Annotated in this window: 106 protein-coding genes and 9 pseudogenes (2 of these 115 running past the window's edge); 57 read left to right on the top strand and 58 right to left on the bottom strand. The window is 71.7% G+C overall.

Annotated features, from left to right (window positions below):
* A protein-coding gene (gene egtA, locus PH203_RS34555) for an ergothioneine biosynthesis glutamate--cysteine ligase EgtA (protein ID WP_289925233.1) crosses the window boundary here: on the bottom strand, positions 1-617 show its 5' end (the start). The gene continues 679 nt to the left of window position 1, outside the view; the window shows 617 of its 1,296 coding nt (coding positions 1-617); it begins with the start codon at positions 615-617; its stop codon lies off the left edge, out of view.
* A gap of 277 nt (positions 618-894) precedes the next feature.
* Between egtA and PH203_RS34550 the strand changes: the two genes are divergently transcribed.
* Positions 895-1,728, top strand: coding sequence for a TIGR02452 family protein (locus PH203_RS34550; RefSeq protein WP_289925231.1), 834 nt, complete (start codon positions 895-897; stop codon positions 1,726-1,728).
* Here the strand turns inward: PH203_RS34550 and PH203_RS34545 are convergent.
* The 4 genes from PH203_RS34545 to PH203_RS34530 form a co-directional block, all read right to left on the bottom strand.
* Positions 1,713-2,159, bottom strand: coding sequence for a type II toxin-antitoxin system PemK/MazF family toxin (locus tag PH203_RS34545; RefSeq protein WP_289925229.1), 447 nt, complete (start codon positions 2,157-2,159; stop codon positions 1,713-1,715). The two genes, PH203_RS34550 and PH203_RS34545, sit on opposite strands and share 16 nt — an antisense overlap.
* Positions 2,160-2,188: 29 nt before the next feature.
* Positions 2,189-3,658, bottom strand: a complete 1,470-nt coding sequence (locus PH203_RS34540; RefSeq protein WP_289925319.1) for a flotillin family protein — start codon at positions 3,656-3,658, stop codon at positions 2,189-2,191.
* 133 nt (positions 3,659-3,791) lie between these two features.
* On the bottom strand, positions 3,792-4,010 hold the full coding sequence (locus PH203_RS34535) for a hypothetical protein (protein WP_289925228.1): 219 nt from the start codon (positions 4,008-4,010) through the stop codon (positions 3,792-3,794).
* Between the two features lie 26 nt (positions 4,011-4,036).
* On the bottom strand, positions 4,037-5,464 hold the full coding sequence (locus tag PH203_RS34530) for an amidase (protein WP_289925227.1): 1,428 nt from the start codon (positions 5,462-5,464) through the stop codon (positions 4,037-4,039).
* Between the two features lie 241 nt (positions 5,465-5,705).
* On the opposite strand from PH203_RS34530, the gene PH203_RS34525 reads away from it, so the two are divergent.
* From PH203_RS34525 to PH203_RS34515, 3 genes and pseudogenes are all read left to right on the top strand, one after another.
* Positions 5,706-7,085, top strand: coding sequence for a glycoside hydrolase family 43 protein (locus PH203_RS34525; protein ID WP_289925226.1), 1,380 nt, complete (start codon positions 5,706-5,708; stop codon positions 7,083-7,085).
* Between the two features lie 73 nt (positions 7,086-7,158).
* A pseudogene (locus tag PH203_RS34520) lies at positions 7,159-7,263 on the top strand (esterase family protein); the annotation flags it as partial.
* Positions 7,264-7,279: 16 nt separating this feature from the next.
* Positions 7,280-8,419: an MFS transporter gene (locus PH203_RS34515; protein WP_354671288.1), complete on the top strand. Its 1,140-nt coding sequence runs from the start codon at positions 7,280-7,282 to the stop codon at positions 8,417-8,419.
* 418 nt (positions 8,420-8,837) lie between these two features.
* Here PH203_RS34515 and PH203_RS34510 read toward each other — a convergent pair whose 3' ends face one another.
* Entirely contained in the window at positions 8,838-9,317 is a 480-nt protein-coding gene (locus PH203_RS34510) for a MarR family transcriptional regulator (RefSeq protein WP_289925225.1), read from the bottom strand.
* A 135-nt stretch (positions 9,318-9,452) separates the two neighbouring features.
* On the opposite strand from PH203_RS34510, the gene PH203_RS34505 reads away from it, so the two are divergent.
* Positions 9,453-10,529: an alkene reductase gene (locus PH203_RS34505; protein ID WP_289925224.1), complete on the top strand. Its 1,077-nt coding sequence runs from the start codon at positions 9,453-9,455 to the stop codon at positions 10,527-10,529.
* A gap of 209 nt (positions 10,530-10,738) precedes the next feature.
* Here the strand turns inward: PH203_RS34505 and PH203_RS34500 are convergent, their stop codons facing one another.
* The 4 genes from PH203_RS34500 to PH203_RS34485 form a co-directional block, all read right to left on the bottom strand.
* On the bottom strand, positions 10,739-11,188 hold the full coding sequence (locus PH203_RS34500; protein WP_289925222.1) for a DUF6098 family protein: 450 nt from the start codon (positions 11,186-11,188) through the stop codon (positions 10,739-10,741).
* Positions 11,189-11,268: 80 nt separating this feature from the next.
* Positions 11,269-11,499 carry a hypothetical protein gene (locus tag PH203_RS34495; protein ID WP_289925220.1) on the bottom strand — a complete coding sequence of 77 codons (231 nt, stop codon included), beginning with the start codon at positions 11,497-11,499 and terminating at the stop codon, positions 11,269-11,271.
* Positions 11,496-12,011 (bottom strand): hypothetical protein, encoded by a 516-nt coding sequence (locus tag PH203_RS34490; protein ID WP_289925219.1) that lies wholly within the window; start codon positions 12,009-12,011, stop codon positions 11,496-11,498. The genes PH203_RS34495 and PH203_RS34490 overlap by 4 nt, the downstream gene beginning before the upstream one ends.
* A 145-nt stretch (positions 12,012-12,156) precedes the next feature.
* Entirely contained in the window at positions 12,157-12,384 is a 228-nt protein-coding gene (locus tag PH203_RS34485; RefSeq protein ID WP_289925218.1) for a DUF6480 family protein, read from the bottom strand.
* 134 nt (positions 12,385-12,518) lie between these two features.
* Between PH203_RS34485 and PH203_RS34480 the strand changes: the two genes are divergently transcribed.
* Both PH203_RS34480 and PH203_RS34475 read left to right on the top strand, forming a co-directional pair.
* On the top strand, positions 12,519-13,547 hold the full coding sequence (locus PH203_RS34480; protein ID WP_289925217.1) for a DNA topoisomerase IB: 1,029 nt from the start codon (positions 12,519-12,521) through the stop codon (positions 13,545-13,547).
* A gap of 42 nt (positions 13,548-13,589) precedes the next feature.
* Complete coding sequence (locus tag PH203_RS34475; RefSeq protein ID WP_289925216.1) at positions 13,590-14,072, top strand: SRPBCC family protein; 483 nt, start codon at positions 13,590-13,592, stop codon at positions 14,070-14,072.
* A gap of 67 nt (positions 14,073-14,139) precedes the next feature.
* Here PH203_RS34475 and PH203_RS34470 read toward each other — a convergent pair whose 3' ends face one another.
* Positions 14,140-14,433 carry a DUF3040 domain-containing protein gene (locus tag PH203_RS34470; protein WP_289925214.1) on the bottom strand — a complete coding sequence of 98 codons (294 nt, stop codon included), beginning with the start codon at positions 14,431-14,433 and terminating at the stop codon, positions 14,140-14,142.
* Between the two features lie 104 nt (positions 14,434-14,537).
* Positions 14,538-15,575 carry an alcohol dehydrogenase catalytic domain-containing protein gene (locus tag PH203_RS34465; RefSeq protein ID WP_289925212.1) on the bottom strand — a complete coding sequence of 346 codons (1,038 nt, stop codon included), beginning with the start codon at positions 15,573-15,575 and terminating at the stop codon, positions 14,538-14,540.
* Positions 15,576-15,685: 110 nt separating this feature from the next.
* On the opposite strand from PH203_RS34465, the gene PH203_RS34460 reads away from it, so the two are divergent.
* From PH203_RS34460 to PH203_RS34435, 6 genes are all read left to right on the top strand, one after another.
* Complete coding sequence (locus PH203_RS34460; protein WP_289925210.1) at positions 15,686-17,401, top strand: IlvD/Edd family dehydratase; 1,716 nt, start codon at positions 15,686-15,688, stop codon at positions 17,399-17,401.
* Between the two features lie 159 nt (positions 17,402-17,560).
* Positions 17,561-18,352 (top strand): SAM-dependent methyltransferase, encoded by a 792-nt coding sequence (locus PH203_RS34455; RefSeq protein ID WP_289925208.1) that lies wholly within the window; start codon positions 17,561-17,563, stop codon positions 18,350-18,352.
* A gap of 274 nt (positions 18,353-18,626) precedes the next feature.
* Positions 18,627-19,667, top strand: coding sequence for a LacI family DNA-binding transcriptional regulator (locus tag PH203_RS34450; protein ID WP_289925206.1), 1,041 nt, complete (start codon positions 18,627-18,629; stop codon positions 19,665-19,667).
* 105 nt (positions 19,668-19,772) lie between these two features.
* Positions 19,773-21,824, top strand: coding sequence for a beta-galactosidase (locus PH203_RS34445; RefSeq protein ID WP_289925204.1), 2,052 nt, complete (start codon positions 19,773-19,775; stop codon positions 21,822-21,824).
* A gap of 47 nt (positions 21,825-21,871) precedes the next feature.
* Positions 21,872-22,669 carry an SGNH/GDSL hydrolase family protein gene (locus PH203_RS34440; RefSeq protein ID WP_289925202.1) on the top strand — a complete coding sequence of 266 codons (798 nt, stop codon included), beginning with the start codon at positions 21,872-21,874 and terminating at the stop codon, positions 22,667-22,669.
* A 17-nt stretch (positions 22,670-22,686) separates the two neighbouring features.
* A complete protein-coding gene (locus tag PH203_RS34435; protein WP_289925200.1) occupies positions 22,687-23,244 on the top strand; it encodes a PadR family transcriptional regulator in 558 nt (185 codons plus the stop codon).
* Positions 23,245-23,523: 279 nt separating this feature from the next.
* Here PH203_RS34435 and PH203_RS34430 read toward each other — a convergent pair.
* The 7 genes and pseudogenes from PH203_RS34430 to PH203_RS34400 all read right to left on the bottom strand — a co-directional run.
* Positions 23,524-23,580 (bottom strand): annotated as a pseudogene (locus tag PH203_RS34430) (hypothetical protein); the annotation flags it as partial.
* 254 nt (positions 23,581-23,834) lie between these two features.
* Positions 23,835-23,927: pseudogene (locus PH203_RS34425) on the bottom strand (electron transfer flavoprotein subunit alpha/FixB family protein); the annotation flags it as partial.
* An 18-nt stretch (positions 23,928-23,945) separates the two neighbouring features.
* Positions 23,946-24,731, bottom strand: coding sequence for an electron transfer flavoprotein subunit beta/FixA family protein (locus PH203_RS34420; RefSeq protein ID WP_289925199.1), 786 nt, complete (start codon positions 24,729-24,731; stop codon positions 23,946-23,948).
* Between the two features lie 27 nt (positions 24,732-24,758).
* Entirely contained in the window at positions 24,759-25,505 is a 747-nt protein-coding gene (locus tag PH203_RS34415) for a GntR family transcriptional regulator (RefSeq protein ID WP_289925198.1), read from the bottom strand.
* Positions 25,506-25,522: 17 nt separating this feature from the next.
* Entirely contained in the window at positions 25,523-26,713 is a 1,191-nt protein-coding gene (locus PH203_RS34410; protein ID WP_289925197.1) for a CaiB/BaiF CoA-transferase family protein, read from the bottom strand.
* Between the two features lie 63 nt (positions 26,714-26,776).
* On the bottom strand, positions 26,777-27,043 hold the full coding sequence (locus PH203_RS34405) for a hypothetical protein (RefSeq protein WP_289925196.1): 267 nt from the start codon (positions 27,041-27,043) through the stop codon (positions 26,777-26,779).
* A gap of 55 nt (positions 27,044-27,098) precedes the next feature.
* On the bottom strand, positions 27,099-27,254 hold the full coding sequence (locus PH203_RS34400) for a hypothetical protein (RefSeq protein WP_289925318.1): 156 nt from the start codon (positions 27,252-27,254) through the stop codon (positions 27,099-27,101).
* Positions 27,255-27,594: 340 nt separating this feature from the next.
* On the opposite strand from PH203_RS34400, the gene PH203_RS34395 reads away from it, so the two are divergent.
* Positions 27,595-27,948 carry a hypothetical protein gene (locus PH203_RS34395; RefSeq protein ID WP_289925194.1) on the top strand — a complete coding sequence of 118 codons (354 nt, stop codon included), beginning with the start codon at positions 27,595-27,597 and terminating at the stop codon, positions 27,946-27,948.
* An 8-nt stretch (positions 27,949-27,956) separates the two neighbouring features.
* Here PH203_RS34395 and PH203_RS34390 read toward each other — a convergent pair whose 3' ends face one another.
* Both PH203_RS34390 and PH203_RS34385 read right to left on the bottom strand, forming a co-directional pair.
* Positions 27,957-28,943 (bottom strand): helix-turn-helix domain-containing protein, encoded by a 987-nt coding sequence (locus tag PH203_RS34390; RefSeq protein WP_289925192.1) that lies wholly within the window; start codon positions 28,941-28,943, stop codon positions 27,957-27,959.
* A gap of 86 nt (positions 28,944-29,029) precedes the next feature.
* Positions 29,030-30,004 carry an alpha/beta hydrolase gene (locus PH203_RS34385; protein WP_289925191.1) on the bottom strand — a complete coding sequence of 325 codons (975 nt, stop codon included), beginning with the start codon at positions 30,002-30,004 and terminating at the stop codon, positions 29,030-29,032.
* 225 nt (positions 30,005-30,229) lie between these two features.
* Between PH203_RS34385 and PH203_RS34380 the strand changes: the two genes are divergently transcribed.
* Positions 30,230-31,192 (top strand): TerC/Alx family metal homeostasis membrane protein, encoded by a 963-nt coding sequence (locus tag PH203_RS34380; RefSeq protein WP_289925190.1) that lies wholly within the window; start codon positions 30,230-30,232, stop codon positions 31,190-31,192.
* Positions 31,193-31,265: 73 nt separating this feature from the next.
* The gene (locus PH203_RS34375; protein ID WP_289925189.1) at positions 31,266-32,147 is read left to right on the top strand and encodes an LLM class F420-dependent oxidoreductase; all 882 of its coding nucleotides are present in this window, start codon (positions 31,266-31,268) and stop codon (positions 32,145-32,147) included.
* Here the strand turns inward: PH203_RS34375 and PH203_RS34370 are convergent.
* The gene (locus PH203_RS34370) at positions 32,123-32,341 is read right to left on the bottom strand and encodes a hypothetical protein (protein ID WP_289925187.1); all 219 of its coding nucleotides are present in this window, start codon (positions 32,339-32,341) and stop codon (positions 32,123-32,125) included. The genes PH203_RS34375 and PH203_RS34370 overlap by 25 nt on opposite strands.
* 115 nt (positions 32,342-32,456) lie before the next feature.
* On the opposite strand from PH203_RS34370, the gene PH203_RS34365 reads away from it, so the two are divergent.
* On the top strand, positions 32,457-33,362 hold the full coding sequence (locus tag PH203_RS34365; protein WP_289925185.1) for a LysR family transcriptional regulator: 906 nt from the start codon (positions 32,457-32,459) through the stop codon (positions 33,360-33,362).
* A 124-nt stretch (positions 33,363-33,486) separates the two neighbouring features.
* On the opposite strand, the gene PH203_RS34360 is transcribed toward PH203_RS34365, so the two are convergent.
* On the bottom strand, positions 33,487-34,050 hold the full coding sequence (locus PH203_RS34360; protein WP_289925184.1) for an NAD(P)H-dependent oxidoreductase: 564 nt from the start codon (positions 34,048-34,050) through the stop codon (positions 33,487-33,489).
* A gap of 98 nt (positions 34,051-34,148) precedes the next feature.
* Between PH203_RS34360 and PH203_RS34355 the strand changes: the two genes are divergently transcribed.
* From PH203_RS34355 to PH203_RS34335, 5 genes and pseudogenes are all read left to right on the top strand, one after another.
* Positions 34,149-34,829 carry a TetR/AcrR family transcriptional regulator gene (locus PH203_RS34355; RefSeq protein ID WP_289925183.1) on the top strand — a complete coding sequence of 227 codons (681 nt, stop codon included), beginning with the start codon at positions 34,149-34,151 and terminating at the stop codon, positions 34,827-34,829.
* 50 nt (positions 34,830-34,879) lie between these two features.
* Positions 34,880-35,914 carry a LacI family DNA-binding transcriptional regulator gene (locus tag PH203_RS34350; RefSeq protein WP_289925181.1) on the top strand — a complete coding sequence of 345 codons (1,035 nt, stop codon included), beginning with the start codon at positions 34,880-34,882 and terminating at the stop codon, positions 35,912-35,914.
* Between the two features lie 124 nt (positions 35,915-36,038).
* Positions 36,039-36,497 (top strand): annotated as a pseudogene (locus PH203_RS34345) (FAD-dependent oxidoreductase); the annotation flags it as partial.
* Between the two features lie 116 nt (positions 36,498-36,613).
* Entirely contained in the window at positions 36,614-37,363 is a 750-nt protein-coding gene (locus tag PH203_RS34340; protein WP_289925180.1) for a transposase family protein, read from the top strand.
* Between the two features lie 10 nt (positions 37,364-37,373).
* Positions 37,374-38,093 (top strand): annotated as a pseudogene (locus PH203_RS34335) (4-hydroxybenzoate 3-monooxygenase); the annotation flags it as partial.
* Positions 38,094-38,137: 44 nt separating this feature from the next.
* Here the strand turns inward: PH203_RS34335 and trxA are convergent.
* Complete coding sequence (trxA, locus tag PH203_RS34330) at positions 38,138-38,524, bottom strand: thioredoxin (RefSeq protein WP_289925179.1); 387 nt, start codon at positions 38,522-38,524, stop codon at positions 38,138-38,140.
* 121 nt (positions 38,525-38,645) lie between these two features.
* Here trxA and PH203_RS34325 point away from each other — a divergent pair, with 121 nt between their 5' ends.
* Positions 38,646-40,073, top strand: coding sequence for an NAD(P)/FAD-dependent oxidoreductase (locus PH203_RS34325; protein WP_289925178.1), 1,428 nt, complete (start codon positions 38,646-38,648; stop codon positions 40,071-40,073).
* Here PH203_RS34325 and PH203_RS34320 read toward each other — a convergent pair.
* Both PH203_RS34320 and PH203_RS34315 read right to left on the bottom strand, forming a co-directional pair.
* Positions 40,058-41,642: pseudogene (locus PH203_RS34320) on the bottom strand (ABC-F family ATP-binding cassette domain-containing protein). The gene PH203_RS34325 and the pseudogene PH203_RS34320 overlap by 16 nt on opposite strands.
* A gap of 156 nt (positions 41,643-41,798) precedes the next feature.
* Complete coding sequence (locus tag PH203_RS34315) at positions 41,799-42,443, bottom strand: peptide deformylase (protein ID WP_289925177.1); 645 nt, start codon at positions 42,441-42,443, stop codon at positions 41,799-41,801.
* A gap of 141 nt (positions 42,444-42,584) precedes the next feature.
* On the opposite strand from PH203_RS34315, the gene PH203_RS34310 reads away from it, so the two are divergent.
* Positions 42,585-43,982, top strand: a complete 1,398-nt coding sequence (locus tag PH203_RS34310) for a PepSY domain-containing protein (protein WP_289925176.1) — start codon at positions 42,585-42,587, stop codon at positions 43,980-43,982.
* Between the two features lie 60 nt (positions 43,983-44,042).
* Here PH203_RS34310 and PH203_RS34305 read toward each other — a convergent pair whose 3' ends face one another.
* From PH203_RS34305 to PH203_RS34295, 3 genes are read right to left on the bottom strand one after another with little or no spacing between them, the layout of a single operon-like run.
* A complete protein-coding gene (locus tag PH203_RS34305) occupies positions 44,043-44,390 on the bottom strand; it encodes a tetratricopeptide repeat protein (RefSeq protein WP_289925175.1) in 348 nt (115 codons plus the stop codon).
* A 50-nt stretch (positions 44,391-44,440) separates the two neighbouring features.
* Positions 44,441-44,890 (bottom strand): MarR family transcriptional regulator, encoded by a 450-nt coding sequence (locus PH203_RS34300; RefSeq protein ID WP_289925174.1) that lies wholly within the window; start codon positions 44,888-44,890, stop codon positions 44,441-44,443.
* Positions 44,887-45,378 (bottom strand): MarR family transcriptional regulator, encoded by a 492-nt coding sequence (locus PH203_RS34295; RefSeq protein WP_289925173.1) that lies wholly within the window; start codon positions 45,376-45,378, stop codon positions 44,887-44,889. The genes PH203_RS34300 and PH203_RS34295 overlap by 4 nt, the downstream gene beginning before the upstream one ends.
* 110 nt (positions 45,379-45,488) lie before the next feature.
* Between PH203_RS34295 and PH203_RS34290 the strand changes: the two genes are divergently transcribed.
* A complete protein-coding gene (locus PH203_RS34290; RefSeq protein WP_289925171.1) occupies positions 45,489-46,454 on the top strand; it encodes a pirin family protein in 966 nt (321 codons plus the stop codon).
* A gap of 125 nt (positions 46,455-46,579) precedes the next feature.
* Here the strand turns inward: PH203_RS34290 and PH203_RS34285 are convergent.
* Positions 46,580-46,800 (bottom strand): annotated as a pseudogene (locus PH203_RS34285) (SAM-dependent methyltransferase); the annotation flags it as partial.
* 73 nt (positions 46,801-46,873) lie between these two features.
* Positions 46,874-47,239, bottom strand: coding sequence for a VOC family protein (locus PH203_RS34280; protein WP_289925170.1), 366 nt, complete (start codon positions 47,237-47,239; stop codon positions 46,874-46,876).
* 93 nt (positions 47,240-47,332) lie between these two features.
* Between PH203_RS34280 and PH203_RS34275 the strand changes: the two genes are divergently transcribed.
* The gene (locus tag PH203_RS34275) at positions 47,333-48,358 is read left to right on the top strand and encodes a WYL domain-containing protein (protein ID WP_289925169.1); all 1,026 of its coding nucleotides are present in this window, start codon (positions 47,333-47,335) and stop codon (positions 48,356-48,358) included.
* A gap of 281 nt (positions 48,359-48,639) precedes the next feature.
* Complete coding sequence (locus PH203_RS34270) at positions 48,640-49,005, top strand: cupin domain-containing protein (RefSeq protein ID WP_289925167.1); 366 nt, start codon at positions 48,640-48,642, stop codon at positions 49,003-49,005.
* 22 nt (positions 49,006-49,027) lie between these two features.
* On the opposite strand, the gene PH203_RS34265 is transcribed toward PH203_RS34270, so the two are convergent.
* The 4 genes from PH203_RS34265 to PH203_RS34250 form a co-directional block, all read right to left on the bottom strand.
* A complete protein-coding gene (locus PH203_RS34265; RefSeq protein ID WP_289925164.1) occupies positions 49,028-50,380 on the bottom strand; it encodes a VWA domain-containing protein in 1,353 nt (450 codons plus the stop codon).
* The gene (locus PH203_RS34260; RefSeq protein WP_289925163.1) at positions 50,377-51,234 is read right to left on the bottom strand and encodes a MoxR family ATPase; all 858 of its coding nucleotides are present in this window, start codon (positions 51,232-51,234) and stop codon (positions 50,377-50,379) included. Before PH203_RS34260 ends, PH203_RS34265 begins: the two co-directional genes overlap by 4 nt.
* A gap of 169 nt (positions 51,235-51,403) precedes the next feature.
* Positions 51,404-52,717 carry an FtsX-like permease family protein gene (locus PH203_RS34255; protein WP_289925161.1) on the bottom strand — a complete coding sequence of 438 codons (1,314 nt, stop codon included), beginning with the start codon at positions 52,715-52,717 and terminating at the stop codon, positions 51,404-51,406.
* Between the two features lie 3 nt (positions 52,718-52,720).
* Positions 52,721-53,506 (bottom strand): ABC transporter ATP-binding protein, encoded by a 786-nt coding sequence (locus tag PH203_RS34250; RefSeq protein ID WP_289925159.1) that lies wholly within the window; start codon positions 53,504-53,506, stop codon positions 52,721-52,723.
* Positions 53,507-53,979: 473 nt separating this feature from the next.
* Here PH203_RS34250 and PH203_RS34245 point away from each other — a divergent pair, with 473 nt between their 5' ends.
* Both PH203_RS34245 and PH203_RS34240 read left to right on the top strand, forming a co-directional pair.
* Positions 53,980-54,591, top strand: a complete 612-nt coding sequence (locus PH203_RS34245; RefSeq protein WP_289925158.1) for a hypothetical protein — start codon at positions 53,980-53,982, stop codon at positions 54,589-54,591.
* 83 nt (positions 54,592-54,674) lie between these two features.
* A complete protein-coding gene (locus PH203_RS34240; protein WP_289925157.1) occupies positions 54,675-55,604 on the top strand; it encodes a hypothetical protein in 930 nt (309 codons plus the stop codon).
* Here PH203_RS34240 and PH203_RS34235 read toward each other — a convergent pair.
* Complete coding sequence (locus PH203_RS34235) at positions 55,601-56,026, bottom strand: DUF3224 domain-containing protein (protein ID WP_289925156.1); 426 nt, start codon at positions 56,024-56,026, stop codon at positions 55,601-55,603. The two genes, PH203_RS34240 and PH203_RS34235, sit on opposite strands and share 4 nt — an antisense overlap.
* A 49-nt stretch (positions 56,027-56,075) precedes the next feature.
* The gene (locus PH203_RS34230; protein ID WP_289925153.1) at positions 56,076-57,311 is read right to left on the bottom strand and encodes a glycosyltransferase; all 1,236 of its coding nucleotides are present in this window, start codon (positions 57,309-57,311) and stop codon (positions 56,076-56,078) included.
* A gap of 409 nt (positions 57,312-57,720) precedes the next feature.
* Here PH203_RS34230 and PH203_RS34225 point away from each other — a divergent pair, with 409 nt between their 5' ends.
* Positions 57,721-60,777, top strand: coding sequence for an alpha-L-rhamnosidase (locus PH203_RS34225; protein WP_289925152.1), 3,057 nt, complete (start codon positions 57,721-57,723; stop codon positions 60,775-60,777).
* Here the strand turns inward: PH203_RS34225 and PH203_RS34220 are convergent.
* The 6 genes from PH203_RS34220 to rhaI all read right to left on the bottom strand — a co-directional run bounded on the left by PH203_RS34220 (position 60,750) and on the right by rhaI (position 68,488).
* Positions 60,750-61,406 carry an LUD domain-containing protein gene (locus PH203_RS34220; protein ID WP_289925151.1) on the bottom strand — a complete coding sequence of 219 codons (657 nt, stop codon included), beginning with the start codon at positions 61,404-61,406 and terminating at the stop codon, positions 60,750-60,752. The two genes, PH203_RS34225 and PH203_RS34220, sit on opposite strands and share 28 nt — an antisense overlap.
* Positions 61,403-62,896, bottom strand: coding sequence for a LutB/LldF family L-lactate oxidation iron-sulfur protein (locus PH203_RS34215; RefSeq protein ID WP_289925149.1), 1,494 nt, complete (start codon positions 62,894-62,896; stop codon positions 61,403-61,405). Before PH203_RS34215 ends, PH203_RS34220 begins: the two co-directional genes overlap by 4 nt.
* A complete protein-coding gene (locus PH203_RS34210) occupies positions 62,893-63,648 on the bottom strand; it encodes a (Fe-S)-binding protein (protein ID WP_289925147.1) in 756 nt (251 codons plus the stop codon). The genes PH203_RS34215 and PH203_RS34210 overlap by 4 nt, the downstream gene beginning before the upstream one ends.
* A 71-nt stretch (positions 63,649-63,719) precedes the next feature.
* Positions 63,720-65,159: a rhamnulokinase family protein gene (locus tag PH203_RS34205; protein ID WP_289925146.1), complete on the bottom strand. Its 1,440-nt coding sequence runs from the start codon at positions 65,157-65,159 to the stop codon at positions 63,720-63,722.
* 5 nt (positions 65,160-65,164) lie between these two features.
* Positions 65,165-67,204, bottom strand: coding sequence for a bifunctional aldolase/short-chain dehydrogenase (locus PH203_RS34200; RefSeq protein WP_289925143.1), 2,040 nt, complete (start codon positions 67,202-67,204; stop codon positions 65,165-65,167).
* Positions 67,205-67,318: 114 nt separating this feature from the next.
* Positions 67,319-68,488, bottom strand: a complete 1,170-nt coding sequence (rhaI, locus tag PH203_RS34195; RefSeq protein ID WP_289925141.1) for an L-rhamnose isomerase — start codon at positions 68,486-68,488, stop codon at positions 67,319-67,321.
* A 283-nt stretch (positions 68,489-68,771) separates the two neighbouring features.
* Here rhaI and PH203_RS34190 point away from each other — a divergent pair, with 283 nt between their 5' ends.
* From PH203_RS34190 to PH203_RS34145, 10 genes are all read left to right on the top strand, one after another.
* Complete coding sequence (locus tag PH203_RS34190) at positions 68,772-70,289, top strand: sugar ABC transporter ATP-binding protein (RefSeq protein WP_289925140.1); 1,518 nt, start codon at positions 68,772-68,774, stop codon at positions 70,287-70,289.
* Positions 70,290-70,329: 40 nt separating this feature from the next.
* Positions 70,330-71,370, top strand: a complete 1,041-nt coding sequence (locus PH203_RS34185) for an ABC transporter permease (protein ID WP_289925138.1) — start codon at positions 70,330-70,332, stop codon at positions 71,368-71,370.
* A complete protein-coding gene (locus tag PH203_RS34180; protein ID WP_289925136.1) occupies positions 71,363-72,337 on the top strand; it encodes an ABC transporter permease in 975 nt (324 codons plus the stop codon). Before PH203_RS34185 ends, PH203_RS34180 begins: the two co-directional genes overlap by 8 nt.
* Before the next feature lie 94 nt (positions 72,338-72,431).
* Positions 72,432-73,511: a rhamnose ABC transporter substrate-binding protein gene (gene rhaS / locus PH203_RS34175; RefSeq protein ID WP_289925134.1), complete on the top strand. Its 1,080-nt coding sequence runs from the start codon at positions 72,432-72,434 to the stop codon at positions 73,509-73,511.
* Positions 73,512-73,539: 28 nt separating this feature from the next.
* A complete protein-coding gene (locus PH203_RS34170; protein WP_289925132.1) occupies positions 73,540-73,860 on the top strand; it encodes an L-rhamnose mutarotase in 321 nt (106 codons plus the stop codon).
* A gap of 25 nt (positions 73,861-73,885) precedes the next feature.
* Entirely contained in the window at positions 73,886-75,298 is a 1,413-nt protein-coding gene (locus tag PH203_RS34165; RefSeq protein ID WP_289925130.1) for a BNR repeat-containing protein, read from the top strand.
* A gap of 82 nt (positions 75,299-75,380) precedes the next feature.
* On the top strand, positions 75,381-76,412 hold the full coding sequence (locus PH203_RS34160; RefSeq protein WP_289925129.1) for a LacI family DNA-binding transcriptional regulator: 1,032 nt from the start codon (positions 75,381-75,383) through the stop codon (positions 76,410-76,412).
* Positions 76,413-76,515: 103 nt separating this feature from the next.
* Positions 76,516-77,817, top strand: coding sequence for an alpha/beta fold hydrolase (locus PH203_RS34155; RefSeq protein ID WP_289925128.1), 1,302 nt, complete (start codon positions 76,516-76,518; stop codon positions 77,815-77,817).
* A gap of 15 nt (positions 77,818-77,832) precedes the next feature.
* On the top strand, positions 77,833-78,576 hold the full coding sequence (locus tag PH203_RS34150; RefSeq protein ID WP_289925127.1) for a PIG-L deacetylase family protein: 744 nt from the start codon (positions 77,833-77,835) through the stop codon (positions 78,574-78,576).
* Positions 78,577-78,677: 101 nt separating this feature from the next.
* Positions 78,678-79,391: a hypothetical protein gene (locus PH203_RS34145; protein WP_289925126.1), complete on the top strand. Its 714-nt coding sequence runs from the start codon at positions 78,678-78,680 to the stop codon at positions 79,389-79,391.
* Here PH203_RS34145 and PH203_RS34140 read toward each other — a convergent pair.
* A complete protein-coding gene (locus PH203_RS34140) occupies positions 79,356-80,435 on the bottom strand; it encodes a hypothetical protein (RefSeq protein WP_289925125.1) in 1,080 nt (359 codons plus the stop codon). The two genes, PH203_RS34145 and PH203_RS34140, sit on opposite strands and share 36 nt — an antisense overlap.
* Before the next feature lie 365 nt (positions 80,436-80,800).
* On the opposite strand from PH203_RS34140, the gene sigJ reads away from it, so the two are divergent.
* On the top strand, positions 80,801-81,694 hold the full coding sequence (gene sigJ, locus PH203_RS34135; RefSeq protein WP_289925123.1) for an RNA polymerase sigma factor SigJ: 894 nt from the start codon (positions 80,801-80,803) through the stop codon (positions 81,692-81,694).
* 1 nt (position 81,695) lies between these two features.
* Here the strand turns inward: sigJ and PH203_RS34130 are convergent, their stop codons facing one another.
* Positions 81,696-81,896: a DUF5999 family protein gene (locus PH203_RS34130; RefSeq protein ID WP_289925121.1), complete on the bottom strand. Its 201-nt coding sequence runs from the start codon at positions 81,894-81,896 to the stop codon at positions 81,696-81,698.
* A gap of 140 nt (positions 81,897-82,036) precedes the next feature.
* Here PH203_RS34130 and PH203_RS34125 point away from each other — a divergent pair, with 140 nt between their 5' ends.
* Positions 82,037-82,852, top strand: a complete 816-nt coding sequence (locus PH203_RS34125; protein ID WP_289925120.1) for a pentapeptide repeat-containing protein — start codon at positions 82,037-82,039, stop codon at positions 82,850-82,852.
* 318 nt (positions 82,853-83,170) lie between these two features.
* Here the strand turns inward: PH203_RS34125 and PH203_RS34120 are convergent, their stop codons facing one another.
* On the bottom strand, positions 83,171-84,685 hold the full coding sequence (locus PH203_RS34120; protein ID WP_289925119.1) for a cytochrome P450: 1,515 nt from the start codon (positions 84,683-84,685) through the stop codon (positions 83,171-83,173).
* 108 nt (positions 84,686-84,793) lie between these two features.
* Between PH203_RS34120 and PH203_RS34115 the strand changes: the two genes are divergently transcribed.
* Positions 84,794-85,402, top strand: coding sequence for a TetR/AcrR family transcriptional regulator (locus PH203_RS34115; RefSeq protein ID WP_289925118.1), 609 nt, complete (start codon positions 84,794-84,796; stop codon positions 85,400-85,402).
* A 127-nt stretch (positions 85,403-85,529) separates the two neighbouring features.
* Positions 85,530-86,255 (top strand): DUF2470 domain-containing protein, encoded by a 726-nt coding sequence (locus PH203_RS34110; protein WP_289925117.1) that lies wholly within the window; start codon positions 85,530-85,532, stop codon positions 86,253-86,255.
* On the opposite strand, the gene PH203_RS34105 is transcribed toward PH203_RS34110, so the two are convergent.
* From PH203_RS34105 to PH203_RS34095, 3 genes are all read right to left on the bottom strand, one after another.
* Positions 86,223-87,440: a lactonase family protein gene (locus PH203_RS34105; RefSeq protein ID WP_289925116.1), complete on the bottom strand. Its 1,218-nt coding sequence runs from the start codon at positions 87,438-87,440 to the stop codon at positions 86,223-86,225. The two genes, PH203_RS34110 and PH203_RS34105, sit on opposite strands and share 33 nt — an antisense overlap.
* Before the next feature lie 129 nt (positions 87,441-87,569).
* Positions 87,570-88,574 (bottom strand): hypothetical protein, encoded by a 1,005-nt coding sequence (locus PH203_RS34100; RefSeq protein WP_289925115.1) that lies wholly within the window; start codon positions 88,572-88,574, stop codon positions 87,570-87,572.
* Positions 88,575-88,640: 66 nt separating this feature from the next.
* Positions 88,641-89,876, bottom strand: a complete 1,236-nt coding sequence (locus PH203_RS34095; RefSeq protein WP_289925114.1) for an FUSC family protein — start codon at positions 89,874-89,876, stop codon at positions 88,641-88,643.
* 208 nt (positions 89,877-90,084) lie between these two features.
* On the opposite strand from PH203_RS34095, the gene PH203_RS34090 reads away from it, so the two are divergent.
* A complete protein-coding gene (locus PH203_RS34090; protein WP_289925113.1) occupies positions 90,085-91,410 on the top strand; it encodes an erythromycin esterase family protein in 1,326 nt (441 codons plus the stop codon).
* A gap of 60 nt (positions 91,411-91,470) precedes the next feature.
* On the opposite strand, the gene PH203_RS34085 is transcribed toward PH203_RS34090, so the two are convergent.
* A complete protein-coding gene (locus tag PH203_RS34085) occupies positions 91,471-91,965 on the bottom strand; it encodes an FBP domain-containing protein (RefSeq protein ID WP_289925112.1) in 495 nt (164 codons plus the stop codon).
* Between the two features lie 104 nt (positions 91,966-92,069).
* On the opposite strand from PH203_RS34085, the gene PH203_RS34080 reads away from it, so the two are divergent.
* From PH203_RS34080 to PH203_RS34060, 4 genes are all read left to right on the top strand, one after another.
* Positions 92,070-93,068 carry a DUF3626 domain-containing protein gene (locus PH203_RS34080; protein WP_289925110.1) on the top strand — a complete coding sequence of 333 codons (999 nt, stop codon included), beginning with the start codon at positions 92,070-92,072 and terminating at the stop codon, positions 93,066-93,068.
* A 588-nt stretch (positions 93,069-93,656) separates the two neighbouring features.
* Positions 93,657-94,616, top strand: a complete 960-nt coding sequence (locus PH203_RS34070) for an aminoglycoside phosphotransferase family protein (protein ID WP_289925109.1) — start codon at positions 93,657-93,659, stop codon at positions 94,614-94,616.
* Between the two features lie 80 nt (positions 94,617-94,696).
* Entirely contained in the window at positions 94,697-95,986 is a 1,290-nt protein-coding gene (locus PH203_RS34065) for an ROK family transcriptional regulator (RefSeq protein ID WP_289925108.1), read from the top strand.
* Positions 95,987-96,047: 61 nt separating this feature from the next.
* Positions 96,048-96,281 carry a hypothetical protein gene (locus PH203_RS34060; RefSeq protein WP_289925107.1) on the top strand — a complete coding sequence of 78 codons (234 nt, stop codon included), beginning with the start codon at positions 96,048-96,050 and terminating at the stop codon, positions 96,279-96,281.
* Positions 96,282-96,377: 96 nt separating this feature from the next.
* Here PH203_RS34060 and PH203_RS34055 read toward each other — a convergent pair whose 3' ends face one another.
* The gene (locus tag PH203_RS34055) at positions 96,378-97,394 is read right to left on the bottom strand and encodes an SDR family oxidoreductase (protein WP_289925106.1); all 1,017 of its coding nucleotides are present in this window, start codon (positions 97,392-97,394) and stop codon (positions 96,378-96,380) included.
* A gap of 104 nt (positions 97,395-97,498) precedes the next feature.
* On the opposite strand from PH203_RS34055, the gene PH203_RS34050 reads away from it, so the two are divergent.
* Together PH203_RS34050 and PH203_RS34045 are read left to right on the top strand one after the other, a co-directional pair.
* Entirely contained in the window at positions 97,499-97,804 is a 306-nt protein-coding gene (locus PH203_RS34050) for a helix-turn-helix transcriptional regulator (RefSeq protein WP_289925105.1), read from the top strand.
* Positions 97,801-99,426, top strand: a complete 1,626-nt coding sequence (locus PH203_RS34045; RefSeq protein ID WP_289925104.1) for a helix-turn-helix transcriptional regulator — start codon at positions 97,801-97,803, stop codon at positions 99,424-99,426. The genes PH203_RS34050 and PH203_RS34045 overlap by 4 nt, the downstream gene beginning before the upstream one ends.
* Before the next feature lie 90 nt (positions 99,427-99,516).
* Here the strand turns inward: PH203_RS34045 and PH203_RS34040 are convergent, their stop codons facing one another.
* From PH203_RS34040 to PH203_RS34030, 3 genes are all read right to left on the bottom strand, one after another.
* On the bottom strand, positions 99,517-100,479 hold the full coding sequence (locus PH203_RS34040) for an SDR family NAD(P)-dependent oxidoreductase (RefSeq protein ID WP_289925103.1): 963 nt from the start codon (positions 100,477-100,479) through the stop codon (positions 99,517-99,519).
* 295 nt (positions 100,480-100,774) lie between these two features.
* Entirely contained in the window at positions 100,775-101,449 is a 675-nt protein-coding gene (locus PH203_RS34035; RefSeq protein ID WP_289925102.1) for an HAD family hydrolase, read from the bottom strand.
* 49 nt (positions 101,450-101,498) lie between these two features.
* Positions 101,499-102,539, bottom strand: coding sequence for a PHP domain-containing protein (locus PH203_RS34030; protein WP_289925101.1), 1,041 nt, complete (start codon positions 102,537-102,539; stop codon positions 101,499-101,501).
* A gap of 75 nt (positions 102,540-102,614) precedes the next feature.
* On the opposite strand from PH203_RS34030, the gene PH203_RS34025 reads away from it, so the two are divergent.
* Positions 102,615-102,851, top strand: coding sequence for a hypothetical protein (locus tag PH203_RS34025; protein ID WP_289925100.1), 237 nt, complete (start codon positions 102,615-102,617; stop codon positions 102,849-102,851).
* Positions 102,852-102,914: 63 nt separating this feature from the next.
* A complete protein-coding gene (locus tag PH203_RS34020; protein WP_289925099.1) occupies positions 102,915-103,688 on the top strand; it encodes a sulfite exporter TauE/SafE family protein in 774 nt (257 codons plus the stop codon).
* 2 nt (positions 103,689-103,690) lie between these two features.
* Here the strand turns inward: PH203_RS34020 and PH203_RS34015 are convergent, their stop codons facing one another.
* On the bottom strand, positions 103,691-104,245 hold the full coding sequence (locus tag PH203_RS34015) for a VanZ family protein (RefSeq protein ID WP_289925098.1): 555 nt from the start codon (positions 104,243-104,245) through the stop codon (positions 103,691-103,693).
* Positions 104,246-104,592: 347 nt separating this feature from the next.
* On the opposite strand from PH203_RS34015, the pseudogene PH203_RS34010 reads away from it, so the two are divergent.
* Positions 104,593-104,988 (top strand): annotated as a pseudogene (locus PH203_RS34010) (monovalent cation/H+ antiporter complex subunit F); the annotation flags it as partial.
* On the opposite strand, the gene PH203_RS34005 reads toward PH203_RS34010, so the two are convergent.
* Entirely contained in the window at positions 104,955-105,326 is a 372-nt protein-coding gene (locus PH203_RS34005; RefSeq protein ID WP_289925096.1) for a cupin domain-containing protein, read from the bottom strand. The pseudogene PH203_RS34010 and the gene PH203_RS34005 overlap by 34 nt on opposite strands.
* A 107-nt stretch (positions 105,327-105,433) precedes the next feature.
* Between PH203_RS34005 and PH203_RS34000 the strand changes: the two genes are divergently transcribed.
* A complete protein-coding gene (locus tag PH203_RS34000; RefSeq protein WP_289925095.1) occupies positions 105,434-106,264 on the top strand; it encodes an AraC family transcriptional regulator in 831 nt (276 codons plus the stop codon).
* Positions 106,265-106,300: 36 nt separating this feature from the next.
* Positions 106,301-106,760 (top strand): annotated as a pseudogene (locus PH203_RS33995) (NADH-quinone oxidoreductase subunit D); the annotation flags it as partial.
* Between the two features lie 8 nt (positions 106,761-106,768).
* On the opposite strand, the gene PH203_RS33990 reads toward PH203_RS33995, so the two are convergent.
* Complete coding sequence (locus PH203_RS33990) at positions 106,769-107,431, bottom strand: DUF4230 domain-containing protein (protein WP_289925094.1); 663 nt, start codon at positions 107,429-107,431, stop codon at positions 106,769-106,771.
* Positions 107,432-107,574: 143 nt separating this feature from the next.
* On the opposite strand from PH203_RS33990, the gene PH203_RS33985 reads away from it, so the two are divergent.
* Positions 107,575-108,765 (top strand): cytochrome P450, encoded by a 1,191-nt coding sequence (locus PH203_RS33985; protein WP_289925093.1) that lies wholly within the window; start codon positions 107,575-107,577, stop codon positions 108,763-108,765.
* Positions 108,766-108,774: 9 nt separating this feature from the next.
* On the opposite strand, the gene otr(A) is transcribed toward PH203_RS33985, so the two are convergent.
* Positions 108,775-110,198, bottom strand: partial view of a tetracycline resistance ribosomal protection protein Otr(A) gene (gene otr(A) / locus PH203_RS33980; protein ID WP_289925092.1) — the 3' portion only. 472 nt of this gene lie beyond the right edge of the window; the window shows 1,424 of its 1,896 coding nt (coding positions 473-1,896); its start codon lies beyond the right edge, outside the window; its stop codon occupies positions 108,775-108,777.

The raw sequence follows: 110,198 nt of genomic DNA, 5'->3' as shown, positions 1-110,198 counted from the left end.
GGGGAGTTGGCGAACGCGGCGACCAGCACCGCGCCCAACTGATGCGCCAGCCACCAGCGCCGCCCGTGACCGAGCGGGCCGGGCTCCTCGTGTCCCGCGTCGAGGCACACCTGCACGGAGGCGGAGGTGCACATCATGGCGCGGCCGGCCGGGCCCGTACGGTCCAGACAGGCTTCCATGGCGTCGTAGCGGGGTTCGCGGAGATACCGGCGGGGCGGGTGCCAGGGATCGTGGCCGACGCCGACGAGGCCGAGACCGAGCCCGGCGAGCGTCCTGCGGACGGCGGCGAGATCGGCGGAGACGGTGCCGATGCACTCCGTCAGGGAGGCGGCGGGCGGGGAGCTGAGTTCCAGCTGGCCGCCGGGCTCGACGGTGAGCGCCGAGCTGAGGGGCACGGTCCGCAGTGCGGCGTACGCCGCTTCGAGTCGTTCGGGTGTGACGGGGAGCTGCGGTGTGCGCAGCTCGTGGACGAGCCATTCCACCTCGACCCCGACGGTGCGGGGCGGTCCCGTCTTGAAGCAGATGCCCCTGACCAGGGCCTCCACCTCGGCGGCGGACAGAGCGGTGCGGGGCTCCGTACAGTCGCTTTCCGATGTAGTAGTGGATGTATCGGACATGTCGGGATCCTCCTGAGATTCCACCATGCCACCGGCCCGGATGATGTTGGCCGGACCGGCAGAGCTCGTCCCACCCAAAACCCTCGGAGCGATTCGCACAAGGGTGCACTTCGTCGCAATCGGGGCCGACGATCTCCGTTTCCTGTGGGTTCTCCGGGTGTTCTCGAGGCCGGGAAACTCCGTTGCACCGCATGACCAGCATCGCCCACGATGCGTACATGAGCACGACGGGGGAGCGCGCACGGCGCGCGATCATGGCGCCCACGGGGGTGGCGCCATGAGCGCGCGCCTGCGGGGCATCGCACAGCAGACGGAGGAGATCGTCGAGGCCGGTTTCTATCGCCTCGCCGACGGGCGCGAGGTGTCCCTCGCGGACGGCATCGAGGCCGCACGGGCCGGTACGCGCATGTACGGGCCGGAGCCCGTGCCGGTACCCGGGATCCCGCCCGCCGACACATTCGTCGAGGTCACGGGCGAGAGCAGCCTGGAGGCCGCACGACGGCTCGGCGGGGTGCCGGCCGTCCTGAACTTCGCCTCGGCCCGCAACCCGGGCGGCGGCTATCTCAACGGCGCCCAGGCCCAGGAGGAGGCCCTGTGCCGCGCCTCCGCCCTGTACGCGTGTGTACGGCAGGCCCGGGACTTCTACGACCACCACCGCGCCCACCGCGACGCCTTCTACACGGACCGTGTCATCCACTCACCGGCCGTGCCCGTCTTCCGCGACGACCGCGGTCGCCTGCTGGACGAGCCGTACGTCGCGGGCTTCCTGACCGCGGCCGCGCCGAACGCCGGTGTCATACGGCGTACGACGCCCGACCGCATCCCCGGCATCCCGGCGGCCCTGGCCGTCCGCGCCGAGCGGGTGCTGGAGGTCGCGGCGGCCGAGGGGTACCGGCGGCTGGTGCTCGGCGCCTGGGGCTGCGGGGTGTTCCAGAACGATCCGGCGCAGGTGGCGGGTGCGTTCCACGCGCTGCTGGGGCCGGGCGGACGGTTCGCCTCGGCCTTCGAGCACGTGGTGTTCGGGGTGCTGGACCGCACGCCCGGCAGCGTGGTGCGGGCCGCCTTCGAGAAGACCTTCCAGGCCGGCCCGAGGACTCAGGTCCAGCCGTAGCGCTCGTGCAGCCGGTTCCTGACCAGGTTGAACCGGCCCCGGTCCAGCGCGCACGCCTCGCGCCGCATACCGTCCTCGTGCAGCCGCAGGATGCGGTCGACGTCCACCCAGGAGTCGCGGCCCGACTTGTCCCAGGGCCCGCTGCCGATCGCGACCCATTCGCGGTCGCCGTCGTGCCGCTTGCTGGAGAGCTGCACGGCGAGGAAGGTCCCGGAGGCCTCGCGGGCGACGACCAGCACCGGACGGTCCTTGCCGCGTCCGTCGTTCTCCTCGAAGGGCACCCAGGTCCACACGATCTCCCCGGGGTCGGGGTCTCCGTCGTGGGCGGGGGAGTACTCGGTGCGCACCCGGCCGACCTCGAGGGCGTCGGCCTCCATGGTCGCGGTGGGGCCGGAGCGGCCGGGGATGTTCTCATCGGTAAACGCAGTCACGGGGGCACCATAGACGGTGCCCCCGTGGATCAGTCCTCCTGGACCGGTACTTTCTGCGAGAGCCCGTTCAGGGACGAAGTCCCCGCCGGTGCCTGTCCGTTCTGGTTCATCGACGCGAGCAGCTGCCGCGCGAGCCCCAGCCCGGTGCCGCCCATGGTGAGCGCCTTGGCGAACATGTCCGCCACACCGTCGGCGCCGTTGAGCACCACCATGTTGTCGACGTTGCCGAACGCGGACGCGCCCGCCTGGACGATCTCCGGCCAGTTCTCGGCGAGTTGCTGGGCGACCACGGCCTCCTGGTTCTCGGCGAGGGCCGCGGCCCGCGCCTTGATGGCCTCCGCCTCGGCGAGACCCTGGGCCTTCGTCGCCTCGGCCTGCGCGAGCCCCTTGGCCTGGGCGGCGGCCGCCTCGGCCTCACCGGTGGCCCGGGTCGAGGCCGCCGTCGCCGTACCGCGCGCCTTGGTCGCCTCGGCCTCGGCGCTCGCGGCCGTCTTGACCCGGGTCGCCTCGGCCGCGGCCGCCAGCTCGGTCTCCTTCGCCTTGGCCTGGGCGGCGGAGATCCGCGCGTCGCGCTCGGCCTCGGCCAGCGTGCGCTTCTCGTACGCCTTCGCGTCCGCGGGTTTGCGGACGTCCGCCTGGAGCTGCTGCTCGGTCCGCTGTGCCTCCAGTTCGGCGACCCGGGTCATCTGCACGACGACCTCCTGCCGGGCGGCGGCGTCGGCGAGCGGCCCGGCCTGCTGGGCCTTGGCGGCGGCCTTGTCCCGTTCGGCCTGGTAGCCGGCCTGGAGGATCTCGCTGTCCCTGGTGGCCTCCGCCATCCGCGCGAACGACTGCTGCTCGGCCTCGGTGGCCAGCCGGTTCGCCTCCGCCTGCGCGATCCGGGCGTCCCGCTGGACGGCGGCCGCGTGCGGCATCGCCAGGTTCTGGATGTACCCGGTCGGGTCCTCGATCTCATGGATCTGCAGCGAGTCCACGATCAGACCCAGCTTCTCCATCTCGGTGCCGCACGCGGCCCGGGTCTGCCCGGTCAGCTTCTCCCGGTCGCGGATCATGTCCTCGACCGTCAACCCGCCGACGATGGACCGCAGATGACCGGCGAAGACGTTGTGCACCCGCTCCGACATCAGCTTCTGCTGATCGAGGAAACGGCGCCCCGCGTTCGCGATCGACACGAAGTCGTCGCCCACCTTGAAGATGACCACGCCCCGCACCTTCAGCGGTATGCCCTGATGGGTCACGCAGTCCACCTGCAGCTCGGTCTCGTTGAGATCGAGCGACAGCTTGCGCACCGCCTGCACCCCGGGCAGCACGAGCGTGCCGCGGCCCGTGACGATACGGAAGCCCATGCCCTCCTCAAGACCCTCGGTCCTGTGCTTGGAACCGGAGATGATGAGCGCCTCGTTGGGCTCGGCCACGCGCCACATCAGCTTGAAAATCCCTATCAACGCGAGGACGGCTCCCACCGCGATCCCCGCAACGACGCCGATGACCATCGGCATTCGCCCCCTCTGCATGGTGCCCTCTCGGCACCGAACGAAGGGAGTCTGCGCCTCGGCGACGCCCGGGTACAGACCCTTGCGGTTCCTTGTCACAACCTTGACGCAGACCGCTCTCACCTGCGGGGGAGCATGCTCAACTGTCGTACGCGGCCTGGACGTAGACGGTCCTCGGCGCCTGGTACTCCACCACCATCACCACGGTGCCGCGCTCGATCCGGTCCGTGCCGGTGGCCGGATACGCGAGGAAGTGCTCGGCGCCGCCGCGCACCCGGACGATCACCTCGCCGACGAGTCCTGGCCCGACCGTACCGGTGACCCGCCCCATGAGCCCGACCATCGACGCATCGTCCATGGTCACAGGGTAAGGGCCGAACGCCCTCACACAGCCGGGGAATCCGTCGCGATCCGCCGCACCGGGGGCCATGCCTCGTGCCAGCGCAGCTCCGCCTCCAGCTGCGCGGCCAGTGAGACGAGCAGCGGCTCGCTGTTCGCCGGTCCGAGCAGCTGCGCCCCGACCGGCAGCCCGTCACCGACGAACCCGGCGGGCACATTGACGCCGGGCCAGCCCAGCACGTTCCACGGCCACGCGTAGGGACAGGCGGCGATCATGGCCCGGTCGGTGGCAAGGCCCCCGAGGCCCAGCATCGAGCCGATGCGCGGCGGGGGAGCGGCCGTGGTCGGGGCGAGCATCACGTCGTACGACGAGAAGAATCCGCCGATACGACGGTGCAGGACCGTCTCGGCCCGCCGGGCGGCCCGCAGGGGTGCCCCGCCGAGCAGCCGCCCCAGCCGGGCGGCGTCCCGGGTGCGCCGGTCGAGCAGCGCCGGGAAGGGGGCCTCACCGACCCGCTCGGCGAGACCGGCCGTGGCGCGCGGGATGAAGGTGAGCCCGATCTGCCCGTACGGGGGGTCGGCCTCCTCGACGGTGTGGCCCAACGCGGCGAGTTTCTCGGCGAGTTCGAGGACCTTCGCCCGTACGTCGGGCTGGAGGCGTGCGGGCAGCGCGGTGAACGGCGGCTTCAGGGCCAGCGCGATACGGAGCCTGCCCGGGTCGCGTCCGACGGCGCCGGAGGCGTCGACGGCGGGCGGCCGGTGCGGGTCGAGGTCGTGGTTGCCGCTCGCCGCGTCCAGCAGGAGCGCGGCGTCGGCGACCGTGCGCGCCAGGGTGCCGTTGACGGTGATGCCCTGGAAGGACTCGCCGCGCGGCCAGGTGGAGACACGGCCGCGCTGCGGCTTGATGCCGATGAGATGGGTCCAGGAGGCCGGGATGCGCACGGACCCCGCGCCGTCCGAGCCGAGTGCGGCCGGTACCAGCCCGGCGGCGACGGCGGCGGCCGAACCGCCCGAGGAGCCGCCCGGGGTGTGCTCCGCGCTCCACGGATTGCGGGTCACGCCGAAGGCGGGCCCCTCGGTGAAGGGCCACTGTCCGAACTCGCAGGTGTTGGTCTTGCCGATGACGACGGCGCCGGACGCCCGCAACCTCCGTACGGCTTCCCCGTCCCGGGCCACCGCCGGGAACTCCCCCCGGCAGCCGAACGCGGTCGGCTCGCCCGCCACGTCCATGTCGTCCTTGACGGCGACGGGCACCCCGAGGAGCGGTTTGCGCACCCCGGCGGCCAGTTCCTTGTCCGCCGCCTCCGCCTCGGCGAGCGCGGCCTCGGCGCGTACGACCCGGAAGGCGTTGAGGGTCCCCTGGGTCGAGGCGATCCGCTCAAGTGCCCGCTCCACCAGGGCCCTTGACGTCACCTCCCCGTCGGCCAGCGCACGGGCGGACTCCGCCAGGCCTGCGGAACGGTCGTGCGACATGCGGCACCTCCGGGAGCGCGTTGTCTACTGAACGGTAACCTGTGGAAGCGCTGTCCGGGAACGCCCCTGGCCGGAGCGGGAGTTCGGCGCGCGGCACAGCTTGCGCACCGGGCTCGCGGGGTCGTGCGCAAACCATTGACGCGATTCCGCCTCACCCCTACCTTCTGATCGACTTTCCGAACCTTGTTCGGGATGTCGTACGTCAGAGCCGCGTCGTTGTTTGCCCCAGGGAGAGCCGCCCGTGACCACACGACCCCCCACGCCGTCCCGTCGTACCCTGCTGCGCGCGATGGCGGCCCTGCCCGCCTCGGCCGTGCTGCTCGGCGAACTCCCCGGCGCGGCCCACGCCGCCGCCCCGCCGAGCGGCTCCGCGACCCGCTACACGATCGTGCCGTTCCTCGACAGCAACGACGGCACGGTCAACGTCTACCAGTCGGACGACGCCCTCGACTTCCGGCTGCTGCAGTCCTCGGCCTACACCCCGCCGAGCAACAGAATCCGCGACGCGAGCATCTTCAAGCACACCAACGGCTACTACTACATCACCTACACCACCCACACCTGGCAGGACGTCAGCACCACCATCGGCTTCGCCCGCAGCTCCGACCGGGTCAACTGGACCTTCCTGTACGACTACACGGTCCCGATCGCGGGCCTGTCCCGGGCGTGGGCGCCGGAGTGGTTCGTCGACAGCGACGGCAGCGTCAACGTCATCGTGTCCTGCTCGCAGACCAGCGACGAGTGGATCTTCACGCCGTACCTGCTGAAGGCGACGAACTCCGGGCTCACGGCGTGGAGTTCACCGGTGGCGCTGTCCGGGATCGGCGCCAACCACATCGACACGTTCATCGTGAAGATCGGCTCGACGTATCACGCGTTCACGAAGAACGAGACGACCAAGTACATCGAGTACGCGACGGCCTCCTCGCTCACCGGCCCGTACACGATCTCCAGGACCGGCGACTGGGCCGGCTGGGGCAGCTACCGCGAGGGCCCGGCCCTGATCCAGCTCGACAACGGCGGCTGGCGGCTGTTCTTCGACGGCTACGGCGACCACAACTACTACTACAGCGACAGCTACGACATGTTCGCCACCTGGTCGGCGCCGACCGCGCTCCCCGTCGTCTCCGGTACGGCCCGCCACTTCACGGTCATCAAGGAGACGGTGTCGGGCGGCCCTTCGCTCGCGAGGAACGTCACCCGGTCCTTCCGGTCGGCCAACTACTCCACCCGCTACTGGCAGAACCAGTCCTCCCTGCTCAACCTGCCGGTGGTGACCGGTTCCAGCACGTCGGCCGAGAAGACGGCGTCCACGTTCACGGTCGTCGCGGGCCTCGCCGACTCGGGCGGCTACTCCTTCCGGGACTCCTCCGGGAACTATCTGCGCCACTGGGACTTCCGGGCCCGCTTCGACGCGAACGACGGCACGACGACCTTCGCCAAGGACGCCACCTTCATCGCCCGCACGGGTACGGCGAGCGGCTCGATCCGCTTCGAGTCCTACAACTACCCCGGGTACTACCTGCGGCACTACAACTACCAACTGCGGGTGGAGCGTTCGAACGGCACGGATGTCTTCCGGCAGGACAGCTCCTTCACGCCGGTGACCGCCTGGGCCTGAGACGGCACAACCTCGGCTGTCCGGCGCCTAGTACAGCCGGCCCCGCGAGACCGGTGTCGCGCGGCTGCCGCAGCTGCGCGACACCCTGGTCGTCATGCCCGTGGCCGGCGAGGCCGGCTGGTACAGCGACTGGTGGAACCACGGTGAGGGCGGCTCCCCGGCCTGGGAGACCTTCCATCGTCCTCGGCTGCACGATGGTCCCGAGGCTTCTGCTGCTGCCCCTCGGCGGAGTCGTCGGCGACCGGTTCGACGCCAGGACCGTGGCGCTCGTCACCGATCTTGTCTCCTGCGCCGCGCAGCTGTGGGTGGGTCTCCAACTGCTTAGTGGAGAACCGGAGTTGTGGCAGATGGCGTTCGCCTCGGCGATCGGCGGCGGCGCCTCCGCGTTCGCTCTGCCGACCCTGCCGCGGCTGATCACCGGCACCGTGCCCGGCGCCGACCTCCAGGCCGCCAACTCCGCGCTCGGCGTGGTGAGAAGCGCCGCCAGGCTCGGCGGCCCGGCCCTGGCCGGCCTGCTGATCCTGACCGTGGGACCCGGCTGGGCCTTCGTCGTGGACGCCGCGTCCTTCGCGCTCAGCGCGCTCCTGCTCCTCGCGATCCGTGTCGCCCACGTCCCGGCGGACGGCCGCTCGCTCCGCGTCGACCTGGTGGAGGGCTGGCACGAGGTCCGCAGCCGCGACTGGTACTGGACGAGCCTGATCGCGCACGCCGTCTGGAACGGCGCCGCGGCCGTCCTCATGACGCTCGGACCCGCCCTGGCCGTACGGCAGTTGGGAGGTGAAGGTGCCTGGGTGGCGATCCTCCAGGCCGGTGCCGTCGGCCTGCTGCTCGGCTCCCCCCTCGCCGGACGCGCGCACCCGCGCCGCCCGTTCCCCCTGGCCAACCTGGGCCTGGCGACCTATGCGCTGCCGCTCGCCCTCCTCGCGGCCGGTGCCCCAGCAGTCGCCGTCATCGCCGCCTACGGTCTGGCCCTGGCCGGACTCGGCTTCCTCAACCCCGTCTGGGAGACCTCCGTGCAGGCCGCCATCCCGCCCGGCGTGCTCGCCCGCGTCACCTCGTACGACTGGCTGCTGTCCCTGGGCGCCATGCCGCTCGGCTATGTCCTCGCCCTGCTCGCGGCCGACGCCTGGGGTCCCCGGGCACCGCTGGTCGCCGCGGCGGTCGCGATGGGCCTGGCCTGCGCCGGAACGGCGGCCGCGCCGGGGGTCCGCCGGTTCACGGCGCCAGTCGGCACGGCCGCGTCGTATGCCGCCACCGGGTCGCCGGGCACGTCCGGCCGCGGACGCGGGGAGAAGACGTCGGCGGATCCGGCGGCCGCGTCGGCGGAGCGTTAGAAGCCGGGGCTTCACAGGTGTCCGAGCAGCAGAGGACGCCTGGCCGGGAGGGGTGCCGTGCATGGCGTCGGCGTCGGCCTGCGGGACCCCTCGGTCGTGGGGGTCTCCCGCCTCGCCCGTGAACGGCACTTCGTGCGCGCGGCGGCCGCCAGTCACGTCTCCCGGCCGGCCCTCGCTTCGGGACGGTCTGCGGCAGGAGTTGTCGGCACTCAGGGGCGGCCTGACCGGCACCCTCCGCCTGGGCGCGGCGCCCACCGCGCTGCCCGCCGTCTCCAGGGTCCGCGGGTCCGGGCCGGCTTGGTGGAGCTGTCCTCGGCCGAGATCACGCGGGGGCTCGCCGAGTTCGAACGGGACGCGGGGATGACGTACCTCGACACCGACACCGGCGGCGGCACCGCGGACGGTGCCGACCCCCGGCTCAGCCGTCCTTCGCCGTCGCGCGGGCGAGGCTCTCCTCGATCCGGGTCAGGACTTCGACGGCCTCCGCCTGCTGCTCGGGGGTCAGGCCTTCGGTGGTGGCGCTCTCCAGGTCCAGCCAGGCGCGCTCCACCTCGGCGCGCAGGGCGTTGCTCGCGGCGGTGGGTTCGACGATGGTCGCCCTCTTGTCCGTGGGGCAGGGGCGGCGGCGGACGAAGCCCGCCTGCTCCAGGCGCCGTACGGTGCGTGTCATGGTGGCGGCGTCGGAGCCGAGCAGCCGGACGAGGTCGGTCTGGCGCTGGGGGCCGTGGTCCCACAGCTGCATCATCACCAGCTCCTGGCTGGGGTGGAGGCCGATCCGGCGCAGCAGCTGTCCGGCGATCATGCGATGCAGCCGGGCCACGCGGAAGATCGCGTGGCTGAGGGGGCCGGCGGCGACGGAAGCCGGCATGCGTACGTTCGTCGGCTCCGGCTGGCTCATGGGGCGGTCCTCGCAGCTTCGGAATTGCTTGAACAGGTAAAGCCTACAGCGCAGGATTTTCGGGTGCCCGGGAATGAATCCCCGACGATTACTTGTTCGGACAGTAAAATCGCACCCCGAGCAAGGGAACCGATCATGTCGACGACAGCCTTCGAGTCCTACGACCTTTCCGGTACGCACCTCACGAACCGCATCGTGATGGCCCCCATGACCCGCAGCCGTGCCTACGGCCCCGGACAGACCCCGACCGAGCTGATGGCCGAGTACTACGCACAGCGGGCCGGCGCCGGTCTGATCGTCACGGAGGGCACCCAGCCGTCGGCGGTCGGCCAGGGCTACCCCGACACCCCCGGCATCCACTCCGCGGAGCAGATCGCGGCCTGGCGGACGGTCACCGACGCCGTGCACGCCGAGGGCGGAGTGATCTATCTGCAGCTGATGCACACCGGCCGGGTCGGCCACCCCTCCCTGACGGGCCTCACCCCGGTCGGCCCCTCCCCGGTCACCGCGAAGGGGCAGGTCTACACGCATGAGGGCCCGCAGGAGTTCGTCACGCCCAGGGAACTGACCGAGGACGAGATCCTGGAGACGATCGCCGACTACGCCGCGGCAGCCCGCAACGCCGTCGAGGCCGGTTTCGACGGCGTCGAACTGCACGGCGCCAACGGCTATCTCATCCACCAGTTCCTCGCCCCGAACTCCAACACCCGCACCGACGCCTGGGGCGGCTCCCCCGAGGCCCGTATCCGCTTCGCCGTCGAGACCGCCCGGGCCGTGGCGGAGGCGATCGGCGCGGACCGGGTGGGCTTCCGGATCTCGCCCGGGAACACCTACAACGACATCGACGAGAGCGACCGGCCCGACGTCGAGGCCACCTACACGGCGCTGGTCGCCGAGCTCGCCCCGCTGAACCTGGCCTATCTGCACCAGATGGAGACGCCGGAGATCCGCGACCTCACCCTGCGCCTGCGCAAGTCCTGGCCCACCGCCTTCGTCCTCAACCCCTTCACCGGCACGGAGCCCACCGGCCCCGCGGAACTCCGGCTGATCGAGGACGGCACCGCCGACCTGATCGCCTACGGCGGACTGTTCCTCGCCAACCCCGACCTGCCGGCCCGGCTGGCGCAGGGCGGCCCCTTCAACACCCCCGACAGCGCCACCCACTTCGGCGGCGACCACCGCGGCTTCACCGACTACCCGGCCCTCGGCTGACGGCCGCCTCCCCGGCCGGCGCGCCCGCCGTACCGGCCGGGGAGGCAGCTCCGGGCCACCCCGCAGTGCCCTGGCCCGCCCGCACGGACACATATCTGGCGGGCGGCTTCACCGAGGACCACGTGGACCGGTGGGAGCAGGACAACACCGAACCCGGAGCACGGCACCGGGGAGTCCCCGGTCCGTGGCGAGCGGTGTCGGCCCGGTCCTCATCCGCCGCCGCGCCGCATCGGCCCCCAGCGCCGCTCCTGGTCGACGACCGCGGTCTCCGCCTCCTCGATGACCTGCTCCTCGATCCAGCCCACGGGCCGCACATCCCGGACCAGCGGCTCGTTGTCGGGCCCCCGGCCCTCCTCGCGGCCGCGGAGCACCCAGGGCCGCACCCCCTCGCCCTTCTCCCGCGGCAGGTGGGAGTAGTCGTACAGCCGACGGGCCACCCACAGCTCGACGGGCCGGTCCTCCCACCAGGGCTCGACGGCGAGCGGGTTCGCCGACAGCCCCGACATACGGATCCCGGTGAGGCCGTCGCGGCTCTCGCTCAGGTCCCGGTCCGCGTCGGGGCCGCGTGACCAGCGCACATAGAGACTGGGGCTGCGCTCCACCAGCTCCGCGAGTTCACGCAGGGTGCGCAGCACGGGCAGTCGGTCACAGGCGCTCATCGGATCGTCGCTCCCTCTCGTGCGGGAGCCGAGGCGCCCCGCGCTCGTCCACCACCCCTCGTCCCCGTGCCCGACAGCGCTCACTCCTGCGGCAGGAACACCGCCCGGACACAGCCGTCGCGCCTGTCCCGGAACACCCGGTAGCCGCGCGCCCCTTCGGACAGCGGCAGCGGACGGGTGGCCCGATGCCCCGTACCGCACACCGAGCCGGCGGTGACCTTCACCAGGGCGTCCTGGTCGTTGAGGGGCGCCGGCTCCGGGACCGTCTCCACGTGGAGTTTCCCGACCCCGCTCCAGCACAGCGCCTTCACAGCAGCCCCTCCCTGCGCGCCCGGTCACCGGCCCGGTCCGGCGGGATCCCGCCCGGCTTGCGGCTGGCGGCGCGCTGTCCCGCGGTGCGCGGCACCTCGCCCGTCTCGGTGAGCTGCTCGAACTCCCGCAGCGCCGCCCTGATCCGCTGGTCCGTCGAGGTCCCGGTGACGCTCCTGAACCGTTCGGCCGGCCCTCGCGCACCCGTGCGCCGGGCCGCGATCTCGGTACCGCGGCCGCCCGGCGCGTCCGCCGCCCTTATCTCCACCCCGTCACCCAGACCGTCCAGCGGCGGCGGGAGCCTGCCGTCCGGCATCAGCTCCGCGCGCGGCCGTCCGACCGTGACCACATGCCACCGCCCCTGCTCCGCGCCCTCGGCGCCCTCCCCGGCCCGGGCCACGGCACGGGCCCTGGCCCGCGCGACCACGGCGGCCCCGCCCACGGCCGCGACGACCGCGGCCGTCCACGCTCCGATGGGCCTTCGGCCCAGAGTCCCACCCGGTGTCCTGCCCATGGTCTCCACTCCTGCGAACTCCTTCCGGACTGCTCCCGAACCCCGTTCGACCGCTCCGACTGCTGCGCGCGTGTGTCCTGCCCGGGGCGGCCGGAAACCGGGACTGGCGCCCCGGGCGTTCCCGGTCACCACCGGCACGAACGCCTCACAGCGACAGCTCCACCACCATGGCGATGAGCCCGATCGCCACCAGCGCCACCACGAGCATGATCAGGACGATGGGCATCGCACTCCACCCCTTGCGCAGCTCGGGCGGCTCCGGGTGGGAGATACCGGAGATGCCGGTCTCCGCGGGTGGCGTCTCCCCGGGCGGTACCCCGCCCCCGGGCTCGAGTCCCGCACTCCGTCGCGGATCCGGATCGGGGCTGGTCATGGCGGTGCTCCCTTCGTGAAGCGGCCCGGCGGCCGGGGGCCCGGCGCCGTCCGCGCACCGAGTACCCGTGCGCGCGGGCTGCACCACCGCGATCGGGGTAGTCGCGGAAAGAGGGTGATCGTGAGGGAGGCGGGATGCGGATCTACCACAGCCGGCCCACCGAGCCGGGCTATCGCCGCAGGCGCCGCGGACGCGGATTCCGCTATCTCGACGCCGCAGGCGAACCGGTCCACGACCCGGCGGAGCTGGACCGGATCCGTGCCCTGGTCATCCCGCCGGCCTGGCAGGACGTATGGATCTGCACCCGCGCCAACGGGCATCTGCAGGCCGTCGGGACCGATGCCGCCGGGCGCCGCCAGTACCTCTACCACCCGCAGTTCCGCGCCGAGCAGGAGCAGGCCAAGCACGAGCACGTCCTGGACGTCGCCGAAGTCCTGCCCGCCGTACGGGATGTGGCCGAGGAGCATCTGGCGGACCGCGGGCTGACCCGCCGACGGGTCCTGGCCACCGCGGTACGCCTGCTCGACCTCGGCTTCTTCCGTATCGGCAGCGACCGCTACACCGAACTCAACAACAGCTACGGCCTGACCACACTGCTGCGCGAACACTCCCGCTGCCGGGCCGGTGCCGTGCTGTTCACCTACACCGGCAAGGCCGGCCGGGAGATCACCCGGACCGTCGTGGACCCGGCCGTCTGCCGCGCGCTGGCCGCGCTGCTGCGCCGCCGGGCCGGCGGTGACCGGCTCCTGGCCTACTGGGAGGGGCGCGCCTGGCACGACGTGAGCGGCGAGGACGTCAACGCCTACCTCAGGGAAGCGGCCGGTCTGGAGGTCTCCGCGAAGGACTTCCGCACCTGGCACGCCACCGTGCTCGCCGCGGTCGCCCTCGCGGTGTCGGAACCCGTCGTGCACGGCGAGACCGCCCGGCGGCGCGCGATCGCCCGCGCGGTGCGGGAGGTGGCCGACTACCTCGGCAACACACCGGCGGTCTGCCGGGCGTCGTACATCAACCCGCGGGTGATCGAGCTCTACGAGGAGGGCGTGACCGTCTCCGAAGTCCTCCCTGACCTGGGCGACGAGGGCGTCCACGGCATCCCCGCGACCCAGGGGCCCGCCGAACGAGCCGTTCTTCGCCTGCTGCGGGGGTCTTCGCCCCGCTCCTGACGGGTACCCGGCGCAGACCACGAGAGTTGAGGAGGAGAACCCATGAGCACGGTCAAGGAAGCCGTGGACGTCGAGGTCCCCGTCCACACGGCCTACAACCAGTGGACCCAGTTCGAGGAGTTCCCCCGGTTCATGGAGGGCGTCGACGAGGTGCGCCAGCTCGACGACCGGCACAACCACTGGACCACCAGCATCGGCGGTGTCCGGCGCGAGTTCGACACCGAGATCGTCGACCAGCTCCCGGACGACCGGATCACCTGGCGGGTCATCGACGGCGACACCCGCCAGCGCGGATCGGTCAGGTTCCAGCGGCTCGACGACACCCACACCCGGGTGGAACTCACGATGGACATCGAGCCCACCGGCGTCGCCGAGAAGAGCGCGGACCTGCTCGGTGTCCTGGACCGCCGGATCAAGGGAGACATGCGCCGCTTCAAGGACTACATCGAACAGCGCGGCGGTGAGAGCGGCGCCTGGCGCGGCCGTATCCGCCCCGAGGACCCCGGGGCGCCGCACACGCTGTGACGGGCCGCGGCCCGCAGCGCCCCGGGTGGCCGCCGCACCACGGCGGCCCGCCCGGGGCGGGCGCAGTTCAGGAGTCGGTGCGCGGCCTGGACCAGCGGCACAGCAGCCGGAACAGCTGGAGCAGGGTGACCGGCCAGAGAACGGCGAACGCCCACAGCGCCGCCGTATCCGAGGTGCGCATGCCGACGACCGCGAGGAAGACCGAGGCCGCCGCGAACAGCGCCACCGCCAGCGGCAGCCACGGATCACGCCCGCGCGTCCGCGCCCGGCCGGGCCCGCGGTCGCGCCGCAGCTCGGTCTCGATGTGCTTGAGGACGAGACGCTCCCGGATCGAGAGCCGGACACCGGGGCCATCGGACATTGCGGCCTCCTGGGATACGACAGTGGCTCACGGGTACCCGAGGGCGGCACGGCCAACCCGGCCCCGTGGGGCGCGCGGCCGGGCGCCGGTCCGCCGGGCCGGGATCAGTGGCCGGACGCCGTCCGGGCCGGGAGCCGGGGATCGACGTGGATCTTGGGGCCGTCCCCGGCGCCTGCGGGACGTTCACCCGCGAGCACCGGGCCGACCTCGTCGAGGCCGACCGTGGCGGCGACCAACGGCGTCGGGTCCACCGAACCGTCCGCGTAGGCGCGGATCGTGGCGGGGAGGCCGGGGGAGGCGGAGAGGACACCGACCGCCGTGACGTCCTTGAGCAGGAGCGTGCGGTGATCGAGCCGGCTGGGTTCGCCGGCCAGCCCGATGTAGACGACACGGCCGGTCGGCTCCACCAATTCCAGGGCGCGGCCCGGCAGATGGGGAGCGTTCGAGGCGTCGACCACCGAGTCGTACGGCAGGTCCGGGAGCGAGTCCTCCGACCACACGTGGGTGAAGCCCAGGGCCCGGGCGAAGGCCAGCGACTGCGCGGTGCGGCCCATCAGGTGCACCTCCGCCCCGGCGGCCCGCAGGAACATCGCCACCAGCAGACCGATCGTGCCCGGGCCCAGGACCAGCGTCCGGTCCCCGGGGTGCGGCGCGGCGGCCCGCGCGGCGCGCAGGGCGTTGCCGCCCGGTTCCACGAGCGCCCCGAGGACGGCGTCGACGGAGTCGGGCAGGGCGTGCAACGAGGAGGCGGGCACGGCGAGTTGCTCCGCCAGCGCGCCCGGCTGCGGCCCGCGGATGCCGACCTCCTGCCGCTTCTCGCACACATGCCGGCGGCCCCGGAGACAGCGCCGGCAGCTGCCGCAGCCGAGCATCGTGTCGCCCATGACCCGGCGGCCGAGCCAGCCCGGATCGACCCCGTCGCCGACGGCCGCCACCCGGCCCGCCCACTCATGGCCGAGCCGCATCGGGTACGCGGCGTGCCCCTGGTGGAGATAGGCCATCTCGCCGGTGAAGAACTCCACGTCGGTACCGCACACCCCGACCCGCTCGACATCCACGACGACGTCACCGGGGCCGGCCACCGGCGCCGGGAGGTCCTGGACCTCGTACGCGCCGGGGCCGGTGAGGACGAACGCGCGCATCAGGTCTGGTCTCCAGGGTCGCCGCGGTCTGTCGATTGGTCGGAGGTCTGCGTACGCTGCATGACGTTCCGAACAGTAGACCGGCGCACCGACCTGTCGGAAGGGACTCGATGAAGAGGCTCCGCAGCGCGGACTGGTACGAGGGTCAGGACCGCAACTCCTACATCCACCGGGCGTGGATGCGGCGCGGTGCACCCGGCGACGCCTTCACCGGCCGGCCGCAGATCGCCATCGCCAACACGGCCTCGGACCTGACCCCCTGCAACGCCCATCTGAACGAGGTCGCCTCCTCGGTGCGCGACGGCGTGCACGAGGCCGGCGGCATCCCGTTGGACCTGCCCGTGGTGTCGCTCGGCGAGACCAACGTCCGCCCCACCGCCATGCTCTGGCGCAACATGGCCGCGATGGCCACGGAGGAGATGCTGCGGGCCAACCCCGTCGACGGCGTCGTCCTGCTGGGCGGCTGCGACAAGACGATCCCGTCGCTGCTCATGGCCGCCGCCTCGGTGGACCTGCCGGCCGTCGTGGTGCCCGGCGGTCCGATGCTCACCGGGACGTTCCGCGGGACGCCACTGGGCTGCGGCACCGATGTGTGGCGGCTGTCGGAGGAAGTGCGGGCGGGCACGCTCTCGCAGGAGCAGTTCGCCCGCTCCGAGTCGGCGATGATCCGCAGCCGGGGGCACTGCAACACGATGGGCACGGCCTCCACGATGGCCCTGGTCGCCGAGGCGCTGGGCACCGTGATCCCCGGAACGGCCGGGACGCCCGCCCCCGACAGCCGGCTGCTGGAGGCCGCGCACCGCACGGGACGGCTCGCGGTGGACATGGTCGGCGCCGACCGGCGGCCCGGCACCTTCCTGACCAAGGGGTCCTTCCGCAACGCGATCGTCGCGCTGGCCGCGGTGGGCGGTTCGACCAACGCGGTCGTCCATCTCCTCGCGATCGCGGGCCGCCTGGGCATCGACCTGTCCCTGGACGACTTCGACCGCATCGGCTCCCAGGTGCCGGTTCTGGTGGATCTCCTGCCCGCCGGGCGGTTCCTCATGGAGGACTTCCACCGTGCCGGGGGACTGCTCGCGGTCCTGCGCGAGGTCCGTGACCTGCTGGACCCGGACGCGCTGACCGTCGACGGCGATCCGCTGGTGAACCCTCTCGACGACGCCCCGATCTGGGACACCGAGGTCATCCGCACCCGGGCGGATCCACTGGTCGCCGAGGGCGGCATCGCCGTACTGCGGGGCAATCTCGCCCCCGACGGCGCCCTGGTCAAACCGGCCGCCGCCTCCCCGCACCTCCTGCGGCACCGCGGGCGTGCGGTCGTCTTCGACTCCATCGAGGACTTCCACGCCCGCGTCGACGACCCGGACCTGGACGTCGACGCCGACTCCGTGCTCGTCCTGCGGGGCTGCGGGCCCAAGGGATACCCGGGCATGCCCGAGGTCTCGAACATGCCGCTGCCGAAGAAACTCCTCGAACAGGGCGTCCGCGACATGGTGCGGGTCTGCGACGGGCGGATGAGCGGGACGGCGTACGGCACGGTCGTACTGCACGTGGCGCCCGAGGCGGCGGCCGGCGGACCGCTCGCGCTGGTGCGCACGGGGGACTTCGTCGTCCTGGACGTCGAGGCGCGCCGCATCGACGTCGACGTTCCCGCCGGCGAACTCGCCCGCAGAACCCCCAGCAAGGCCGCGGCCGCCGGGTACGCCGACCCGCGACGCGGCTGGGAGCGGCTGTACGTCGACCATGTGCTGCAGGCGGACACCGGGGCCGACCTGGATTTCCTGGTCGGTTCCAGCGGGTCCGAGGTGGGCCGCGAGTCCCACTGAGGTGGCGGTCGGAGCGGCAGAGGGACGCGAAGCCCGGCATTCAGGCCCCACCAGTCCCGTGCGTACGGCCCGGTCCGGGCCGTACGGCGGCTGCGCTTGACGTGCCCTGCCGTCAGGCGGTGAGGTGTGCCCAGAGTCAGATCAACTCCGGGAGTCCGCATGCCACTTGACGCCAAGCTCATCAACAGCGACGTCCCTCACTCCGCCCGGATCTGGAACTACTGGCTGGGCGGCAAGGACTGCTACGAGATCGACCGCCTGGTCGGCGACCAGATCGTCGAGGCCAATCCGCAGATCCTCGACATAGCCCGGGCGCAGCGGGCCTTCCTCGTCCGCACGGTGGAACACCTCGTGCGGGAGGCGGGCATCCGCCAGTTCCTGGACGTCGGCACCGGCCTGCCCACGGCCGACAACACCCACGAGGTCGCGCAGCGGATCGCCCCCGAGACCCGGATCGTCTACGTCGACAACGACCCGGTGGTCCTGGTGCACGCGGAGGCGCTGCTCACCAGCTCTCCCGAGGGCGTGACGGACTACATCGACGCCGACATCCGCGACCCCCGGGCCATCCTGGAGGCCGCCGCGAAGACCCTGGACTTCACCGAGCCCATCGCGCTCGTCCTCCTGGGGATCACGGCCCACATCGTCGACGACACGGCGTACGACATCGTCGGACAGCTGGTCGAGGCGCTGCCGTCGGGCAGCTATCTCGTGCTCTGCGACGACACCGAGGTCCTCGACCCCGAGGCGATGCGCGTCATGATCGAACAGTGGAACGAGGCGGGCGACAACCCGCGCGTCAACCGCAGCCCCGAGGAGCTGGCCCGCTTCTTCGACGGCCTGGAACTGGTGGACCCGGGCGTGGTGTCGGTGTCCCGCTGGCGCCCGGGGCCGGCCGGGACCGAGGGGCCCGAGGTCGACGACTTCGGCGGGGTGGGGCGCAAGCCGTGACACCGCCGGTGCGTCCGACGGGCTCCCGGCCGCAGACGGCCGGGAGCCCGCCCGGTGCTTCCCCGGCTGGTGTTCGCCGGTCGCGGCGGCGTGGATGTCACTCCGCCCGCTCTTCTTCCGTACCCCGCGCACGAACGCACCGCACGGACCATTGACGCGACCCGCCGCTGTTCCGACACTGGCATGACTACGTAGTCATGCCAGTGCCTCGGGACGGGCTCCGCACCTGCGTGACCACGCGGTCCTGAGCCTGATTTCGAGCAGAGGAGCGGGCATGGGGACGCCGGCCGGTCAGGTCCGTCGACGGCGCGCTCCCGGCATGACCGAGGTCGCCCGGGCCGCCGGAGTCTCCCAGAAGACCGTCTCCCGGGTCGTCAACGGCGAGCCGCATGTCAGCCCGGAGGTGCGCGACCGTGTGCTCCGGGCCATCGAAGAACTGGACTACCGCCCGAACAACGCGGCGCGCGCCCTGTTCCTCGGCCGCTACCGGCGCATCGGCGTCGTCTCCCTCGGCACCGCCCTGTACGGCCCGTCCACGCTGCTCTTCGCACTGGAACGGGCCATGCAGCGCACGGGGTACTCCTTCGCCCTGGCCGGCACCCTGGAAGGACAGCGCGTCTCGGTCGCCGTGGAGGCGCTCCTGGAGCAGGGCGTGGACGGCATCGTGCTGTCCGAACCCATCGACGACGGCACACCGCTCGCGCTGAGCGCGGACGTGCCTGTCGTCAGCCTCGGGGAGAGCGCCCAACTGGCCCACGGGGCGGGCGTGGTGGTCGGCGCCGACGGAGCCGCTGCAGCCCGCGTCGCCACCGAGCATCTCCTCTCGCTCGGACACCGCACCGTCTGGCACATCCCCGGACCGCAGAACTGGTTCGCGGCCCGTGACCGGCTGCGCGGCTGGCGCGAGGCGCTCGCGGCCGCCGGGGCTCCCGAACCCCCGCCCGCGGCCGCCGGCGACTGGAGCCCCGCCTCCGGACACGCGGCGGGCCGGCAACTCGCCCGGCTCTCCGATGTCACCGCCGTGTTCGCCGCCAACGACGACATGGCGATCGGCGCGCTGCGGGCCTTCGCCGAGGCCGGACGGTCCGTCCCCGGCGACGTCAGCGTGGTCGGCTACGACGACATCCCGGCCGCCGCCTACATCTCCCCGCCCCTGACCACCGTCCGCCATGACACCGAGGCCCTCGCCGACCACGCCGTCGACGTACTGATCGCCATGATCGAGGGCCGGCCCGCGCCCACCGAACACACCGGACTGGCCGTCGAGTTGACCGTACGGGACTCGACCGGACCGGTCCGCAGCAGAACGACCTGACCCCCGCGTGCCCCGCCCGGGCCGTCGCCGGACGCGGCCCCCGGACACCTTCACCTGCTGACGCACCGAGAGCTGACGATCACTCGACCACCGTATTGGAGAAGGATGTTCGACCTCCCCCGCAGGGTCCTGTTCGGCGCCGCCTACTACCACGAGTACCAGCCCCACGAGCGCCTCAAGGACGACCTCGACCTGATGGCCGAGGCCCGGTTCACCGTCATCCGCGTCGGCGAGTCGGTGTGGTCCACCTGGGAGCCTACGAGCGGCCGCTTCGACCTCGACTGGCTGCAGCCGGTGTTGGACGGCGCCCACGAGCGCGGCATCTCGGTGATCCTGGGCACCCCGACGTACGCCGTGCCGCCGTGGCTGGCCCGCCAGTACCCCGAGATCGCGGGGGAGCGGCGCACCGGCGAGCGCATCGGCTGGGGCGCCCGGCAGGAGGTCGACTTCACCCACCCGGCCTTCCGCTTCCACGCCGAACGGGTCATCCGGAAGGCCGTCGAACGGTACGCAGGTCACCCGGCGGTCATCGGTTACCAGGTCGACAACGAACCCGGCAACGAACTCCTGCACAACCGCGGCGTGTTCCAGCGCTTCGTCGACGAACTGCGCGCCCAGTACGGCGACGTGGAGACGCTCAACCGGGAGTGGGGCCTCGTCTACTGGTCGCACCGCCTGTCCACCTGGGCCGACCTGTGGACCCCCGACGGCAACGCCCAGCCCCAGTACGACCTGGCCTGGCGGCGCTTCCAGGCCAGGCTGGTCACCGAGTTCATCGCCTGGCAGGCGGACATCGTGCGCGAGTACGCCCGCCCCGGCCAGTTCGTCACCACCTGCATCTCCTACGACCGCCCCGCCGTCGAGGACGACCGGCTCACCGAACCGCTCGACGTCACCGCGGGCAACCCGTACTACACGATGCAGGACGCCCTCGCACTCCCCGACAGGAACACCGCGGGACAGGGCTGGACGACCAACGGCACCTGGGCGCTGTACCGCAGCGCCGACCGCATGTACGCCTCCCGCCAGGAGCCGTTCCTGGTCACGGAGACCGACGCCCAGGCCATCGGCGAACCGTGGAACAACCGCCCCGCCTACGACGGCCAGTGGCGCCAGGCCGCCTGGGCATTGATCTCCCGCGGCGCCTCGATGATCGAGTACTGGCACTGGCACACCCTGCACTTCGGCACCGAGACCTACTGGGGCGGCATCCTCCCGCACAGCGGCCGCCCCGGCCGCGTCTACCGTGAACTCGCCCTACTGGGGGAGGAGTTGGCGAAGGCGGGCGACCTGGTCGCCGCCCTCACCCCCGACGCCGACGTCGCCTTCCTCTACGACGGCCCCAGCAAATGGGCCCTGCAGGCCCAGCCGCCGCTGGCCCGCCCGGACGGCAGCGCGGACACGAGGTCGTACGAGACGCTCTTCGACGCCTTCTACCGGGGCGCCTTCGACGCGGGGCTGCAGTCGCGCATCCTCCACCCCGGCCAACTCCCGGCCGCCGAACTGCCGTCCGTCCTGGTGGTCCCCGCCTTCTACGCGGCCGACGACGACACGCTCGACCGGCTGCGGACCTACGCCGAGCAGGGCGGCCACCTCATCGTGGGGCCCCGCACGGGATACGGCGACCCCGAGGCGAGGGCACGCACGGACGTCCAGCCCGCCCGCCTGGCGGACGCCGCCGGGGTGACGTACGACGAGTTCAGCAACCTCGGTGGCCCGCTGCCCGTGACCGGCACAGCGGGTCTCGTGCTTCCGCCCGAGGCGCGTGCCCTGCACTGGGTGGACGGTCTGCGGCCGCGGGGCGCCGAGGAGTTGGTGACGTACGAGCACCCGCACTTCGGCCGCTGGCCCGCCGTCACCACCCAGCGCCACGGCAAGGGCCGGATCACCTGTGTGGGCACCGTTCCCGATCCGTCCTTCGCGCGTGCCCTGCTGGCCTGGGCCGCCCCGGCCGACGCCTGGCGCCCGAACCACCCGAGCGTCACCTCGACCACGGCCGCCGCCCGCGACGGCCGCCGCGTCCGCTTCCTGCACAACTGGTCGTGGGAGACGGTTTCGGTCCCGGTGCCCGGCGGGATGCGGGACGCGGTGTCGGGGGCCGTGTACGGCGAGGCGGTCGAACTCGGCCCTTGGGATGTGAAAGTACTCCAGCTATAGTCAACAAAGTGAGTAGGTGAATCGTTGAACAGGTGAGGCGGTCGGTCATGAACGGACCTCTGCGGTACGTCGCTCTCGGGGACAGCCATACCGAAGGGTGCGGCGACGGCGACGACGTACAGGGGCTGCGTGGCTGGGCGGACCGGCTCGCCGAACACCTCGCGCGGGAGACGCCCGGTCTGCTCTACGCCAACCTCGCCGTACGCGGCCGGCTCGCCGGGCAGGTGCGGGCCGAACAGCTCGCGCCCGCCCTGGAGTCGAAGCCCGGCCTCGCCACCGTGGTCGCCGGTATGAACGACCTGCTGCGGCCCCGCTTCGACGCCGACGAGGTGGCCGGCCACGTGGAGGCGATGTTCGCCGCGCTCACCGCACAGGGCGCCCGCGTGGCGACGCTGACCTTCCCCGACGTCGGCCGGATGACCTCGCTCGCCCGCCCGCTCGGCCACCGTGTCCTCGCCCTCAACGACCGCATCCGGCGGGCGGCGGACCGGCACGGTGTCGTGGTCGCCGAGACCGCCCACCACGCGACTGTGCTCGACCCCCGGTTCTGGAGCCCCGACCGGCTGCACGCCGGCCCGCTCGGCCACGCCATGATCGCCGCCGCGGTCGCCGACGCCCTCGGCCTGCCCGGCAGCGACGACAGCTGGACCCGGCCGCTGCCCGCCGATCCGCGGGCGGCCTCGGGCCTGCGCGCGATCGGCGCCGAGCTGCGCTGGGCCGGTTCCTTTCTCGGCCCCTGGCTGGTACGACGGGTCCGGGGCCGTTCGTCCGGGGACGGCCGCGTGGCCAAGCGGCCCGAGCTGACGCCGATGCCCGGTCCCACTCGTATGCACTTCCTCGACTGATCAAATAAGTTGGGTCCATGGCTCTGCGCAACGCGGTGATGGCGGCCCTCCTGGAGGGCGAGGCCTCCGGATACGACCTCGCGAAGGGCTTCGAGGCGTCCGTGGCCAACTTCTGGATGGCCACCCCGCAGCAGCTCTACCGCGAGCTGGAGCGCATGGAGGCCGACGGACTCGTCACCGCCCGGGTCGTCGAGCAGGAACGCCGCCCCAACAAGCGCCTGTTCTCCCTGACCGAGAGCGGCCTCGAGGTCCTGCGCGCCTACGTCGCCCAGGTGCCCGCGAAACCGACGGCCATCCGCGACGAGTTGTTGGTCAAGGTGCAGTGCGTGGACGTCGGTGACGCCGGCGCCGTACGGGCCGCGATCGTCGAGCGGGTGGAGCGGTCCACCGCCAAGCTCGCCCGGTACGAGCGGATGCGGGAACGGATGCTGGCCGGGCGCAGCGAGGACGAGTACTTCGCCGAGGCCGAACGCATCGGGCCCTACCTCACGCTCCTGGGCGGAATCGCCTTCGAGCGGGGGAACCTCAAGTGGGGCGAGACCGCCCTGAAGAGGCTGGACCAGCGCGGCTCCTGAAGGACACGGACCCTTCTTTTCGGCAGGCCAGGGCGCTGTGACGTGCGAGACCAGCAGGCGCAGCGCGAAGTCGGTGCACAGCGGGCGCTGGGCGGCCGGGTCGGGGCAGGAGTTCTCGAACAGGGTCTGCACCGCGACCTTGAGGCGCTCCAGCGGGCTCGACTGCTCGGCCGCGGCGGCGCGCAGCTGCTCCGCCGACGTGCTCATGGCGTCCTCGAACAGGGCGAGCAGCAGCTCGTGCTTGCCGTCGAAGTGCTGGTAGAAGCTGCGCAGCGACCGCTTGGAGCGGTCGACGACCTCCTGCACGGTGAAGTCGGTGGTGCGCTTCTCCGCCATGATCGCCTGAGCCGCTTCGAGGAACCGCTCCACCCGCTGCTCGGCCCGACGCTTCGCCGCCTGCGTGGAACGCTCGATCGCACGCTGCTTCCAGGCCGGTTCCTCGCTGGGGGTGCTCAAGGGCGGGTCCGCCTTCTGTGCCATGGGGAGCGCTTTACTGCAGTGCAGTGAGACGTCCCTGCGGCCAGATCGGACGCCGCTTATGGCTTTTGCGACCTCGACGAGGCCGACGAGGCACTGGACCGCGCGGCGCTCTTCCCCACCCGGCGGGCCGGCGTCAGCAGCTCCAGGGTGGGCTTGCGGACGGCAGCGTCCACGTGGTCGACGTGGACGAGAACTTCAGCCATGGATCAATGCACGCTCTCTCAGATGAACTTCTGGCTCGCGAGGAACTCGGCGAGCTGCCTGCCGCCCTCGCCCTCGTCCCTGACGACCGTCCCGGCGGTGCGCGCGGGTCGCGCGGTGGCGGAGTCGACCTTGGTCCAGGCGCCGTCCAGCCCCACTTCCTCGGCCTCGATGTCGAGGTCGGAGAGGTCCCAGGACTCCACCGGCTTCTTCTTGGCGGCCATGATGCCCTTGAAGGACGGGTAACGCGCCTCGCCCGACTGGTCGGTGACGGACACGACGGCCGGGAGGGACGCCTCCAGCTGCTCGCTCGCGGCATCCCCGTCCCGGCGGCCCCTGACGACCCCGTCGTCGACCGACACCTCGGACAGCAGCGTCACCTGCGGCACACCCAGACGCTCGGCGACCAGCGCCGGGACCACACCCGCCGTGCCGTCCGTCGACGCCATCCCGGAGATCACCAGGTCGAACCCGGCCTTCTCGATCGCCTTCGCCAGCACCAGGGAGGTGCCGATGGCGTCCGTGCCGTGCAGGTCGTCGTCCTCGACGTGGATCGCCTTGTCGGCACCCATCGACAGCGCCTTGCGCAGCGCGTCCTTGGCGCCCTCCGGGCCCACCGTCAGCACGGTGATCTCGGCGTCGTCCGCGGCCCCGGCGATCTGCAGGGCCTGCTCCACGGCGTACTCGTCCAGCTCGGAGAGCAGACCGTCCACGTCGTCGCGGTCGACGGTCAGGTCATCGGCGAAGTGCCGGTCGCCGGTGGCGTCGGGCACATACTTCACGGTCACGACTATCTTGAGACTCACGGCAACTGCTCCTCTGTACGGAAGACTTCACCGACCGCTGCGCCGCAGCCGCACACGGTACGAGTAGTGCTCGGGCAGGAAGTGACTGATCGCCAGCTCGACGAGGTGCCCGTCGGCCGACTGGTAGACCCGGTCGATGCGCAGCAGCGGGCGGCCCGGTTCGCAGCCGAGGTGCTCGGCGAGTTCGGGGGTGGCCGCCGCGACGGTGATGCTCTGTTCGGCCTCGGCGATCGGCTCGGGCAGCCGGCGGTCGAGGAGTCCGATGACGGTGAAGGCGCTGGGCGCTTCCGGCACCATCAGCTCCCGGACGGTCTCCAGCAACTTGCCGACGCCGGGCGGCAGGAAGACCGCGGTGTGGCAGAACACGGTGTCCTCGTGCAGCCGGAGGAAGGCCAGCTTGTGCACCCGGTCGGTGCGCAGGCCCAGACGCCCGGCCGCGTCGATGTCGACCCGCCGGTGCAGGGGGGTGACGATGCGCATGCGGGTGTCGAGGGACAGTCCCATGAGGTCGTCCACCGACCCGAACTGGCGCAGATACTGCTCGTCCCGGGGCGTGGCGAAGGTGCCGCGCCCCGGCACCCGGTGCACCAGCCCCTCCGCGACCAGGTCCTGGAAGGCCCGGCGTACGGTCTGCCGGCTGATCCCGTGCCGCTCGGCCAGCTCGGCCTCCGTCGGCAGCCGCACCCCGTCGGGGTAGTCGTGCCGCAGGATCGCGGCGCGCAGTTCACGGGCGAGCCGCCCGTAGGTGCTCTCGCGCTGTGGCTGTTCCAGCATCGGTGGCCGCCTCGCGCTCAGACGACACCGTCGGCGCGCAGCGCCTCGATGTCGGCGGGGGTGCGGCCGAGCCCGGCGAGGATCGCGTCCGTGTGCTCACCGGCCGCCGGTACCGGGTCCATGCGCGCGGGCAGCCCGGCGAGGTCGGCCGGCGGCAGCAACGCCTGCACGGTGGCGCCCGGCACGCCCACCTCGCGCCAGCGGCCGCGGGCGGCGAGGACCGGGTGGTCGAGGAACGCGGCGACGTCGTTGACCCCGGCGCAGGCGATCCCCATCTCCTCCAGGTCCTTGAGGATCTCCGCGGCGTCGGAACGGGCACAGCGCTCGGCGACGACGGCGTTCACCTCGGCGCGGTGGGCGACCCGGTCGGAACCGGTGGCGAAGCGCGGGTCGGCGGTCAGCCCGGGATCGCCGAGGAACTCCGCGCACAGCACGGCCCACTCGCGTTCGTTCTGGATCGAGAACAACACGTCCTTGCCGTCGGCGGCGGTGAAGGTGCCGTAGGGCGCGATGGTGGCGTGCTGGGTGCCCAGGCGCGGCGGCTGGGTGCCGCCGTACCGGGTGTAGTTGGCGGGCTGGCCCATCCACTCGGCCAGCGCCTCGAACAGGGAGACCTCCACCGGGTGGGCGTCGCCGGTGGTGGCGCGGGTGTAGAGGGCGGTGAGGACGCCGCTGTAGGCGTACATCCCCGCGGCGATGTCCGCGACCGAGATCCCGACCCGGGCCGTCTCCCCGGGCGTTCCGGTCAGCGACACCAGCCCGGTCTGGCACTGCACCAGCAGGTCGTACGACTTGCGGTCGGCCCACGGTCCGTCGGTGCCGTAGCCGGAGATCGTGCACGGGATCAGGCGCGGCCGGCGGGCGGTGACGGTGTCGGTGGCGAGTCCGAGACGGTCGACCGCTCCCGGGGCGAGGTTGTGCACGAAGACATCGGCGTCGTCGAGGAGCCGGTGCAGGATCTCCAGGCCGCGAGGGTCCTTGAGGTCGAGCGTGAGGGATTCCTTCGAGCGGTTCAGCCAGACGAAATAGCTGGAGTGGCCGTGCACGGTGGTGTCGTACCGGCGGGCGAAGTCGCCGCCGCCCGGGCGCTCCACCTTGATGACGCGGGCGCCCAGGTCGGCCAGCTGCCGGGTGGCGTAGGGAGCGGCCACGGCCTGCTCCAGACTGACGACCGTGATCCCTGACAGAGGAAGCTTCGGCACGCTCATATGGCCCATTTGTACGGCCATATCAAAACCACTGTCAAAGTGATCCGGGTCATCTGCGCATGCTCAGGACTGGCGGCTCGGATGGCACAGCACCATCACGGCACGGGCGACGAGTTCGCCGGCGCCGCCGAGCTCCTGGCGGTAGCGGTCCGTCATCTCCCGTACGGTCTCCACGAACTCGGGATCGACGGCGCGGGCCCGCGCGGGGCGAGGCAGTTCCTGCGCCATCGCACGGCGGCGGGCCAGGAGGGTGATGATCTCCTCGTCGAGACGCTCTATCTGGGTCAGTGACAGGTCCGCCGTCAGGTCGGCGGCATGGTTCGTCGTCACAATGAATCTCCGTTCTCCCGCGGGTCACGCGACAGGCCTCATCGCAATCGGTCCTTCAACACCTTGCCCGTGACACCGATCGGCAACTCCTCCCGGAGCTCGACGGATCGGGGCACCTTGTAACCGGCCATGCGTTCCCGGCCGAGGCGATCAGCTCCTCCTCCGACAACCGACCCTGCCGTACGACGAAGACCTTGCCCACCTGTCCCATGCGCTCGTCCGGGACGCCGATCACCGCGGCCTGGGCCAAGGCGGTGTCGTCGAGGCAGCCGAGGATGACGCTGTAGCCACGCACGAGCACTTCCCCGTCCTCGCCGATGCGGACCTCGAGCCCGTCACAGGGCAGCCCCGACGGTCGTGACGATGTCCTCGAACGGTTCGTCAGCAGCTCAAGGAGCGGCCGCGGGCGCACCCCCCCGGGTGTCCTCACCTCGGTGGCCGAGGAGGCGCTGGTGCTGATGTCCCGAGAGCGCTGAAACCCGGTGGTGAGCGGTTCGGCAGCGGGGATAGGGTCGCCGCGTTCCGAACGACCACGCACGGAGAGCGAACCGATGACCGGCCCCCGACCGACGACGACCCTCTGGCGCCCCACCGGCCCCGTCGAGCTGGACCTGGTCCGCGAGCTCAACTGGCGCGCCTGGCCGCCCCGGCTGCCCGAGCAGCCGATCTTCTACCCCGTCCTCGACGAGGACTACGCAGTGAAGATCGCCCGTGACTGGAACGTCAAGCACGACGGCGCCGGTTTCGTGACCCGCTTCGAGGTCGACTCGGAGTTCCTGAGCCGCTACCCGGTCCAACAGGCCGGCGGCCGGACGATCCTGGAGCTGTGGGTCCCGGCCGAGGAGCTCGACGAGTTCAACGCGCACATCGTCGGCGAGATCCAGGTCGTCCACGAGTTCCGCTGAGGCGTGCCCTAGGGGCGGGTCAAGTGGCGCATCGTCAGCGCCAGTTGGAGCCGGAACCGGCCCTGCGGGGTGCGCACGGGCCAGCCCAGCAGCTGCTCGGCGTGGGCCAGCCGGTCCTGGAGCGTCGAGTGGTGGACGTTGATGTCGGTGGCAGCGGCCCGCAGGCTCGCCGTGTTCGCCACGGCGTGCAGCGTGGTGAGCAGCCAGGGTGTCGCCGCGGCCGCCGCATCCAGCGCGAGGACGTCGGGCGGAGGCTCGGCGCCCGGTACGACGAGGCCGGCGAGGAGCGCCGTACCGCCCAGCTCATCGGCATGCACGACCCGTTGACCCGGGTCCTGGGCAGTGCCCTCGGCGGTGAACCGGAGAGCGGTACGGGCGGCGGCCCAGGACCGCGGAAGGTCGAGCACCGACACGGCCGGTCCCACGCCCGCCCGCCCGGCGGGGGGTTCCGTGCCCCGCCGGCCGGGGACGACCCGGGGCGGACCGTCGGGGGTGGCCACGGCACGCGCGGGCAGCGCCGGGTCCAGACCCAGCCGCCGTGCCGCGTGCAGCCGGGCCGCCTCCGGTGCCGTGGCGTCGAGCAGGGTCTCCACCAGTGCCGGGTCGTCGGCCGGAGCCCGGCCCCGGGTCCGGTCGAGGACGAGCCGCACGGCACCGGCGGCCCGCTCCAGGATCACCGCGTCGACCACACTGGGCGCCGAGGGGCGCTCCAGCCACAGCGCGGGAGCACCGTCGGGCGTCAGCGCAGCCGCCGGCCAGGCCGGATCCGGCGGTGCGTCCGACTCCCGGCGCGCACCGTCGGGCTCCACCCGCACCTGCACCCGGCGGTCCGTGTCGACGAGCCGCGCGGGCACGCCCGCCAGTACGGCCGCCCCGCGCACCAGCGCCTCCAGCCCCGCCCGCGACTCGGCCAGCCGGTCGAAGTAGGCGATCACCTGGACGGCGGCACCGGCGTCCGGGTCCAGCGCGGTCAGGCGCCCCGCCAGCTCTTTCATGGGTCCATGGTGCGGCATACGGCACCCGGCTGGGGAGCCCCGCGGGTCACCCGGGGCACCAGCCGGATGCCCCGGGCACAGCAGCGTCACGTGCCGAGGAGCCGCCGCAGCCAGTCCAGATGCGCGGCCCGGGCCCGCTGGGAGAGGGCCGCCTGCGGGGCGAAGCCGTCGTAGCCGTGGAAGCCGCCCGGCCAGACGTGGAGTTCGGCGATGCCGCCGGACTGCCAGATGCGGGAGGCGTAGGCGACGACCTCGTCGCGGAAGGTCTCCGCGGAGCCCACGTCCAGGAAGGCCGGGGGCAGGCCGGACAGATCCTCGGCGCGGGCCGGGGCCGCGTACGCGGGGACGTCGGGGCCGCCGCGCAGCTCGCCCAGCAGGGCGGTCCAGCCCGTTTCGTTGGCCGTACGGTCCCAGACGCCGAGGCCCGCCATCTGGTGGGAGGACGGGGTGTCGTTGCGGTCGTCCAGCATCGGGCACATCAGGACCTGGCCGACCGGCCGCGGACCCTTGCGGTCCCGGGTGAGCAGGGCCAGTGCCGCGGACAGACCGCCGCCCGCGCTGGCGCCCGCCACGACGATCCGCTCGGGGTCCGCGCCGAGCTCCCCGGCGTGCTCCGCCGTCCACAGCAGACCGGCGTACACGTCCTCGATCTGCGCGGGGTACGGGTTCTCCGGGGCCAGCCGGTACTCCACCGACACCACGACCGCGTCCAGCTCCTCGGCCCAGGCCAGCGCCACGTCCACGCCCACCCGGTTGTTGCCGAGGACCATGCCGCCGCCGTGCACGTGGTAGATCACGGGACGCGGACCCGTGGCCGAGGGTGCCGTGGGCCGGGCGATGAGCAGAGATATCTCCGGGGCGCCCTCGGGGCCCGGCACCACACGGTCCTCGACCTTGAAGAATCCGTCGAGCGTCAGATCGAGCTCGGCCAGCATCTGGATGCCGGGGCCCTGACGTATCAGGGCGATGTCCTCCATGGTCATGCCCGGCTGGATGAACTCCTTGATCAGCTCCAGGGCTCCGGCGAGCTCCGGGTCGAACGGCGGCGGTACCAGGTTCATGTCGTCTCCTCACGCGAGAGCGCGGCGGCTCGTGCGGACATGATCCGCGCCCCGCCCGCCGTACGGGGCGCCGCCGTCCGGCGGAACCTGCCCGCCGTCCGGCGGGTGGCACCCGCGTGACCTGGGGACTTCCCATGTCATGACCTTTTGTTCACCTTCCCCGGGTGGCAGGGAACAGAAGCCGGGACCACCCTGTGAAAGCCCCACCCGCACCAGGAGCGACAAGTGAACGTCTCCCTCTCCGTCTGGCTGCTGACGGTAGCCGCCCTGTGCGCGCTCGTCGCCGTCGACTTCTTCATCGGCCGCAAGCCCCACGACGTGTCGGTCAAGGAAGCCGGCATCTGGACGGCCGTCTGGGTCGCGCTGGCGTGTCTCTTCGGAGTCGGCCTGCTCGTCTTCGGCGGCGGCGGGCCCGCCGGGGAGTTCTTCGCCGGGTTCATCACCGAGAAGTCGCTGAGCGTCGACAACCTCTTCGTCTTCGTCCTGATCATGGCCAAGTTCGCGGTGCCCTCGCAGTACCAGCAGCGCGTCCTCATGGTCGGCGTCCTGATGGCGCTGGTGCTGCGCGCCGGGTTCATCGCGGCCGGCGCGGCGATCATCTCCACGTTCTCCTGGGTCTTCTACCTCTTCGGCGCCTTCCTGATCTGGACCGCCTGGAAGCTCGTCCAGGACGCCCGCAAGGAGGAGCACGAGGAGGAGTACCAGGAGAACAAGCTGCTGAAGGTCGTCGAGGAGCGCTTCGGCGTGGCCGACCGCTACCACGGCACCAAGCTGTGGATCGAGGAGAACGGCAAGCGGGTCATGACGCCGATGCTGGTCGTCATGCTCGCGATCGGCTCCACCGACGTGCTCTTCGCGCTCGACTCCATCCCCGCCATCTACGGCCTCACCGAGGACCCGTACATCGTCTTCACGGCGAACGCGTTCGCGCTGATGGGGCTGCGCCAGCTGTACTTCCTCATCGGGGGCCTGCTCAAGCGCCTGGTCCACCTCAGCTACGGTCTGTCGGTCATCCTCGGCTTCATCGGCGTCAAGCTGGTGCTGCACGCGCTGCACGAGTCCGGCGTCCACGTGCCCGAGATCGGCATCCCCTTCTCGCTCGGCTTCATCGTGCTCGTCCTCGCGGTGACGACCTTCACGAGCCTGAGGGCATCCAAGAAGCAGGCGGAGAGCGCCCCCCAGCCGTAGCCCTTGACTTCGAGAGCACTCCAGGACCTAGCGTCGGCCGCATCGGCGATGGCCCGGAGGAACGGAGACCGCCATGAAGGTGGGCGTGCACATCAACCGATTCGACCACCCCGGGGGAGGGCCCGCGCTCGGCGCCGAACTCGCCGCCGCCGGCGCCGCCGCCGAGGCCGCGGGGCTGAGCTGGCTGTCGGTCATGGACCACTACTTCCAGATGGAGTTCAACGACCGGGCCGAGGACCCCATGCTGGAGGCCTACACGACCCTCGGCTATCTCGCGGGCCGCACCTCGACCGTCCGGCTCGGCGCCCTGGTGACCGGGGTCTCCTACCGTCACCCCGGACTGCTCGCCAAGATCGCCACCACCCTGGACGTCCTCTCCGGCGGCCGCGCCACCCTCGGGATCGGCGCGGCCTGGTACGGCCGGGAGCACGAGGGCCTCGGAGTGCCCTTCCCGCCGGTCGCGGAGCGCTTCGAGCGGCTGGAGGAGACCCTGCGGATCTGCCTCCAGATGTGGGACCCCGAGGCCAACGGCCCGTTCGAGGGCAAGCACTACCGGCTCGCCGAGACGCTGAACGTCCCGGCCCCGGTCAGCGAGCCGCGCCCCGAGATCATGATCGGCGGCGGAGGCGAGAAGAAGACGCTCCGGCTGGTCGCCCGCTACGGCGACGCCTGCAACCTCTTCACCACCACGCCGGAGGAGGTCGCGCACAAGCTCGACGTCCTGCGCGGCCACTGCGAGACCGAGGGCCGCGACTACGACACGATCCGCAAGACCGTCGCCTACTCCGGCGAACCGCTCGCCACCGGCGACCTCGACGCCTTCACCGAGGACATCACGGGCTACACCAAGCTCGGCATCGACACCGTGATCCTGTCCCCGCGCACGGGGGAGCCGGCGGCGTTCATCGAGCGGTTCGCGGCACCGGCGGTTCAGCGGCTGGCGGGGCTGGACTGAGGAGCGGCGGGGCGGCTGCGCGAGACGATCCGCATCCCGCGGTCGTCGATCACGCGGACCTGCAGCGAACCGCAGCCGCACCGCGTCCACACCGTCCCGCCCGCCGCCGTGGAGTGCCGGGACACCACCTGGAAGGGCTCGGCACCGTCGGGCCATCCGCAGTGCGGGCAGCGGGTGCCGGTCGTGCTGGTCATGGGAACTCCTCGGGCATCGTGGGCTGGCTGGCCGTCGCGACACAGCCAGAGTGCAGCGAGGCGTCCGTGCACGTCCAGGTTGACTTTCCGGACGACACCTTGAAGCGTGGGCTTCATGATTGACCTGCGCCGGCTACACGTCCTGCGAGCGGTCGCCCACTACGGCACGGTCACCGCGGCCGCCCGCGCCCTGCACTTCACCCCGTCCGCCGCCTCCCAGCAGATCCGCCAGCTCGCCCGCGACCTCGGCGTCGACCTCCTCGAACCCCAGGGCCGGGGCATCCGCCTGACCCCGGCCGCCGAGAGCCTGCTCGCCCACGCCGACGCCATCCAGGCCCGCTGGGAACAGGCCGAACTCGACCTGCGCGCCGAACAGGGCGCGCCCGGCGGGCCGTTGCGGGTGAGCGGCTACCCGGTGGCGATCACGGTGCTGCTGGCGCCGATGGCGGTCCGGTTGCGGGAGCGGTATCCACGGCTCGCCGTGCACATCCAGGAGGCGGATGTCCCGGAGAGCTTCGACCTGCTCTTCGAGGGCGAGGTCGACCTCGCGATCGTCGAGGCCACCCCCTCCAACCCGCCGCTCAGCGACGCCCGCTTCGACCAGCAGCCGCTCCTGGACGACCCGTTCGACCTCGTCGTACCCGCCGACCATCCGCTGGCGGGGCGGGCGCGCGTGGACCTGTCGGACGCGGCGCACGAGGACTGGATCGCCCCGGTGCCGCAGAGCCCCTGCCGCACCCATGTCATGTCCGCGTGCGGGGAGGCCGGGTTCAGCCCCGCGGTGGTCCACCAGGCCGTCGACTGGAACGTCACGGCCCATCTCGTCGCCCACCGCCTCGGCGTCGCCCTGATCCCGCGCCTGGCCCAGCTGACCCCCCACCTGCCGATCACCCGGGTCCGCTGCACCGGAAACCCGCACCGCAAGTTCCTCACCTGCACCCGGCGGGGCGGACATGAACGCCCCGCGGTCGAGGCGGCGTTGACACAGCTGAGAGAGCTGGCGCCGGACGCCGTGGCCTGAGCGGTGGGGCGAGGCGGCGGGCCCGGTCGGCGGGGGCCGCGCGTCGTACGGTCATGCGAAAGGGCCGGAGCTTCCAGAGCTCCGGCCCTTCACCGCGAGGTGATGATGGCGCGCGAGGCGGTGATCAGGCGGCGGTGACCTCACCGGCGTGGCCGTGCAGCAGCGTGACGACCTCGGCCAGCTGACCGGCGACCTCGGCGTCGTCGGCCGGGTGGGTCTCGGCGAAGCGGACGACGGAGCCGGGGATGGAGAGCTTGACGTCCTCGAGGACCTTGGCGCCGGCGATGCCGAGGGCCTTGCGGGTCTCGTCCTGGGCCCACACGCCGCCGAACTGGCCGAACGCGGTGCCGACCACGGCGGCCGGCTTGCCGCCGAAGGCGCCGGCGCCGTACGGGCGCGACAGCCAGTCGATGGCGTTCTTCAGCACGGCCGGGATGGTGCCGTTGTACTCGGGGACGAAGAACAGGAAGCCGTCGGCGGCCTGAGCGGCCTCGCGGAGCTTGGCGGCCGGGGCCGGGACGTCGCCCTCGACGTCGATGTCCTCGTTGTAGAACGGGATCTCGGCCAGGCCCTCGAAGAGCTCGACGTCCGCACCCTCGGGCGCGAACTTGACGGCCGCCTCGGCGAGCTGGCGGTTGTGCGAACCGGCGCGAAGGCTGCCGACGAGCGCGAGGATACGAACAGACATGCTAACTCCAGGGATGCTGAAACACTGCCGACACAATCCGGACCGAGGTCCGTTTATTGTGTATCACCGTAACCGGACCGCGGTCCAGTTCATTCCCGATGCTTTACGCTGTCTTCATGTCCGCTGATCTGCCGCCCTTCCCGCGGCCCCACGAACCGCTGGACGAGGCCGGGTTGTTCCAGCTGGGCATCCGTGAGGAGGAGCCGTGCCTGCGCGCCGACGCCGCGCGGAACCGGGCGCGGCTGCTGGAGGCCGCCGCCCGACTGATCGCCGAGCACGGCGCGGCCGGCGTCACCATGGAGGCCGTGGCCGCCGCCGCCCAGGTCGGCAAGGGCACCGTCTTCCGCCGCTTCGGCGACCGCACTGGACTGCTCATGGCACTGCTGGACCACTCGGCGCGGCAGCTCCAGGCGGACTTCATGAGCGGCCCGCCGCCCCTGGGTCCCGGCGCACCGCCCCTGGAGCGGCTGCGCGCCTTCGGAGTGGCCATGCTGTACCGCTCGGTGGAGCAGCTGGACCTCCAGCTGGCCGCCGAGCCGGAGCCCACCCGCCGCTTCTCCCACCCGTCGAACCGGGCCCTCGCCATGCACGTCACGATGCTGCTGCGGCAGATCGTGCCGGACGGCGACTGCGAGCTGCTGGCCCGGACGCTGCTGGCCTACCTCGACCCGGCCCAGATCCACTACCTGACCAGGGAGTGCGGGATGCCCATGGAGCGCCTGGAGGCCGGCTGGAGCGACCTCGTCGCCCGGGTGACCCGTACCGCGCAGCCCGCCTGAGCGCCCCGCCGGGAGCCGTCTGCACAGGTTCTGCAAGGATGCGTCACGTCATGGTGCAGATACCGAAAACGCCCGCCCCCGTGTCGCCCGCACCGCGCTCCGTGCCCACGAGCGCCGATGTGGCCCGCCTGGCCGGCGTCTCGCGCGCAACCGTCTCCTACGTCCTCAACAACACCAGCGCCGTCCGGATCAGCGAACCCACCCGCCGCCGTGTCCACGAAGCCGCCAAAGAGCTCGGGTACGTGCCGCACGCGGCCGCCCGCAGCCTGCGCGCCGGACACAGCCGCCTGGTCCTGATGCCCGCCCCCACCGTCCCCGTCGGCCAGCTCTACGGCCAGTTCATCAACGAACTCCAGTGGGCCCTCAGCCGCCTCGACTACACCGTCGTCCAGCACGGCAGCGTCGGACTCCAGGGCGACGAGGCCGCCCGCGCCTGGGCCGAACTGCGTCCCGTCGCCGTCCTGGTCCCCGGCGCCGGACTCGGCCCGCAGGGCGTCGCCGTCCTCAAGCGCTCCGGCGCCCGCGCCGTCGTCACCCTCGGCCCCGAGTCCGTCGAGGGCGCCCACGCCCTGCTCATGGATCATGAGGCGGTCGGCCACTGCGCGGGCCGCCACCTCTACGAGCGCGGTCGGCGCCGCATCGGCGTCGTCGTCCCCGAGGAGGCGGGCCTGGAGGCCTTCTCCCTGCCCCGGCTGGCAGGTGTCCGAGGCGCCCTGGCCGACACCGACGCCACCGTCACCCGCCTGCCCCTCGCCTACACCGAGGAGGCCGGCGCCCGCCTCGCCGCCCGCTGGCGCGAGCTCGGCCTCGACGCGGTGTTCGCCTACAACGACGAGTACGCGATGCTGCTGATGCGCGCCCTGCAGGACGCGGGCGTCGACGTGCCCGGCGAGACCGCGGTGATCGGCGCCGACGACCTGATGCTCGGCCGGCTCCTGCGGCCCAGACTGAGCACGGTCCGCCTCGAACTCCCCTCGGGCCGCGACCTTGCCGAACTGGTCGACCGGGTGGTGCACAACCCCAACGCGACCCCCGAGACGCACAACGTGCTCGCGGCGACGGTGGTGCACCGCGCATCCAGCTGAGAGCCTGTGCTGCACATTCCCGGGGGGCGACCCCCGGACCCCCAGCGGAGAAGCAGGTCGGTGGGGATGGCCGGCCTGGACATCGCGCGGCACACCTGAGTGACGCCGCCACGGGAGGGACGCCATGCGCACCACGGTCGGCATCATCGGCGGCGGCCCCGCCGGACTGCTCCTCGCCCGGCTGCTGCACCGAGCGGGCATCGACTGCGTGGTCCTGGAGGCCAGGACCCGCGAGTACGTCGAACAGCGCCAGCGCGCCGGCATGCTGGAGCAGGGCACGGTCGACGCCCTGCGCGAGTGCGGCGCCGCCGGACGCCTGGAGGCGGAGGGCCTGGTCCACCAGGGCATCGAGCTGCGCTTCGACCGGGAACGCCACCACATCGACTTCCCGGTCCTCACCGGCGGCCGCACGGTCACCATCTACGCCCAGACCGAGATCGTGAAGGACCTCGTCGCACTCCAACTCACCGACGGACCACCGCTGTTGTTCGAAGCGGAGGCGCTTGCCATCGAGAAGCCGGAGACCGAGAGCCCCGTCGTCCGGTTCCTGCACGAGGGCCGCGAGCAGACCCTGAGCTGCGACTGAGGTCTTTCAGGGCGTCACCGATCGAGTGACAGGCACTGTGGCCACAACGCACAAGGCTCCCGTGCCGTTGAGGGAGGTGTTCGAAGTCTCAACCCATCGGCGCAGGAGCCTTGTTGGTCCCTCATCCTGCCGCACTTGACCTGCCTCACACGCTCATCGAGTGGGTGACCATGCTCATCGTCACCCGCGAGGGTGACCGCCGCTGCAAGCTCCCGCCGCACCAGCGTGCCCTGGTCGCTCTGGTGTACCTGCGCAAACACGAGCCCCTCGCGCAGATCGCCTCCGGTTTCGGCATCTCGGTCGGCACCGCGCACGCCTACACCACCGCGGTCATCAATCTCCTGGCCGCCCGTGCACCCGGTCTGCTGCGCGCTCTGCGCGAGGCAGACCCCGAGTTCGTCCTGCTCGACGGCACCCTGGCCGAGTGCGACCGCCTCGGCGACGGCCGCGCCGACTACTCGGCCAAGCACCGCCGCCACGGGGTCAACGTGCAGGTGGTCACCGATCCAAACGGCGAGGTGCTGTGGCTGTCACCGGCCCTGCCGGCGCGCTGCCATGACCTGACCGCGGCCCGTGCCCATCGGATCATCAGAATCTGCGAGCGCCAAGGGATCCCGATCCTGGCCGACCGTGCCTACATCGGCGCCGGCGCGTGGGTCACCACACCGGCCAGACGGCCTCCCGGAGGCGAACTGTCGCTCACCCAACAGACCATCAACCGGGCGCTGTCGAAGGCACGGGCCCCGGTCGAGGGCGGCATTGCCCGCTTGAAGTGCTGGCGGATCTTCCGACGAGCTCGGTGCAGCCCGAATCGAATGACGTCAATCGCAGCAGCGGTACTCGCTCTGGAGCGGCAACGCTGAAAGACCTCACTGGGTGGTGGGCTGCGACGGCTTCCACGGCATCGCCCGCGACACCGTCCCGGCCGAGGTGAGCCGGACGTACGAGCACGACTACCCGTACTCCTGGCTCGGGATCCTCGCCGATGTCGCCCCGTCCTGCGACGAGTTGATCTACGCCCGCGGCGAGCGCGGATTCGCCCTGCACAGCATGCGCTCACCGCATGTGTCACGCCTGTATCTGCAGGTCCCCAACGGCACCGACCCCGCGGACTGGCCCGACGACCGCATCTGGGACGAACTCGCCGCCCGCTTCGCCATCGACGGCGACTGGACCCTCGGCCGCGGCCCGGTCACCGCCAAGTCGGTCACGCCGATGCGCAGTTACGTCCACGAGCCGATGCGGCACGGACGGCTCCTGCTGGCCGGCGACGCCGCCCACATCGTCCCGCCGACCGGCGCCAAAGGGCTCAACCTCGCGGTGTCCGACGTACGCGTCCTCGGCCGTGCCTTCACCGAGTGGCGCCGCACCGGATCGGAGCGGCTCCTCGACCGCTACTCGCAGTCGTGCCTCGCCCGCGTCTGGCAGGCCACCCGCTTCTCGTACGAGATGACGACGATGCTGCACACCCCGCCGGACGCCGACCCCTTCGAGCGGCGGCTCCAGCTCGCGCGGCTGCGCCGGATCACCGCATCCCGGCACGCGGCCGCCGAACTGGCCGCCAACTACACCGGACTTCCCCTGGAGTGGTGAGTCCGGGCCGGGACGCGATGCCGCAACTGCGGTGGGACTACTGGCTACTGGCCGTTCTGCTCGGAGTTGGCCTGCTGCTCGGCGACCGCCTTGCGGACCTCGTCCATGTCCAGCTTGCGGGCCTGTCCGATGACATCCGTGAGCGCGGCCTCCGGCAGCGCGCCCGGCTGGGCGAACACGGCAACCCGGTCCCGGACGATCATCAGCGTCGGAATCGACTGGATACCGAAGGCGGCGGCCAGCTCGGGCTGTGCCTCGGTGTCGACCTTGCCGAAGACCAGGTCCGGGTTCGCCTCGGCGGCCTTGTCGTAGACGGGTGCGAACTGACGGCACGGCCCGCACCAGGACGCCCAGAAGTCGATCAGGACGAAATCGTTGTCCGTGACCGTCTGGTCGAAGTTCTCCTTGGTGAGCTCCACGGTCTTGCTCATGGCGTGAATCCCTCTTCCTGATGTCGGGGCGAAGCCGTCGGCACAAACGCGGCAGGCCGAGTAGGTATTCCGCGCGCGTACCCATGTGGCCTGAGCGCACACCACCCACCAGACTGACCCCATGACGGAAACGGAATCCATCGCGCACACCACCTACGACGTCGTGGTGCTCGGGGCCGGGCCCGTGGGGGAGAACGTCGCCGACCGCACCCGTGCGGCCGGTCTCTCCACCGCGGTCGTGGAGAGCGAGCTGGTCGGCGGCGAGTGCTCGTACTGGGCGTGCATGCCCAGCAAAGCCCTCCTGCGCCCGGTCATCGCCCAGGCCGACGCCCGCCGCCTGCCCGGCCTCGCACCCTCGGTACAGGGCCCTCTCGAAGCGAGCGCGGTGCTCGCCCGCCGCGACGAGTACACCTCCCACTGGAAGGACGACGGCCAGGTCCGCTGGATCGAGGGCATCGGCGCCGACCTCTATCGCGGCCACGGCCGCCTCACCGGCCCCCGCACGGTGACCGTCGGCGACAAGGTCCTCATCGCCCGGCACGCCGTCGCCGTGTGCACCGGCACCCGCGCGGTCCTGCCCGACCTGCCCGGACTCGACGAGGTCAAGCCCTGGACCAGCAGGGAGGCCACCAGCGCGAAAGCCGCGCCCGGCCGCCTGATCGTGGTCGGCGGCGGGGTCGTCGCCACCGAGATGGCCACCGCCTGGCAGGCCCTCGGCTCACAGGTCACCCTCCTGGTCCGCGGCAAGGGCCTGCTGGGCCGCATGGAACCCTTCGCCGGCGAACTCGTCCACGAGGCGCTCACCGAGGCGGGCGCAGACGTCCGCACCGGCACCTCGGTCGAGTCGGTCACCCGCGAGAACGGCACCGTCGTGGTCGTCACCGGCACCGGCGACCGCATCGAGGCCGACGAGATCCTCTTCGCCACCGGCCGCGCCCCGCGCACCGACGACATCGGCCTCGACACCATCGGCATCGACCCCGGCACCTGGCTGGAGGTCGACGACAGCCTCCGCGTCACCGGCAGCGATTGGCTCTACGCCGTCGGCGACGTCAACCACCGCGCCCTCCTCACCCACCAGGGCAAGTACCAGGCCCGCATCGCGGGCGCCGCGATCGCCGCCCGCGCCTCCGGAGTCCCCCTCCTGGAGACCGACCCCTGGGGCGCGCACGCGGCGACCGCCGACCACTCCGCCGTACCCCAGGTCGTCTTCACCGACCCCGAGGCGGCCTCCGTCGGCCTCTCCCTGGCGGAGGCCGAACAGACCGGCCGCCGCGTCCGCGCGGTCGACTACGACCTCGCGAACGTCTCCGGCGCGAGCCTGTACGGCGACGGCTACCGCGGCCGCGCCCGCATGGTCGTCGACCTGGAGCGCGAGATCCTCCTCGGTGTCACGTTCGTCGGCCCCGGCGTCGGCGAACTCATCCACTCCGCGACGATCGCGGTCGCCGGAGAGGTGCCGATCAGCAGGCTCTGGCACGCCGTGCCGTCCTATCCGACGATCAGCGAGGTGTGGCTGCGGCTGCTGGAGACCTACCGCGACAACTGAGCGGACTCCACCAGCGGGAGCACGCGGTCCGGGCGCAGCGCCTCCATGGCCTCGTCGTCGTGGGTGACCATGACGATCGCGCCCGGATACGTGCCCACCGCGGCCAGCACCTCGGTACGCGAGGCCGGGTCCAGGTTGTTGGTGGGCTCGTCCAGGAGGAGGACGTTCGCGCCGGAGTGCACGAGACCCGCCAGGGCGTGGGGGTCCCCCCATGCCTTTAGGGCTATGGGGGAGGGTCTTCTCGCCGCCGGACAGCACCTCGACCGGCTTGTGGAAGTCGTCCCCGGTGAACAGGAACAGGCCCAGTACCCGCCGGAGTTCACCCTCCGTCAGATGCGGTACAGCCGAGGCGAGTTGGGCGCCGACGGTCGACTCCCGGTCCAGGGTGTCGTGTTCCTGCGCGAGGTAGCCCAGCCGCAGCCCGTGCCCGTGGACCACTCGGCCACCGGTCGGAGTCTCCCGCCCCGCCAGCAGCCGCAACAGGGTCGTCTTGCCCGCCCCGTTGGGACCGAGCACGACCAGCCGGCTGCCCCGCTCGACGGCGAGATCCACGCCCGGAAGGACGCGATGACCGCCGTACGACTTCGTCAGGCCGATCGCGGCCAGCGGTATCCGGCCGCACGGCTCCGGCCTGGGCAGCCTGATCCTGGCCACCTTCTCGGCCCGCCGTACCGGTTCGAGGTCGCCGAGCAGCCGGTCGGCGCGCCGGGCCATGTTCTTCGCGGCCGTCGCCGTCGACACCCGGGCCCGCATCCGGTCGGCCTGCGCGTGCAGGGACGCCGCCTTCCGCTCGGCGCCTGCCCGCTCCCGGGTCCGGCGCCGCTCGTCGGCCGCCCGCTGGGCGAGATACGCGGCCCAGCCGGTGTTGTGGACGTCGATCGTCGCCCGCTGCGGATCGAGGTGAAGGACCCGGTTGACGGTGTCGGCCAGCAGGGTCGTGTCATGGCTGATGAGGACCAGGCCCGACCGCAGGTTCGCGAGGAAGGCGCGCAGCCAGCCGATCGAGTCGGCGTCCAGATGGTTCGTCGGCTCGTCCAGCAGCAGTGTGCCGTGGTCCGCGAACAGGATCCGGGCCAGCTCGACCCGGCGGCGCTGACCGCCCGACAGCGCGCCGAGCGGCCGCTCCAGGAGCCCGGTCCCCAGACCCACCCCCGCCGCGATCCGGGCCGCCTCGGCCTCCGCGGCATACCCGCCACGGGCCTGGAACTCCGCCTCGGCACGCACATAGGCGGCCATCGCGCGCTCCGAGCCGTCCGCCATCGCCGCCTCGGCCCGGCGCAGGGCGTGTACGGCCTGGTCGAGGCCGCGCGCGGACAGGACACGCTCGATGACGGTGACCGTCGGATCGCCCGCGCGGGAGTCCTGCGGGAGATGGCCCACCTCGCCGGTGCGGGTGACGGTCCCGGCGGCGGGGCGCAGGGTCCCCGCGAGGATGCTCAACAGGGTGGTCTTTCCCGCGCCGTTGCGGCCCACCAGGCCGATGCGGTCGCTGGGGGAGACATGGAAGGAGAGGTCGGACAGCAGCAGACGCGCGCCGACGCGCACGTCGACACCACGAACGGTGATCATGGGAGAACGCTCCGAATCAAGCAAAAAGGACACACGGGTGGCGTGGGTAACGGGTCCTGAGCTAAGAGATTCGGGGCGTGGACATGCGGCCAACGTAACGGAGGCGCCCGCCCCGGCGCCTGCGAATTTTCGCGACGAGCTGCCCGGCCGGAACGGCTAAGGCAGCTCGAAACCAAGGGACTTGGCGGCTTCCGCAGGCGTCGGCTGCGCCCACCGCTCCGCCATCGCCTGGTTCGACGACAGCGACCGCAGCTCCGCCCGGTCGATGTAGAGCATGCCGTCGAGATGGTCCGTCTCGTGCTGCACGATCCGCGCCGGCCACCCGGTGAACACCTCGTCCACCGCCCGCCCGTGCTCGTCCTCGCCCGTCAGCCGCACCTCGGCGTGCCGGGCCACCACGGCCTGCCAGCCCGGCACGCTCAGACAGCCCTCGAAGAACGCGGCACGCGCGTCGCCGACGGGCTCGTACGACGGATTGACCAGCACCCGGAACGACTGCGGCACCCGCCCCCGCGCCGCCCGGATCTCCTCCGGCACCGGCGCCGGGTCCTCGATCACCGCGATCCGCAGCGGCACGCCGACCTGGGGTGCCGCGAGGCCCACACCCGGAGCCGCGTGCATGGTGACGCGCAGCGCCTCGACGAACCGGGCCAGCAGCGCGGAGTCCAGCTGTCCCTCGAACCGTTCGGTGCCGCGCCGCAGCACCGGGTCGCCGGCCGCCACGATCGGCAGCGGACCCTCGGTCCGGAGCAGCCCTTCGACGAGTTCGGCAAGGGGCGGGTGAGGAGGGGGAGTTGCCATCGCGCCAGGATGCCACGGCCCTCCAGGTGCACGCCCGTGTGACGCAGGCCATAGAAGCCTCCGGGAACTCGACCCCCGTTTCCCCCGACTAGTGGACCGGTACAGCCGAGAAACGTCCCCTGCCCCGGAGAAGAACCGCCGATGACCTCCGCTCCCACGACATCCACGGACGACGCCCCGAAAGCCGCCGACCCGACGCCGAAACCCGGCACCTGGGCACCACTGCGCCCGCTGGTGCTGCGTCTGCACTTCTACGCCGGACTGCTCGTCGCGCCGTTCCTGCTCGTGGCCGCCGTCACCGGACTCCTGTACGCCGGTTCCTTCCAGGCCGAGAAGATCATCTACGCCGACGAGTTGACCGTCTCGAAGGTCGGCGAGACCAAGCTGCCCATCTCCCAGCAGGTCGCCGCCGCCCGCGAGACCCACCCCGAGGGCACCGTCTCCGCCGTACGGCCCTCCCCGGAGGACGACGCGACCACCCGCGTGCTGCTGTCCGGCGTCAAGGGCGTCGACCCCGGCCACACCCTCGCGGTCTTCGTCGACCCGTACACCGCGAAGGTGGAGGGCGCCCTCGAACAGTACGGCTCGACCGGCGCGCTGCCCCTGCGCACCTGGATCTCCGAGTTCCACCGCAGTCTGCACCTCGGCGAGACCGGCCGCCTCTACAGCGAACTCGCCGCGAGCTGGCTGTGGGTGATCGCGGGCGGCGGCCTGGTGCTGTGGTTCGCCCGCCGCCGGGCTCAGCGCAAGGTACGCGGCACCACCGGTCGGCGCCGCACGCTCGGCCTGCACGGCAGCGTCGGCGTCTGGGCGGCAGCCGGGTTCGTCTTCCTGTCGGCGACCGGTCTGACCTGGTCGACCTACGCGGGCGCCAACATCGACGAACTGCGCACCTCCCTCGGCCAGTCCACCCCGTCGGTCGTCTCGACCGCGGGCGGCGACCACTCGGGGCACGGCGCCTCCGCCTCGGCCGGGGACGCCGAGCACGGGGTCGGCCTCGACACGGTCCTCGCCGCGGCCAGGGCCGAGGGGCTCGGCGACCCCGTCGAGATCGTCCCGCCGGCCGACGAGACCTCGGCGTACGTCGTGAAGCAGACTGGGCGCGGCTTCCCCACCAAGCAGGACGCGGTCGCCGTCGACCCGACCTCCGGGCAGGTCACCGACGTGCTGCGGTTCGCCGACCACCCGATCCTGGCCAAACTGACCCGCTGGGGCATCGATCTGCACACCGGCACCCTGTTCGGGCTGGTCAACCAGATCGGCCTGATGCTGCTTGCGCTGTCGCTGATCCTGCTGATCGTGTGGGGCTACCGCATGTGGTGGCAGCGCGGCCGAGGCTCCTCCTTCGGCCGTCCGATCCCGCGCGGTGCCTGGCAGAAGGTGCCGCCGCAGATCCTGGTGCCGTGCGTGGCGGTCGTCGCGGTCCTCGGATACTTCGTCCCGCTGCTCGGCATTCCGCTCGCCGCGTTCATCGTCGTCGACGTGGTGCTCGGCGAGATCGGCCACCGGCGCGGTAAGCGCGCCGACGCCGCGGCCTGATCGTCGTACGACGGCGCAGGGGCCCGGTTCCGTCCTGGAACCGGGCCCCTGCCGTACCGCTCAGAGCTCGCCGAAGTCGCCCGCGAGCGCCGAGGCCAGGCGCATGTGCGGCTCGGCCTCCTCGTGCCTGCCCTGGCGCTCCAGGGTGCGGCCCAGCATCAGCCGGGCGTACTGCTCCACCGGGTCGCGCTCCACGATGATGCGCAACTCGGCCTCCGCGCGGCGCAGTTGGGCCGAGTGGTAGTAGGAGCGCGCCAGCAGCAGCCGCGGTCCCGTCTGCTCCGGCACCTCCTCGACCAGTCCGTCCAGGACGCGCGCCGCACCGGCGTAGTCCTTGGCGTCGAAGAACTGCCGGGCGCGCTCCCAGCGCTCCGCCGGCGTTCCGTGGTCGTAGTAGTTCATGTCCACTCGTGACCTCCTTCGACGCCGTCAACCGAGGTCATTGGTTCAATATTCCACTAACTGTTCAGGTCGGCGAGCTCGGCGTTCGCCCGCTCGGTGATGAGCGTCAGCACCCGTCCGGCGACGGCCAGGTCCGCCTCGGGGATGCCGGCGTAGACCCGGGCGGTGATGGGGGCGGTGGCGGCGGACGTCGTGTCGTACAGCTCGCGCCCGGCGTCCGTGATGCGTACCTGTGCCGTCTCCGGGACGGCCAGCAGCTCCGCCGCGATCAGCTCGTCGACCACGGAGCGGGCCGCCGCGGCGTCGATCTTCAGCGAGTCGACGACGCCGCCGACGATGTCGTCCCGCTCCACCGGCCCGTCGGCGACGGCGGCGAGGCGGAGGGTGACGGACTGCTGGAAGGTCAGGTCATGGCGGGCCAGTACCTGTTCGAGGACCGCGCGGGCCGCGTAGTGGGCCAGCGCTATGACGCGGGGGTTCAGCAGGGGAGGGGTGGTAGTGGTCATGACTGCTCCTTGTCGGACTCACCGGTGCGGGTGAGGGGATCGAGAGGTGCGTCGAGCAGGGTCGCCAGGTCGTGCTTGAAGTTCCGGGTGCGCTCGCTGTCCAGGCCGCCGAACGGTGCCAGCAGCTGGTCCAGCAGTCCCTGGACGACCTTGACGGCCTGCCGGGTCGTGTCGCGGCCCTGCTCGGTGAGGGCCAGCTGCACGGCACGCGGGTCGCGCGGGTCGCGGGTGCGCTCCAGCAGGCCCGCGGCCTCCAGGGAGCGCGCCAGCTTGGAGACGTAGAGAGGTTCGAGGCCGGTGTGGTCGGCGAGCCGCCGCTGACTCGGGCGCTCGCCGGCGTGCTGCATGCCGTACAGGGACGCCACCAGCGAGTACTGCGCGTGGGTGAGCCCCAGCGGAGCCACCGCGCGGTCCACCGCGGTCTTCCATTTCATCGACAGCCGCCACACCAGGAATCCCGGTGTCGCCTTCTCGGAACCCATGCTCATGGCAAATACAGTACATGGCTACTATGTACATGGCTACTATTTTTCCACCGGCCGGAAGAGCCCGGACGACGGACTGACGCGACGCCCGCCGCGGGGCTAGGTTGGGCGCCATGAGCAATCTTGATCGCGAGGCGGCTCCCGCCCTGTGCGGCGGCCGCGGCTTCGTGGTGGCGGAGCCCGTTCGCGAACTCCTCAGCCCTCGCACCGTCAAGCTCGGCGAGTCCACCGAGGTCCGCCGGCTGCTGCCCAACCTGGGGCGCCGCATGGTCGGCGCCTGGTGCTTCATCGACCACTACGGCCCCGACGACATCGCCGACGAGCCCGGCATGCAGGTGCCGCCCCACCCGCACATGGGCCTGCAGACGGTGAGCTGGCTGCACGAGGGCGAGGTCCTGCACCGCGACTCCACCGGCAGCCTCCAGACCATCCGCCCGCGCGAACTGGGCCTGATGACCTCCGGACGGGCCATCAGCCACTCCGAGGAGAGCCCCAAGTCGCACGCCCGCTTCCTGCACGGCGCCCAGCTCTGGGTCGCGCTCCCCGACAGCCACCGCCACACCGACCCGCACTTCCAGCACCACGCCGAGCTGCCGCAGGTCACGGCCCCCGGCCTCACGGCCACACTGATCCTCGGCAGCCTCGACGGAGCGACCTCGCCCGGTACGACGTACACCCCCATCGTCGGCGCCGACCTCACCCTCGCCCGCGGCGCGGACGTACGCCTCCCGCTGGAGCCGGACTTCGAGTACGCCGTGCTCGCCATGTCCGGCGAGGCCCATGTGGACGGCGTCCCGGTCCTGCCGGGCTCCATGCTCTACCTCGGCTGCGGCCGCACCGAACTGCCGCTGCGCGCCGAGTCGGACGCCTCCGTGATGCTCCTCGGCGGTGAGCCGTTCGAGGAGGAGCTGATCATGTTCTGGAACTGGATCGGCCGGTCGCAGGAGGAGATCGCACAGGCGCGGCGGGACTGGATGGAAGGGACGCGGTTCGGTGAGGTGAAGGGGTATGACGGCGCCCCGCTGCCCGCGCCGGAGCTGCCGCCTCTGCCGTTGAAGCCGCGAGGGAGAGTGCGCTGACCGGCGGGAACGGGTGAGAGCGCGTGACTGATCCGACGGGAAGACGTCGGAGTGCGGCGGCCCGGTGGTCATGACGCAGGCGTGGCGGTCCTGACCGAGACCGCCACGCCCGCCGTTTCCACCCGTCAGACGCGGTCGGCCGCGATCGGCACGTACTGGAAGGAGCCGTCCCGGTACGACTCGATGAACGCCTCCTCGATCCCGGTGACCAGCGAGGACGTCGCCCGCCACGGCGCGAGTGGATGTCGCACTCGAAGTGGGCGTTGATCTGGGACACCCACTTCGACGGCCGGCCGTAGCGCCGGTTCCAGCAGCCGGTGATGGTTTCGAATCCGATTTATCGGACCAAGAGCGACATTGATACATGATCAAGCCGCACCACCCGCCGCCCCGGCCGCCTCGACGTCTGTGTCCGCCGTTCAGTCCCGCGGTGCGACGCGGATACGGTTCCCGTCGGGATCGGCCGCGAGGAAGGTCAGCCCGAACCCCGCGTCATGAGGCTCGCGCAGGATCCGGACCCCCTTGGAACTCCACTGCTCAAAGATCGTGTCGAGCTCGTCGGGACCACCGTCGATGGCCAGGCACACCTCACTCGTGCGCGGGACGTCCGGTGACAGTTCCTCGAACTGCCCGGACCACAGAGCGAGGTCAGCGCCTGGCCCGAGGTCGAAGGTGATGTATCCCGAAGTCTCGAACGAGGGGCTCATGCCGAGGAGATCGCCGTAGAAACGAGCTGCGGCGGGAGCGTCGTTCACGTAGACGATGGACACGACGGATGTGGTCATGGTTGGTCCTTTTCCCAGGTCGTAGGTACGCGTCCACCAGCCTGACCGGGATATGCGCCGCATCGTGTCGCAATTTCCTGAAAAAATCGGGGTGTGACCCCAGATCGCTTCTTCACCCTGATGCTGCTCCTCACATCGAGGGATGCCGTGACCACACCGGAACTCGCCTCAGCGCTCGGGGTGTCCCTTCGAACCATCACCCGGGACCTGAACTGGCTGCGCGACGCGGGTCTGCCGGTGACCGCGCACCGGGGCCGCCTCGGAGGCGTGAGTATGCTGCCCGGGTCCGGGCCCGACCTCACGCGACTCACACCGGACGAGCGTGATCATCTGTCGCTCACCGGGCTGGACGAGAGGCAACGTGCGGAGATCGACGCATCGGTCGGGAGCCGGCGCGCGCTCTCCAAGGTCGCCGCAGCACGGTCCCGTCGAGTCGACGAGCTCCTGCCGCTCACCGACGTAGTGCACGTGGACAGCCGCCCCTGGCGTCAGACACCGGCTTCCGGCACGACTGCGGCTTCGCTGATCGGCGCAGTGCGACGAGGCCGCCGGCTCCGGATCGAGTACGACAGCCCGCGTGCGTCAGGCCCGCGCGACCTGGTCGTGGATCCCTATGGGCTGTTCGCCAAGGCCGGCATCTGGTACCTCGTCGCCGACTGTTCCGCTGTGCCACGGATGTACCGACTCGAACGGATCACGACGTGGAAGGAAGTCGACCGGCCACGACGGATCCGCGAGGGCCAGACCCTGGCCACCGTCGCCGCGGCGCTCGTCGATCAGTGGGAGCAGCACCACGCGATCGAGGTCAGCGCCACCATCGACCAGACCCAGATCGAGCGAGCGCAACGGATCTTCGGCCTGCGACTCGTCCCGGACGACCATGAAGAAACCGCCACCGGCCGCAAGGTGATGATCCGCTTTCTGCATCTGGAGGACGTGCGCGCACTCCTGCCGTTCGGGAGCGCCATCACCGTGCACGGCCCCGCCGAAGCCAGGGCTCACCTCCGCGACCTCGCCACCGATCTCGCCCGCCACTATGCGCCGTCACCGACGCCGGGCGATCAGCATGGCGAGGATGATCAGTTCGTGGGCCGGTCGCGCGGTGACGTGTCGGTGTAGGCGCCGGTGACCTTCGGCTGTGCGGGCGGGCTGTCACCAGACCGCTCTGGCAGGCGATGGCGAGCAGTTGTCGTTGGGCACGGCGGCGGGCGTCCAGTGCCGTGGGCGGCCAGGGCAACGACACCGTGCGCGGCGAGGTCTCTCCCTCACTCGAATGGCGCGCTCCGCTGGACAGGCGGACGATGGAGTGGTGGGGCTCGGCCCCCGCCGGTGCCGCCTGGTGCGGCCGGGAGACGGAGACCGGCCCGGCCGAAGCGAGCGGTGCTGAAGGGAGAGCCGAGATGCTTGAGATGAAGATCCTCGACAAACCGGACGATCGGCGGGACTTCCCCAGGGGACACCTGGAGGCCGTCCATCTCACCGGCCTCGATTTCGCGGTGGGGACCTTCGAGCCGGGCTGGCGCTGGTCCGAGTCCGTGGCCCCCATCGTCGGGACCAGGAGCTGCCAGGTCCACCACAACGGCTATGTGGTCCAGGGCCGTCTGCACGTCCTCATGGACGACGGCGAGGAGGGCGAGGTCGGCCCGGGCGACGTCTTCGTGGTCTCGCCCGGTCATGACGCCTGGGTCGTGGGCGACGAACAGTGCGTGGTCTACGACTTCGCGGGCCCCATGGCCCAGATCTACGCCAAGCCGGACGGAGGCTGACTTCTCCCTCGCGGCCGGCCGCCTAGATCGGCAACAGCCGCCCCACCAGGGCACCGAGCTGCCGTACGTTGCGACACTCGTGCATCTCCACGAGTTCGGCGTACTCGGGCGCCGCCGAGTCGCCGGTGCCCCACTGGGAGTGCTGCTCGGGGTTGAGCCAGTAGACACGGCGGGCCCGTTCGGAGATCTGGCGGACGGCCGCGAGGTTCGGGTCGCTCATGTTCGTACGGGCGTCACCGAGGACGAAGACCGTGGTGCGCGGGCCGATCGCGTCGGCGTGGCGTTCCGCGAACTCGCCCAGCGCCATGCCGTAGTCGCTGCTGCCGTGGTAGCCGGTGAGGGCCGCCTCGGACTGGATCCGGGCGGCGAGTTCCGCCGCGTCGGCCGCGCCGTGCTCCAGCAGTGCGGTCACCTCGTCGATGCGGTTGACGAACGCGAAGACGCGCACCTTGCTGAACTGGTCGTGCAGCGCCTGCACCAGCAGCATCGTGAAGTCCGAGAAACCGGAGACCGAGCCCGACACATCGCACAGCAGCACCAGTTCGGGGCGCGCGGGACGGCGCCTGCGCAGTACGGGCTTCATCGGCACCCCGCCCGTCGACAGCGAGCCGCGCAGGGTCCGTCGCAGATCGATCGTGCCGCGGGCGGCCCGGCGCCGGCGCGCCGCCAGCCGGGTGGCCAGCTTCCGGGCGAGCGGCTGGACCGTCCTGCGCAGTTCCGCCAGCTGGTCCCTCCCGGCGAACAGGAAGTCCACCCGGTCGGCCGTGGGCCGCACCGCGCGCCGGGCGAGCTCGTCCCGGTCGCGCCGCTCGGCGACCCGGCGCCGCGCCTCGGTCGCCACCAGGGCCCGGAAGGCCTCGATACGCCGCCTGATCTCGTCGTCCAGCAGCCGGTCGGCGAACCCCGGACTCCCGCCCCGGGCACGGACGTCGGCCCGGACACGGGCGAGCAGCGTCTGCGGACGGATCCGGTCGAGCGTCTGGTACGACGACCAGCCGACCGAGCCGGGGGAGGAGCCGTAGCCGCCGAAGCCGTCGACGGCCTCGATCGCCAGACGGGCCATCATGGCCTCGTCGTTCGCGGCGAGGGCGGCCGCGAGCCGGTCGCGCAGTTCGTCCCGGTCGGCGGGGCCGGACTCGGGGGCGCCGACGCGGCTCGGGAAGTAGAGGTCGAAGACGGGGTCGAACACCGGCCGCTGCGCCGTGCCGTGCAGCAGGGTCGCCGCCAGTCCCTCCCGCAGCAGCTCCCGGTCCGCGAGGCCGAGCGCCGCCATGGCCTGGGCCGCGTCCACCGTCTCGCCGGTGCCCACGCGGATGCCGTGGGCCCGCAGCGCGGCTACGAGCGAGGTGAGCCGCTCGGCGACGGGCGTGCTCACAGGGCGTCCAGATCGAGTTTCGCGACGGCCTTCTGGATGTCGTCCTGGTGCTTGAGGAGAACGCCCAGAGTGTCGCGTACGACGGTCTCGTCGAGGGTGCCGGCGCCGAGCGCCAGGAGGGTGTGGGCCCAGTCGATCGTCTCCGCGACCGACGGCACCTTGCGCAGGTCCATCGCCCGCAGCGCACCCACCACGCGGACCACCGACTCGGCCAGCGCCGCGTCGAGCCCCGGCACCTTCAGCCGTACGATCCGGCGCTCCAGCTCCTCCTCGGGGAATCCGATGTGGAGGAACAGACAGCGGCGGCGCAGTGCCTCGGACAGCTCGCGGCTGGCGTTGGAGGTGAGGACGACGAAGGGGCGGCGGGTGGCGGCGATCGTGCCGAGCTCCGGGACCGTGACCTGGAAGTCGCTCAGCACCTCCAGGAGCAGCCCCTCGACCTCGACGTCCGCCTTGTCGGTCTCGTCGATCAGCAGGACCTTGGGGTCGTCGCCTCGGATGGCCGTCAGGAGGGGGCGGGTGAGCAGGAACTCCTCGCTGAAGATGTCGGTGCGAGTCTCGTCCCAGGTCTCGTCGCGGCCCGCGCTGATGCGCAGCAGCTGCTTGGCGTGGTTCCACTCGTACAGGGCGCGGGACTCGTCGACGCCCTCGTAGCACTGCAGCCGGACCAGCCGTGCGCCCGCGACCTGGGCGACGGCCTTGGCGAGCTCCGTCTTGCCGACCCCGGCGGGGCCCTCCACCAGGAGCGGCTTGCCGAGGCGGTCGGCGAGGAAGACGGTCGTGGCGACCGAGGGGGAGGCGAGGTAACCGGTCTCGGCGAGGCGTGCGGAGACATCGTCGACGGAAGTGAACAACGGGGCCTCCAGATCGGCGGCGTGGGCAGCGTGGGGCGGTGCGGGCGGTTCCGGGCGACGGGCAGCTCCGCACGGGTTCTCCTATCTAAGCGCTTGTTCAGTGCGCGTGTCACCCACGAATCACGGGGGCGGCCGCCGAAGCGACCGCCCCCCACCGTGTGCGTCCTCCTCACGCGGCCAGCGCCACCGCGTCCGTCGCCGGAGTCCGCAGCACCTTCCGTGCCGTCGCCAGGCTCGTCCCCAGCGTCACCACCGCGGCCACCGACACCACCGCGAGCCAGATGCCGAAGGCCTGGCCCGGCAGCACCGAGTCGGTGCGGACCACGGTGAAGGGGACGATGCCCGCCAGCGCGGCGACCGTGCCGAAGAAGACACCGGTGACCGTCAGGACCAGCGTCTCGGCCCCCACCACACCCAGCACCTGACCCGGCGTGGCCCCGGCCAGCCGCTGCTGCCCGAACTCCCGGCCGCGGTAAGTCGTCGCCGCGTACAGCGAGTTGACCAGCATCACGCAGACGAACACCACGATGATCCCGACGACCGTGAAGTTCAGCGTCTCCAGGTTCTTGGCGTCCACCGACTTCACCAGACCCGAGGCCTCGACCGCGTCGCTCTCGACCGTCTGCATGGTCAGCGTCGCCGTGGCCACGGCCGTGAACAGGATCAGCGACATCAGGATCCCGGCGAGATGCCCGGCCCGCTCCCGCAGATTGCGCACGGCCAGCCAGCCCGCCGCACCCGACGGGCGCAGCCGGTCCAGCACGCCTGCCAGCAACCGCGGAGCGAGCAGCGCGAGCCCCACCGACAGCAGGATCGCCCCGTACGACGGCGGTGCCATCAGCGCCTCGTCGGTCCCGGAGAAGGCGAAGGTGGAGGAGGCCGACAGAGCACCGGCGCCGAGCGCGGCACAGGTGAAGAACGTCCGTGCCCGGCCGTGCTGTTGCCGCTGCCCGCGCGTCACCCGTCGCAGCGCGAGGAACGCCGCGCCCGCCGCCGCGAGCAGAGTGATGCCGACACCTGTCGTCAGCGCGACGGGACCGAAGGAGTGCTCGACCGAGGCCGCCACCTGACCGTTGTCCTGGAACAGGTCCAGCAGTCCCCGCCCGCCGAGCACCGCCGGGCCGATCGCCGGCACGGCGCCCACCAGGGCCACGGCCACCGCCTCACCGACCACCATCCGCTTGATCTGCGCCGGGGTCGCCCCCGAGCAGCGCAGCAGCTCCAACTCGGCCGCCCGCTGACGGACATTGACCGTGAGCGTGGAGGCGACGGCGAAGAACACCAGCAGGGAGCCGTAACCGCCCACCACGCTCGCCGAGGTCGTCAGCGTCTCCGCGCTGACCGGGTCGACACCGCTCTGCGCCGCCGTGTCGTGCATCGAGTTGAACGTCATGATGATCGCCGCGCCCAGGAAGGCGGACAGCAGCGTCGCGAGGAACCGTCCGGGCCGTCGCCGGATCGACCGCAGGGCCAGTACGAACATCGCTCACACCCCCACCGTCACGTCGTCGCCCAGGTGCGCGAGCCGCTCCGCCACCGCGTCCGGGGTCGGATGGTTGAGCCCTCCGGCCAGCCGGCCGTCGGCGAGGAACAGCACCGAGTCGGCGTAACTGGCGGCGACCGGGTCGTGCGTCACCATCACCACGGTCCGCCCGTGCACCCGCACCGCCTCCTGGAGCAGCCGCAGCACATCGCGCGCACTGCGCATGTCCAGGGCGCCCGTCGGCTCGTCCGCGAAGATCACCCGCGGTTCCGAGACCAGCGCCCGGGCGATCGCGACCCGCTGCCGCTGACCTCCGGACAGCTGGTCGGGACGGTGCCCGAGCCGGTCGCCGAGACCGACCCGGGTGAGGATCTCCCGGGCCCGCTTCCGGTCGACGCGCCGCCCGGCGAGCTTCAGCGGCAGCACCGTGTTCTGGGCGACCGTCAGCGTCTCCAGCAGGTTGTACTGCTGGAAGACGAACCCGATCCGCCCCCGCCGGAACTTCGTCAGCTCCGCCTCGCCGCCGTCCGTCAGCTCGGTGCCGTCCACGACCACGATGCCGTTGTCCGGCCGGTCGAGACCGGCCGCGCACTGCAGCAGCGTCGACTTGCCGGACCCCGACGGCCCCATCACCGCGGTGAAGGTGCCACGGCCCAGACCGAGCGTGATCCCGTCCAGAGCGGTCACAGCGCCGTCGCCGTCGCCGTAGGTCTTGGTGACCTTGACGAGCCGCAGCGCCTCGGCGGCGGGTCCCGGGTCGTTCGTACGTCGCGAGCCTGTGCGAAACATCGTCATCACCTCTCGGTCCGGCACTCCCTGTGCCCTGCACACGAAGCTACGGAGCCGGAGGGCGCACCACATGGGGCGCAGAACCCGTATCCGGGGGTGTACCCAGCACCACCCCGCCCGGTGCAATGGAGCTGGGCCCCTCTCATGCCGACCTCACGCCGCTCGGGCGATGGCGAACCGGTGATGGCGAACCTTGGTGCCCCGCCATGGAGTTCGGGTCGGCAGGGCTCATGGCTGAGCCGGCATCGGTGGATCACGCGGACCCAGGCGTGCGCCAGGCCACGGACGGCGTGCGGATGGTCCATGCCCCTGCCCCGGGCACGCTGGTAGACGCCGGCCGAGCGGCGACCCTGAGCGACCTCGGCGCCTCCGACGGGCCGCGCACAGCGGCCGTGAACCAACAGGTCGACAGCCGGCGGCGGTCGGCGAAGCGTGGCGGGGGCGTTGTCAGTGGCGGGCGGTACGTTCGGGGCATGGGCATCTATCTGGTGAGCGTGGCCGCGGAGGAGTGGTTCGATGCAGGCGAGGACGCGGCCGAAGAGGAGGACGGCGGCTTCGGGGCCGTCGCCTCGGGGCTGAACGAGGAGCTGCGGCGGCGTGGGCTGCCGCCCTACGAGTCCGTGCCCGCGGAGACGGAGCTCGTGCGCGGCTCGGGGCTGCGGTTCCAGGAGAAGCTGGTGCCGTCCGTCTACGGATTCGTCGACCTGTGCCGCGCGCAGCTGTCCCGCGAGGAGGAGAAGAGAATCCTCGACTGGTCGGTGCTGGTGCCGATCTCGCTCGACGAGGAGATCGAGCTGCCCATCGGGTCGGTCAACACGAACTCGACCGTCATCGCCGGGGCACCTCAGATCCTCGCCCTGGCGGAGCGGCTGGCCCGGGCCATCGGCCTGCCCGACGACCGGATACCCGCCACCTGCGACAACCTCGACCTGACCATGTGGTTCCTGGACGGCCCGGCGAAGGAGGAAGCGGCCGCCCGCCCCGGCGTGTGGGGCCGGGACCTGGACACCGCCTTCTACGTGACCCTGTATCTGCGCGCCGCCCAGCACTCCCTGCGCCGCGGCTGCCCGATCGTCTACAGCTGACGTGACGGCTCCGTGACGTCGGTGACCGTACTGGTGCGGCGGGGAGGCTTCCCGGAGCGGGCCCGCGTCGGTACACCCGGTTCATGGGGGACAACAACGGGGGAGACCGCCACCCGTGGTGGCGGGGAACGGTTCAGTCGTTCGACGGCGCCGACATCGAGCTGCGGCCCGAGGGACTCGTCGACGTGGTGCCGACAGGATTCGAGAACGCCTACGTCCGGTTCGGCGATCTGTATCCCGAGCAGCAGCTCCAACTTCAGCTGCTCTACGGGAGCTCACAACGCGCCTTCGAATCACGGACGCGGCTGTCGACCCGGATCACCGTGCTGCGGGTGCTCGGCAACGCGCTGACCGACCCGCGCCTCGGCGACCAGAAGCCGAACGAGCACCTGGCGGAGTATCTCGACCAGGAGATCGCCGACCTGCGGGGGAGGCTCGCGCAGGACAGCGCGACGGCGGTCAGCCGAGGCCTCAACATCGGCCTGGGGCTCGGCGCGGCCGTCAGCCTGGTGCTGCTCGCCGTGCCGCTGTTGTGGGGTGTGGGACTGCTCGAAGCCCTCGGGGTCACGCTGAACTGCACCAACCGCTGGAGTCTGATGGGCGCGTTCGTGTGCGGCGGGGTCGGCGCGTTCGGCGCGGTGCTCAGCGTCCTCGTACGACTGCGGGGCAGCGCCGACCAGCTCGCGCGCCGGCAGTCCGACGGCCGCGAGAGCGAGGTCGTCCCCGGTCAGATGGCCCGCAGCATGCGCCACGAGGGCGTCTACCGGGTCTGCGTCGGCTGGGTCCTGGCGCTCGCCGTCTACTTCCTCTTCAGCGGCGGCATCGTGCCGGTCTTCCAGGTGCCCACCACGGCAGCCGAGATCTGCCCGGCGCCGGGCAGTCCCGGGTCACCGGTCAAGGGCACCGACTTCTGGGGCTTCTGGTGCGCCGTCGGCTTCGTGGCGGGCTTCAACGAACGGTGGGCGTTCGGCATCCTGGGGCGGGACGCGGCGCGGCGGCAGAGCAAGGGCTAGGCATCAGAGGGCCGTTGGGCGTCGAGTTCGTAGTCGAACCACACCCGGTGCGTGCCGTCCACGTCGACCGTCATGCCGCCCGAGCCGGTGATCCCGGCCAGCGCTTCCGTGCCGCTGCCCGGGACGATCACGAAGAACTCGCTCTGTCTGTCCGTGCCCAGGGTCGTCGCGGAGTGCGCGAAGTTGAACGCGCCCGCCCGGCCGCCGAGCGAGCCCTCGAAGGACTCCATCGCGACATACGTACCGACGCCGGTCCCCTGGTCGTACGCCGCGGTGAACAGGGTCGCCGAACGCCCCGCGACCTCGCCCTCGTAACTCTTCTCCATCGTGGCGACACCGACCGGCACGGCCGTCTCGACGCCCGGGGCCGGCACCGGGGCCGGTGTGAAGTCGGCGACCTTGAACGTTCCCGAAGCTCTCATGCCCCGAGCCTAGGACGCGCCACTGACAACGGCCCGGCACCGACGGCCCTCACGCGGGCACGCTCGGCCCTCCCCGGCCGATCTCGTCGATCAGCAGCCTCGCGGCGACCATCGCCCCGTCGGCGCGCATCGTGGCCGCCACGGCCTCGGCACGCTCGCGGGTCTGCGGGGACAGCGCCGTCTCCAGCGCGGCCGACAGGGACGTGACGTCCGGCTTCGGGCCGTCGTGCGCCGCGCCGATGCCCAGCTCCGCCACCCGGGCCGCCCAGAGCGGCTGGTCCGCGACCTGCGGCACGATCACCTGCGGAGCGCCCGCCCGCGCGGCCGTCGCCGTCGTACCGGCGCCACCGTGGTGGACGACGGCGGCGACCCGGGGGAAGAGCGCCTGGTGGTTGACCTCGCCGACGGCGAAGCAGTCGTCCTGCCCGTCGATCAGCGTCAGATCGGCCCAGCCGCGCCCCAGCAGCACCCGGCGGCCCTGCGCGCGCACGGCCTCGACCGCCACCGGGGCGACATCGCTCGCGGCCTGCATGGCCATGCTGCCGAACCCCACGTACACCGGCGGCGCACCCGCCTCCAGGAACGCCTCCAGCCCGGCCGGGAGGGGCCGGTCGTCCGGCCGGATCCACGCACCGGTCGGCACCAGGTCGAGGTCCGTCATCTCCTGCCACGGGCCCAGCGCCGGGTCCGCCGCCAGCCACGGCGTCTCGGTGAGGACGTGGTCGCGGACGTTGTCCACCGGCGGCATCCCGAGGGCGGCCCGATGGGTGTTGAGAGGCCCGCCGTACAGCGCGTTCACCCGCTCCGCGTCCAGGCGCCACAGCTCCTTGAGGTCGGTCACGCCCGGCGGGTTGGGCTTGCCCGGCCGGGCCAGCGGCGGGAAGTGGGACGAAGGCAGCCCGCACGGGTGGAAGCAGGCGAGCACGTAGGGGATGCCCAGATGCTCGGCCACCGACCGCGCGCCGGCCGGCATCAGGCCGGTCGCCAGCAGCGCGTCACACCCCTCGGCCGCCGCGGCGACCTCCCCGAAATGACCCGCGACCAACTCGGCCGCGACCTCGAACGCGAGATCGGGGGACGGCCCCCGCGCCCCCGTCACCAGCGCCCGCACCGACGAGCCGAACGGCACCACCTCCGCCCCGGCACCGGTCAGCAGCGCCGCGAGCTCCTCGTCCGGAGGGACGCACGCCCGCACCTCCACCCCCGGCTCCCGCAACGCCGCCGCCAGCCCCGCCAGCGGTTCGATGTCCCCACGCGATCCGTACGCCATCAGCAACACACGCACTGCAAGCTCCCGTTTCCGCTGGTCCAGGCGGTCAGGCCGGAGATTCTGCGGCACATGGGGGGCCTTGTGGCAAGCCCCCCGGTGCGCTATAGGTTGACAGTGGCGGGGAGTTGATGAACTCTCCGCCCTTCGTATGTCGGCTCCGCGCGCCAGTTCGGCTGTGCGTCCACCGACCTCGACACCGTGCGGTTCGCCCGCGTCGTTCAGGACGACGACGGCGCGCGTGACGTGGCGCCCTCCAGGCAGGTCCCACCGGCTGGTGAAGGCCGGATTCCGATTTTGAACTGTTTCAATCGGAAAGCGGGAAACTCTCCCTGTCGAGGCGGTAGACACGCTTGCAGTGGGCCACTAACTTCAACTGCCGATGGGCTGAATCGATACAACTCCGAGCAGCCGAAGGGACCACGGCATGACCGACGGAGTCGACAGCACGAACGGCAGGACAGTGCGCCGCAGAACAGTCCTCACCACCGCCCTGGGCGCCGTGCCGGTGGCCGTCGCCGGCGGTAGCGGCGGAGCCGGGGCGGCCGCCGCGGCACCCGTCGGCGACCGCACCGCCGTCGAGGGACTCACGGTCGAGCACCGCACGGACCCGCTCGGCGTGGACGCCGACCGCCCGAGGTTCGGTTGGCGCACCGCGTCCTCGGCCCGCGGCCGCCGCCAGACGGCGTACCGCATCCTGGTCGCCTCCTCGCCCGGACGCCTCGCCCGGGGACAGGCGGATGTCTGGGACAGCGGCCGCGTCACCTCCGCCGAGTCCGTCGCGATCCGCTACGACGGCGAGGACCTGCGTCCCTCCACCCGCTACCACTGGACGGTCCGCGTCTGGGACGAGAACGGCCGCGCCCTCCCCGGCACCCCCATCGCCCACTTCGAGACGGGCCTGCTGAGCACCGACGGCGTCACCGGATGGGACGGCGCCCGCTGGATCACCATGGCGGGCAAGGCGCCGAACAGCGAGGGCGCCCCCCTGCTGCGCACCGAGACCGCCCTCCGGCCGGGGCGGGTCAGGGACGCCCGGCTCTACATCTCCGCCCTCGGTGTGTACGACGCCTACATCAACGGCCGCCGGGTCCAGGTACCGCAGGGCAAGGAGACCACCCTCGAACTGCTCACCCCCGGCTGGACCAACTACGACGCCCGGATCGACTACTTCTCCTACGACGTCACCGGCCTGGTGGCGGGCGAGCGGCGGATCACGCTCGCGGCGGTGCTGGGCAACGGCTGGTTCAACAGCCGTGTGTCGGACGGCAGTTCGTACTACTCGCAGGACGGTGACCGGCTCGCCCTCAAGGCCAGGCTCCTGATCCGGTACACCGACGGCTCGACCCAGACCGTGGTGACCGCCCCCGGCGACGACTGGAAGGCCACCGACTCCGGCCCCTACCGCGCCGACGACATCTACGACGGCCAGACCTACGATGCCCGCCGGGAGATTCCGGGCTGGACCACGAGCGGCTTCGACGCCTCGGACTGGCCCGGCACGGAGGAGCACGACTTCACCGAGCGCTTCCCGGACACCCGGCTCGTCGCCTACCCCGGCGAGTCCGCCCGGCTGATGCCCGAGTGGGACCGTGGGCCGGAGTCGGTCACCGTCCACGACGAGGGCTTCCACGAGAGCCGCCCAGCCACCCTCCCCGTCACCCTCCACCCGGGCGAGACCGCCGTCATCGACCTCGGCCAGAACCTGGTCGGCGTCCCCCGCTACACCCTCCGCGGCCCCGAAGGCGCCCAGGTCGCCTTCAAGCCGGGCGAGATGCTCAACGACACCAGCGAAGGCGCGGACGGGCCCGAAGGCTCCGTCTACCGGGCCAACCTCCGCACGGCCAAGGCCACCAGCACTTACCTCCTCAAGGGCGACCCGGACGGCGAGACCCACCAGGACTCCCTGACCTTCTACGGCTTCCGCTACGTCTCCGTCACCACCACCGACACCGTCACCCTCACCGAGTTCACCGGCCGCGTCGCCACCTCCGCGATCCGCGACATCGGCACCGTCACCACCGACGACGCCGACATCAACCAGCTGATCAGCAACGTCCGTTGGGGCCAGCGCGGCAACTACCTGTGGGTGCCCACCGACTGCCCGCAGCGCGACGAACGCTGCGGCTGGACCGGCGACACCCAGCTCTTCTCGGCCGCCGGACTCTACAACGCCGACGCGGTCAGTTTCCTCAGCCACTTCCAGGAATCGCTGATCGACTCACAGCGCATCTACGGCGCGGACGGCGCCCAGTTCACCTGGATCGCCCCCGGCGCCCGCTACAACCAGCCGATCCCGGCGAGCGGTTGGGCCGACTGCGGAGTGGTCGTGCCCTGGACGGTGTGGCAGATGTCCGGGGACACCACCGTCATCGACCGCAGCTGGACGGCGATGACCGCATACCTGGACTGGATCCACGCACGCACCGGCGACACCTACGCCGGACAGGGCGCCGTCTTCGGCGACTGGCTGGCCTTCCAGGACACCAGCACCCAGCTCATGAGCGACGTCTACTACGGATACAGCGCACACCTCATGGCCGGCATGGCACAGGCCACCGGCCGGACCGAGGAGGCCCGCGCGTACGAGGAGCTCTTCGCCCATGTCAAACGCGCGTTCGTCACCAAGTACCTGGTCACCGAGGGCGGCACCCTCACCCTGCGCTCCAGCCTCGGCGAGCCGCCCCCAACCCCCGGCGACAGCCCGCGCAGGACCGAGGACGACAGCCAGACCGCCCTTCTGTGGGCCCTCAAACTCGGCTTCTACGACACCGAGGCCCAGCGCCGCGAACTCGTCACCCTGCTCGCCGACAACATCGGCAACGACGAGGCCTACAAGGCCGCCCACCCCGACAGCACCCGCGTCCACTACCCGGCGAACACCCTCGCCGTCGGCTTCCTCGGCGTGAACGTGCTCGCCCCGGTCCTCACCGACGAGGGCCGCGCCGACCTCGCCTACGAACTCCTCCACCAGGACGCCATGCCGTCCTGGCTGTACTCGGTGAAGAACGGCGCCACCACCATCTGGGAGCGCTGGAACTCGTACTCCGAGGAGGACGGCTTCGGGCCGGTGGCCATGAACTCGTTCAACCACTACTCCTACGGAGCGATCATGGAGTGGATGTACGAGAGCGTGGCCGGCATCGCCAGGGACCCGGCCCACCCGGGCTTCAAGCACTTCTTCCTGGGCCCGCACCTCGACCCGACGGGCAGGATCACCCGCGTGACCGGCTCGCACCTGTCGCCGTACGGGGAGATCGTCAGCGCGTGGACGGCCGACGACAGCGAACTGGCCTACCGGGCCACGATCCCCGCCAACAGCACGGCCACCCTGCGCATCCCCACCACCGACCCCGACACCGTCCGCGAGGGCCGGACACCCCTGTCACGCGTCAGGGGCGTGGAGTACCTCGGCTTCGCGGACGGCATCGCCTCCTACCGACTCCCCTCCGGCCACTACGAGTTGACGTCCTCGCTCGACTGATCGCCCACCAGCACCACCTCAAGGGTGCGCGGGCCGTGCACCCCCTCGACCCGGTCCAGCTCGATGTCACTGGTCGCCGAAGGGCCGGAGATCCAGGTCAACGGGCGGGCCGGGTCGAGGCGTTCGAGGGCCTGCGGCACGGAGGAGACGACCTGCTCGGGAACCCGCACGACACAGATGTGGTGGTCGGGGACGAGGGTGATGCGGCGGCGGCCCTGATCGGGTGAGCCGTCGAGCACGATCGTCCCCGTCTCCGCGACGGCCACCGCGCACGCCGTGACCACGCTGTCGATCCCGTCCAGCTCGTGCGGGGTGCTCTCGATCCGGTCCGGCACCTGCTCGGCCTCGGCCTCCGCGAGCCATGACGGCTCGAGACCCGGCGGGACGAGAACCGTCCTCGAACCCCGGGCGGCCAGCATCCCCGCGATGGTCACGGCCAGGTCCCCGGCGGTGCAACGGTGCACGAGCGCCCGGTAGTCGGCGAGATTCTCGGCCAGCAGAGCGGTCGTCTCCGCCACGCTGCGAGCGCCGTGCTCGCGCAGATAGGCGCGCTCGATGGGGGCGTCGTCGCGCGGCACGTCCGCCAGCGCGCGCCGCACCCGGCCCAGAATCCGTTCCCTGCTGCTCACTCGGCGCCGTCCTTCCCGCCGTCGGTCCGCTGCCACCAGTCCCGGAACGGCTCCGCCGGCACCGCCGGCAGCTCCCGGGTACCGCTCCACGCCTTGCCGGGACCCGGCAGCGTACGCGGATGGAGACGACGCGTCCGCGAGGCGAGCCGCTGACCGGCGCGCAGGGCGCCGGGGTGGGCGAACGCCCAGCGTGCCGCACGCATCGCCGCCCGCTCGGCGGCATGTCCCTTGGCCGGCTTCAGCACGACCTTGTTGCCCTCCCGGATCACCGGCCCGCCCTGGACGACCCGCTCGCGCAGATGCACCAGCACCTCGGGGATGTCGATGGCGACCGGGCACACCTCGTAGCAGGCCCCGCACAGTGAGGACGCGTACGGCAGGGACGCGTCGATCTCGCTTGCGGTGCCCCGGAGCTGAGGGCTGAGGATGGCACCGATCGGGCCGGGATAGACCGAGCCGTAGGCGTGGCCGCCGGCCCGCTCGTACACCGGGCAGACGTTCAGACACGCCGAGCAGCGGATGCAGCGCAGGGCCTGACGGCCGACCTCGTCGGCGAGGGTGTCGGTGCGGCCGTTGTCGATCAGCACGAGGTGGAAGTTCTGCGGCCCGTCCCCTTCCCCGGCGCTGCCGTCCCTCGTGCCCGTCCACATCGAGGTGTAGGGGTTCATACGCTCGGCGGTCGACGACCGGGGGAGGGTCTGGAGGAAGACCTCCAGGTCCTGCCAGGTCGGCAGGACCTTCTCGATGCCGACGACCGAGATCAGTGTCTCGGGCAGGGTCAGACACATGCGCCCGTTGCCCTCGGACTCCACGACCACCAGCGTGCCCGTCTCGGCGATCATGAAGTTGGCGCCGGAGACGCCGACCTTGGCGCGCAGGAACTTCTCACGGAGGTGGAGGCGGGCGGCCTCGGCGAGCTCGGCGGGTGTGTCGGTGAGCCCCTCGGGCGCCGGACGCCCCCACTCGCTCATCTCCCGCTCGAAGATGTCCCTGATCTCGCCCCGGTTGCGATGGATGGCCGGGACGAGGATGTGCGAGGGCCGGTCCTTGCCCAACTGCACGATGAGCTCGGCGAGATCGGTCTCGTAGGCGCGGATGCCGGCCTCCTCCAGCGCCTCGTTGAGCCCGATCTCCTGCGTGGCCATCGACTTGACCTTGACGACCTCCGACTCGCCGGTCATCTTGACCAGTTGCGTCACGATCTCGTTGGCCTCGTCGGCGTCGGCGGCCCAGTGGACGATGCCGCCCGCCGCCGTCACCGACTCCTCCAACTGCACGAGATACCGGTCGAGATGACGGAGCGTATGGTCCTTGATCTGCTTGCCCGCCTCCCGCAGTGCCGCCCAGTCGGAGACCTCGGCGACGGCCTTCGCCCGCTTGGCGCGGATCGTGTGCGTGGCGTGCCGCAGATTCCCCCGCAGGGTCTTGTTGCCCACGGCCTCGTGCGCGGCCTCGGGAAAGGCCGGCATCCCTACGAACGTCCCGCTCATACGGCCGGCTCCTCCTCCGTGCTCGCCAGGATCTCCGCGATGTGCACCGGCCGCATGTCCGTGCTCAGCCGGGCCATGGTCCCGCCGATGTGCATGAGGCAGGAGTTGTCGGCCGCGCACAGCACCTCGGCACCGGTCGACTCGGCGTTGCGGACCTTGTCCGCGCCCATCGCCGCCGACACATCGGAGTTCTTCAGCGCGAAGGTGCCGCCGAACCCGCAGCACTCGTCCGCCCCCGGCAACTCGACCAGCTCCAGCCCCTTCACGGCCTGCAGCAGCCGCCGGGGCCGCTCACCGAGCCCCAGACCGCGCAGCCCGTGACAGGTCGGGTGGTAGGTCACCTTGCGCGGGTAGCAGGCGCCCACGTCGGTGACCCCGAGCACGTCCACCAGGAACTCCGTCAACTCGTACGTCTTCGGCACCACGGGCGCCACAGTCGCGGCGAGCGTGTCCCCGCGCCCCTCGGCACGGGCCCGCTCACCCATCCGCGGATACAGCTCCCGCACCATCGCCCCGCACGATCCCGACGGGGTGACGATGGCTTCGTACTCCCCGAATACATCGGAGAAATGCCGGGCCAGCGGCTCCGCCTCATGGCGGTACCCGGTGTTGTAGTGCGCCTGCCCGCAGCAGGTCTGGGCCATCGGGAAGTCGACCTCGACGCCCAGTCTGGTCAGCAGTTTCACCACGGCGCGCCCGGTGTCCGGATAGAGCGTGTCGTTGACGCAGGTCAGGAACAGAGCGACACGCATCGCGGCTCCTTGTGATCGATCATCGGATGAGTGCAGGGTAATGCGGACCCGCGGCCGGCGGGAGACCCCGCTCACCGTGCGGCGAGCCGGGCCTCCGCCTCGCGCCAGGGTGCCGTGTCCCCTTGGGGCTTGTACCGGGTCAACGGCTGGGTACGGGTGAGCAGTCGCCGCCCGTCCGCGAGGTCGCCGACCAGTCCGTGCGCCCGGGCCTGGACCAGCACGTTCCCGAGGGCCGCGGCCTCCGACGGGCCTGCCACCACCGGCAGCCCGCAGGCGTCGGCGGTCAGCTGGCACAGGAGCGCGTTACGGGTGCCGCCGCCGACGACGTGCACGACATCGACCGGCTGCCCGGCGATCCGCTGCGCGTCGGCGACGGCCCTGCGGTGCGCGAGGGCGAGCGAGTCGAGGATGCACCGGGTGATCTCGGCCGGCGACCCGGGCACGGGCTGCCCGGAGACCCGGCACGCCTCGGCGATCCGTTCCGGCATCCGTCCCGGCGCGAGGAACGCCGCGTCCCCCGCGTCCACCACGGACCGCAGCGCGGGCACCTTCGCCGCCGCCAGCAGCAGCGCCCCCAACTCCGGCTCGCCCCAGGCCCGTACGCACTCCTGGAGCAGCCACAGCCCCATGATGTTCCGCAGATGGCGGACCGTGCCGTCCAGCCCCAGCTCATTGGTGAAGTTGGCGGCCCGGCTCTCCTCGGTCAGCACGGGCGCGTCCAGCTCTAGCCCGGCCAGCGACCAGGTCCCGGTGCAGATGTACGCGAACCGCTCACCCTCACCTGCCGGTACGGCGGCCACGGCGGACGCGGTGTCGTGCGACCCGACGGCGGTCACCGGAACGGGCCCGGTGAGCCCGGTCTCCTCCAGCACCTCGGGCCGCAGCACACCGGCGGCGTCACCGGGCTGCCGCAACGGCGCGAACAGGTCCAGGTCGATCCCGAGCCGCGCGGCGACGTCGTACGACCAGTCGCGCGTCCGGGGATCGATCAGCTGGGTCGTCGAGGCGTTGGTGATCTCGGTGCCCTGTTCCCCGGTGAGCCAGTGGGTGAGGAGGTCGGGGATGAGCAACAGCCGCTCGGCACACTTCAGTTGAGCCGTCGAGCGGGCGGCGGTGAGCTGGTACAGCGTGTTGAAGGGCGCGTACTGGAGACCGGTGGCCGCGTACAGCTCCTCGGCCGGGACGGTCGCCCAGACCTTCTCCGCGATCCCGTCGGTCCGGGAATCCCGGTAGTGCACGGGATTGCCGAGGAGCACCCCGTCGCCGTCCAGGAGCCCGTAGTCCACGGCCCAGCTGTCGATGCCGACCGAGTCCACCTGCCCCGCCGCCCGGAGCCCGTCCAGGACACCGCCGTACAGCGAAAGGATGTCCCAGCGCAGTCCCTCGGGTACGCGGACCGGGCGGTTCGCGAACCGGTGTGCCTCGCCGAGCTCCAGGCTGTCGGGGCCGACGCGGCCGACCATGACACGTCCGCTGGACGCGCCGAGGTCGACCGCGGCGTACGACTTCATGCCCGTCACCGCAGGAAGGCGGCCGCGACGCCGGCGTCGACCGGGATGTGGAGGCCGGTGGTGTGGGTCAACTCCCCACCCGTCAGGGCGAACACGGCGTTCGCGACGTGCTCGGGCAGCACCTCGCGCTTGAGGATCGTCCGCTGGGCGTAGAACTCGCCCAGCTTCTCCTCCTCGACCCCGTACACGGCGGCCCGCTTGGCGCCCCACCCGCCGGCGAAGATCCCGGACCCGCGGACCACGCCGTCGGGGTTGATCCCGTTGACCCGGATGCCGTGCTCACCCAACTCGGCCGCGAGCAGCCGTACTTGGTGGGCCTGGTCGGCCTTGGTGGCGGAGTAGGCGATGTTGTTGGGCCCGGCGAACACGGCGTTCTTGGAGGCGATGTAGACGATGTCGCCCCCGAGGCCCTGCGCGATCATCACCCGGGCCGCCTCACGCGAGACGAGGAACGAGCCCCGGGCCATGATGTCGTGCTGCAGGTCCCAGTCCTCGGCCGAGGTCTCCAGCAACGGCTTGGAGACGGAGATCCCGGCGTTGTTGACGACGAGATCCACCCCACCGAAGGCGAGCGCGGCAGCCTTGAACGCCTCGGCGATCTGCTCCTCGGACGTCACGTCCACGGTCACGGCGACCGCCTTGTCGGCCCCGCCGAGTCCCTCCGCGACGGCCGCGGCGTTCTCGGCGTTGAGATCGGCGACGACGACACACGCGCCCTCGGCGACCAGCCGGTGCGCGATGGCCTTGCCGATCCCGCTGCCCGCCCCGGTCACGAGCGCGACCCGCGTCGCGAGCGGCTTCGGCCTGGGCATCCGCTGGAGCTTGGCCTCCTCCAGCGCCCAGTACTCGATACGGAACTTCTCGGACTCCTCGATCGGCGCGTACGTGGAAACGGCCTCCGCGCCGCGCATCACGTTGATGGCATTGACGTAGAACTCGCCCGCCACCCGCGCGGTCTGCTTGTCCTTGCCGAAGGAGAACATGCCCACACCCGGGATCAGCACGATCGCCGGGTCCGCACCGCGCATGGCGGGGGAGTCGGGCAGCGCGTGCCGCCGGTAGTAGGCGGCGTACTCCTCGCGGTAGGAGGCGTGCAGTTCCTTGAGGCGGGCGACGGCCTCGTCCAGCGGGGCGTCCGCCGGCAGGTCGAGGACGAGCGGAGCGACCTTGGTCCGCAGGAAGTGGTCCGGGCAGGAGGTCCCGAGCCCGGCGAGCCGCGGGTGCTCGGCCCGGGCCAGGAACTCCAGGACGACGTCGGAGTCGTTGAAGTGCCCGACCTGGGGCCGGTCCTGCGAGGCGATGGCCCGTACATGGGGAGCCAGCGCGGCAGCCCGCTCACGCCGCTCGTCCTCGGCCAGAGCCGCGTACCCCTCGATCACCGGCCCGAAGGGCTCGGCCTTGCCGCGCTCGGCGAGGAAGGCCTCGGCGGTACGGATGATGTGCAGCGAGTTCCGCTCGCACTCCTCGGCACTCGCGCCCCACGCCGTGATGCCGTGCCCGCCGAGGACGACGCCGATCGCCTGCGGGTTGGCCGCCTTGATCGCGGCGATGTCCAGCCCCAGCTGGAACCCGGGCCGCCGCCACGGCACCCAGGCCACGGTGTCGCCGAAGCACTCCGCGGTCAGCTTCTCGCCGTCCGCGGCACAGGCCAGCGCGATCCCGGAGTCGGGATGCAGATGATCGACGTGCGCGGCGTCGACCAGCCCGTGCATCGCGGTGTCGATGGAGGGCGCCGCCCCGCCCTTGCCGTGCAGGCAGTAGTCGAAGGCGGCGACCATCTCGTCCTCGCGCTCGACGCCCGGGTAGACGTCGACGAGCGCCCGCATCCGGTCCAGCCGCAGGACGGCCAGCCCGCCCTCGGTGAGGGTTCCGAGATCACCACCGGACCCCTTGACCCACATCAGCTCGACATCACCCCCGGTGACGGGATCGGTGTCGGTGCCTTTCGCGGACGCGTTGCCACCGGCGTAGTTGGTGTTGCGGGGATCGGCGCCGAGCCGATGAGAGCGAGCGAGGAGGGCGGCAGCTTCGGGGTGGAGGGCCATGAACGTTCAGTCCTTCTTGAGAGGAGGGGGCGATTTCCTACCTAGGGGCGCGGGGAACTGCGCGACCAGCCACAACGGACCCGCACCCGGCATACGACAGAACCCGGCAGACGCTTACGCCCCCCACCCGGCCTGCTCTCCGCCAACCCGCTCGGCCACGATCTTCTCGGCCCACCCGGAACGCCGGTACGCAGCAATGGGGTTCGCGTCCAGCCCCATCTCCTCACGCACCTCCGCAAGCAGCGGCCGCACATCCGTGTTGTACGCGTCCATGATCACGGCGTTCGCCTCAAGGACATCCCCCGAAGCCTGCGCAGCAGACAGCGCACCCCGGTCGACCAGCAACGCCTTCGCCGTAGCCTCCTGCACGTTCATCACCGACCGGATGATCGCCGGGATCTTCGCCTCGATGTTGTGGCACTGGTCGAGCATGAACGCCACATCGGGAGTGAACCCGCCGCCGCGCACCACCTCGTACATGATCCGGAACAGCTGGAACGGATCGGCCGCCCCCACCATCAGGTCGTCGTCGGCGTAGAACCGCGAGTTGAAGTCGAACCCGCCGAGCTTCCCCTCCCGCAGGAGCGTGGCGACGATGAACTCGATGTTGGTCCCGGGGGCGTGATGCCCGGTGTCCACCACGACCTGCGCCTTGGGGCCGAGCTTCAGGCAGTGCGCGTACGCCGTCCCCCAGTCCGGCACATCGGTGGTGTAGAAGGCCGGCTCGAAGAACTTGTACTCCAGCAGCATGCGCTGTCCGTCCCCGAGCCGCTCGTAGACCTCCGCCAGCCCTTCGGCCAGCCGGTCCTGACGGCTGCGGATGTCGTCCTGCCCGGGATAGTTCGTGCCGTCGGCGAACCACAGCTTGAGATCCGTGGACCCCGTCGCGTCCATGATGTCGACGCACTCCAGCAGATGGTCGACGGCCTTCCGCCGTACCGACGCCTCCGGGTGACAGATGCTGCCCAGTTTGTAGGCGTCGTCCTGGAAGGTGTTGGAGTTGATCGCGCCCAGCTTCACTCCGCGGTCTTCGGCGTGCTTCGCCAGCTCTGCGTATCCATCGGAGCCCTCGACCCTGTCCCACGGGATGTGCAGGGCGACGGTCGGGGCCACACCGGTGAACGCGTGCACCTGGGCGGCGTCGTCGAGCTTCTCCTGCGGGGTGCGCGGAACACCCTGCTGGGCGAACACCTTGAAGCGGGTTCCCGAGTTCCCGTACGCCCACGACGGCGTCTCGACTGCCTGTGTCTTGAGCGCGGCTTTCACCGCGGCGAGCTCGGTCACTTCGGGGCTCCTGTGACGTCGGTTCGGAAGGTCATCTGAAAGCTGCATCGAAAGGTCTGTGTGAAACGATTCAAGAACGGAAAGTATGAGGTGCCCGGTGAGGTGTCAACCCCTGCGGCCGAGCCTGTTGCCCGTGACCCGGCTGTGACCCATGAGTCTCGAAAGTTTTTCGATACGAACCCATTGACGTGACATGCGCTGGGTGCCTAACGTCCCGGCAACCAAGTTGAAACCTTTCACGACGCCGTGAGGGCAGACCCCGGGCGTCGTCGAGGAGCCCCTCATGACCCACCCGTCCGAAGCGGGTCCATCCCCGGTGCTGGCGCTCAAGGGCATCTCCAAGTCCTTCGGCGCCGTGCGCGCCCTGCGGGACGTGTCCCTGGAGCTGTTCGCCGGCGAAGTGCACGCCCTCGCCGGGGAGAACGGCGCGGGCAAGTCGACCCTCATCAAGACCCTGGCGGGGGTGCACCGGCCGGACGCCGGCCAGGTGCTGCTCGACGGCGCGCCCGTCGTCTTCCACGGGCCCGGCGACGCTCGCGACGCCGGTATCGCCGTGATCTACCAGGAGCCGACGCTCTTCCCTGACCTGTCGATCGCCGAGAACATCTTCATGGGCCGCCGGCCGCGGCGCACGTTCGGCCGTATCGACCACAAGGCCACCCACGCGGCCACCCTCGCCCTGATGCAGCGGCTCGGCGTCGAACTCGACCCCGACCGCCCTGCGCGCGGTCTGTCCATCGCGGACCAGCAGATCGTCGAGATCGCCAAGGCGCTCTCCTTCGAGGCCCGCGTCCTGATCATGGACGAGCCGACCGCGGCCCTGACCGGCAGCGAGGTCGCCCGGCTCTTCGGAGTCGTGCGCACCCTGCGCGAACAGGGCGCGGCCGTCCTCTTCATCTCCCACCGCCTGGAGGAGATCTTCCAGATCTGCCGGCGGGTCACCACGCTGCGCGACGGCGCCTGGATCTCCAGCGAGCCGGTCGACGGCATGACCGAGGACGACCTCGTCCGCCGGATGGTCGGCCGCGACCTCGACGAGCTGTACCCGAAGCAGGAGGTACGCCCCGGCGAGGTCGCCCTGACGGTGAACCGCCTGACCCGGGAGGGTGTCTTCACCGACGTCTCCTTCCAGGTGCGGCGCGGCGAGATCGTCGGCCTGGCCGGGCTCGTCGGGGCGGGCCGGACCGAGGTCGCCCGGGCGGTGTTCGGCATCGACCGCTGGGACGCGGGCGATGTCTCCGTGGACGGCAAGCCACTGGTCAACGGCGCCCCCTCCACCGCCATGGCCGCGGGCCTCGCCCTGGTCCCCGAGGACCGGCGCGCTCAGGGCCTGGTGATGGACATGTCCATCGAGCGCAACATCGGCCTCACCGGACTTCGTACGACGGTGAAGGCCGGCCTGATGGACCGCGGTGCCGAACGCAGCCGCTCCCTCGACTGGGCCGTCAAGCTCCAGGTCAAGTACGCCCGTATCGCCGACACGGTCAACACCCTGTCCGGCGGCAACCAGCAGAAGGTCGTTCTCGCCAAGTGGCTGGCCACCGGCCCCAAGGTGCTGATCGTCGACGAGCCCACCCGCGGCATCGACGTCGGCACCAAGGCGGAGGTGCACCGGCTGCTGAGCGAGCTGGCCGCCGACGGTGTGGCGGTCCTGATGATCTCCTCCGACCTGCCGGAGATCCTCGGCATGGCCGACCGCGTGCTGGTGATGCACGAGGGACGGCTCACCGCCGAGATCCCGCGCTCCGAAGCCACCGAGGAAACCGTGATGGCCGCAGCCACCGGGAGGGCTGCCGCATGAGGCCCACCACGACGTCCCCTGTCCCCCGGAGGGCCGCCGCATGACGGTCACCACCCCCGACAAGGCGCCCGTCGCCGAGGTGCCCAGGTCCAGCGGCACCCGGCTCGTCGACCGCGTCTTCAAGATGCGCGAACTCGCCATCCTGGTCGTCTTCCTGGTGATGATCGTCATCACCCAGGCCGGCAACAGCGAGTTCCTGTCCGAACAGGGCATCAAGGACCTGCTGCTCAACGCCACGATTCTGGTGCTGGTCGCCACCGGCCAGTCCCTGGTCGTGATCACCCGGAACGTCGACCTCTCGGTCGGCTCCACCCTCGGCATCAGCGCCTTCGCCGCCGGCAACTACCTCCAGGGCGGCGGGAACCCGGTCGTCGCGATCGCCCTCGCCGTCCTCATGGGCATCGGGTTCGGCCTGCTGAACGGCCTCCTGGTCAGTCTCGGCCAGGTGCCCGCCCTCGTCGTCACCCTCGGCACGCTGTACATCATCCGCGGCATCGACTCCATCTGGGTCGGCTCCCGGCAGATCACCGCGGCGAGCCTCCCGGACGGCTTCATCGACTTCGGCTCCGGCGGCATCTCCGCGGTGCCCTACCTCGCGCTCATCGCGCTGGTGGTCCTGGTGGCCACCGCGTACCACCTCAAGCACTTCGGCAGCGGCCGCGAGCTCTACGCCCTCGGCTCCAACCCCGAGGCCGCCCGCCTCGCCGGCATCCCGGTCCGCAAGCGGATCCTCGCCGCGTACACCTTCTGCGGGGCCCTGGCCGGTCTCGCCGGGGCGATGTATCTGGCCCGGTTCGGCAACGTCGACTCCGGCACCGGTACCGGCTACGAGATGACCGTCGTCAGCGCGGTCGTGGTCGGCGGCGTCGTCTTCACCGGCGGCTCCGGCAGCGTCTACGGGGCGGCCCTCGGCGCCCTGCTGCTGACCTCCGTCAACAGCATGCTGCCCGCGCTCGGCGTCAGCTCCGTGTGGGTGCTCGCCATCAACGGCATCCTGCTCATCCTCGCCATCGCGGTCGACCGGATCGTCGCGCTGCGCGTGGCCTCGGCCCTGAAGAAGAGGAACGCCCGCCATGCCTGAGTCTCTGACGCGAGCCGTCCGCTGGGACACGGTCGTGGGCGCCGTTCTGATCGTCGTGCTCCTGCTGTCCTTCGGAACGGTCGACGGTTTCGGAAACGCTCTCAATCTGTCGTTCCTGATCGGAAACACCCTTCCGATCGCCCTGGTCGCCCTCCCGATGACCCTTCTGGTCGTCTCGGGCGAGATCGATCTCTCCGTCGCCTCCACCGCCGGTCTCTCCGGCGCCGTGATGGGCGCCCTGTGGAACCAGGGCATGACGATCGAGACGATCATCCCGATCTGCCTGTTGCTCGGCGTGGTCTGCGGCCTCGTCAACGGCCTGCTCGTCACCCGGCTCGGGCTGCCCTCCCTCGCCGTCACCATCGGCACCCTCGCCGCCTACCGGGGCATCGCACAGATCGTGCTCGGCTCCGACTCGGTGACCGACTTCCCCACCCAGTACCTGGACTTCGCGGCCGGCCGGATCGGCGACACGTTCGTCCCGCAGGCCTTCGTGCCCTTCCTGGTGCTGCTCGTGATCGCCGTGATCGTCCTGCACGCCACCGCGTTCGGACGGGCCGCGTTCGCCATCGGCGCCAGCGAGGAGGCCGCGCGGTTCGCCGGCATCCGCGTCAAGCGGCAGAAGCTGATCCTGTTCACGGTGACCGGGCTGATGGCCTCGCTCACCGGCATCTTCTGGGCGCTGCACTACGCGTCCGCTCGGTACGACAACGCGACCGGGCTCGAACTGTCCGTCATCGCGGCGGTGTTGCTCGGCGGTATCGACTTCGACGGCGGAAAGGGGACGCTCGGTGGCGCCATCGCCGGGGTGTTCCTGCTGGGGACATTGCAGAACGTGATGAGCCTTCAGGATGTGTCCGCGCAGTCGCAGATCGTGGTCACGGGGGTCCTGCTGGTGCTGTCGGTGCTCGGGCCGCGAGTCGCACGGCAGATCTCCATTGCTCGGGCGCAAAGGCTTACGTCGTAGCGCCGTATGCAGCTGCGGGAGCGCTGTGGCTGGTCGCGCAGTTCCCCGCGCCCCTAGGTAGCTCCACTCCACCCTCATAAAAAGGAACCCCACCATGCGCAAGTCGTCGCTCCGCCGTGCCTGCGCGGCCCTCGCCGCCGGAACCTCTCTCGCCCTGGCCCTGACCGCCTGTGGCGGTACCACGAAGAAGGACGTGGAGAACGAGGGCGCCTCCGCCTCCTCCACCGCCAAGGCCGACCCGAACGCGGCCACCAAGAAGGGGCTGACCGTCGGGTTCCTGCCCAAGCAGGTCAACAACCCGTACTTCACCTCCGCCGACAAGGGCGGCGAGGCGGCCCTGAAGGAGCTGGGCTCCAGCTACAAGGAGGTCGGCCCCTCCAGCGCCACCGACACCGCCGGGCAGGTGAGCTACGTCAACACGCTCACCCAGCAGCAGGTCGACGCGATGGCCGTCTCCGCGCAGGACCCGGGCGCCCTGTGCACCGCGACCAAGCAGGCCATGAAGAACGACATCAAGGTCGTCACCTACGACTCCGACACCAAGCCGGACTGCCGCAACGCCTTCGTCTCCCAGGCCTCCGCCGAGGACCTCGGCCGCACCGAGGTGCAGCTGCTCGCCGAACAGATCGGCTACAAGGGCGAGATCGCGATCCTGTCCGCCGCGCAGACCGCGACGAACCAGAACGTCTGGATCGACTTCATGAAGGACGAGCTGAAGGACCCCAAGTACAAGGACATCAAGCTCGTCAAGACCGCCTACGGCAACGACGACGCCCAGCAGTCCTTCCAGCAGACCCAGGGCCTGCTGCAGGAGTTCCCGAACCTGAAGGGGATCATCTCCCCGACCACCGTCGGCATCAAGGCGGCCGCCCAGTACCTGTCCGGCTCCAAGTACAAGGGCAAGGTCAAGCTGACCGGCCTCGGCACCCCCAACGACATGCGCAAGTACGTCAAGAACGGCACCGTCGAGGCGTTCGAGCTGTGGGACCCGGCCAAGCTCGGCGCGCTCGCCGCGCAGACGGCCGTGGCGCTGGTCTCGGGCCAGATCACCGGCGCGGAGGGCGAGACCTTCAAGGCCGGCGGCACGACGTACACCATCGGCAAGGACGGCGTGATCAACCTCGGCAAGCCGACCGTGTTCGACGCCGAGAACATCGACCAGTTCAACTTCTGATCAACTTCTGAGTCCCCAAGGGGTGTTGATGCAGCGCGTGTGCTTCCTGCTGAAGGTCAGGGCAGACCGCCTCGACGAGTACCGCGAGCGGCACGCCGCCGTGTGGCCCGAGATGCTCGACGCGCTCTCGGCCACCGGCTGGCACAACTACTCGCTCTTCCTCAGAGACGACGGCCTGCTGGTCGGCTACCTGGAGACCGAGGACTTCGAGGCCGCCGTGACCGGCATGGAAGCCACCGACGTCAACGCCCGCTGGCAGGCCGAGATGGCGCCGTTCTTCGAGTCGTTGGACGGCGCCCGGCCCGACGAGGCGATGAAACCGCTCACCGAGGTCTTCCACCTCGCCTGACCTTCCCCCACCAGGAGCCGCCCCCATGAAGAGACGTACCGTCCTGGCGTCCGCCATACTGGCCGCCGTGGCAACACCGGGCATCGCGCGGGCCGCCGGTCCCGGCCCCTCCGTCACCAGGACGGGGACCACCACCCTCGACAGCCAGGCGATCTTCTTCGTCTCCTACGACGGCCTGGTCAACAACAACTCGTTCCAGAAGAACGGCCTGCTGACCTACAAGGGCCACCAGTACGCCGTCTGGTACACCGCCGACCGCAACGCGGTCGTCGGCCGCCGCGCCCTCGGCTCCGGCACCTGGTCCACGGTCAAGGTCGGCCACACCCTGCGCTACGACGACTCCCACAACGTCATATCGATGGGTGTCTCCAGGACCGACGGCCGTCTCCACCTCAACATGGACTCCCACAGCGACGGCTTCACCTACGTCAAGTCGGTCGCCGGGCTCATGGACAACCCGTCCGGTCTGAGCTGGACCGCGGCCCGCTTCGGCGCCCCGCAGTCCACCCTCGACGGACTGTCCCTCACCTCGCAGTTCACCTACCCCCAGTTCATCTCCACCCCCGAGGGCAGGCTCCAGCTCAGCTACCGGGTCGCCGTCTCCGGCAACGGCCGCAACGCCCTCGCGGAGTACGACGGCTCGGCGTGGACGGCACTCGGGGAGTGGTCCAGCGCCACGGGGACGTACGCCGGCGAGCACGGCTCGTCGACGGCCCGCAACATGTATCTGCACGGCATCGACTACGACCGCAACGGTCGGCTGCACTCCTTCTTCACCTGGCGTGAGCAGAACGGCGCCGTGATGTGCTCCTCCGGCGGCATCACCAACCACGACACCGGCTACGTCTACTCCGACGACCGCGGCCGCACCTGGCGCAACGACGCGGGCACCGTCGTCGGCACCACCGGCGGCTCCGACAAGGTCGCCGTCACCGACAGCGGTCTGGTGATCGACGCGCTGAACCCGGACCACTCCCTGATGAACCAGGAGAGCCAGTTCACCGACTCCGCCGGCCGCCCGCACGCGATCATCAGCTATGTCCCCGGCCGCTTCGGCCAGTGCACGACGAACTACGTCGCCGACCGCACCGCGAACGGCCGCGCCTTCCACGTCCGCAAGAACGCCTCGGGCACCTGGCAGAAGACCGAGATCCCGGTCCCGCCGGCCTCCAGCCAGCGCACCAAGCTGGTCCTGGACAAGTACGACAACGCCTACGCGGTCTTCCCGTTCGGCCGGATCGCCGGAGCCTCCGCGGCTTCCGGACACACCGACTGGAGGCTCCTCTTCGACGGCGGCGGACTCAACGCCTTCGGCGAGGTCGTGATCGACGAGATGCGGATCGCGCAGGACAACGTGCTGTCGGTGATGTACCAGGAGAAGTCCACCGGTACGACACCCTCCGCACTGCACGTCGTCGACTTCGCGCTTCCCGCCTGACCGAAGTCGCCGTACCCGGACGGCGTGCCGGTAATGTGAAGACCGGCCCGCCGCCCCTCGTTCACCTGGAGGTTCCCGCCCCATGGCCCAGTCGGTGGGTATCAAGGACGTCGCCCGCGCCGCCGGAGTCTCCGTGGGCACGGTCTCGAACGTGATCAACCGTCCGGACTCCGTCGCCACCGAGACCCGAGCCCGGGTCCTGTCCGCGATCGACCGGCTCGGCTATGTCCGCAGCGAGTCCGCGCGCCAGCTGCGCGCGGGCCGCAGCCGGATCATGGGGCTGCTCGTCCTCGACATGGGCAACCCGTTCTTCGTGGACGTCGCCCGCGGTGCCGAGCGGGCCGCCCGTGACGCCGGACTCGGCGTGATGGTCTGCAACAGCGCACAGAGCCCCGGCGAGGAGGCCGAGTACCTCTCCCTCTTCGCCGAGCAGCGGGTCCGGGGCGTCCTGCTGACCCCCGCCGACGCGACCGGCCGCAACATCGAGTCCTTCCGGCGGCACGGCATCCCCTTCGTCCTCGTCGACCGGGTCGCCGAGGGCACCACGGAGTGCTCGGTCTCCGTCGACGACGTCGCGGGCGGCGCCCTCGCCGTACGCCACCTCATCGACGCCGGACACCGCACCATCGCGTACGTCAGCGGTCCGCCCGGCTTCAACCAGGTCCGCGACCGCCGCACCGGCGCTCTCAACGCCCTCGCCGAGGCAGGGCTCGACCCCGACGTCCTGCGCGAACTGCCCACCGAGCGCCTCGACGTCGCCGCGGGCCGTGACGCGGGCGCCCGTCTCCTCGGCCTCGCCGACCGCCCGACCGCCGTCTTCTGCGCCAACGACCTTCTTGCTCTCGGCGTGCTGCAGGCCATGTACGCGGCCGGCATCAACGTTCCGGACGACCTCGCCATCGTCGGCTACGACGACATCGAGTTCGCCGCCGCCGCTGCCGTCCCCCTCACCTCGGTCCGCCAGCCCGCCGTCACCATGGGCGCCCTGGCCGCCGAACTGCTGCTGGAGGAGACGGAGGCGGAGGCGGGGACGACGAGACACCGGCACGAGCACCGGCGGGTCGTGCTCCAGCCGGAACTGGTCGTCCGGCGGTCGAGCCTCTCCGCCCGCTGATCGGCCGTTCAGTCCGATTTCATGATCCCGGGCATCGGATACCGGACGGACATGTGCTGAACTGGGACGCGCTCGTCCGTATCCGTCCGTCCCGGGAGCCCTGTTGACCGCGACCTACCGCCAGCCCGGCGTCGTCCTCACCGACCGACGCTTCACCGTGCCCCTCGACCACACCGACCCCTCGGGGGAGACGATCGAGCTCTACGCCCGTGAGGTGGTCGCCGGTGACAAGGCGCGGCAGCCCCTTCCGTGGCTGGTCTACCTCCAGGGCGGTCCCGGCTTCGGCGCGAACCGCTTCGTCGGCAAGCCGTCCTGGCTCGGCCGCGCCCTGAAGGAGTACCGCGTCCTGCTCCTGGACCAGCGCGGCACCGGCCACTCCACACCCGCCAACCGGCAGACGCTCCCGCTGCACGGCGGCCCCGCCGAGCAGGCCGACTACCTCACCCACTTCCGCGCCGACTCGATCGTCCGTGACTGCGAGACGATCCGCGCCCAGGTCACCGGCGGCGCGCCCTGGACCGTCCTCGGCCAGAGCTTCGGCGGCTTCTGCGCGGTGAACTACCTCTCCACCGCCCCCGAGGGCCTCGCCGCCGCCGTCATCACCGGCGGCCTGCCGTCCCTGCACGCGCACGCCGACGACGTCTACCGCGCCGCCTACCCGCGCATCGAGCGCAAGGTCGCCGCGCACTACGCCCGCTATCCGCAGGACGTGGAGCGGGCCCGCCGGATCGCCGACCACCTCCTGCACCACGAGGTCGTCCTCCCCAACGGCTACCGTCTCACCGTCGAGGCCTTCCAGTCCCTCGGCATCCTCCTCGGCGGGAGCGAGGGCAGCCACCGGCTCCACTTCCTCCTGGAGGAGGCCTTCGTCCGCGCCCCGCAGGGCCCGGCCCTCTCCGACGCCTTCCAGGAAGAGGTCCAGGGCCTCCTGTCGTACGCGGGCCACCCCCTCTACGCCCTCGTCCACGAGGCGACCTACGGCCAGGACAGCCGGCCCACCGCCTGGTCGGCCGAGCGCGTCCGGTCCGAGTTCCCGCAGTTCGACGCGGCGAAATCCCTCGCGGGGGAGGGTCCGGTCCTGTTCACCGGTGAGTCCATCCACCCCTGGATGTTCGACACCGACCCGGCCCTGCGCCCCCTGCGCGAGACCGCCGAACACCTCGCCGCCCGCACCGACTGGACCCCGCTGTACGACAGCGCCCGTCTCGCCGCCAACGAGGTCCCGGTCGCCGCGGCCGTCTACCACGACGACATGTACGTCGACACCGCCCACTCCCTGGAGACCGCCCGCACCATCCGCGGCCTGCGCACCTGGGTCACCGACGAGTTCGAGCACGACGGTGTCCGGGCGGGCGGCCCGCGCGTCCTGGACCGGCTGCTGGCGCTGACGCGCGACGAGGTGTGACGTTACTGTGCGGGCATGACCGAGCCGACGATCACTCAGCTCCACCCCATGCCCGAGGACTGGCGGCGCGCCCTCGCCGTCGTGGCCCATCCGGACGACCTGGAGTACGGCTGCTCGGCCGCGATCGCCGCCTGGACCGACGCCGGCCGTGAAGTCGCCTACGTCCTGGCGACCCGCGGCGAGGCCGGCATCGACACGCTGGAGCCGTCGAAGTGCGGCCCGCTGCGCGAGCAGGAGCAGCGGGCCAGTGCGGCGGTGGTCGGGGTGTCGACGGTGGAGTTCCTCGACCACAAGGACGGTGTGATCGAGTACGGCATCGCCCTGCGCCGCGACATCGCCGCCGCGATCCGCCGGCACCGGCCGGAACTGGTGATCACCCTCAACCACCGGGACACCTGGGGCGGCGTCGCCTGGAACACCCCGGACCATGTGGCGGTGGGCCGCGCCACGCTGGACGCGGCCGGGGACGCCGGGAACCGCTGGATCTTCCCGGAACTGCTGGAACAGGGCCTGGAGCCCTGGAACGGCGTCCGCTGGGTCGCCGTCGCGGGTTCGTCGACGCCCACCCACGCGGCGGATGCTACGGCCGGCCTGGAGCGCGCGGTGCGCTCACTGCTCGAACACCGCACCTACATCGAGGCGTTGACCGACGAGGATCCGGAGACATACGCCCGCGGCTTCCTGACCGGCAACGCCACGGCGACGGGGGAGCGGTTCGGCGGGAAACCGGCCGTGGCGTTCGAGCTGTTCGGCCGTTAGTTGCGACCCACGCCCCTGCACGTGTGTGCGACGAGCGCGGCTATCCTCGTTCGACCGATGAGCAGGGCGACCACGCCCGCGTGCAGGACGAGGGACCGGGAGTGAGTCGGATACGTGTCGCGCTGGGACTCGGCGCGGTGGCCTTGGGCACGGCGTGGGCGGTCGGCGGGGTGGCGGGCCTGCGGGAGGTTCTGGCGGCCCTGTCGGTGGCCGTACCGACGCTGCTGGTCCTCGCCGGGATGGTCCTGGTGCTCCGGGCGGCCGTACCGCGCGGGCAACTGGGCGGGCCCCTGGCCCTCATGGGCGTCGGCGTCGGTGTGCTCGCGCTCAGATTCGACGTACCGCAACTGCCGGACCTGTCGCGCCAGGCACCGGTCGTCCTCATTCTGGGAGGAGTCTTCGTGGCTCTGTTCCGTGGCAGGTCCGACCCCGGTATCGACACCGGGGTCCGGCGTTTCACATCGCTGCTCCATCCGCCGGCGAAGCCGCGGATGGCGGGTACCGCGCCGAAGAAGCTGATCGTGCGGGCGTTGCTGTTCGGCAGGGTGCACATCGATCTGTCGGGTTGTGACTTCCCTCTGGAACCGCGCATGGTCGTCGATGTCACGGTGCTGTGGGCGGACGTGAAGATCACGCTGCCGCCCGATTGGACGGTTCTGGCGGGACGGGTCGAACTGACGTCAGGGGTGCGGTTCTTCGGGGACCTGTCGCAGCCGGTCTTCGCGTCGGCGCAGCCGGGTCCGGGCGAGACGAGGACGGTCGTGGTGAACGTCCAGGGGCTAGGCGGGGCCGTCAGGCTGACCGGTGGGGCCTGACGCCGGGAGTCCTGGGTCGGGGTGCTCGTAGGTGAGGCCGGGAAGTTCGTCCTTGGCCAGGGTCTTGGGACTGGCGAGGAACTCCGTGAGCGCCGTGTTCCGCTCGTACTCCTCGGCCGGGGTGGACGGCAGCTTCAGGTGGAGCGCCGTCAGCATGTCGAACCGGTGCAGATCGAACGCGGCGGCCAGCAGTTCCGCGTGGTCGGCGGCGACCCGCATGGAGCCGCGGTAGGCGGCCACGCTCAGCAGGGCGGTCACCAGGGGCGCCAGGCTCCACAGGTCGAGGCGGCCCAGCAGCGGGACGCCGGCCAGGGTGGCGAGTCCGAAGGAGACGCTCAGCGCACAGGTGGTGTCGAGCAGATCCAGCTGCTGGTTGACGGCGGTGGTCAGCTTGGGGGAGAGCTGCGGGTACAGGCGGTGGGACACGGTCGACAGATCCAGCCCGTACCGTCGGCCGCTCGTGTCCTCGCCGTCCCGCAGGATGTTGCCGAGCATGGTCGGCATCAGCCGGTCGTCGTCCTCGTCCGCGGCGCTGGGTATCGGATGCGGACCGGTGGGATAGCGCAGCATCCGGCCCTCGGCCCGCGCGGCGATCCGAGCCGCCCGGCTCCTGCGGCGCGCGAGGGCGACCGCGTCCTGGAAGCGCGTCACCGGCGTCTCGGGCACCACCACATCGCTGACCACCAAGGCCGTGTGCAGGCGCCGTCGGTGCCGTTCGGTCGCGAGTGCCGCCGCCACCTCCGGCACGGCCCGCCCCTGCCAGTAGCCCTCTAGCATCTGCACCAGAGCGACCTGGAAGGGGCGCAGCAACAGCCCGACGAGAAGGCACCCGAAGGCGGCGACGGCCAGCCATTCGGCATGGTTCTTCGTCCAGCCGGCCAGCTCCCCGGTGTGGACCGTGTCACCCGCGTACGCGCCGGACACGACCAGCGCGGTCACATACCCGGTGAGGACGGCCACCGGCAACACGCTCACCACGGTGAAGCGGGCGCCGCCGAGGGCCTTTCCGGCAGCCTGGGAAAGCCCGGACAGCACAGGTCTCATCCTCCAGAGGGCGAGCCGTCGGGGACCATCGGTGTGCCGCACTCGGGACAACTGGGCGGGGCGGTACGCCCTTTGGGCACGGAACGCGTGCCGTCGCACTCGGGGGCAGGGCACGTGTACCGGCGGCGGCCCGCCCCGGGCTTGCCGCGTGACATGCTCGAATCCCCGTACCGGAACGCGAGCACGCCCAGCACCGCGGCGAGGCGAACCCCCAGCGCGACGCGGAACCGAACGTGCACCTCGTGCTCCCCCGGGCAGAACGGCAGTGCGGACAGTATGGGGCGCGTACATGCCTCCTGGTAAGACCGGTTCTCCGGTGTGTGATGTGATCATGGAGCGCGCGACTGACACCTGTGGGGGATGGGATGAACGAGAGCGACGTGCTCGCCGGCCGTTTCGAGGAACACCGCGGACACCTCAAGGCGGTGGCCTACCGGATGCTCGGCTCGCTCGCCGAGGCGGAGGACGCCGTCCAGGAGACCTGGCTGAAGCTGGGGCGCACGGATGCGGGGGAGATCCAGAACCTGGGCGGCTGGCTCACGACGGTGATCGGACGGGTCTGCCTCGACATGCTCCGCTCCCGGACCTCGCGCCGTGAGGACCCGCTGGACGACACCTTCGTACCGGATCCGGTGATCACTCCGCTGTCACGGATCGACCCCGAGCAGGAGGTGCTCCAGGCCGACTCGGTCGGCCTCGCCCTGCTGGTGGTCCTGGAGACCCTGGAACCCGCCGAGCGGCTCGCGTTCGTGCTGCACGACATGTTCGCGGTGCCCTTCGACGACATCGCGGCGATCGTGGAGAAGAGCCCGGCGGCGACCCGGCAGCTCGCCAGCCGTGCCCGGCGCCGGGTGAAGGGCGCCACGCCCTCGGCCGAGCCGGATCCGGGCCGGCAGCGGAAGGTCGTCGACGCCTTCATGAGCGCCGCCCACCACGGGGACTTCGAGGCGCTGCTCGCGGTCCTGCACCCGGACGTCGTCCTGCGGGCCGACTCCGGTCCGCTGGTCGGCGGTGCGGCGGCGTCGAAGCTGGTGCGCGGGGCGCGGGCGGTGGCCGAACAGGCGCTGCTGTTCCGGCAGTTCGTGCCGTACGCCCGGTACGTGCTGGTCAACGGGGCGGTCGGAGTGCTCAACGCCCCCGAGGGGAAGGCCCTTTCGGTCATGGGCGTCACCGTCGTGGACGGCCGGATCACCGAACTGCACATCCTCGCCGACCCCGAGCGGCTCGCCGCGCTCGACCTGCCGGACCTTCAGGGCTGAGTCAGGCGGCGACGGCCAGGGTGCCGACCGGACGGTGCGGGCTCACCACCCGTCCGTCCGGGAGGAGTTCACCGGTGTCGTCGAAGACGATGGTGCCGTTGCACAGCAGATGCCAGCCCTGTTCGGGGTGGGACGACACGATGATCGCGGCGTGATGGTCCGAGCTGTCGGCGGCGGGGCACGCGGGCTGGTGGCTGCACATGACGTCTCTCCTCGATGTGGTGTTGCTCCTGCTTCCGTCGGCTGCATCTCAGTGGTAGCCGAGTTTGTTTTCTCCTGTATGTGGAGACCCCCACACCGCGAGAAATTCATCGGTGAGTTCTCGTTCCGTATCCTGGAGACATGCAAGATCACCCAGCCCTGAGCGGCGACTGCGGGAGCTGCTTCGGGCTGTGCTGCGTCGCTCTGCCTTTCGCGGCGTCGACGGACTTCGCCGTGGACAAGCCCGCCGGCAAGCCCTGCTCGAACCTCCTGGCCGACCACCGCTGCGGCATCCACACCCGGCTCCGGGAGAAGGGCTTCACCGGCTGCACGGTCTACGACTGTTTCGGCGCCGGCCAGAAGGTCTCGCAGGTCACCTTCGGCGGCAGCGACTGGCGCACGGGCCCGCGCGAGCACGCCCGCCGCATGTTCGACGTCTTCCCGGTCGTCCGGCAGCTCCATGAACTGCTCTGGTACCTCACCGAGGCGCTCACCCTGCCCGCCGCCCGCCCGGTCCACGCCGAGCTGCGCCGCCTGCTGGAGCGGACGGAGGAACTCACCCTCGGCACACCGCAGGAGCTGGCCGCGCTGGACGTGGCCGCACACCGCCAGGAGGTCAACGTCCTCCTGCTGAGGACCAGCGAACTGGCTCGCGCCGGCACCCGCGGCAAGAAGAAGGACCGCCGCGGCGCCGACCTGATGGGCGCCCGGCTGAAGGGCGCCGACCTGCGCGGTGCGAACCTCCGCGGCGCCCTGCTGATCGCGGCCGACCTCACCGGCGCCGACCTGCGGGGAGCCGATCTGATCGGCGCCGACCTCCGCGACACCGACCTCACGGACGCCGATCTGACCGGCGCGTTCTTCCTGACCCAGCCGCAGGTGAACGCGGCGCGGGGAAGCGCGGGGACGAGGCTGCCGGAGCGGGTGGGGCGCCCGGGGCACTGGACGCAGACCTGAGCGGTGCCCGGTACCAGGTGGCACAGGGCAGCCGCCCGCGCCCGGCACTGGACGTGGGCGGGAGGGGCACAGGCACCCGGTTGGGATGTCGCGGGTCCGTCGCCCGCACCGGGCAGACCCCGCCGCTCTGGGTGCCCCCGCGCCGGGCCGTGCCCCTCCGCTCCAGTGCCCCGCAGCGGGCAGGCGCCGCCCCGGGCGTGGACTGAAGTCCCGCGCCCGCCACACCCGACGCACCGGCGATACGACGCAGTACACCGGTCCTGCTCGAGCTCTGGCTACCGGTGGTTCACCGACCCGACGGCTCCGGAGACGTCGCCGTCAGTCCCCGGCCCCGTGCACCGGGCACCGCCCCTCCGAGGGCGCCTCCTCCTGGACCGCCGCCACCCGCGCGACCCGTGCCGCCACGCTCCGCCGCTCCAGATGCAGCCGCAGCCCCTCCGGCATCAGCGTCAGCCGCTCGGCGATCCGCAGCCGGTACCCGGGGTCGGCCCGCAGCTCGTAGCGCCGCAGCAGCAGACCGAGCACCAGCGTGGCCTCGTGCAGGGCGAACTGCCGCCCGATGCAGGCCCGCGCCCCCGTCCCCCACGGCTTGAAGGCGTGCGGGGCACGGGTGCGTACGGCCTTGGGGTCGAACCGGTCCGGGTCGAACCGTTCGGCGTCCGCGCCCCACACCTCGGGATCGCGGTGCAGCATCGGCGTCAGGACCAGCGTCCACGCACCCCGTCGCATCGGGTGGTCCCCGGCCAGCACCGTGTCCTCGCGGGCCTCCCGGGCGAAGGCGGGCGCGGTCGGCCACAGCCGCAGTGACTCGTCCAGCACCCGGCGTACGTACCGCAGCTTCGCCACCTGCTCGTACCCCGGCGTCTCCGCGTCGCCCCACACCCGGTCCACCTCGGCACGCGCGCGTGCCGCGACCTCGGGGTGCCGGGACAGATAGTGCAGGGCGAAGGAGAGCGCGCCGGACGTCGTCTCGTGGCCGGCGACGAGGAAGGTGATCACCTGGCGCCGGACGTTCTCGGACGACAGCCGCTCCCCGGTCTCCGGGTGCGCGGTCTCCAGCATCCGGTCGAGCAGATCACCGTCCCCGCTCGTGCCCCGGCGCTCCTGGACCAGGTCGTCGACCGTACGGTTCAGATAGGCGATGTCGGCCTCGTTGCGCCGTCCCGCCTCCCGCAGCAGCCCCGGCCACGGCACCGAGTTCAGGCGCTGCGCATAGGTGAGCGTGCCGACCATCGCCGTGATGAACGGGTGCGGCCGGTCCCGCTCGAAGGACCCGAAGTCGTGCCCGAACCCGGTGCGCGCGATCGTCTCCAGCGTCAGCTTGGTCATGTCCCCGGGCACGTCCACGGCGCGGCCCGCCGCGGCCTCGCGGTCCCAGTGGGCCGTGAGCCGCTCGGCCACGGCCAGCATCATCGGGTGGTAGCCCGCCATCGCCTCACGGCTGAAGCCCGGCGCCAGCACATCGTGGGCCAGCTGCCAGTTCGGCTCGTGGTTGTACGCCGTGAACAGCCCGTCCCCGGCGACGGGCCGCAGATTGGCGATCCCGAGCCCCACATGCTTGGCGAAGCGCGTCTCGTCGGCGAGGTCGGCCGCGAGCTGCGCGCCCCACACGAACACGAACTCCCGGTTGAAGGCCTTGCGCCGGTAGATCGGCCCCAGCATGCGGGCGTACCTGAGGGAGTCCTGCAGCGGGGTGCGCCGGTCGGCGCCGAGGATGTCGCCGAGCAGCGGGATGCGCCGCGGCGGATGCGGGATGCGCCGCAACTCGGGCCAGCCCTGTTCGGCGCTGCGGAACCCCTTCGGCAGTGCGGTCCCGGCCGTCGTGTCCGTCATGCCGCCATCTCCCTTGATCCACCCGCGGGTTGAGCGTGTTGTACGTGGGTTCAATAGCGGGATTCAGTCTGGGCCCGTTGTTGAACCGACGTCAAGTAAGGTGCTGGCATGGCCGCCGACCAGGGCGCACGCACCCGCCGCAGACTCAGCACCGAGGAGCGCCGCGAGCAGCTGCTGGCCGTCGGTGCGCGGCTGTTCTCGGAGAGCCCGTACGACGACGTGTGGATCGAGCGCGTCGCCGAGATCGCCGGGGTCTCGCGCGGACTGCTCTACCACTACTTCCCGACCAAGCGGGACTTCTTCGCGGCGGTCGTGGAGCGGGAGAGCGTGCGGATGCTGCGGATGACCGCGGCCGTGCCCGGCATCCCGGTGCGGGAGCAGCTGGCCGCCGGGCTGGACACCTTCCTGGAGTACGTCGAGGACCACGCGCACGGCTACCGTGCCTTCCATCGGGCGGACGCGGCGGGCGACCAGGCCGTGCGCCGGGTGTATCAACGGGCGCTGGCGGCGCAGGAGCGGCAGATCCTGGCCGCGCTGGCCGCGGACCCGGAGTTCGGAGCGGTCTTCGAGGCGCGGCCCGACACCGGGCTCGCCGTGCGCGGCTGGCTGGCCTTCACCACCGCCGTCTGCCTGGAGTGGCTGAGGGGTTCGGACCTGTCCCGGGAGCAGGTGCGGGACCTGTGCGCCCGTGCCCTTTTGGGAGTAATTGCCCCCTAGTGCGCCCTGGTGTGCCCGCGTGCGCCGGAAAGGGCCCGTGAAGAGGCGGGTTGCCGGTTGGCGTACACCTCGAACTCCGATAGGTTAGGCAAGGCTTACCTAAGGAGGTTCCGGGATGAGTGCTGGGATGGATGACGGCCAAGGCTGGACGGCGGCGCCTGCCGCGGCGGAGCGGGCGCGCTCGGTGCTCGCCACCGCGTGGTCCTGCGCGGTGACCGCGGACGGCGGGCGCGAGGAGTTCGTCGGCGCGCACACCGTGACCGAGGACGGCCGGCTGCTGCTGAACGTGCCCGAGGACAGCGCCCTGGTCGCCGCCGCGATCTGCGCGCCCCGCGGGGAGCCGTCCGCCGTGCTGGAGTTCGCCGACGTCTCGCCCGTCCCCGTGCGCAACCGTATCCGGGCCCGGCTCTGGCTCGCCGGCTGGTTCGCCCCCGAGGACGGCGACCTGGCCTTCCACGCGACGCGCGTGGTGCTGCGGCAGTCGTCCGGTGCCGTGGTCGTCGACGTCGACGAGTTCGCCGCCGCCGCACCCGACCCGCTGGCCACCGCCGAGGCACGGCTGCTGACCCACCTCGCCGACTGCCACTCCGACGCCGTCGAACGGCTCACCCGGCTCGTCGAGCCCGACAGCCTGCACGGCGCCGTCAAGGTCCAGCCGATCGCCGTCGACCGCCACGGACTGACCCTGCGCATCGAGCGCACCCGCGCCCACGGCGACGTACGACTGCCCTTCCACCGGCCCGCCGACGACGTCGCGCAGCTCACCGAGCGGATGCACGTCCTGCTCAACCAGGCCAGTGCCGCGTCCTGCCCGCGCGCCCTACAGCGGCAGCGCACAGACGGCGACGGGTGACGCGAACGGCTCGCCCGCGAGCCTGAGTTCACCGCTGTCCGCGTCCACGCGGAAGACACTGACCGTGCTGGAGCGCTGGTTCGCCGCGAACAGCAGCGCCCCGTCCGGGGAGAGCGCGATCTGCCGCGGGAAGTCGCCGGACACCGGCACGGTGTCGAGCAGCCTGAGCCGGGCGCCGTCGGCCTCGACCGCATAGCGCGTGAGGCTGTTGTCGCCCCGGTTGGCGAGATAGGCGTAGGAGCCGTTCGGCGTCACCACGATCTGCGCCGGGTAACTGGTGCCCGGCCCCGTACCCGTGGACTGCGCCGCGCCGACGGTCAGGCGGCCGGTCCCGGCGTCGTAGGCGCAGACGGCCACCGTGTTGTCGACCTCGTTGGCCAGATACGCGTACCGGCCGCCGGGATGGAAGGTCAGATGGCGCGGACCCGCGCCCGGCCGGGTGCGCGCCCGCGCGACCTCGGTGAGCCGCCCGGTTTGCTCGTCGAGCCGGTACGAGTACACGGTGTCCGTGCCCAGGTCGACGGCGAGCACATGGCCGCCGTCGGGACTCGTGACGACCTGATGGGCGTGCGGTCCCTCCTGGCCCGGGCCCGGATCCGGAGCGGAGTGCGTGACGAGGTCGGCGCGCTCGCCGATGGCCCCCGAGCCGTCGAGGGGATGCACCGCCACGCTCCCCGAGGCGTAGTTGGCGCTCAGCAGCCACCGGCCGCCCGGATGCACCGACACATGACAGGGCGCACCGCCGCCCGTGCCCCGGCTGCCCAGGACCTTGCGGTCGGCGAGCCGTACGGCGGTCACGGCACCCGCCTCCCGCTCGTTCACGGCGTACAGCGTGTGCCCCGCCGGATGCAGGGCGAGATACGACGGGTCGCCGACGCCCTCCAGGGTCCTGCCGGCTCTCACCGCGCCCGTCGCCGGATCGTAGGTGGCGAAGCCGATGCCGGTGCCGCCGTCCTCGGCGGAGGTGTAGGTGCCGAGGTGGAGGGGGCGGGGGCCGGCCGGCGTGGGGGAGGCGCCGGGAGTGCTCGCGCCGGGAGCTTGGGCCGCGGGGGGAGCGGAGGGCGTCGAGACCGTCGAGGGCGCCGACGCCGCCCGGTCCGACGAGCCGCCGCAGCCCGTCGCCGCGGCCGCCGTCCCCGCGACGGCGGCGACGAAGCGCCGCCTGCTCCAGTCGCCCCTGCCCATGCACACACCTCGGGTGGTCGGTTGCCTCGGCCGCGACCACCCTGACCCAGGGCACCCCTCACGTGCAACACAGGCCTTCACCCGGCACGGCCGACACGGACGCGCACCTCCCGTGGACGGCGGCGGCCCCTACCAGTCGCCGTCCTCCACCGGCTTCCCCGGCGCGTCCTTGAGCGGCAGCACCTGTGCCGGGTGCGGTTCCAGCCAGGGCTCGTGGTCGTCGCCGAGCCAGTCACCGACCGGCTTCACGCCCTCCAGGGGCTGTGCCGGGGCGAGATCCTCGGCGTCCTCGTCGTAGTAGTCGAACCAGGGCAGCCCCGCCGCGGTGTACGCCGCGCGGTCCACCGGCGACGGCGGGGGCTCCTCACCGGTGATGCGACGCCACTGGGGCGGAGTCACCAGGTGCACGAAGACCCGCCCGGCAGGCCGCTCCACCCAGTCCGACAGCGGCCGGTCGTCCCGGTGGACCTCCTGCCGCATCGAACCCCCGACGCCGAGCCCCATGCCCGCCGGGGCGGCGGGAGCGGGAGCCGCGGCCATCATCTGCGGGGCGGCCCCGAAGGAGGGCGCGTGCATGGGCGCCCTGGTGCGCCGCCGCTCCCGCTCGGCCCGCCACCGCGCGAGCGGCTCGTCCTCCAGCGGGAACGACTGAAGCTGTACGCCGCCCCAGACCTCCTCGCCCGTGACCTGCCCCTCGACGGTCGCGCCCAGACCGAGCGGCACCGCCACGAACTGCCTGACCGTCCCCGTCCCGGAGTTGATCCCGTCCAGCCACGGCTGCCGGGGGAGGACGACGTAGTTCTGCGGCTTGCGGGAGAGCCGGTCGCTCCAGGGCCTGCCCGAGACCGCGCACACCTTGCCCACCCCGACCTGGAGCGCGGCCGGCTCGGTGGTGCCGCCGAAGCTCAGCCACATCGCCTCGCGCAGATACACCGGCAGCATCACCCCGCCGCGCGCCCGCCACGCCTCGGGCACGGAGTCCGCGTGGTCCGCGACCCGGCGCAGCGGGAACTCGCCGAGCCCCGGCGGCAGCGGATGTGTGCCCGTCTCCGGCAGCCGCAGGGTGCGCATGAACCGCACCGCCACCCCGCCGGGCAGCCTCAGCGTGTTCCCCTCGATGCGTACGCCGGTCATGCCGCTCGCCCCCTGCCGTTCCATGGTGACACCGGTCCCCGACGGCGCCGGTCCGTGGTGCCCACGTCATCTGGAACGACGGGCGAGGGCCGGACGGTTCCTGCGCAGCGTCTCCTGCAGCCGGGTGAGCCGGGGCATGCGCTCACGCTGCTCACGGGAGGTGCGGTCCAGCTCCTCCAGGAGCCGGCGCGAACGGTGCTCGGTGTCCAGCTCGTCGAGGATGCGGTTCACCTCGGTCAGCACGGCACCGTGCAGCTGCCACTGGCGGGCGTCCCGCTGGACCTCCTCCAGCAGCAGCTGGGCGAGCTTGTCGCGGGTGGCGGTGGCCTGCCGCAGCTGGGAGGCGAGCCGCTCCTCCGCCGACTCGGCGCTGCGGCTGACGTCGGTCGTGACCAGCACCGCGAAGCTCACCACGGCGTCGGCGATCTCCGACAGCAACTGCTCCACGGCCGCGCCCGCCTGCCGTGCGAACAGCCGCTCCGACTCACGCTCCTTGGCGAGGTCGGCGAGGGTGCGCGCGAGCACCCGCAGGACGACCGTGCAGATCTCCAGGGTGTCCAGACCGGTCCGCAGCACCACCCGGTGCAGCAGCCCCTCCCGGACCCGCGGGTTGAGCCGCAGACTGTCCTCCGCCTGTTTGAGGGCCGCGTCCACCTCGACTATGTCGTGATCGAGACGCCGTGCCTCGTGCAGTCGCTCGGTCGCGTGCTCGACGGGCGTCCGTCCCGCGGCCTCCTCGCCCATGCTCAGCATCAGCTGCCGTACCCGGCGGGCCAGTCCCTCGATCGACTCGCCCGCCTCGTCCACCCACACCGGCGGCGCGAACAGCAGATTGCAGCCGAGCCCGACGGCCGCGCCGATCAGCGTCTCCAGCACCCGCGCCCACGCGGTGTCCCCGACGGTCGTGACCCCGAGCACCAGCATCGCGCTGATCGCCACCTCGGGCACGTACTCGTCGACCTTGACCAGGTGCCCCACCGCCAGCGAGGCCAGGATCAGCAGCGCCAGGCTCCACCAGGTGAGTCCCACCAGCAGACTGAACGCGATGGCGACGAGGACGCCGGCCAGCACCGAGTTCACCCGGCGGACGCCGTTGGTGAGGGTGGCGTAGAGGGTGACCTGGACGACCAGCAGCGCGGTCAGGGGCGCGGTGAGCGGGGCCGCCTCGGGGCTCAGCCGGAGCGCGATGACATAGGCGATCGTCGCTGCGGCCGCCGACCGCAGCGTCTGTACGACCACCGGGTCCCTGCGTCGCTTCACCAAGCGCACGAGGGACGCCGTCCACTCACGTACATCTCGCATCCTCAGGCGTTCCTCTTCCACATCGCACGCGTTCCACACGTTGCGGACCGTAACTGTCCGCAACGGCGCCTAGATTGTCCGTACAAACCAGCCGACGGCAAGAGGCGGGGACAGTGACGGCGGACACCCGGGGCCGGGGGTTTTCCGTACTCCATGACGGCGGACAGCCGGATGGCCCCCACCCCGCCCGCCGGGAAAACCTCGGACGATGAAGAAGATCGGAGCACTGCTGACCCTGCTCATCGCCCTCGCGGCCGCCACCCCGGCCGCCGCGACCCCGACCCCAGCCCCAGCCCCAGCCCCAGCCCCAGCCCCAGACCCCGCGGTCGTCGAAGCGCTCGACCGGGCGGCCCACCCCCTCCGCACCGTCGAACCGGGCGGCGACAGCGGCGATCTGCGCCCCCTCGACCGGATGATCGGCGACGCCCGGGTCGTCGGCCTGGGCGAGGCCACCCACAGCTCGCACGACTTCTTCGCCCTCAAGGACCGCGTCTTCCGCCACCTCGTCGAGGAGAAGGGCTTCCGCACCTTCGCCCTGGAAGCACCGTGGAGCACGGGCCTGCGCCTCGACGACTATGTCCTGCACGGCAAGGGAGACGTCCGGCGGATCGTGCGCGAGGAGTTCCAGCGCGACTACCTGTGGTGGAACAACACCGACTATCTGCGGCTGCTGGAGTGGATGCGGGCGTTCAACGTCCGCCATCCCGGCGACCCGGTCAGGTTCATGGGCGACGACATCGCCTGGACCGGCCCGGAGTCGTACGACGCGGTGGCGGCGGCGGTGCGTCCGGCGCTGCGCGAGCGTCTCGCCGAGCTCTACCGCGGGCTGCGGCCCACGGTGGGGACCGGCGCCTACATCGACCAGTACCTGGCGAAGCCGTACGCCGAACGCAAACTCCTGGCCCGACACGCCGCCGACGCCCTGGAGTTGGTCAGGGACGCAGGCGTCGACGACCTGGTCCTGCGCAACGCCACCGCGATCGACCAGACCGCCCGGCAGTACGCCTTCGACTTCGAGGACCCCGCCCAGGTCGCCGCTGCCATGCGCTACCGCGACGAGACCATGGCCGCCAACGTGGTCCGGTGGCAGCGGTACACCGGCACGAAGGTGCTGCTGGCGGCGCACAACAACCACATCGGCTATGTGCCGGACGAACCCGCCGACTATCCCAAGGTGCAAGGAGAGTTCCTCCGCGAGACCCTCGGCGCGGGGTATGTGAGCATCGGCCTGACCTTCGACCACGGCTCGTTCAACGCCACCGGACAAGAGGACGAGACCGTCCGCCGCTGGACGCTGGGTCCGGCAGACCCGGGCAGCAATGAGCGGACCCTCGACCGGGTGCGGCACCGCGACTACGTGCTCGACCTGAGGTCCGTCGGATCACCGGCCCGTGAGTGGCTGCTCGGGGCACGCCCGACGCGCAGCATCGGCACGGCCTACCCGGACGGCCCGAACGACACCGCGCTCGCCCGTACCTACGACCTGCTCGTCCACCTTCACCGGGTGGAGGCGGCCCGGCTGCGGGACCGGTGACCCGCGACCTTCACGAGGCTGCCGCAGCGCTCCGTCGTGCTCGCCGCGCGCGGAGCCGCGTCAGGCGTACAGCTTGTCGATGAAGGCGGACAGATTGCCCGTCGTCCGGGCGATCTGCTCCTCCACCGTCAGGCTCTCCTCCATCCGCAGGGTGCTCTCCGGGACCTTCCTGCCGCGGACGTAGAGCGAGCAGGCCAGGTCGGTGCACATGTACAGACCGACCGAGTTGCCCTCCCGACCGGCCGCGCCCGTCTTGCGCGCGGTCATCAGCGAGACGCCGCCGCCGGGGTGGGTCGTCAGGCACAGCGAACACATGCTGCGGTGCAGGAAGCCGCGGTGCGCGGACGTGAGGCGCAGCGTCACGCCGACGAACCGGTCGTCCCGCTCGGTCACCACATAGCTGCGATCGGGCGCACCGGGATCTCGCCAGCCGAGGAAGTCCAGGTCGTCCCACGGGCGTTCGTCGAGATCGCGTGGCACGGACAGCCGCTTGGCCTCCCCCTTGGAACAGTTCACAAAGGAGTTGCGGATGTCGTGCTCGGTGAGTGATCTCATGGGGGAGCCTCCTGAGGGTGTCGCGCTCTTGCCGAAACCTGGGGGTGAAAAAACTAGTGGCCCTAGGTTTCGTCAGGATAGACGGCCTGGGTGAGGAGGAGCGAGTGAATATCGAGCACGTCGGGTCGGCGCGGGCGCGGGCGGCACTGCGCCATGTGGCGGCCCGGTCGGCGGGGCCCGCCGTCGACCCGGAGGTCCGCATCACGCTGAACTTCCACCCGGACCGGCTGACCGGCGGGCTGCCGATCCTGGAGGCACTCGCGCGCGACGGCGCCTACCACTCCCAGTTCGTGACCGGTACCAGCAACGGCGGCCTCACCGCCCACCCCGGCGGCGACCGCTGGCGCTGGGAGAGCCGGATCTTCGGCGGCGCCTACGACGACGCGGACCCGCACGACCGGCCCGTGTACGGCGCGCTGGACTTCCGCCGCCAGGTGGTGGGCGCCGCCCCGCGCTTCGGCTCCTCGCACTTCCGGCTGAAGCGCGCGGCCCTGGCCCGGACGACCTTCTGCTACCCCGACAGCGCGGCCGAACCGGCCCACTTCGGCGTCGCCGCGGGCATGTCCCTGATCGCGCTGGCGGCGGCGGACGACCAGGACGCCCTCAACGACTACATCGAGGCCCAGGTCCACGGCGGGGTCTCCCTCGCCCGGGACATGGAGGCGCTCGTCCTGGACAGCTGCTACCGCGGTACCCCGGTCGAGGCGGCGGCGCGGCTGCTGCCCTGCCCCGTCGAATGGCACCCCGGCTACCGGCTCACCGTGGAGCAGCTGCGCCGGCACGCGGACTACCGGGGCGAGGAGTACGCCGAACTGGGCGCCCGGATCGCCGAGGACGGCCATGTCGACCCACGGATCATCGGGGACGCCGCCCGCACGGGACGGTACGCGCTCCAGGACCTGAAGATGGTCTGGCACACCCTCGCCCGCTTCGGCGCACCCGAGGGCGCGGGCACGGCCAGAGTGTCCCGCGCCTGTTCCTCCGGTGCACCGGAGGCCGCCGGCGGCCACACCCCGGGGGTCAGCACCCCCAGCGCACAGGCCGCGGCGACCAGTTCCGTAGGGTTGCCCGCGCCCCACCGCGCGGACAGCCGCCGCAGGTGACAGGCGACGCCGTCCGGGGTGAGGCCCGTCTCCCGGGCGGCCCTGGCCGACGACCCGTGCACCCTGGTCCCCTGGCCGAGGTACCGGAGGACACCCCAGCCCTCCGCGGCACCCTGGCCGGCCGCGGCAAGGGCGAGTAGCGGGGCGCCGGAACCGGGACACCGGATCCGGGCACCTCACCACCGTCGAACCCGGCGACACGCGGTACGCCCGCGTCCAGCCCCTACCGCGAGGTCTTCCGCCTCGACGGCTCGGCGCCGGTCGTCGTGGTCGCCGCCGGCGCCGGCCTCGCCCCGTTCCGCGGCGCCGACTTCCTGCACGCCTGCAGCACCGGATCGCCGCCGAGGCCGACAAGGTCTGAGGCCTGCCGGGCGCGGGCGCCCGGGTGTACGTGTGCGGCGACGGTTCGGGCAGGGCGCCGGGTGTGCGGGACGCGTTCCGTACCCTGTACCGGAAGCACACGGCGGGGGCCGACGACGCGGCCGCCGGGGAACGGCTCGACGGACCGATCGCGGACGGGCGTCACGCACGTGGGCGTGTACGCGGCCGGCTGGCCGGAGCGTGGCGAAGGGGAGGGGTGGGCGCACGGTGGTGGACTCCTGGGCACGGGCCCGACGCGTTCTGGAGGAGGCGGGCCTGCCGCCCGGCAGCCTCGCCCGTCTGCGCCCGCTGACCGGCGGCACCTACAACACGGTCGAGGAGCTGGTCCTCACCGACGGCAGCCGCTATGTGCTGAAGGTGCCGCCCGCCGAGGCCGTCCCGGGGCTTAGCCACGAGCGCCAACTCCTCGTGGCGGAGGCGGAGTTCTACAGCGGGGCCGCCAAGGTGGACGTGCCCGCGCCCCGGGTCGTGGCCCTCGGCCGGGACCTGCTGATGACCGCCGTCCCCGGCGAGGCCTGGGACCGACAGCTCACCGGCGCCGAACAGCGGGCCCTGCGCACGGAGTTGGGCCGCCAGGTCGCCCGGCTCCACCGCGTCACCGGTACCGCCTTCGGCTATCCGTCCGGCGCTCTCGGACCGCTCGCCCCCGACTGGCGGACCGCGTTCACCGGGATGCTCGACGCGGTTCTCGACGACGCCCGCCGCTATCACGCCCAACTGCCCCTCCCCGTGGGCGAGGTGGCCGAAGCCCTCCGGCCCGCTCACGGCGCGCTCGACGAGGTCACCGTGCCACGGCTCGTCCACTTCGATCTGTGGCCGGGGAACATCCTGGTGGAGCGGGTGGACGGGGAGGCCCGTATCGGCGGGCTCATCGACGGCGAGCGCATGTTCTGGGGCGATCCGATCGCCGAATTCGTCTCCCTCGCGCTGCTCGGCGACATCGGGACGGACGAGGACTTCCTGGCCGGGTACCGGGAGTCGGGCGGCCGCGTCGACTTCGACGTCCCGGCCCGCCTCCGCTACGCGCTCTACCGCGCCTACCTCTACCTGATCATGCTCACCGAGACCGTCCCGAGGGAGATGGGTGAGGCGGATCGGCGGTGGCGACAGGAAGCGGTTGCCCCGGAACTGCTCGCCGCGCTCGCGGAGATCCGGGAGCTGGCATAGTTCACATCGTGAATTAAGAGGTCGTGAAAAGTGCCCCACAGCGGTATGTTGCAGGTGGGACAGGGTTCGAAGGGGGCCATATGGCGGGGCGGAACGGGCGCACGGTACGCGATCTGAGGCGGGCCAACCGCACGGCCGTGCTGCAAAGGCTCTACTTCGACGGCCCCCTCAGCCGCTTCGAACTCGGCCCGGCGACCGGCCTCAGCTCCGGCTCCGTCAGCAACGTCGTGGCCGACCTGGTCGCCGACGGCCTCCTGGAGGAGGCCGGCAGCGTCGACTCCGACGGCGGCCGCCCCCGCACCCTGCTGCGCGTGGCACCCGGCAGCGGCCACATGATCGGCGTCGATGTCGGCGAGACCCGGGTGCGCATCGAGCTGTTCGACCTCACCCTCACCGAACTCGCCCGCGCCGAACGCCCGTTGACCCGCCAGGGCTACGACGTCGAGGGCATCGTCGGTCATATCCGCGACGGCGTCGCCGAGGTGCTGGCCGCCGCCGGGGTCGCCCCCGAACAGCTCCTCGGCGTCGGCATCGGCGTCCCCGGCATCGTCGAGCACACCCCGGACCGGGGAGCCGTGGTCCACGGTCAGACGATCGGCTGGGACGCCGTCCCGCTGGAGGAGCTGCTGCGCACCACCTCCCGACTCCCCGGCGCCGTCCGCTACTTCATCGACAACGGGGCCAAGACCCTCGGCCAGGCCGAGATGTGGTTCGGCGGCGGGCGCGGCGCCCGCAACGCGATCGTCGTCCTCTTCGGCTCCGGCGTCGGCGCCTGTCTCGTCACACCCGAGGTGGACAACGGCCGGGCGGTCGAGTGGGGGCATCTGACGGTACGGGTCAGGGGGCGCCGCTGCCGGTGCGGAGCGCTGGGCTGTCTGGAGGCGTACGCGGGCGCCGAGTCGCTGCTCGACCGCTGGCGCGAGAAGGGCGGACAGCCGCCTCGGGGCGCCGACGAGGAGACCGCGCTGACCGCCATGCTGGCCGCCGCGTACCCGGCCGACGACGGCACCCCCGACCCGGTCGCGCTCGCCGTCCTGGAGGAGACCGCCGAGTACCTCGGAGCCGGCCTGTCCGACCTGATCAATCTCTTCCAGCCCGAACGCATCCTCATCGGCGGCTGGGCCGGCCTTCAGCTGGGCGCCCGGTTCCTGCCCGCCGTACGCCGCCACGCCGCGTCGTACGCCCTGCGCCACCCGGCCCAGAAGGTCACCGTCGACCTCGGCCGGCTCGGACCCGACGCGGTCACCGTCGGTGCCGCGATCCTGCCGCTGGCCGACTTCTTCGCCCGCGGCGGCCGCCGCCCCGAACCCGCCCCCGAGGGACCGCACCCGGCCTGGCGCACGGCGCTGGAGGAGAGGGCCCCGCACTGAGGTTTCGCCGGTGACGGCAGAGGTACTCGCGAGTCGCCCGGACCACGCGAAGGGAGGAGCCGTGGCCGACCGACACCGCAAGGGCCCCGACGGCGAACCCGTACCGCGGGACATGCCGGACCAGCTCGCGGGCGCGGGCGAGGACCCCTGGGACGCCGACCCCGGCGCGGCGGACGACGAAGCCCCCGACACCGAGGTCCCCGACACCGACGAGGCCGGCACCGGCCGCCAGGGCGCACCGCGTCAGGCGGGCGTCCACCCCGAGCAACCGGTGCCCGACGAGCCCACCGCCTGACGGACCGCTCCCGCAGCGGATTTCCCGCGTACGCCTGTGCCGTCCCGGGACGGCACAGGCGTACGCGTCGGCGCTCGGCGGCGCGCGGTCCCGGCCTCAGCTCGCCTTCCGGCCCCGCAGCGGCTCCGTGTCCGCGCCCGCGCCCTGCTGCAGGCCCTCCAGGAACTCCTTCAGCACTTCCTCCGCGGTGTGCTCCGGACGCCAGCGCAGTTCCGTGCGGGCCCGGGTGCAGTCCATCAGCGGGAGTCGCAGGACCGCGTCGAAGAGGTGCGGGGAGGCGGGCAGCAGGTGCAGGCCCCAGGCGGCGGCGATCGCCGAACGGGCCGCGCTGCGGGGCAGCCGGACCCGGCGGCGGGTGCCGAGCATCTCGCCCAGCAGCTCGGCGTCGACCGGCGGCTCGCCCGCCAGGTTGAAGGCGCCGCGCAGCTCGGAGTGGACCGCGAGACGGTACGCCTCGGCCGCGTCGTCGGTGTGCAGGGCCTGGACCCGCAGCCCGGGGATGTCCGGCAGGAAGGGCAGCAGCTCCGGACGGGCCAGCTGACCCGGCAGGAAACGGCCGCCGAAGATCCTGCGCTGCTCGCTCGCCGACTCCCGCTTGAACAGGAACGCCGGCCGCATCCGCACCACCCGCACCTCGGGATGGTCGCGCTCGAAGGTGTCCAGGGTCCGTTCCAGGTACGCCTTCTCCCGGCAGTACGCGGCGTCGGGCCAGCCGTGCGTCGGCCACGACTCGTCCACGGCCTCGTCCTTCGGGCCCGGCGAGTACGCGCCGACCGACGACGCGTGGACCAGGGCGGGCACCCCGGCCGCGGCCACCGCGTCGAAGACCCGGATGGACCCGAGGACGTTGGTCCGCCAGGTCGCCGCCGGATCATGCGTCGGCTGGAACGCCCAGGCCAGATGCACCACGGCGTCCGCACCCGCGAACTCCTTCTCCAGATCCGCCTGTTCGGAGGACAGGTCCACCGGGGACCACTCCGTCTTCGGCGGCGACCACTCCGGGACCCGGCGGGCCAGGCCCCGCACGGAACCGACCTCCGGATCCTCCGACAACTGCCGCACCACACTCGTGCCGACGTTGCCGGTGGCTCCCGTGACGACAACCCTGTTCACCTTCGGCTCCTCTCGGGAAGGCCCTGCGACGGGCGGACCGAGTACCCGGGCGGGCGGGAACCAACTCCGTGATGCGCTCACAGCATGTTTCATACGGCTGACGCATGAGGCCGGGTAGTGTTGCCGGGGTGGGACTGTCCTTGGGAGAACGTGTGAGGTCTTCGGTCGCCGCGCTGATGCACGCGACGGGTGAGTCGCAGGCGGACGTCGCCGTCGCGCTCGGGGTGAGCCAGGCGCAGGTGAGCCGCCGTCAGTCCGGCAGCGCCGCCTGGAGCCTGGCCGACTGCGACGCGCTCGCCGCGCACTTCGCCATCGACGTGCTCGACCTGCTCGCCGGACCGACCCGGGCCTGCGAGACGCTGCCCGCGCGGCGACGCCGGGCCGGAGGATCGACGGCGGTGGCCCGATGACCGACTTCGAGGCGATCGACGCCCTGCTGGCGGGCGCCCGCCAGGAGGTTGCGCTGCCATCGGCCGATCTCCGCCGCGAGCTGCGGGAAGGACTGAACCTCTCCCGCACCCAGGTGGCCCGGGTTCTCGGTGTGAGTCCCTCCACCGTCGGCGGCTGGGAGTCGGGGCGCGACCCCGGCGGCGAGGTGCGCGAGAAGTACGCCTACTTCCTGGAAGGGGCCCGGACCAAGCTGGCGGAACAGGCTGCCGAGGAGGCGCCCGAGCCGGTGGAGCCCGGGGAACCGGGGTTGGCGGACGGCAGCGCAGATTCCGACTCCGGCTCCGGCTCCGGCTCCGACTCCGGCCGCGGTCCGGGCTCCGAGTCCGACGAGGTCGAGGCACTGCCCGCCCCACAGCCCTGTGTGCTGTGCGGTGCGCCGGCCCGTCACCAGGTCGCCGGGTTCCCACAGCACCTCGACCCCGCCGACTGCGGCACGGCGACCCCGGAACCGGCCGCGCCCGTACAGCCCGTACCCGTACAGCCCGAGCCCGTGCAGCCGGCGCCCGTGCAGCCCCCGCCGGTGGAGAGCCGTACCGCCGCGGCCCGCGCGCCGCGCGACCGCGCCGCCGAGCCCGTCCGGGTCGTCCCCGTCGGCCGCCGTATGCAGACCGCCGGTCAGGACCCCGACCTGATCGGTGCCGCGGTGGCCGCCGCGCTGGACAAGCACGGCGGTGATCTGGAGGAGGCGACCGCGGCGCTGGTGAAAAGGGCCATCCCGGACGCCATGGCGCTGCTGGACGAGACCCGCAAGGGCGGCCGCTACGACGTCGTCGCGCACCCCTGGATCCCGGACATCCTGCGCAAGCAGACCGCCCGCGGCGCCGACCGGATCTGGGAGGCCCGCCCCAAGTGGGCGCGCACCGAACTCCCCCCGGGCGCGCACGAGGTGACCGCCCTCGACATCAACGGCGCGTATCTGTCGGCGCTCAAGACCCATCTGCCGATCGGCCAGTTGGAGCACTCCACGGGCTTCGAGCACGACCGCCGCCGGGCCGGTGTCCATCTGATCACCCCGCCCGCGTGGGAGCACGAGGCGCACCTGCCCAACCCGATCGGCAACCGCGACGAGCCCGGCCCCCTCTGGGTCACCGAGCCGACCCTGCGGCTGCTGCTGCGTCTGTCGGGGCCGAGGTACGGGCTGTGCGAACCACCGGTGATCCACGAGTCGTTCACCTCCGGCGCGACCGAGAACCTCCTGGAGAAGTTCCGCGTCGCGCTGAAGGACGCCCGCGACCGGGCGATCGCCGAGGGCGACGACGTGACGCTGGAGTACGTGAAGGCGATGTACTCCAAGTTCGTCTCCACGATGGGCGAGTCCAACTACAACCGCGAGCTCTACCGCCCCGACTGGATGCACCTCATCCGCTCCCAGGCCTTCGCCAACCTCTGGACGAAGGCATACAAGGCCCACGAGGAAGGCCTGACGGTCGTCCGCGCCATGGGCACCGACGAGTTGCACGTCATCGGTGACTGGCGACGCGTCTTCCCGGAGGGCCGCGGGGTGGCCGAGGTGAAGGTCAAGGACACCTACACCGTCGGCGAGGACTTCGACCCGGGGGCCGCGGGAGAGGGCGACGACTGACGGTGGGCGTCGCGGAGTTCTTCGCCGCGACGGACGATGCGCCGGCCGTCGAAGCCACGGCGTCCATCGCCGGGTCGCGCAGGGATCGGCTCAGGCGGGGAACGCGTCCACGCCGGTCAGTTCCGCCGACAGCGTCCACAGGCGCGCCGCCTGCTCCGGGTCGGTCGCCCAGGCCTTGACACCGCTGGTCTGATCGCCGTCGACGGCGGGTTCGGCGATGTCGCAGTCCTCCAGGTAGACGCCGCCCAGGCCGTCCAGCCGGGGTGAGGTCGCCGCCCACACCTGGGTGGCCGCGCCCTGCTCCGGCGTCTTGAAGCCCTCGGGATCGAGGAAGTTGCCCTGCTCGTCGATCCAGCCGCGCTCGACCATCTCGGCCTTGGGGATGTGCCGTTGCAGCGGGGTGAAGATGCCGCCGGGGTGCAGGGCGAAGGCCCGTACGCCGTGCTCGCGGCCCAGACGGTCCAGGTGGACGGCGAACAGGACGTTCGCGGTCTTGGCCTGGCCGTAGGCCTGCCACTTGTCGTAGCCCCGGGTCCACTGGACGTCGTCCCAGCGCATGCCCGAGAAGTGGTGGGCGCGCGACGACACCGAAACGACCCGGGCGCCGCCGTCCGCGAGGGCCGGCCACAGCCGGTTGACCAGGGCGAAGTGGCCGAGGTGGTTGGTGGCGAACTGCGCTTCCCAGCCCGGGCCGACCCGGGTCTCCGGGCAGGCCATGATCCCCGCGTTGTCGATCATGAAGTCGATGCGGCGGCCGGAGGCGAGGAAGCGGTCGGCGAAGGCGCGCACGCTGTCCAGGTCCCCGAGGTCCAGCGCGTCGACCTCGACGCCGTCGATGCCCGCCACGGCCTCCCGGGCGACCGCGGGGCGGCGGGCCGGTACGACCACCCGGGCGCCCGCCTCGGTGAGCGCACGCGTGGTCTCCAGGCCGAGCCCCGAGTAGCCGCCGGTGACGACGGCGAGCCTGCCGGTGAGGTCGAGGCCGGCGAGGACGTCGGCGGCGGTGCTGCGGGCGTCGAAGCCCGATCCGATCTTGTGCTGTGCGGTGCTCATGCCGGGAACGCTACGAATTGGAGTGTTCTCGAAGTCAAGCGCGGACCGCCGGACCGGAGGCGGGGCAGAGGGAAGCCCCGACCGTGACGGGGGAATCACGGCCGGGGCGGCTTCGATGTGGGCGCGGATGGCGGTCGCCTCTCGGCGAAAGGCTCCACAGGGCTTCAGCCGAACGATCGTCCCTGTGGGCAAAAGGTGAGGCCCGGGGACACTGTCCCATCCGCACCCACGTGTCGTTCAACGGGCAACCACCCTTGAGTGTTCCCCGGTCTGTCCTGATATGGCGTGAGCTGCGTCACCGCTCGAACGCCGCCCAGGCGAACGGGCTGTCCGACAGCCTCTCCAGCAGCTGGGCGGGATCGTCGTAGACCGCCTCCGCGCCCGCCTGCTCCAGGTCCCCGCGCGGAATGCCGCCGCACAGCACACCCACGCAGCGCACCCCGGCCCGGCTGCCCGCCCGCATGTCCCACACCGTGTCGCCGACGAACACCGCCCGCCGGGCCGGTACCCCCGCCAGCTCCAGGGCATGCTCGACGGGCTCCGGCGCGGGCTTGCCCTCGGTGACGTCGTCGGCGCTCGCGGTGGCGGTGATGGCGTCGTCCGCGCCGATCGCCCGGCGCAGCGCGGACAGCTCCGCACCGCCCGCCGAGGTCGCCAGCACCACCGTCCAGTGCTCGTGGTCGAGGCGCCGCAGCAGCCGTCCGGCGTCCCGCAGCGCGGGCAGCCGGTCGAAGTACTGCCCGTAGAGCGCCTTGTGCGCGGCGCTCAGCTCGGCCGCCTCCCGCTCGGCCCGGGCGCTGCCGAGCAGATGGGCGACCAGGTCCTCCGAGTTGAGCCCCACGGCCCGGTGGATGGCGTGCATCGGCACCTGATGGCCGGCCTGCCGGAAGGCCTCCCACCACGTGACCGCATGCAGGTGATTGGTATCGACCAGGGTCCCGTCGACGTCGAACACGGCCGCCCTTTCCATTGCTCGTCCTCCTCACCCGACGTACCTCGCGCAGCGCACGAGTACCACGTCAGGAGCCCGCCACTCCGGACGGAATCCGCCCCTCCCGGGTCCAGGCCAGCAGCTCCTGAAGGGACCAGGACGTCACCACACGCCCGGCCGGCACCCCGCACTCCTGCGCCCGGGCACAGCCGAGGATCTGCCAGTCCAGCTGCCCCGGCGCGTGCGCGTCGGTGTCGATCGAGAACAGCACCCCCGCCGCCACGGCCTGCCGCAGCAGCCGCCGGGGCGGGTCGAGCCGCTCGGGCCGACTGTTGATCTCCACGGCCGTGCCCGACTCGGCGCACGCGGCGAACACCTCGTCGGCGTCGAACTCCGACTCGGGCCGCCCCCGCCCGGTGACCAGCCGTCCCGTGCAGTGCCCGAGGACGTCCGCATGCGGATTGCGCACGGCGGCCACCATGCGGCGGGTCATCGAGCGGGCGTCCATGCGCAGCTTGGAGTGCACGGACACGACCACGACATCGAGCCGCTCCAGGAGTTCCTCCTCCTGGTCGAGCGAGCCGTCGTCGAGGATGTCGCACTCGATACCCGTCAGCAGCCGGAACGGCGCCCAGGTCGCGTTCAGCTCCGCCACCACGTCCAGCTGCTCGCGCAGCCGTTCGGGGGACAGCCCGCGGGCCACCGTCAGCCGCGGGGAGTGGTCGGTGAGCACCGTCCACTCGTGCCCGAGCTCCGCCGCCGTACGCCCCATCTCCTCGATCGGGCTGCCGCCGTCCGACCAGTCGGAGTGCACATGGCAGTCGCCCCGCAGCAGCGCCCGCAGCTCCTTGCCGCCCCGCACGGCGGGACCGGCGGGCGCCTCGCCCTCCAGCCTCACCAGATAGCCGGGCACCTCTCCGGCGAGCGCCTCGCGCACCACGTTCGCCGTCTTCGGCCCGACCCCCTTGAGCGACTCCAGCGTCCCGGCCTCCGCCCGCTCCCGGATCCCGCCCTCCGGCAGCGCGGCCAGCACCCGGGACGCCGTACGGAAGGCACGCACCCGGTACGTCGGCGCGAGGGACCGCTCCAGCAGGAAGGCGATCCGGTCCAGGGCCTCGACGGGATCCATCGCCATCTCCTCCGACCTGTTCCGCGCCCGACTCGCGAGGTTCGCGGTCGTGCGATCCGCTCTACGCTCTATTGCATGACCGAAATCGCGAGCCCGCACATCTCCAACCCGCGGATCATGGTGCTCGGCGTGCAGCCCGGCACGCCGCCGTTCCGGATCGTGGAGATCGACGGGGAAGTGGTCGGTGAGGCGAAGGCCGTCACCGATGTGCTGGAGGCCGCCGCGGCGTGGGGCATCACGGTCCACGACCTGGACGACCCGGACGTGGTCCGCTGGGTGGGCGGCGACAAGTTCACCTGGCACCGCCACTAGGACCCGCCGCCGGTGCGGGACCCTTCGGGCGGTGCCGAAGCGTTCGGTTCCTAGGCTTCCGGCATGGAAGCTCCAGGGGAGATGCTCGCCGTCCTCGCCGCGGGACTCGGCGCCGGCACGGTCAACGCCGCCGTCGGCACCGGCACGCTGATCAGCTTCCCGGTGCTGCTCGCCACCGGACTGCCACCGGTCACCGCCACGGTCTCCAACGCGCTCGGTCTCGTGCCCGGCTCGATCAGCGCGGCCATCGGATACCGGAGGGAACTGGCCGGCCAGCGGCGGCGCGTCCTGAAATGGAGCGCGGGCGCCCTGTGCGGCGGCCTCACGGGCGCCACGCTCCTGCTGGCGCTGCCGTCCTCCGCGTTCGAGGCGGTCGTGCCCGTCCTGGTGGGCCTCGCCCTCGTCCTGGTCGCCCTCCAGCCCCTGATCGGCCGCGGACTGCAGGCGCGGCGCACCCGGACCGGCAAGACGGTCGCGCAGACCGACGGCGGCCCGCCGCTCCTGATCGGCCTGACCCTCGCGAGCGTCTACGGCGGCTACTTCTCCGCCGCCCAGGGCACGGTCTACGTCTGCCTGATGGGCCTGCGCCTCGACGACGGACTGCAACGCCTCAACGCCGTCAAGAACGTCCTCGTCGCCGTCGTCAACGGCGTCGCCGCGCTCTTCTTCCTCGTCGCCGCAGACTTCGACTGGACGGCCGTCGCCCTGCTCGCGGTCGGCTCCGCCGTCGGCGGGCAGCTCGGCGCCGCGGCCGGGCGGCGGCTGCGCCCGGCCGTGCTGCGCTCGCTCATCGTGGTGGTGGGCACGGTGGCCCTCGTACACCTGTCGGTGCGCTGAGCTCAGCGGTGCACGGCCCGGCTCAGCCGCCGCCCCAGAAGCACATAGCCGATCAGCGCGCCCGTGGTGTTGAGGATGACGTCGTCGATGTCGAAGGCCCGGCCGGTCACCAGCGCACCCTGCGCGAACTCCACGAGGAGCATCACGACCGCCGTCAGCAGCAGCACACGAAGAACCCCGCGTGTCCGCGGGGCCAGTACGGGGACCAGGATCCCGAACGGGACCCCCAGCAGGATGTTGCCGCCGATCTGCTTGACGGCGTCCCGCAGTTCGGGCTGGTCGAGATAGGCCTTCAGGGAGCGGCCCGGATGCAGATTGGTGTGCGTCAGCGCCTCCGACGCGGGTGACGGCTCCAGCGTCAGCCGGGCCAGCACCACGGCGAACGCCACCATGAAGGCGAACGCCGCCACCATCCCCACCAGACGGCGGACGAAGGCGAGCGGGCTCCGCCGTGCCTTCTCGGACGAAGGCGCGGGCGCGGGCGGCGGAGCGGGCTTCGCGGGCTTGGGGTTACGCAGGCGGAACGCGGAACGCGGACGTAAGGCTGCACGGGCCATGCGGTCCTCCAGTCTTCAACTTCCCTGCGTCGTAAGGCGATTACCCGCGAACCGCCCGAGAATGCGGCCCCGCCCCGATACCGCCCCGGTTTCTCTTCGTACGGGCGGGGCACTCCGGGACCGGACCCGAGCGCGCCGCCACCCTCCGCCGTCGCGACGGTGTTTGGATGGCGCGAAAGCCGCATCAGTAGTCATTCCGGTCGCGTCGGGGCCCGAGGAGATGGCACATGAACCGGCGTAGGACGCTGCTCACCGCGGCCGAGGCCCCTGGAACTCGTCGTCGGGGCCGCATCCGCAGCTGTGGGGGCACTCGCGGCGACGGCCGCGCGCCGGGTGGTGGCGGGACGGTGAACGGCTGGACCCTCGCCGCGACCGTCGCGCTCGGTGCCGGAATCGGCGCGACCCTCTGGGGCGTAGCCACCGGACCAATGCGCCGCCGCGTCGTGGCCCAGAACCTCTCCACCGCCCTGGCCTGCCCGGCCCTCCTCCTGCTCGCCCACGGCTACGGCCGCCCGTCCTACGTCGATCTGGCCCTGGTCCTCGCCCTGCTCGGCCCCGTCGGCACCCTCGTCTTCACGCGGCTCCTCGTCGACGAACTCGCCGAGGACCCGCCCCGCGCCTGGGGTGTCATCTGGGCGGTCGCCGGGTTCGGCGCCGCGGTCGTGCTGGCACCACCCGAACCACACCGTGCAGACCCGGGCCCTGCATGTCAGCTGAGGATCTCGGCGGCCTTGGTCATCGGCCCTCCTGCGTCACCGGTGTTGAGCGTTCCCGCCGGTTCGAACAACAGGATCGCGGTCTCCTCCTCTGCCACAGGGCAGTGTTCGACTCCACGCGGAACCACGAACAACTCGCCAGGTTCCAGCACCACATCGGCATCCCTGAGCTGGATGGTGAGCCGCCCGCTGATGACCAGGAACAGTTCATCGGTGTCCTCGTGGGTGTGCCAGACGAATTCCCCCTTCAGTTTGGCCAGCTTGACCTCGTAGTCGTTCAGCACAGCCACTTTCTTCTGCGACCACAGCTCGCTGAACTGCGACAGCTTGTCGGAGAGGTTGACAGGAACAGCAGACTTGGACATACGGCATCCTTCCCAAAGCCGGTCAACCGGGAGCGACCTCTCAGGCCCTCCGGCCGGCGTCACGATCCTGCCGCGCCCGGACTCCGCCAGTCTTGTACGTTCCTGGCATGGCAACCGGAGACCGACCCCGCACGTCCATCAGCGCCTGGAGACCGCCAGTCCCGGGGATCGCCGAGGTCTTCCACGCGCACTTCACCGACCACGCGTACCCGGCCCACACTCACGACACGTGGGACCTGATGATCCTCGACCATGGCTCGGTCGACTTCACACTCGACCGCCGCCGCCATGGCGCGACCGGTACCGCCAGCGTCCTCCTGCTGCCTCCCGGCGTCCCTCATGACGGTCGGACCGTCACGGCGGCAGGCTTCCGCAAGCGCAACCTCTACCTCGACGACTCCGTACTCCCGCAGCGTTTGGCCGGCCGCGCGGTGGACGCTCCAGTCTTCAACGACGGGCTGCTGCGCTACCGGATCGACCAGTTGCACGCCGCTCTCGTCCATGCCGGAGACGGGTTCGAAGCCGAGTCCCGCCTCTCGCTCATCCGTGAACGACTCCACTTCCACCTCGACGCGCTCCAGCCCCGCTCACCGGGGCGTGAGGCAAACCGGCTTGCCGCCGAGCTGCGGGAACTACTGGACTCACGGATCCACGTCGGTATGTCCCTGCACGACGCCGCCGCCATCCTGCATGCCCACCCCACCCACCTGATCCGCTGCTTCAAGCAGACCTACGGCCTGCCGCCACACACCTACCTCACCGGCAAGCGCATCGATCAAGCACGCCGACTCCTCCTCGACGGTCACCGGCCCGCCGAGGTCGCCACAACCGTGGGATTCCACGACCAAGCCCACCTGAACCGACACTTCACACGCCACGTGGGCACCACACCCGCACGTTACAAGCGCCTTCGCACCGGCGCTCCGATCTCTTCCTGACTCTGCGGCGGATCCTCGGATCCAATCGCCTCCGTAGCCGCGGGCGCCCCGCTGGCCCTGCTGTACGTCGTGGCGAGCGCGGTGACCGCCGGAGCGGTGCTGCGGGTCGCCGCACGGGTGTTCGTCGGGCTCGGTCCGAGGCCGGAGAGCGGGGACGAGTACGAGACGACCGGTTTTGGGGAACGCCCCGAGACCGGGCGGCGGCTGCGCCGGGTGCCGGACACCATGACGGCGGTCCCTGCCGTGCTGCTCTCGGGGGCGCTCGCGGTCGGGGCGGCACCCGGCTTCGCCGGCGTCGTGTCGCACGCCGTGAACGAAGCCGGGTCCGGGGGCGCCGTCGTGGCGGTCACCCGTCCGAAGCTGCTCACCGCACCGGCCTGGGCGGCTGCCCCTGCGCAAGCTCCAGTCCGGGCACATCGGGGACTACGTCGCCTGGCTGCTGGTGGGCGCCGCACTGCTCGGCGCCCTGGCCCTGCCGGGCATCCTGACCTCCTGACCTCCTGATCAGGCCTTGAACGACACGCTCACCTCCTTGAAGCCGAGGGAGCGCAGCAGGCCTTCCAGCATGTCCGTGGTGTTGGTCTCGGCGCGCTCGACCAGCCCGCTCTTCGTCGCGGCCTCGCCGATGTGCTTCACCGCGAGCTTCTGCACGGCCTGCTCGCCGTTGGGGTTGTCGGAGAACAGATCGCCGAGACGGTCGAGCAGACCCCGCTGCTTGGACACCGCGTAGGAGCGGTCGGCGTCCAGGGCCGGCTTGCCGAGCTGGGCGTGAGGCAGGACCAGCGTCGCGGACGTGCGGTCCTCGTTGACCGTCACATCGTTCTCGCCGACCTTGCCGAGGTCGACATAGGCGTCGACGGTGCCCGCCCCGACGTACAGGGTGCGGGAGCCGCGGATCGCGTCGGGCAGGTACTTGGTGTCCTTCTCCAGGTCCACGACGATCTGGAAATTGCCGGAGGCGGCGTCGTAACGGCTGATGTCCTGGATGGACTGCAGCAGTGCGGGACCGGAGCGGTCGTTGGTCTCCGTGCCGAACAGGTCCTTGAGGCCCGGGAGCACGCTCAGCCGGATACCGGCGAAGAAGACGACGAGCACCAATACCACGGCGCTCACCAACTTCGCCCAGCCGGGCATGCGCTTGGACATGCGCCTGATGGGAGTCGTCATGCGACGGCCCTCCTTCCTTGTTCAACGAATGCCCCTCAAAACCCTTGGCAGACAGCGGCGTTGGCCGATTGCCACCGCTGACGGAGGCACGGGCGGCGCACTAGCGTGGAAGACCGACCGAACGGGCGCTTCTGGAGAACCGGATGAGTGCACAGAGCACGTCCCCGCCGCTTCGCCCCATGCACCGCATCGACCTCCCCGAGCCCGGACCGCCCCGGCCCGGCACCCTGGCCACCGGCACCCCGGTGTGGATCGTGACCCGGTACGCCGAAGTGCGGCAGGTGCTCATGGACCCCCGGTTCGACCGGAGTTCGCTGCACGCCCCGGACGCCCCGCCGCTGCTCGTGGTGCCGAACCTGCTGGACGACCCGAACGGGCTGGTCAACCAGGACGGGCCCGCCCACCAGGTGCTGCGCGGCACGGTGCAGCGGGCGTTCACACCGCGGGCCATCGCCCGCTGGCGGCCCTGGGTGGCCTCGGTGGTCGCCGCACTGCTCGACGACTTCGCCGCCCGGCCGCAACCGGCCGACATCGTCGAGGGGTTCACCCGGCCGCTGCCCGTCTCGGTGATCTGCCGGCTGATGGGCCTCGACCACGTCGACCGCGAACGCATCCGGCACTGGGCCGACCACGCCCTGTCCGGCGGTGCCCACACGGCCGGTGAGGTGGTCGAGGCGATGACGGAGTTCGGGATGTTCGCGGCCGGGCTGATCGCCGAGCGCCGCAAGGACCCGGGCGACGACCTGGTGAGCGGCCTGGTGGCGGCCGGGGACGAGCTGGGGATCGAGGAACGCCGGCTGATCACCCTGGTCTGTGGTCTGATCGTGGCCGGGCACGAGACCACCATGTCCGCGCTCGGCAACTCCGTGGTCTACCTCCTCACCGACGGCCGGGACGGCTGGCCGCTGCTCGCCGGCGACGAGGAGTCGGCGGCGGTCGCGGCCGAACAGCTCCTGCGGACCGTCCCGCTCAGCGAGGGCAAGGTGCTGCCCGGGCTGATCCGGCGCGCGGTCGCGGACGTCGAGGTCGGCGGGGTGCTGATCCCCGCGGGCAGTGTGGTCGCCCTCCAGACCAATGCCGCGGGCCGCGACCCCGACGTGTTCCCGCCGGGCCCGCCCGACCTCTCCGCGCCCCTGAACTCGCCGACCATCGCCTTCGGCGCCGGACCCCACCACTGCCTCGGCGCCTGGCTCGCCCGGCTGGAACTCGAACTCGCCCTGCACCACCTCGCCGCCCGATTCCCTGACCTGCGGGCCGAGTTCACCCCGGAGACGATCGAGTGGCGGGTGGGACAGATGACACGCAGTCCGCTGCATCTGCCGGTGTCCTGGTGACGACGCCGCTCAGCGGGACGGCAGTTCGCGGTCCCCGGAGCGGCTCGACCACCACACCCCCTCCCCGTGCGTCAGCCCCGGCAGCCCCAGTTCGGCCTCGCGCACCCGGCGCGCGGGCAGTTCGCCGGTGATCACCCAGGCCGTGCTGCCGCCCGTGGTCCCGGTGAACTCGGCCCCCAGAGAGGAGAGACGGGCGCTCACCGGCGCCAGCGCGTCCAGCGGGACCTCCGTCTCGAACGCGTGGTACGGCTCGTACAGCCGCGTCCGCGCCCGCTCCAGGGCCCGGCGCAGCACGATCGGGGTGAGCCCGCGGAAGTCCGCGGCCGTGCTGAGCGGCGCCACGAAGCCGGAGCGGATCAGTGTGACCCGGTAGTCCGTCACCGCCGCGCCGCACAGCCCGGTCGCCATGCTCGCGTGGACCGTCTCCTCGATCGCCTGGTGGAAGGCCCGGGGCAGCGCGCCGAGTTCGGTCTCGTACGTGAACACCCCGCCGGAGCCGCGCTCCGCGGGCGCCACCCGCAGCCCGATCCTCGCCCAGTAGCGGGTGCGGTCGTGCCACGGATACTCCTCGCAGGCCTCGCCCACCCCACGCGGACGCTCAAGCAACCGCACCCGCCCGGGCTCGAAGTCGGCCTCGATACCGAAGTCCTGGGCCAGCGTCGCCGCGAGCACCTCCATCTGGACCTCGCCGTACAGCAGCAGCGCGGTGGTGCCGGTGGCGGTGGGGCGGGCGTGGATCAGCGGGTCCTGGTCGGCGAGGGCGAGGAGCGCGGCGCGCAGCGGGGCGGCCTGCCCGGGGTGCCGGGCGGCGACCTCGGTCTCCAGGGTCGGGGGTGCGAAGTGCGGGGCACGGTCGGATGGGGGCGCCCCCGCGCGAGCCCTGTTCGAGCGTGGGGGATCGCCGAGGCGGTCGCCGACGCGGATGCCCGCGAGACCGGTCAGCGCCGCGATGTTGCCTGCGGTGAGAGGGCCGTCCCCGCCGATCACATCGAGGCGCGTCACCCGGCCGCACACCTCGGCGGTCCGGCCGTCGGCCTCGCGCCGCAGGAACGTGAGGCGCTGACGCTCCGTCACCTCACCGTCGTACAGGCGGAGATACGCCGTGCGCTCGCCGCCGGGGCCCGGACGGACCGCGAACACCGTGCCGCGTGGGGCGGTGGCGCCGGTCGTCGGTGCGGGCGGGATCAGGCGGACCATGTCCTCGACGAGGTGGGCGACGCCCTGGCCGCCGAGGGCCGAACCGAAGTGGACGGGGTGGAAGGAGCCGTCGGCGGTGCGGGCGGCGAGGGCCCGGTGCAGGTCGCCCGGTGCCGGCGCGGGGCCGTCCACGAGCGCCGCGAGGATGCCGGGGTCGACGTCGGCGAGGGACTCGGCGAGCGGGTCGCCGTACGGCAGGGGCGTCACGCGGGCGTCCGGTGTGCCGATGTCGCGGA

Origin of the sequence: Streptomyces sp. S.PB5 (assembly GCF_030403745.1) — a bacterium.
Classification (GTDB): Bacteria; Actinomycetota; Actinomycetes; order Streptomycetales; family Streptomycetaceae; genus Streptomyces.
This window is presented reverse-complemented; position numbering and strand designations above follow the sequence as displayed.

Bases quoted from the DNA above. Each gene is read 5' to 3' on its own strand.
- PH203_RS34415 (WP_289925198.1), bottom strand. From the start codon at position 25,505: ATGCTGGAACAGCCACAGCGCGAGAGCACCTACGGGCGGCTCGCCCGT.
- PH203_RS34150 (WP_289925127.1), top strand. From the start codon at position 77,833: ATGACCGAGCCGACGATCACTCAGCTCCACCCCATGCCCGAGGACTGG.
- PH203_RS34185 (WP_289925138.1), top strand. From the start codon at position 70,330: ATGACGGTCACCACCCCCGACAAGGCGCCCGTCGCCGAGGTGCCCAGG.
- PH203_RS34040 (WP_289925103.1), bottom strand. From the start codon at position 100,479: ATGAGCACCGCACAGCACAAGATCGGATCGGGCTTCGACGCCCGCAGC.
- PH203_RS34505 (WP_289925224.1), top strand. From the start codon at position 9,453: ATGTCGACGACAGCCTTCGAGTCCTACGACCTTTCCGGTACGCACCTC.
- PH203_RS34095 (WP_289925114.1), bottom strand. From the start codon at position 89,876: ATGCGAGATGTACGTGAGTGGACGGCGTCCCTCGTGCGCTTGGTGAAG.
- PH203_RS34225 (WP_289925152.1), top strand. From the start codon at position 57,721: ATGACCGACGGAGTCGACAGCACGAACGGCAGGACAGTGCGCCGCAGA.
- PH203_RS33985 (WP_289925093.1), top strand. From the start codon at position 107,575: ATGAGTGCACAGAGCACGTCCCCGCCGCTTCGCCCCATGCACCGCATC.
- PH203_RS34025 (WP_289925100.1), top strand. From the start codon at position 102,615: ATGACCGAAATCGCGAGCCCGCACATCTCCAACCCGCGGATCATGGTG.
- PH203_RS34475 (WP_289925216.1), top strand. From the start codon at position 13,590: ATGAGCACGGTCAAGGAAGCCGTGGACGTCGAGGTCCCCGTCCACACG.
- PH203_RS34460 (WP_289925210.1), top strand. From the start codon at position 15,686: ATGAAGAGGCTCCGCAGCGCGGACTGGTACGAGGGTCAGGACCGCAAC.
- PH203_RS34390 (WP_289925192.1), bottom strand. From the start codon at position 28,943: ATGAAAGAGCTGGCGGGGCGCCTGACCGCGCTGGACCCGGACGCCGGT.
- PH203_RS34400 (WP_289925318.1), bottom strand. From the start codon at position 27,254: ATGGGACAGGTGGGCAAGGTCTTCGTCGTACGGCAGGGTCGGTTGTCG.
- PH203_RS34465 (WP_289925212.1), bottom strand. From the start codon at position 15,575: ATGCGCGCGTTCGTCCTCACCGGCCCCGGCGCGTACGAGGTCCAGGAC.
- PH203_RS34140 (WP_289925125.1), bottom strand. From the start codon at position 80,435: ATGAGACCTGTGCTGTCCGGGCTTTCCCAGGCTGCCGGAAAGGCCCTC.
- PH203_RS34170 (WP_289925132.1), top strand. From the start codon at position 73,540: ATGCAGCGCGTGTGCTTCCTGCTGAAGGTCAGGGCAGACCGCCTCGAC.
- rhaS (WP_289925134.1), top strand. From the start codon at position 72,432: ATGCGCAAGTCGTCGCTCCGCCGTGCCTGCGCGGCCCTCGCCGCCGGA.
- PH203_RS34500 (WP_289925222.1), bottom strand. From the start codon at position 11,188: ATGAGCGCCTGTGACCGACTGCCCGTGCTGCGCACCCTGCGTGAACTC.
- PH203_RS34360 (WP_289925184.1), bottom strand. From the start codon at position 34,050: ATGTCTGTTCGTATCCTCGCGCTCGTCGGCAGCCTTCGCGCCGGTTCG.
- PH203_RS34440 (WP_289925202.1), top strand. From the start codon at position 21,872: ATGAACGGACCTCTGCGGTACGTCGCTCTCGGGGACAGCCATACCGAA.
- PH203_RS34130 (WP_289925121.1), bottom strand. From the start codon at position 81,896: ATGTGCAGCCACCAGCCCGCGTGCCCCGCCGCCGACAGCTCGGACCAT.
- PH203_RS34000 (WP_289925095.1), top strand. From the start codon at position 105,434: ATGGCAACCGGAGACCGACCCCGCACGTCCATCAGCGCCTGGAGACCG.
- PH203_RS34270 (WP_289925167.1), top strand. From the start codon at position 48,640: ATGCTTGAGATGAAGATCCTCGACAAACCGGACGATCGGCGGGACTTC.
- PH203_RS34530 (WP_289925227.1), bottom strand. From the start codon at position 5,464: ATGTCGCACGACCGTTCCGCAGGCCTGGCGGAGTCCGCCCGTGCGCTG.
- PH203_RS33990 (WP_289925094.1), bottom strand. From the start codon at position 107,431: ATGACGACTCCCATCAGGCGCATGTCCAAGCGCATGCCCGGCTGGGCG.
- PH203_RS34450 (WP_289925206.1), top strand. From the start codon at position 18,627: ATGGGGACGCCGGCCGGTCAGGTCCGTCGACGGCGCGCTCCCGGCATG.
- PH203_RS34310 (WP_289925176.1), top strand. From the start codon at position 42,585: ATGACCTCCGCTCCCACGACATCCACGGACGACGCCCCGAAAGCCGCC.
- PH203_RS34445 (WP_289925204.1), top strand. From the start codon at position 19,773: ATGTTCGACCTCCCCCGCAGGGTCCTGTTCGGCGCCGCCTACTACCAC.
- PH203_RS34550 (WP_289925231.1), top strand. From the start codon at position 895: ATGAGCGCGCGCCTGCGGGGCATCGCACAGCAGACGGAGGAGATCGTC.
- PH203_RS34210 (WP_289925147.1), bottom strand. From the start codon at position 63,648: ATGCGTGTCGCTCTGTTCCTGACCTGCGTCAACGACACGCTCTATCCG.
- PH203_RS34455 (WP_289925208.1), top strand. From the start codon at position 17,561: ATGCCACTTGACGCCAAGCTCATCAACAGCGACGTCCCTCACTCCGCC.
- PH203_RS34410 (WP_289925197.1), bottom strand. From the start codon at position 26,713: ATGAGCGTGCCGAAGCTTCCTCTGTCAGGGATCACGGTCGTCAGTCTG.
- PH203_RS34125 (WP_289925120.1), top strand. From the start codon at position 82,037: ATGCAAGATCACCCAGCCCTGAGCGGCGACTGCGGGAGCTGCTTCGGG.
- PH203_RS34490 (WP_289925219.1), bottom strand. From the start codon at position 12,011: ATGGGCAGGACACCGGGTGGGACTCTGGGCCGAAGGCCCATCGGAGCG.
- PH203_RS34115 (WP_289925118.1), top strand. From the start codon at position 84,794: ATGGCCGCCGACCAGGGCGCACGCACCCGCCGCAGACTCAGCACCGAG.
- PH203_RS34180 (WP_289925136.1), top strand. From the start codon at position 71,363: ATGCCTGAGTCTCTGACGCGAGCCGTCCGCTGGGACACGGTCGTGGGC.
- PH203_RS34100 (WP_289925115.1), bottom strand. From the start codon at position 88,574: ATGACCGGCGTACGCATCGAGGGGAACACGCTGAGGCTGCCCGGCGGG.
- PH203_RS34045 (WP_289925104.1), top strand. From the start codon at position 97,801: ATGACCGACTTCGAGGCGATCGACGCCCTGCTGGCGGGCGCCCGCCAG.
- PH203_RS34355 (WP_289925183.1), top strand. From the start codon at position 34,149: ATGCTTTACGCTGTCTTCATGTCCGCTGATCTGCCGCCCTTCCCGCGG.
- PH203_RS34375 (WP_289925189.1), top strand. From the start codon at position 31,266: ATGAAGGTGGGCGTGCACATCAACCGATTCGACCACCCCGGGGGAGGG.
- PH203_RS34065 (WP_289925108.1), top strand. From the start codon at position 94,697: ATGGCGGGGCGGAACGGGCGCACGGTACGCGATCTGAGGCGGGCCAAC.
- PH203_RS34005 (WP_289925096.1), bottom strand. From the start codon at position 105,326: ATGTCCAAGTCTGCTGTTCCTGTCAACCTCTCCGACAAGCTGTCGCAG.
- PH203_RS34300 (WP_289925174.1), bottom strand. From the start codon at position 44,890: ATGACCACTACCACCCCTCCCCTGCTGAACCCCCGCGTCATAGCGCTG.
- PH203_RS34485 (WP_289925218.1), bottom strand. From the start codon at position 12,384: ATGACCAGCCCCGATCCGGATCCGCGACGGAGTGCGGGACTCGAGCCC.
- PH203_RS34090 (WP_289925113.1), top strand. From the start codon at position 90,085: ATGAAGAAGATCGGAGCACTGCTGACCCTGCTCATCGCCCTCGCGGCC.
- PH203_RS34050 (WP_289925105.1), top strand. From the start codon at position 97,499: ATGAGGCCGGGTAGTGTTGCCGGGGTGGGACTGTCCTTGGGAGAACGT.
- PH203_RS34295 (WP_289925173.1), bottom strand. From the start codon at position 45,378: ATGAGCATGGGTTCCGAGAAGGCGACACCGGGATTCCTGGTGTGGCGG.
- PH203_RS34250 (WP_289925159.1), bottom strand. From the start codon at position 53,506: ATGTTTCGCACAGGCTCGCGACGTACGAACGACCCGGGACCCGCCGCC.
- PH203_RS34160 (WP_289925129.1), top strand. From the start codon at position 75,381: ATGGCCCAGTCGGTGGGTATCAAGGACGTCGCCCGCGCCGCCGGAGTC.
- PH203_RS34535 (WP_289925228.1), bottom strand. From the start codon at position 4,010: ATGGACGATGCGTCGATGGTCGGGCTCATGGGGCGGGTCACCGGTACG.
- PH203_RS34205 (WP_289925146.1), bottom strand. From the start codon at position 65,159: ATGAAGTCGTACGCCGCGGTCGACCTCGGCGCGTCCAGCGGACGTGTC.
- PH203_RS34480 (WP_289925217.1), top strand. From the start codon at position 12,519: ATGCGGATCTACCACAGCCGGCCCACCGAGCCGGGCTATCGCCGCAGG.
- PH203_RS34235 (WP_289925156.1), bottom strand. From the start codon at position 56,026: ATGAGAGCTTCGGGAACGTTCAAGGTCGCCGACTTCACACCGGCCCCG.
- PH203_RS34470 (WP_289925214.1), bottom strand. From the start codon at position 14,433: ATGTCCGATGGCCCCGGTGTCCGGCTCTCGATCCGGGAGCGTCTCGTC.
- PH203_RS34370 (WP_289925187.1), bottom strand. From the start codon at position 32,341: ATGACCAGCACGACCGGCACCCGCTGCCCGCACTGCGGATGGCCCGAC.
- PH203_RS34280 (WP_289925170.1), bottom strand. From the start codon at position 47,239: ATGACCACATCCGTCGTGTCCATCGTCTACGTGAACGACGCTCCCGCC.
- PH203_RS34325 (WP_289925178.1), top strand. From the start codon at position 38,646: ATGACGGAAACGGAATCCATCGCGCACACCACCTACGACGTCGTGGTG.
- PH203_RS34255 (WP_289925161.1), bottom strand. From the start codon at position 52,717: ATGTTCGTACTGGCCCTGCGGTCGATCCGGCGACGGCCCGGACGGTTC.
- PH203_RS34435 (WP_289925200.1), top strand. From the start codon at position 22,687: ATGGCTCTGCGCAACGCGGTGATGGCGGCCCTCCTGGAGGGCGAGGCC.
- PH203_RS34200 (WP_289925143.1), bottom strand. From the start codon at position 67,204: ATGGCCCTCCACCCCGAAGCTGCCGCCCTCCTCGCTCGCTCTCATCGG.
- PH203_RS34015 (WP_289925098.1), bottom strand. From the start codon at position 104,245: ATGGCCCGTGCAGCCTTACGTCCGCGTTCCGCGTTCCGCCTGCGTAAC.
- PH203_RS34510 (WP_289925225.1), bottom strand. From the start codon at position 9,317: ATGAGCCAGCCGGAGCCGACGAACGTACGCATGCCGGCTTCCGTCGCC.
- trxA (WP_289925179.1), bottom strand. From the start codon at position 38,524: ATGAGCAAGACCGTGGAGCTCACCAAGGAGAACTTCGACCAGACGGTC.
- PH203_RS34030 (WP_289925101.1), bottom strand. From the start codon at position 102,539: ATGGATCCCGTCGAGGCCCTGGACCGGATCGCCTTCCTGCTGGAGCGG.
- PH203_RS34085 (WP_289925112.1), bottom strand. From the start codon at position 91,965: ATGAGATCACTCACCGAGCACGACATCCGCAACTCCTTTGTGAACTGT.
- PH203_RS34120 (WP_289925119.1), bottom strand. From the start codon at position 84,685: ATGACGGACACGACGGCCGGGACCGCACTGCCGAAGGGGTTCCGCAGC.
- PH203_RS34240 (WP_289925157.1), top strand. From the start codon at position 54,675: ATGGGGGACAACAACGGGGGAGACCGCCACCCGTGGTGGCGGGGAACG.
- PH203_RS34365 (WP_289925185.1), top strand. From the start codon at position 32,457: ATGATTGACCTGCGCCGGCTACACGTCCTGCGAGCGGTCGCCCACTAC.
- PH203_RS34350 (WP_289925181.1), top strand. From the start codon at position 34,880: ATGGTGCAGATACCGAAAACGCCCGCCCCCGTGTCGCCCGCACCGCGC.
- PH203_RS34290 (WP_289925171.1), top strand. From the start codon at position 45,489: ATGAGCAATCTTGATCGCGAGGCGGCTCCCGCCCTGTGCGGCGGCCGC.
- PH203_RS34385 (WP_289925191.1), bottom strand. From the start codon at position 30,004: ATGAACCTGGTACCGCCGCCGTTCGACCCGGAGCTCGCCGGAGCCCTG.
- PH203_RS34395 (WP_289925194.1), top strand. From the start codon at position 27,595: ATGACCGGCCCCCGACCGACGACGACCCTCTGGCGCCCCACCGGCCCC.
- PH203_RS34515 (WP_354671288.1), top strand. From the start codon at position 7,280: ATGGTCCCGAGGCTTCTGCTGCTGCCCCTCGGCGGAGTCGTCGGCGAC.
- sigJ (WP_289925123.1), top strand. From the start codon at position 80,801: ATGAACGAGAGCGACGTGCTCGCCGGCCGTTTCGAGGAACACCGCGGA.
- PH203_RS34540 (WP_289925319.1), bottom strand. From the start codon at position 3,658: ATGCCGATGGTCATCGGCGTCGTTGCGGGGATCGCGGTGGGAGCCGTC.
- PH203_RS34035 (WP_289925102.1), bottom strand. From the start codon at position 101,449: ATGGAAAGGGCGGCCGTGTTCGACGTCGACGGGACCCTGGTCGATACC.
- PH203_RS34315 (WP_289925177.1), bottom strand. From the start codon at position 42,443: ATGGCAACTCCCCCTCCTCACCCGCCCCTTGCCGAACTCGTCGAAGGG.
- PH203_RS34165 (WP_289925130.1), top strand. From the start codon at position 73,886: ATGAAGAGACGTACCGTCCTGGCGTCCGCCATACTGGCCGCCGTGGCA.
- PH203_RS34190 (WP_289925140.1), top strand. From the start codon at position 68,772: ATGACCCACCCGTCCGAAGCGGGTCCATCCCCGGTGCTGGCGCTCAAG.
- PH203_RS34215 (WP_289925149.1), bottom strand. From the start codon at position 62,896: ATGAGCGGGACGTTCGTAGGGATGCCGGCCTTTCCCGAGGCCGCGCAC.
- PH203_RS34105 (WP_289925116.1), bottom strand. From the start codon at position 87,440: ATGGGCAGGGGCGACTGGAGCAGGCGGCGCTTCGTCGCCGCCGTCGCG.
- PH203_RS34020 (WP_289925099.1), top strand. From the start codon at position 102,915: ATGGAAGCTCCAGGGGAGATGCTCGCCGTCCTCGCCGCGGGACTCGGC.
- PH203_RS34110 (WP_289925117.1), top strand. From the start codon at position 85,530: ATGGATGACGGCCAAGGCTGGACGGCGGCGCCTGCCGCGGCGGAGCGG.
- PH203_RS34245 (WP_289925158.1), top strand. From the start codon at position 53,980: ATGGGCATCTATCTGGTGAGCGTGGCCGCGGAGGAGTGGTTCGATGCA.